Annotated in this window: 91 protein-coding genes, 1 tRNA gene and 1 pseudogene (1 of these 93 running past the window's edge); 38 read left to right on the top strand and 55 right to left on the bottom strand. The window is 67.2% G+C overall.

The window, feature by feature from the left end:
- On the top strand, positions 1-379 hold the 3' portion of the coding sequence (asnB, locus tag LG3211_RS14990) for an asparagine synthase B (protein ID WP_057943538.1). Its footprint begins 1307 nt before the window's first position; the window shows 379 of its 1686 coding nt (coding positions 1308-1686); the start codon falls outside the window, past its left edge; it ends in the stop codon at positions 377-379.
- Positions 380-592: 213 nt separating this feature from the next.
- On the opposite strand, the gene LG3211_RS14985 is transcribed toward asnB, so the two are convergent.
- Both LG3211_RS14985 and LG3211_RS14980 read right to left on the bottom strand, forming a co-directional pair.
- Positions 593-1819 carry a polysaccharide deacetylase family protein gene (locus tag LG3211_RS14985; protein ID WP_083512562.1) on the bottom strand — a complete coding sequence of 409 codons (1227 nt, stop codon included), beginning with the start codon at positions 1817-1819 and terminating at the stop codon, positions 593-595.
- A gap of 13 nt (positions 1820-1832) precedes the next feature.
- Positions 1833-2999 (bottom strand): YfaP family protein, encoded by a 1167-nt coding sequence (locus tag LG3211_RS14980; protein WP_057943537.1) that lies wholly within the window; start codon positions 2997-2999, stop codon positions 1833-1835.
- Positions 3000-3167: 168 nt separating this feature from the next.
- On the opposite strand from LG3211_RS14980, the gene LG3211_RS14975 reads away from it, so the two are divergent.
- Positions 3168-4991, top strand: a complete 1824-nt coding sequence (locus LG3211_RS14975) for a monovalent cation:proton antiporter-2 (CPA2) family protein (protein WP_057943536.1) — start codon at positions 3168-3170, stop codon at positions 4989-4991.
- A gap of 43 nt (positions 4992-5034) precedes the next feature.
- Here LG3211_RS14975 and LG3211_RS14970 read toward each other — a convergent pair whose 3' ends face one another.
- From LG3211_RS14970 to LG3211_RS14960, 3 genes are all read right to left on the bottom strand, one after another.
- Positions 5035-5973 (bottom strand): TolB family protein, encoded by a 939-nt coding sequence (locus LG3211_RS14970; RefSeq protein ID WP_187313027.1) that lies wholly within the window; start codon positions 5971-5973, stop codon positions 5035-5037.
- 88 nt (positions 5974-6061) lie between these two features.
- Positions 6062-6679: a CGNR zinc finger domain-containing protein gene (locus LG3211_RS14965; RefSeq protein ID WP_057943534.1), complete on the bottom strand. Its 618-nt coding sequence runs from the start codon at positions 6677-6679 to the stop codon at positions 6062-6064.
- 183 nt (positions 6680-6862) lie between these two features.
- Complete coding sequence (locus tag LG3211_RS14960; RefSeq protein WP_148648927.1) at positions 6863-7084, bottom strand: hypothetical protein; 222 nt, start codon at positions 7082-7084, stop codon at positions 6863-6865.
- On the opposite strand from LG3211_RS14960, the gene rnr reads away from it, so the two are divergent.
- The 3 genes from rnr to sugE all read left to right on the top strand — a co-directional run bounded on the left by rnr (position 7083) and on the right by sugE (position 11348).
- A complete protein-coding gene (rnr, locus tag LG3211_RS14955) occupies positions 7083-9524 on the top strand; it encodes a ribonuclease R (protein WP_057943532.1) in 2442 nt (813 codons plus the stop codon). The two genes, LG3211_RS14960 and rnr, sit on opposite strands and share 2 nt — an antisense overlap.
- A gap of 367 nt (positions 9525-9891) precedes the next feature.
- A complete protein-coding gene (gene rlmB / locus LG3211_RS14950) occupies positions 9892-10647 on the top strand; it encodes a 23S rRNA (guanosine(2251)-2'-O)-methyltransferase RlmB (protein WP_057943531.1) in 756 nt (251 codons plus the stop codon).
- 389 nt (positions 10648-11036) lie between these two features.
- Entirely contained in the window at positions 11037-11348 is a 312-nt protein-coding gene (gene sugE / locus LG3211_RS14945; RefSeq protein ID WP_057943530.1) for a quaternary ammonium compound efflux SMR transporter SugE, read from the top strand.
- A gap of 181 nt (positions 11349-11529) precedes the next feature.
- On the opposite strand, the gene LG3211_RS26480 is transcribed toward sugE, so the two are convergent.
- The 19 genes from LG3211_RS26480 to LG3211_RS14855 all read right to left on the bottom strand — a co-directional run bounded on the left by LG3211_RS26480 (position 11530) and on the right by LG3211_RS14855 (position 28399).
- Entirely contained in the window at positions 11530-12141 is a 612-nt protein-coding gene (locus LG3211_RS26480; RefSeq protein ID WP_057943529.1) for a glycoside hydrolase family 19 protein, read from the bottom strand.
- 187 nt (positions 12142-12328) lie between these two features.
- A complete protein-coding gene (locus tag LG3211_RS26475; RefSeq protein WP_187313026.1) occupies positions 12329-13270 on the bottom strand; it encodes a hypothetical protein in 942 nt (313 codons plus the stop codon).
- A 43-nt stretch (positions 13271-13313) separates the two neighbouring features.
- Positions 13314-13958, bottom strand: a complete 645-nt coding sequence (gene rnt / locus LG3211_RS14930; RefSeq protein ID WP_057943527.1) for a ribonuclease T — start codon at positions 13956-13958, stop codon at positions 13314-13316.
- Positions 13959-14069: 111 nt separating this feature from the next.
- Positions 14070-14732, bottom strand: a complete 663-nt coding sequence (locus LG3211_RS14925) for an HvfX family Cu-binding RiPP maturation protein (RefSeq protein ID WP_057943526.1) — start codon at positions 14730-14732, stop codon at positions 14070-14072.
- A gap of 62 nt (positions 14733-14794) precedes the next feature.
- Entirely contained in the window at positions 14795-15583 is a 789-nt protein-coding gene (locus LG3211_RS14920) for an HvfC family RiPP maturation protein (protein WP_057943525.1), read from the bottom strand.
- Positions 15584-15586: 3 nt separating this feature from the next.
- Positions 15587-16471, bottom strand: a complete 885-nt coding sequence (locus tag LG3211_RS14915) for an HvfB family MNIO-type RiPP peptide maturase (protein ID WP_235114184.1) — start codon at positions 16469-16471, stop codon at positions 15587-15589.
- A 28-nt stretch (positions 16472-16499) separates the two neighbouring features.
- Entirely contained in the window at positions 16500-17189 is a 690-nt protein-coding gene (locus tag LG3211_RS14910; RefSeq protein ID WP_237049766.1) for an HvfA family oxazolone/thioamide-modified RiPP metallophore, read from the bottom strand.
- Positions 17182-17868: an RNA polymerase sigma factor gene (locus tag LG3211_RS14905; protein WP_222837508.1), complete on the bottom strand. Its 687-nt coding sequence runs from the start codon at positions 17866-17868 to the stop codon at positions 17182-17184. The genes LG3211_RS14910 and LG3211_RS14905 overlap by 8 nt, the downstream gene beginning before the upstream one ends.
- 183 nt (positions 17869-18051) lie before the next feature.
- A complete protein-coding gene (gene phoU / locus LG3211_RS14900) occupies positions 18052-18762 on the bottom strand; it encodes a phosphate signaling complex protein PhoU (RefSeq protein WP_057943521.1) in 711 nt (236 codons plus the stop codon).
- Between the two features lie 147 nt (positions 18763-18909).
- Positions 18910-19764 (bottom strand): phosphate ABC transporter ATP-binding protein PstB, encoded by an 855-nt coding sequence (gene pstB / locus LG3211_RS14895; RefSeq protein WP_148648925.1) that lies wholly within the window; start codon positions 19762-19764, stop codon positions 18910-18912.
- Positions 19757-20665 (bottom strand): phosphate ABC transporter permease PstA, encoded by a 909-nt coding sequence (gene pstA / locus LG3211_RS14890; protein ID WP_057943519.1) that lies wholly within the window; start codon positions 20663-20665, stop codon positions 19757-19759. Before pstA ends, pstB begins: the two co-directional genes overlap by 8 nt.
- A complete protein-coding gene (gene pstC / locus LG3211_RS14885; RefSeq protein ID WP_057943518.1) occupies positions 20665-21636 on the bottom strand; it encodes a phosphate ABC transporter permease subunit PstC in 972 nt (323 codons plus the stop codon). Before pstC ends, pstA begins: the two co-directional genes overlap by 1 nt.
- On the bottom strand, positions 21633-21839 hold the full coding sequence (locus LG3211_RS25770; protein WP_148648924.1) for a hypothetical protein: 207 nt from the start codon (positions 21837-21839) through the stop codon (positions 21633-21635). The genes pstC and LG3211_RS25770 overlap by 4 nt, the downstream gene beginning before the upstream one ends.
- Before the next feature lie 150 nt (positions 21840-21989).
- Positions 21990-23078: a phosphate ABC transporter substrate-binding protein PstS gene (pstS, locus tag LG3211_RS14880; protein ID WP_057943517.1), complete on the bottom strand. Its 1089-nt coding sequence runs from the start codon at positions 23076-23078 to the stop codon at positions 21990-21992.
- 385 nt (positions 23079-23463) lie between these two features.
- Complete coding sequence (gene pstS / locus LG3211_RS14875; protein WP_083512561.1) at positions 23464-24540, bottom strand: phosphate ABC transporter substrate-binding protein PstS; 1077 nt, start codon at positions 24538-24540, stop codon at positions 23464-23466.
- A gap of 237 nt (positions 24541-24777) precedes the next feature.
- A complete protein-coding gene (locus tag LG3211_RS14870; protein ID WP_057943516.1) occupies positions 24778-26013 on the bottom strand; it encodes an OprO/OprP family phosphate-selective porin in 1236 nt (411 codons plus the stop codon).
- A gap of 145 nt (positions 26014-26158) precedes the next feature.
- Positions 26159-26815, bottom strand: a complete 657-nt coding sequence (nth, locus tag LG3211_RS14865) for an endonuclease III (protein WP_057945509.1) — start codon at positions 26813-26815, stop codon at positions 26159-26161.
- 314 nt (positions 26816-27129) lie between these two features.
- The gene (locus tag LG3211_RS14860; RefSeq protein WP_083512907.1) at positions 27130-27507 is read right to left on the bottom strand and encodes a hypothetical protein; all 378 of its coding nucleotides are present in this window, start codon (positions 27505-27507) and stop codon (positions 27130-27132) included.
- A 109-nt stretch (positions 27508-27616) separates the two neighbouring features.
- Positions 27617-28399, bottom strand: coding sequence for an enoyl-CoA hydratase/isomerase family protein (locus LG3211_RS14855; RefSeq protein ID WP_057943515.1), 783 nt, complete (start codon positions 28397-28399; stop codon positions 27617-27619).
- A gap of 244 nt (positions 28400-28643) precedes the next feature.
- Between LG3211_RS14855 and LG3211_RS14850 the strand changes: the two genes are divergently transcribed.
- The 4 genes and pseudogenes from LG3211_RS14850 (at position 28644) to LG3211_RS14830 (ending at position 32857) form a co-directional block, all read left to right on the top strand.
- Complete coding sequence (locus LG3211_RS14850; protein WP_057943514.1) at positions 28644-29330, top strand: FKBP-type peptidyl-prolyl cis-trans isomerase N-terminal domain-containing protein; 687 nt, start codon at positions 28644-28646, stop codon at positions 29328-29330.
- A 171-nt stretch (positions 29331-29501) separates the two neighbouring features.
- A pseudogene (locus LG3211_RS14840) lies at positions 29502-30373 on the top strand (NUDIX hydrolase).
- Positions 30370-31221 (top strand): sulfurtransferase, encoded by an 852-nt coding sequence (locus LG3211_RS14835; protein ID WP_057943512.1) that lies wholly within the window; start codon positions 30370-30372, stop codon positions 31219-31221. The pseudogene LG3211_RS14840 and the gene LG3211_RS14835 overlap by 4 nt, the downstream one beginning before the upstream one ends.
- Positions 31222-31510: 289 nt before the next feature.
- The gene (locus LG3211_RS14830; protein ID WP_057943511.1) at positions 31511-32857 is read left to right on the top strand and encodes a substrate-binding domain-containing protein; all 1347 of its coding nucleotides are present in this window, start codon (positions 31511-31513) and stop codon (positions 32855-32857) included.
- A gap of 82 nt (positions 32858-32939) precedes the next feature.
- Here LG3211_RS14830 and LG3211_RS14825 read toward each other — a convergent pair whose 3' ends face one another.
- Positions 32940-33698: an enoyl-CoA hydratase/isomerase family protein gene (locus LG3211_RS14825; RefSeq protein WP_057943510.1), complete on the bottom strand. Its 759-nt coding sequence runs from the start codon at positions 33696-33698 to the stop codon at positions 32940-32942.
- Positions 33695-35248 (bottom strand): DUF4139 domain-containing protein, encoded by a 1554-nt coding sequence (locus LG3211_RS14820; RefSeq protein ID WP_057943509.1) that lies wholly within the window; start codon positions 35246-35248, stop codon positions 33695-33697. The genes LG3211_RS14825 and LG3211_RS14820 overlap by 4 nt, the downstream gene beginning before the upstream one ends.
- 38 nt (positions 35249-35286) lie before the next feature.
- Here LG3211_RS14820 and LG3211_RS14815 point away from each other — a divergent pair, with 38 nt between their 5' ends.
- Entirely contained in the window at positions 35287-35769 is a 483-nt protein-coding gene (locus tag LG3211_RS14815) for a copper chaperone PCu(A)C (RefSeq protein WP_083512558.1), read from the top strand.
- A 207-nt stretch (positions 35770-35976) separates the two neighbouring features.
- Here the strand turns inward: LG3211_RS14815 and LG3211_RS14810 are convergent, their stop codons facing one another.
- From LG3211_RS14810 to LG3211_RS14795, 4 genes are all read right to left on the bottom strand, one after another.
- Positions 35977-36369, bottom strand: coding sequence for an acyl-CoA thioesterase (locus tag LG3211_RS14810; RefSeq protein WP_057945506.1), 393 nt, complete (start codon positions 36367-36369; stop codon positions 35977-35979).
- A 206-nt stretch (positions 36370-36575) separates the two neighbouring features.
- Positions 36576-39500: an excinuclease ABC subunit UvrA gene (gene uvrA / locus LG3211_RS14805; protein WP_057943507.1), complete on the bottom strand. Its 2925-nt coding sequence runs from the start codon at positions 39498-39500 to the stop codon at positions 36576-36578.
- A 499-nt stretch (positions 39501-39999) separates the two neighbouring features.
- Complete coding sequence (locus tag LG3211_RS14800; protein WP_057943506.1) at positions 40000-40902, bottom strand: OmpA family protein; 903 nt, start codon at positions 40900-40902, stop codon at positions 40000-40002.
- 322 nt (positions 40903-41224) lie between these two features.
- Complete coding sequence (locus tag LG3211_RS14795; protein ID WP_222837507.1) at positions 41225-43300, bottom strand: S8 family peptidase; 2076 nt, start codon at positions 43298-43300, stop codon at positions 41225-41227.
- A 1477-nt stretch (positions 43301-44777) separates the two neighbouring features.
- On the opposite strand from LG3211_RS14795, the gene rplU reads away from it, so the two are divergent.
- From rplU to cgtA, 3 genes are all read left to right on the top strand, one after another.
- The gene (gene rplU / locus LG3211_RS14790) at positions 44778-45098 is read left to right on the top strand and encodes a 50S ribosomal protein L21 (protein ID WP_036113830.1); all 321 of its coding nucleotides are present in this window, start codon (positions 44778-44780) and stop codon (positions 45096-45098) included.
- Positions 45099-45110: 12 nt separating this feature from the next.
- Positions 45111-45371, top strand: coding sequence for a 50S ribosomal protein L27 (gene rpmA / locus LG3211_RS14785; protein ID WP_031371911.1), 261 nt, complete (start codon positions 45111-45113; stop codon positions 45369-45371).
- 179 nt (positions 45372-45550) lie between these two features.
- Entirely contained in the window at positions 45551-46618 is a 1068-nt protein-coding gene (gene cgtA / locus LG3211_RS14780; RefSeq protein ID WP_057943504.1) for an Obg family GTPase CgtA, read from the top strand.
- Positions 46619-46892: 274 nt separating this feature from the next.
- On the opposite strand, the gene rpsT is transcribed toward cgtA, so the two are convergent.
- Positions 46893-47162, bottom strand: a complete 270-nt coding sequence (rpsT, locus tag LG3211_RS14775) for a 30S ribosomal protein S20 (protein WP_055910472.1) — start codon at positions 47160-47162, stop codon at positions 46893-46895.
- A gap of 152 nt (positions 47163-47314) precedes the next feature.
- Here rpsT and murJ point away from each other — a divergent pair, with 152 nt between their 5' ends.
- The 5 genes from murJ (at position 47315) to ispH (ending at position 54813) form a co-directional block, all read left to right on the top strand.
- Positions 47315-48949, top strand: coding sequence for a murein biosynthesis integral membrane protein MurJ (gene murJ, locus LG3211_RS14770; protein ID WP_057943503.1), 1635 nt, complete (start codon positions 47315-47317; stop codon positions 48947-48949).
- 229 nt (positions 48950-49178) lie between these two features.
- Complete coding sequence (locus LG3211_RS14765; protein ID WP_057943502.1) at positions 49179-50213, top strand: bifunctional riboflavin kinase/FAD synthetase; 1035 nt, start codon at positions 49179-49181, stop codon at positions 50211-50213.
- Positions 50214-50299: 86 nt separating this feature from the next.
- Positions 50300-53113 carry an isoleucine--tRNA ligase gene (gene ileS, locus LG3211_RS14760; protein ID WP_057945505.1) on the top strand — a complete coding sequence of 938 codons (2814 nt, stop codon included), beginning with the start codon at positions 50300-50302 and terminating at the stop codon, positions 53111-53113.
- 76 nt (positions 53114-53189) lie between these two features.
- Complete coding sequence (gene lspA, locus LG3211_RS14755; RefSeq protein WP_057943501.1) at positions 53190-53720, top strand: signal peptidase II; 531 nt, start codon at positions 53190-53192, stop codon at positions 53718-53720.
- A gap of 142 nt (positions 53721-53862) precedes the next feature.
- Complete coding sequence (gene ispH, locus LG3211_RS14750) at positions 53863-54813, top strand: 4-hydroxy-3-methylbut-2-enyl diphosphate reductase (RefSeq protein ID WP_057943500.1); 951 nt, start codon at positions 53863-53865, stop codon at positions 54811-54813.
- Positions 54814-54855: 42 nt separating this feature from the next.
- Here the strand turns inward: ispH and LG3211_RS14745 are convergent, their stop codons facing one another.
- Positions 54856-56124 (bottom strand): cation:proton antiporter, encoded by a 1269-nt coding sequence (locus LG3211_RS14745; protein ID WP_057945504.1) that lies wholly within the window; start codon positions 56122-56124, stop codon positions 54856-54858.
- Positions 56125-56310: 186 nt separating this feature from the next.
- On the opposite strand from LG3211_RS14745, the gene LG3211_RS14740 reads away from it, so the two are divergent.
- The 8 genes from LG3211_RS14740 (at position 56311) to LG3211_RS14710 (ending at position 63296) form a co-directional block, all read left to right on the top strand.
- A tRNA-Thr gene (locus tag LG3211_RS14740) sits at positions 56311-56386 on the top strand.
- Positions 56387-57151: 765 nt separating this feature from the next.
- On the top strand, positions 57152-59023 hold the full coding sequence (locus tag LG3211_RS14735; protein WP_187313024.1) for an FG-GAP repeat domain-containing protein: 1872 nt from the start codon (positions 57152-57154) through the stop codon (positions 59021-59023).
- Between the two features lie 169 nt (positions 59024-59192).
- Entirely contained in the window at positions 59193-59582 is a 390-nt protein-coding gene (locus tag LG3211_RS14730) for a VOC family protein (protein WP_057943498.1), read from the top strand.
- A gap of 124 nt (positions 59583-59706) precedes the next feature.
- The gene (locus tag LG3211_RS14725) at positions 59707-60072 is read left to right on the top strand and encodes a hypothetical protein (RefSeq protein WP_057943497.1); all 366 of its coding nucleotides are present in this window, start codon (positions 59707-59709) and stop codon (positions 60070-60072) included.
- Between the two features lie 66 nt (positions 60073-60138).
- Entirely contained in the window at positions 60139-60477 is a 339-nt protein-coding gene (locus LG3211_RS26470) for a hypothetical protein (RefSeq protein WP_187313023.1), read from the top strand.
- Between the two features lie 65 nt (positions 60478-60542).
- Positions 60543-60839: a hypothetical protein gene (locus LG3211_RS14720; protein ID WP_057943496.1), complete on the top strand. Its 297-nt coding sequence runs from the start codon at positions 60543-60545 to the stop codon at positions 60837-60839.
- 307 nt (positions 60840-61146) lie between these two features.
- A complete protein-coding gene (radA, locus tag LG3211_RS14715; RefSeq protein ID WP_057945503.1) occupies positions 61147-62568 on the top strand; it encodes a DNA repair protein RadA in 1422 nt (473 codons plus the stop codon).
- A 188-nt stretch (positions 62569-62756) separates the two neighbouring features.
- Positions 62757-63296, top strand: coding sequence for a hypothetical protein (locus LG3211_RS14710; RefSeq protein WP_148648920.1), 540 nt, complete (start codon positions 62757-62759; stop codon positions 63294-63296).
- A 152-nt stretch (positions 63297-63448) separates the two neighbouring features.
- Here the strand turns inward: LG3211_RS14710 and LG3211_RS14705 are convergent, their stop codons facing one another.
- Both LG3211_RS14705 and LG3211_RS14700 read right to left on the bottom strand, forming a co-directional pair.
- Positions 63449-63877, bottom strand: a complete 429-nt coding sequence (locus tag LG3211_RS14705; RefSeq protein ID WP_057943494.1) for a glutaredoxin family protein — start codon at positions 63875-63877, stop codon at positions 63449-63451.
- 334 nt (positions 63878-64211) lie between these two features.
- Positions 64212-64424, bottom strand: coding sequence for a hypothetical protein (locus LG3211_RS14700; protein WP_148648919.1), 213 nt, complete (start codon positions 64422-64424; stop codon positions 64212-64214).
- Between the two features lie 340 nt (positions 64425-64764).
- On the opposite strand from LG3211_RS14700, the gene LG3211_RS14690 reads away from it, so the two are divergent.
- Positions 64765-66486, top strand: a complete 1722-nt coding sequence (locus LG3211_RS14690) for a hydrogenase maturation protein (protein ID WP_222837506.1) — start codon at positions 64765-64767, stop codon at positions 66484-66486.
- A gap of 179 nt (positions 66487-66665) precedes the next feature.
- On the opposite strand, the gene LG3211_RS14685 is transcribed toward LG3211_RS14690, so the two are convergent.
- The 7 genes from LG3211_RS14685 to LG3211_RS14655 all read right to left on the bottom strand — a co-directional run bounded on the left by LG3211_RS14685 (position 66666) and on the right by LG3211_RS14655 (position 73358).
- Positions 66666-66884, bottom strand: coding sequence for a hypothetical protein (locus LG3211_RS14685; protein ID WP_148648918.1), 219 nt, complete (start codon positions 66882-66884; stop codon positions 66666-66668).
- 100 nt (positions 66885-66984) lie between these two features.
- Positions 66985-68565: a DHA2 family efflux MFS transporter permease subunit gene (locus LG3211_RS14680; RefSeq protein ID WP_057943490.1), complete on the bottom strand. Its 1581-nt coding sequence runs from the start codon at positions 68563-68565 to the stop codon at positions 66985-66987.
- Between the two features lie 387 nt (positions 68566-68952).
- On the bottom strand, positions 68953-70146 hold the full coding sequence (locus tag LG3211_RS14675) for an HlyD/EmrA/EmrK family protein (protein WP_057943489.1): 1194 nt from the start codon (positions 70144-70146) through the stop codon (positions 68953-68955).
- Entirely contained in the window at positions 70143-71657 is a 1515-nt protein-coding gene (locus LG3211_RS14670; protein WP_057943488.1) for an efflux transporter outer membrane subunit, read from the bottom strand. The genes LG3211_RS14675 and LG3211_RS14670 overlap by 4 nt, the downstream gene beginning before the upstream one ends.
- A gap of 3 nt (positions 71658-71660) precedes the next feature.
- Positions 71661-72119: a MarR family winged helix-turn-helix transcriptional regulator gene (locus tag LG3211_RS14665; RefSeq protein ID WP_057943487.1), complete on the bottom strand. Its 459-nt coding sequence runs from the start codon at positions 72117-72119 to the stop codon at positions 71661-71663.
- Positions 72120-72241: 122 nt separating this feature from the next.
- Entirely contained in the window at positions 72242-72538 is a 297-nt protein-coding gene (locus LG3211_RS14660) for a CPBP family intramembrane glutamic endopeptidase (protein WP_057943486.1), read from the bottom strand.
- A 28-nt stretch (positions 72539-72566) separates the two neighbouring features.
- Complete coding sequence (locus tag LG3211_RS14655; protein ID WP_057943485.1) at positions 72567-73358, bottom strand: cytochrome C assembly family protein; 792 nt, start codon at positions 73356-73358, stop codon at positions 72567-72569.
- A 169-nt stretch (positions 73359-73527) separates the two neighbouring features.
- Here LG3211_RS14655 and ffh point away from each other — a divergent pair, with 169 nt between their 5' ends.
- The 7 genes from ffh (at position 73528) to LG3211_RS14615 (ending at position 78903) form a co-directional block, all read left to right on the top strand.
- Positions 73528-74895, top strand: a complete 1368-nt coding sequence (gene ffh / locus LG3211_RS14650; protein WP_057945501.1) for a signal recognition particle protein — start codon at positions 73528-73530, stop codon at positions 74893-74895.
- A 610-nt stretch (positions 74896-75505) separates the two neighbouring features.
- Positions 75506-75763 carry a 30S ribosomal protein S16 gene (rpsP, locus tag LG3211_RS14640; protein ID WP_057943483.1) on the top strand — a complete coding sequence of 86 codons (258 nt, stop codon included), beginning with the start codon at positions 75506-75508 and terminating at the stop codon, positions 75761-75763.
- Positions 75764-75822: 59 nt separating this feature from the next.
- Positions 75823-76338, top strand: coding sequence for a ribosome maturation factor RimM (gene rimM / locus LG3211_RS14635; RefSeq protein WP_057943482.1), 516 nt, complete (start codon positions 75823-75825; stop codon positions 76336-76338).
- Positions 76339-76424: 86 nt separating this feature from the next.
- Positions 76425-77249: a tRNA (guanosine(37)-N1)-methyltransferase TrmD gene (gene trmD, locus LG3211_RS14630; RefSeq protein ID WP_057943481.1), complete on the top strand. Its 825-nt coding sequence runs from the start codon at positions 76425-76427 to the stop codon at positions 77247-77249.
- 135 nt (positions 77250-77384) lie between these two features.
- Positions 77385-77789 (top strand): 50S ribosomal protein L19, encoded by a 405-nt coding sequence (rplS, locus tag LG3211_RS14625; RefSeq protein WP_057943480.1) that lies wholly within the window; start codon positions 77385-77387, stop codon positions 77787-77789.
- A gap of 394 nt (positions 77790-78183) precedes the next feature.
- Complete coding sequence (locus LG3211_RS14620; RefSeq protein ID WP_057943479.1) at positions 78184-78549, top strand: hypothetical protein; 366 nt, start codon at positions 78184-78186, stop codon at positions 78547-78549.
- A 45-nt stretch (positions 78550-78594) separates the two neighbouring features.
- Positions 78595-78903, top strand: a complete 309-nt coding sequence (locus tag LG3211_RS14615) for a hypothetical protein (protein ID WP_057943478.1) — start codon at positions 78595-78597, stop codon at positions 78901-78903.
- A gap of 31 nt (positions 78904-78934) precedes the next feature.
- On the opposite strand, the gene LG3211_RS14610 is transcribed toward LG3211_RS14615, so the two are convergent.
- Positions 78935-80479: an MATE family efflux transporter gene (locus tag LG3211_RS14610; protein ID WP_057943477.1), complete on the bottom strand. Its 1545-nt coding sequence runs from the start codon at positions 80477-80479 to the stop codon at positions 78935-78937.
- A 355-nt stretch (positions 80480-80834) separates the two neighbouring features.
- On the opposite strand from LG3211_RS14610, the gene LG3211_RS14605 reads away from it, so the two are divergent.
- Positions 80835-81257 (top strand): RNA-binding S4 domain-containing protein, encoded by a 423-nt coding sequence (locus LG3211_RS14605; RefSeq protein WP_057943476.1) that lies wholly within the window; start codon positions 80835-80837, stop codon positions 81255-81257.
- Between the two features lie 98 nt (positions 81258-81355).
- Here LG3211_RS14605 and LG3211_RS14600 read toward each other — a convergent pair whose 3' ends face one another.
- The 4 genes from LG3211_RS14600 to mutS form a co-directional block, all read right to left on the bottom strand.
- Positions 81356-81997 carry a DUF937 domain-containing protein gene (locus LG3211_RS14600; protein ID WP_057943475.1) on the bottom strand — a complete coding sequence of 214 codons (642 nt, stop codon included), beginning with the start codon at positions 81995-81997 and terminating at the stop codon, positions 81356-81358.
- Positions 81998-82237: 240 nt separating this feature from the next.
- Positions 82238-84418: a catalase/peroxidase HPI gene (gene katG / locus LG3211_RS14595; protein ID WP_057943474.1), complete on the bottom strand. Its 2181-nt coding sequence runs from the start codon at positions 84416-84418 to the stop codon at positions 82238-82240.
- Positions 84419-84998: 580 nt separating this feature from the next.
- On the bottom strand, positions 84999-88346 hold the full coding sequence (locus LG3211_RS14590; RefSeq protein WP_057943473.1) for an AAA family ATPase: 3348 nt from the start codon (positions 88344-88346) through the stop codon (positions 84999-85001).
- A gap of 210 nt (positions 88347-88556) precedes the next feature.
- Complete coding sequence (mutS, locus tag LG3211_RS14585; protein WP_057943472.1) at positions 88557-91163, bottom strand: DNA mismatch repair protein MutS; 2607 nt, start codon at positions 91161-91163, stop codon at positions 88557-88559.
- 595 nt (positions 91164-91758) lie between these two features.
- On the opposite strand from mutS, the gene LG3211_RS14580 reads away from it, so the two are divergent.
- Positions 91759-93171, top strand: a complete 1413-nt coding sequence (locus LG3211_RS14580) for an amino acid permease (RefSeq protein WP_057943471.1) — start codon at positions 91759-91761, stop codon at positions 93169-93171.
- Positions 93172-93208: 37 nt separating this feature from the next.
- Here the strand turns inward: LG3211_RS14580 and LG3211_RS14575 are convergent, their stop codons facing one another.
- The 9 genes from LG3211_RS14575 to LG3211_RS26465 all read right to left on the bottom strand — a co-directional run bounded on the left by LG3211_RS14575 (position 93209) and on the right by LG3211_RS26465 (position 112507).
- A complete protein-coding gene (locus LG3211_RS14575) occupies positions 93209-93412 on the bottom strand; it encodes a hypothetical protein (RefSeq protein ID WP_148648916.1) in 204 nt (67 codons plus the stop codon).
- Between the two features lie 470 nt (positions 93413-93882).
- Positions 93883-95403, bottom strand: a complete 1521-nt coding sequence (locus LG3211_RS14570; protein ID WP_083512551.1) for an MFS transporter — start codon at positions 95401-95403, stop codon at positions 93883-93885.
- Positions 95404-95484: 81 nt separating this feature from the next.
- Complete coding sequence (locus tag LG3211_RS14565) at positions 95485-96540, bottom strand: MDR family NADP-dependent oxidoreductase (protein ID WP_057943468.1); 1056 nt, start codon at positions 96538-96540, stop codon at positions 95485-95487.
- The gene (locus LG3211_RS14560; RefSeq protein WP_057943467.1) at positions 96537-98270 is read right to left on the bottom strand and encodes a phytoene desaturase family protein; all 1734 of its coding nucleotides are present in this window, start codon (positions 98268-98270) and stop codon (positions 96537-96539) included. The genes LG3211_RS14565 and LG3211_RS14560 overlap by 4 nt, the downstream gene beginning before the upstream one ends.
- Positions 98271-98293: 23 nt before the next feature.
- On the bottom strand, positions 98294-100015 hold the full coding sequence (locus LG3211_RS14555; RefSeq protein ID WP_083512550.1) for a phytoene desaturase family protein: 1722 nt from the start codon (positions 100013-100015) through the stop codon (positions 98294-98296).
- A 69-nt stretch (positions 100016-100084) separates the two neighbouring features.
- A complete protein-coding gene (locus LG3211_RS14550) occupies positions 100085-101830 on the bottom strand; it encodes a phytoene desaturase family protein (RefSeq protein WP_083512549.1) in 1746 nt (581 codons plus the stop codon).
- Positions 101820-111290, bottom strand: coding sequence for an HSAF biosynthetic non-ribosomal peptide synthetase/polyketide synthase (locus LG3211_RS14545; protein ID WP_083512548.1), 9471 nt, complete (start codon positions 111288-111290; stop codon positions 101820-101822). Before LG3211_RS14545 ends, LG3211_RS14550 begins: the two co-directional genes overlap by 11 nt.
- 72 nt (positions 111291-111362) lie before the next feature.
- A complete protein-coding gene (locus LG3211_RS14540) occupies positions 111363-112166 on the bottom strand; it encodes a sterol desaturase family protein (protein WP_222837505.1) in 804 nt (267 codons plus the stop codon).
- Between the two features lie 191 nt (positions 112167-112357).
- On the bottom strand, positions 112358-112507 hold the full coding sequence (locus LG3211_RS26465) for a hypothetical protein (RefSeq protein ID WP_187313022.1): 150 nt from the start codon (positions 112505-112507) through the stop codon (positions 112358-112360).
- Positions 112508-112860: 353 nt separating this feature from the next.
- On the opposite strand from LG3211_RS26465, the gene LG3211_RS14535 reads away from it, so the two are divergent.
- Complete coding sequence (locus LG3211_RS14535) at positions 112861-113634, top strand: ferredoxin--NADP reductase (protein WP_057943466.1); 774 nt, start codon at positions 112861-112863, stop codon at positions 113632-113634.
- 163 nt (positions 113635-113797) lie between these two features.
- Positions 113798-114721: an arginase gene (rocF, locus tag LG3211_RS14530; RefSeq protein WP_057943465.1), complete on the top strand. Its 924-nt coding sequence runs from the start codon at positions 113798-113800 to the stop codon at positions 114719-114721.
- The last annotated feature ends 622 nt before the right edge of the window (positions 114722-115343 follow it).

The following is a 115343-nucleotide window of genomic DNA, read 5'->3' as shown; positions in this document are numbered from 1 at the left end:
GTCGATCCTGCGCGAAGCCTTCGAAGGCTATCTGCCCGATTCGATCCTGTGGCGGCAGAAAGAACAGTTCAGCGATGGCGTGGGCTATGGCTGGATCGATGGCTTGAAGCTGCACGCGGAAACGCACGTCAACGATCGCGAACTCGCCGCGGCCGCGGTCCGTTTCCCGATCAACACGCCGCTGACCAAGGAAGCGTATTACTACCGCAGCATTTTCGAGCGTTATTTCCCGGGCACGGCCTGCGCCGAGACGGTGCCGGGCGGTAAGTCGATCGCCTGTTCTTCGCCCGCGGCGATCGCCTGGGATGCGGCGTTCGCGAATGCGGCCGATCCGTCGGGGCGCGCGGTGGCGGGGGTGCATCAGGCGGCGTTGGTTTGAGGTGATCGGGTAAGAGCAAATCCCCCCTGCCCCCCCCTTTTTCAAAGGGGGGAACTCGGTGAGGGGGTGCAGTGGCAGGGTGGGGCGAAGCTATCCCATCGCGATGCACGCGGAAATTCGCCCCCTTTGAAAAAGGGGGCTGGCGCCCGCGATGCCTGATGGAGCGAGAACCCCGAGCGCGCCGGGGGATTTGCTCCACCCCGGCGCAGTCGTTCACCTCGCCTCCGGATAATCCTTGCAGCCCATCCAATCCACCCGCGCACCCTGCGTCTGCTTCAACAGCCAAGGCACCGCCACCCACGCCTTGTCGTGCACGTCGTGAAACAAAATCGTCCCGCGCCGCCACAGCAGCATCAGGCTGAGCAGGCGGCCCTGGACATCGGCCGGCGACATCTTGGCGTTCCAGTCCTGCGAGTCGATGCTCCACAGCACCACGCGCACACCCTGCTGGCGGAAGAACTCGCCACTGTCGGCGCGGCGTTGCCCGTACGGCGGCCGGAACAGCGGGACATAGGCGGCGCCGGTCTGCGCCTTGATCAGCGCACTGCTGCGGATCACCGAATCCTGCCACTGCGGCCAGCGCGCATGCGACTGGTGCTCCCAGCCGTGCGAGGCCACGCACATGCCGGCGTAGGTCTGCGCGGGCGAGGCGGCTTTCATGCGCTGCTGCAGCGACTGGCCGAGCACGAAGAAGGTCGCATCCAGCTTGTGCGCGCGCAGCGTCTGCAACAATTTGTCCGTGTTGCCGCCGGCCGCGCTGGGGCCGTCGTCGAAGGTCAGCAGGAAGCGGCGGTCGGGCAGTTCGCTGCCGTCGAGTTCGTCGCTGCCGTAGGTATCGATCTCGCTGCTGACGCGGGCGAACAACGCGGCCAGGCGCAGTTGTTCGTCGAGGTAGATGCGATGAAAGCGCGTCGCGTCGGCGTACCAGGCGGCGTAGGCCGGTTCCGGCGCGGCGTCGAAGGCCAGCGCCAGCCGGCGCAAGGCCGCGGCATCGGCGGCGGGCGCGCAGAAGGCTTCGCGCGCGCCGCAGCCGCGCGAGGCGAGGCGGTAGTTGCCGCTCAGCCGCTGCCAGTAACGCGCGCGGATCCGATCGACTCCGGCGCGATCGATCTGCTTGAGATTCAAGCGCTGCGTCAGCGCGGCATCGTCCAGCGATTCGCTGAGCGCCAATTCGTGCGCGAAGGCGAGGATTTCCGCGCGCGAGGCGCGATCGAATCCGGCCGGCGTGTTCAGCGGCTGCGGCCAGGTCGCGCGATCTGCAGTGGCGACGACGGCGGGGCCAGCGGCGTTGGCGACGTTGGCGAATAGCAGCACGGCGGCGGCGATCAGCGCGGACCAGCCCGCGGCCGGCGATGTTGCGCGCGGCCTGCGCCATGCGCGGCTCGCGCTGGTGCGCGCCTGGGTCGAATACCTGCCGTCGCGATCGCTGCTGCCCTGCATGGATTGCCGCTCCTCAATACGCGCTGACGCGCTCCAGGGCCTGATCGTAGGACTTGTCCGGCTTCTCGCGCTTGGCCGCGAGATAGTTCGACATCGCCCGCTCGTACTGGCCGTCTTCTTCGTACAGCTTGCCGATGTTGTAGTAGGCGTTGGCGCGGATGGTCGCGGCAACGCCGCCTTTGGCCAGCGCTATCGCCGTGCGCGAGGCCCAGATCGCTTCCGCGGCGCGGCCTTGCTTCACATAGGCCAGGCCGAGGTTGCTGTAGGCCAGCGCATGGCCGGGATCGAGTTCGATCGCCTGCTGATATGCCGCGATCGCCGCGGCAAGATCGCCGGCGCGATAGGACGCTTCGCCGCGTTCATTGGCCAAAGCGGCGTCGCTGCCGTCGTGCGCGTCGCCCGGGCCGGTGTCGCCGCCGCTGATCTGCGCGATCTGCGCGCCGATGCCATCGGCGGCGGCGCGGCTGGCGCCGACGCGGTTGATGTCCTCGAAGCGGCCTTCGCCGTCGATGCGCAACACCGTCCACAGATTGCCGGGCTGCGAGGGCACGGTGTAGGTGCGCACCAGGGTCTGGCCGACATAGACGTAGACCCGCGCCTGGCTGCGCGCCAGCGCGTCGGCGGCCGGGTCCTGGCGATGTCCGAAATCGTGCACGGCGTAGGTGTAGACCTCGCCGGGATGCTTGCGCTGTACGGTGATGGTTTCCGGGCCGTGGCGCTCGGTGTCGTCCAGGTCCAGGCTGGCGTCGGCGCCGTTCTTGCGTTCGAAATAAACGTGATTGCCGGGGAAGCTGAGATGCGAATCGAGATCGACCGGCGCGTCGCCCCAACTGAGCACCACGCGCAGGCCGTCCAGGCTTTGCATGGCCGCGCTGAGCGCGTAGCGCGAACCGTCGCAGGGGCATTGCGCGAGCAACTCCGCGTAGCCGGCGCGGCGGATGCTCAGGCGCGCGGCCGGATCGCGCAGCGCGGCGGCGTCGAGCGCGGCGCGGCCCTGGGCGTCGGTGGTCGCGGCGAGCGCGGGCTGGCCGTCGCGGCGCAGGCCGATCGCGGCGCCTTCGATGGGTTGATCGGCCACCGTCGCGCTCAGCACGGTGATGCCGCCGTCGCCCGCGCGGACCGTGCCGGCGCAGGCGAGGGCGAACAGGACGCAGGCGGATGCGGCCGCGCGGCGGAGCATGGGCGTTCCAGGGAGGGTTCGGATGCCGGCGATGATACGCAAACGCGCGGGCGGATTCGCCTGCGGGACACGCCTGTTAGTCTGTAGCGCGAGGGTCCGGCGCGCTCGCCGCGCCGGCCCGGAACCAAGGCAGAAGCGATACGCGGACGCAATAACCGGAGAAGCGCGATGGCAGCCGAGGCGCAAGGCAGCGAACTGGTCAAGGTGGTGGTGCTGCTGGCGGCCGGGGTGGTCGCGGTGCCGATCTTCAAGCGCATCGGCCTGGGCTCGGTGTTGGGCTATCTGGCCGCCGGCCTGCTGATCGGCCCGTTCGGGCTGGGCTTCTTCAGCGATTCGCAGGCGATCCTGCACGTGGCCGAGCTGGGGGTGGTGATGTTCTTGTTCATCATCGGCCTGGAGATGCGGCCCTCGCATTTGTGGAGCCTGCGCCGCGAAATCTTCGGCCTGGGCACCGCGCAGATCGCGCTGTGTTCGCTGGCGATGACCGGCGTCGGCCTGGCCTTCGGCTTGCCGCTGATGGTGGCCTTCATCGGCGCGATGGGCTTCGTACTGACCTCCACCGCGATCGTCATGCAGATCCTCGGCGAGCGCAGCGATCTGGCCTTGCCGCGCGGTCAACGCATCGTCTCGATCCTGTTGTTCGAGGACCTGCTGATCGTGCCGCTGCTGGCGCTGGTCGCGTTGATGGCGCCGCCGGAAGCCAACCCGAGCGCGGCCGCGCATTCGCGCTGGGCCGACATCGGCATCGCCCTGGCTTCGCTGGCGACGCTGCTCGCCGCCGGCATCTGGCTGTTGAATCCGCTGTTCCGGGTGCTGGCCGCGGCCAAGGCGCGCGAGGTGATGACCGCTGCGGCCTTGTTGGTGGTGCTGGGCGCGGCGCTGCTGATGCAGATCGGTGGCCTGTCGATGGCGATGGGCGCGTTCCTGGCCGGCGTGCTGTTGTCGGAATCGACCTTCCGCCATCAGCTGGAAGCCGATATCGAACCGTTCCGCGGCATTCTGCTCGGCCTGTTCTTCCTCAGCGTCGGCATGTCCCTGAACCTGACCGTGGTCGCCGCCAACTGGCCCACGATCGTCGGCGGCGTGCTCGCGCTGATGCTGGTCAAGTCGCTGTGCATCTACATCGTGGCGCGGCTGATGAAGTCGTGCCACACCGAGGCGCTGGATCGCGCCGTGCTGATGGCGCAGGGCGGTGAGTTCGCCTTCGTGCTGTTCTCGGCCGCGGCCAACGCCAAGCTGATCGACGCCACCGTCGGCGCCAATCTCACCGCGATCGTGGTGCTGTCGATGGCGCTCACGCCGCTGGCGATCATCGCGCTGCGCAAGTTCTCGCCGAAGATGGCGCTGTCGCTGGAAGGCGTGGACGAGCCCAACGACTTGAGCGGCAGCGTGCTGCTGATCGGCTTCGGCCGCTTCGGCCAGGTGGTGTCGCAATCGTTGCTGGCGCGCGGGGTGGAGGTGGCGATCATCGACACCGACGTTGAGATGATCGAAAGCGCGCAGACCTTCGGTTTCAAGGTGTACTACGGCGACGGCACCCGCCTGGACGTGCTGCGCGCCTCCGGCGCCGGCAACGCGCAACTGATCGCCATCTGCATCGACGACCGCGCCGCCGCCACCGTCACCGCGCAGCTGATCCGGCACGAGTTTCCGCAGGCGCGGGTGCTGGCGCGCAGTTTCGATCGCGAGCATGCGCTGGAGCTGGTGCATGCCGGGGTCGATCTGCAGGTGCGCGAGACCTTCGAATCGGCGATGCGCTTCGGCGAGGCGGCGCTGGTGGAACTCGGCGTGTCGGCCGACGACGCGGCCGAGGTAGTGGCCGATATCCGCAGACGCGACGCGGAGCGTTTCGAACTGGAACTGGTCGGCGGCGTGCGCGCCGGCGTGTCTTTGCTGTACGGCAATATGCAGCAGACGCCGTTGATTGCGCCCAAGCCGCGTTCGACGCGGCCGCGCGAAGACGAAGAACACGCGCCCGGGATTTCCGCCTGAGAGCGGCGCCGGCCTTCCGGATGCCCCGGCGGTAAGCGCGCGACTAGGTAGCCGCCGGGCCGCACGACGGCGGCCAGCTGCGATCGGGTTCGGCGACCAGATCGATCAAGAACAATTCGCCGGAACGCTCGCCGTCGGCCTGCGCGAACAGCAGGCGGTCGCCGCGCGGCGACAGCAGCGGGCCGACCTGGAACACATCCGCGCGCGCGGCGATCCGTCCGCGTTCGCGCCATTGTTGGCCGCGGCGTTCGAAGCGGTACAGATGCGAGCGGTCGCCGCGGTCGATCACCGCGATCAGGCCGCGGCCGTCGCGAGCGATGTCGGCTTCGTACTCGTTGGCCGCGCTGCTCAGCGGCTTGCCGAGATTGCGCACGCTCCAGCGTCCGTCCGCGTTTGGCGTGGCGGCGTACAGATCGCCCTGGCCGTGGCCGCCCGCGCGGCTGGAACCGAAATACAGGCGGCCATCGGCGCTCAGACGCGGCAGCAGTTCGGCGGCGGGAGAGTTGACAGGTTCCGGTAACCGCTGCGGTTCGCCCCAGGCGCCGTCGGCACTGCGCTGCACGTAATAGATATCCAGATCCTCGCCCTTCGGATCGTGGCGCGCGGACACGAAGTACAGGCGCCGGCCGTCGGCGGTCACGAACGGATCGGCGTCGAGGCCGGCCCTGGATGCGGCGAACGACGGCGGTTCGGGCTTCGACCACGCGCCGGTTTGGCAACGCGAGTGCAGGATGCGCCAGTTCGCGAACCGGGTATCGCTGCGCATGAAGTAGATCTCGCCGCCGTCGGGCGTGAACGTCGGCGAGGATTCGTATTGATCGCTGGCGATGCCCGGCGGCGTCCAGCGTTGCGGCTCGGCGGCGTGCGGCGCGGCGCGTTGATAGGCCATCGCGCAGGCGCTCGCGCAGGCCGCGGCAAGCATCGCGGTGGACAGCCATTGCACCGGCGGAGCGGTGGGGCGCGGCGGGTCGGGACGGTTCACGGGGCCTCCGCGATAGAACGTGTGGACGATCGAATCGGAATGCATGAAACGCGCGTCGCGGGCACGATGCGGCGGCCCCGCGATCGGCTTACTCGCGCTGACGTTGCTGGAAGCGCCTGGCCTTCGCCACGTTTCCGCAGGTCGCCATATCGCACCAGCGCCGGCGTCCGTTCTTCGATGTATCGATGAACACCCAACCGCAATCGTTGCCGTCGCAAACGCGCAGGCGCTCCACGCGCGCGTCCTTGAGCAGCTCGATCGCATAAGCGGTGATGACGTGCGCGATCAGGTCCAGGCCCGAGCGCTCGGCCGACCATTGGGTCTGCAGGCGCGAATCGCGCGAGACCAGGCGCGCGGCTTTGGACGCGGCCAGGCGCGCCTGATCGATCGTATCCAGGTCCAGCGGCGTCGGCGCGCGCTCGTGGGCGAGGGCGTAGAGCGCATCGCACAAGGCTTCGCGCAGGGCCTTGCAGCGCGTCAGCGCGGCGGCGGCCTTGGCCGGCGCGGCCTGTGCCTGCGTTTCCAGCGTCGCCAGATCGGCGCGGGCGAAGCATTCGGTGTGGCGCGCCCAGCGCAGCAGGGCGAAGTAGTCGTCGAGCCAGTCGCGCGGCTGGGTGTCGCGCGCGGTCACGGTATTGACCAGATCCAGCGCGGGATCGCCGCCGACCAGATCGGCGCCGCGGAAGTCGTGATGCTCCAGTCGCATGGCTTACCTTTTAAAGTCGTTTTAAAGGTTATAGCGATTCCTGCCCTGGCGGCAATGCGGGCGCGGGCGGTTTCCGACAGGCGGTGCCGCCGGGACCGTCGCGACAGCCATCGCCGGCCATGAAAAACGGCCGCTGCGTAAGCAGCAACCCGCTCGCATCAACCACGAATCCGCCAGCGGCGATCAGGGATTGAAATAGCTCGACACGCTGGAATAGATGTCGGCGAACCGCGAGGTTCCCGGAGACGACGCCACGCGCGCGGCGCGCAATCCACCCGAGCGCATGTTGCACTGCACACGGGCCGCGGCCCGCCCGGCGCGCGAATTCGTCGCCGGACCCGCCTCCGACCAGCGGCGCAGGCCGCAGACGCCGTATTCATGCCGATGTGCGACCATAGAGGACATGACAAAAAAACCTAAGAGCAAGAAGGCCGGAGCCACCGGCAGCAAGACTCCTTCCCGCAACACGCCCGGCGGCGCCGGCAAACCCCGCAAGGCCGCCGCTTCGCGCCCGCCCTGGCTGCCGGAGAATCTCCAGCACGGCCCGCCCGCCAAGGGCTCGCGCGGAAAATCCGCCGCCGCCCCGGCCCCCGGCCCGGCGCGTGCGCCGGCCCCGTATCACGATCCCTACGCCGAGCGCGAAGCCTCGCGCTACGCCCAGCCGATCGCCAGCCGCGAGCTGATCCTGCAGACCCTGGCCGCGGCCGACGGCCCGCTGCGCGCCGAAGATCTGGCCCAGCGCCTGGAACTGACCGAAGACGATCGCGCCGACGCGTTGGGCAAGCGCCTGGGCGCGATGCTGCGCGACGGCCAGCTGATCCAGAACCGCAAGGGCGAATTCGCCCCGGCCGCGCAGATGGACCTGATTTCCGGCTCGGTGATCGCCAACCCGGACGGCTTCGGCTTCCTGCGCCCGGAGGCCGGCGGCGACGATCTGTTCCTGCCGCCGTACGAAATGCGCAAGGCCATGCACGGCGACCGCGTGCTGGTCAGCGTCACCGGCGTGGACCGCCGCGGCCGCCGCGAAGGCGCGATCGTGGAAGTGCTCGAACGCCGTCTCAATCGCCTGATCGGCCGCTTCACGGTCGAGCAGGGCATTAGCTACGTCGTGCCCGACGACCGCCGCATCCAGCGCAACGTGCAGATTCCGCCGGACGCGCGCATGGACGCGCACAACGGCCAGCTGGTGGTGTGCGAACTGGTGCAGGCGCCCGATCACAAGCGCCCGCCGATCGGCCGCGTGCTGGCCGTGCTCGGCGACAAGCTCACCGCCTCGCTGGCGGTGCAGGCGGCGATCCACGGCCACGAAATTCCCGATGTGTTCCCGCAGGAAACCCTCGACGAAGCCGCGGCGGTGCCGCTGACGGTGCCCGAATCGGTTTCCGCGCAACGTGTGGATCTGCGGCAGATGCCGCTGGTCACCATCGACGGCGAGGATGCGAAGGACTTCGACGACGCGGTGTACTGCGAAAGCAACCGCGACGGTTTCCGTCTGGTGGTCGCGATCGCCGACGTCTCGCACTACGTCCGTCCCGGCACGCCGCTGGACGATGAGGCGCAAAAGCGCGCGACCTCGGTGTACTTCCCCGGTTTCGTCGTGCCGATGTTGCCGGAAACGCTGTCCAACGGTATTTGTTCGTTGAACCCGAAGGTGGACCGGCTGTGCTTCGTCTGCGACATGCAGGTCGATCGCGAAGGCCAGGTCAGCCAGTCCAGGTTCTACGAAGCGGTGATGAACTCGCATGCGCGCCTGACCTACACCACGGTCTGGAACGCGGTCGGCGAAGTGCCGGAAGAACTGCGCAGCGAAGCGCGCGCGCAGGTCGGCTCGCTCCTGCCGCATATCGAGCGCCTGCATCAATTGTTCCAGGTGCTGCTGAAAGCGCGGCAGAAGCGTGGCGCGATCGAGTTCGAATCCAGCGAAGTGCGTTTCGTGCTGGGCAAGGACGGCGAAGTGGTCCAGGCCGGCATGCTTCAACGCAACGATGCGCACAAGCTGATCGAGGAATGCATGATCGCGGCCAATGTCGAGGCCGCCAAGTTCCTGATCGCGCAGCAGGTGCCGGCGCCGTATCGCATCCACGACCGTCCGCCGGAACAGAAGTACGCCGATCTGCAGGAGTTCCTGAAGGAATTCAAGCTGCGCATGCCGGCCTGGAATCAGGTCGAGCCGCGCGATTTCACCCAGTTGCTGAAGAAGATCCGCGAGCGCCCCGACGCGGCGCTGATCGAGTCGGTGCTGCTGCGCAGCCAGAGCCTGGCGGTGTACGCGCCGGAGAACGTCGGCCATTTCGGCCTGGCGCTGGAGGCGTACGCGCACTTCACCTCGCCGATCCGGCGTTATCCGGACTTGCTCGTGCATCGCGCCATCAAGCATGCGCTCAGCGGCGCCAAGCCGATCGCATACGGATATTCGCCGACGCAGATGGCGGCGCTGGCGCTGCAATGCTCCGAGCGCGAACGCCGTGCCGACGAGGCCGAGCGCGAGGTCGATGAGCGCTACCGCGCGGCGTGGATGGAGCAGCACGTCGGCGGCGAATTCGAAGGCACCATCAGCGGCGTGACCAGTTTCGGCTTGTTCATCGAGCTGGACGAATCCAAGGTCAATGGTCTGGTTCACGTGACCCAGTTGCCGCACGACTACTACCACTTCGATCCGATCCGCAAGACGCTCAAGGGCGAGCGCACCGCGCGCGAGTTCCGGCTCGGCGACCGGGTCCAGATCGTGGTGCTCAAGGCCAGCGTCGAGGATCGCAAGATCGACTTCCGTCTGGTCGAGGAGCGCGGCGCCAAGCTCTTGCCGCCGCGCGGTACGCCGGCGAAGCGGCCTAAGCAGAAGTATTGAGTCGCGGCGGGCCGGGGCGTTTGGCCCGGTTCCGGCTCTCCGATTCCGAATCAAGCGCGTCAATTAGCCCCCTTTGAAAAAGGGGGCCAGCGCCCGGCTCTGCTTCGATTCTGTGGAGTCGCCGCAGCGCGGGGGATTTGCTTTTGCTCTGGCGGCCTCCAGGTTTCGGCCAGCAAAAAGCAAATCCCCCCTAACCCCCCTTTTTCAAAGGGGGGAACTCATCGGGTGGGTTTCGGATGATTGGGGGACGGGACGGCAAAAAGCCGAAAACCCGCCGGTAGCTTAGAATCGCACCCCCAAGCCCCGCCGCCCCGGCCGCGCCCCGGCGCCCGCAGCGGCCTGGCCACGACAGCCCCACGGAACCCCCATGAGCCAGAAACAATGGATCGCCGGCATCAACGCCGTCTCCGCCTCGATCGAGCACGACGCCGCCAACGTGCGCGAGGTGCTGATCGAAGCCGGCGCCAAGAACCCGCGCCTGACCGAGATCGAGACCGCCGCGCGCCGCGCCGACATCGACGTGCGCCGGGTCGCGACCAATGCGCTGGAAGGCGTGGTCGGCAATCTGCGCCATCAGGGCGTGGTCGCGCGCTACGCCGCGGCCAAGACCTGGAACGAGAACGAGCTCGAAGCGCTGGTCGAAGCGGCGCAGGGCAAGGCGCTGATTCTGATCCTGGACGGCGTCCAGGACCCGCACAACCTTGGCGCCTGCCTGCGCAGCGCCGCGGCCGCCAACGCCACCGCGGTGATCATCCCGAAGGACAAGTCGGTGCAGGTCAACGCGACCGTGCGCAAGACCTCCGCCGGCGCCGCCGACAGCATCCCGGTGATCCCGGTGACGAATCTGGCGCGGGCGATGCGCGATCTGCAACAGCTCGGCGTGTGGATCTACGGCCTGGCCGGCGAGGCCGAGGCTTCGCTGTATTCGATCGACCTGCGCGGCAATGTCGCCCTGGCCCTGGGCGGCGAAGCCGACGGTCTGCGCCGCCTGACCCGCGAGAACTGCGATCAGCTGGTCAAGATTCCGATGCCCGGCGGCAACGCGGCCGGCGGCGTGGAAAGCCTCAATGTGTCGGTGGCTTCGGGCGTGACCTTGTTCGAAGCGGTGCGCCAGCGCGGTTGATGCGTGCGACGGCGCTCGCGCCGCCTGCGGGAGCGTGAAGTCTTTTGTGGGAGGGGCTTCAGCCCCGATGCTTTCCGATCAGTTATCGGGAAGTTTCACCGCAGCGGATCGAAGAACATCGGGCTGAAGCCCTCCTACAAAAGACTTCGCTTAGCGAAGTCATCGGGTAGGGCGGCTCTCGGTACGGCTGCGCGAATGCGCTCTTCGCGCGACACCGCGCTATGTAACCCCCCGCTGACCCCGCCGACCGCTTCGCCTCCCATCGCGCAGCCGCGCCGATATAATTCGCCGCGAACCGGGACGACCCGGTTCCGCGCAGCCACGCGGCCTTATCCGTACATCGCGCGACGTTTATCCGGGGACGGCCCCATCTTCATGGGAGCACTGTCATGCCTTGGGTCTTGCTCGTATTCGCCGGCCTGTTCGAAGTGGGTTGGGCGATCGGTCTGAAATACACGGAAGGTTTCAGCAAACTGTGGCCGTCGGTCGGCACCATCGCGGCGATGATCGTCAGCCTGGGGCTGCTTGGCGTAGCGATGAAGTCGCTGCCGGTCGGCACCGCGTATGCGGTGTGGGTCGGCGTCGGCGCGGTCGGCACGGTCATTCTCGGCATGGTGCTGTTCAACGAACCGGCCAATGCCTTGCGCATCGTCAGCGTTTTGTTGATCGTCGCCGGGCTGGTGGGGTTGAAGCTGGCTTGAGGTTTTGCGGTTGTGTTCCAGGTGTTGCGCTGGGGCAAGAGCAAAAGCGAATCCCCCCTAACCCTCCGGCCCACAGGCCTAGCCTGTGGGCGTTCAGTGCCGCGCGAACCTGCGGTTCGCAAGCGCGGCCCTTCACCCTTTTTCAAAGGGGGGAGAGGTTTTGGGGGAGGGTCGGTGCTGGTTACTCCAGGGCGTTTAAGAGCAACTCGTCGAAGCGGCGGGCGATGTCGGCGATGGTCTGTGCCTTGTCCTGGCCGTTGATGATGCGCCGGGCTTCTTCGTAATTCGGCAACTGTCCAGACTTGAAGTAGTTGTCCAGTTTCTTGCCGGTGAACCAGCCTTTCTTCATGCCTTCCAGCGCGATCGCGTACGCGACCTCGGGCTTCTTCGCGTCCTCGGGCTTGCTGAGCAGATCGATGCCCAGCAGCTTGCCGGCGCGATCGTAGTTGGCGCGGCCGGTCAGCTGCACGTAGCCGCGGCCGTGGAAGCGCGCGCCGTCGCCGGCCTTGGTGTTGCCGAGCATCTTGCCCACACGCGTGTCCGGGCCGTACAGGCGGTTGAAGCGCGCGTCGTCGCCGAACTCGTCGATCGGCCGCAATGTATGCGCGGTTTCCCACTTGAACGTCGCCAGGCAGTAGGCGATCTGATTGCGATGCACCGGGTTCTGGGTGAAGCTCGCGTCCTGCTCGATGCGCCCGATCAGAAAGCGCAGCGCCTGCGCCAGCTGGTCGTTCAGCGGGCCGAAACGGCGGCGGTAACCGTCTAGAAATTGCTCGTCGTCGAAAGCGAACATCCTGTCCTCCCGTCCATGATCCACGGCCCGCGCGCGCCGCGCAGGGACCGGGCGAGGCGGCGCGATGCCGCTCGATGTCTCATTGAACGCGTGTGCTTTGCCGGGAAGGCCAGACCGCGATGTTGCAGCGGTGAAACAGTCGCGATGACCCCGCGGCGTCAAGCCAGGCCGTAGCGCTCGGCCACCGTCAGCACGGCGTCGTCGTATTGCCACAGGGTCGTGGCGCGGTCGTGCTCGACGATCGGCAACTCGGCCAGGGTCTGGCCCCAAGCCAGCATCGTCGCCAGATCGAGCCGGCGTTTGAGCGCGGCGAGCAGCGCATGGCGCTGGGGGGGGCGATGAAGGCGAACTGGGTGGCATCCGGATCGAGATCGCGCGCGGGAATGCTGCCATCGAGCAGCCAATGCCCGTCCCAGCCGATGTTCCGATAAGGCGGGTTGTCCATGCGCTCGGGCTGTTCGCCGTCCAGGATCAGGGCGGCGGCACCGGCCAGCCAGACCACGAACGCGCAGCGCCATGCGGCATCGTCGATGGCCAGCACCGAGCCGATCCAGTCGTCGATGCAATCGGCGTCCAGGTAACGCAGCACCAGACAGCAGGCCGCCGAAATCGCGCCGTTGGCGCCGATTTTGTAAAAACCGCCGTCGATGGGACGCAGCAGGCGATCGTCGCTGTCGGCCTCGGCACCGTTCCAATACGAAGCGACCATCAGCCTGCGGCCGAGGGTATCGAGCAGGTCGCGACGGAACCGCGGCGTGCGCCCGGGCAGGGCGGGGTCCAGGCAATGCACGAACACGGCACTGACCAGCAGTTCGAAGCTGTGGTGATCGTCGGTGCGTTCGAGCACGCGCGGGAGCAAGTAGTCGAACCACTCGCTCCATTCGTCGCTGTGGTCGAAACAACGCGGCCCGGAGGTCAGCGCGTCCAGCGCGTTGTCGAGTTCCGGCCTGGACCAGTTCCGCGGATCGGGCTGCAACAGCCCGGTGTACATCTGCCGCTCGCCGCCCATGAACCAGGCTTCGCCCATCGGATTTTTCGGCATCGGCGCGCGTTCGCGCAGGCGCCGCAACGCATCAGGGTCCGGGCCGTGGCCGGGAATCCACCGATAGCTTGGTTGAGCGGAAGGCATGCGACGCTCCTTGTGCAGGCCGGTCGATCGATCGGCGCGCGGATCAGCCTCGCGGCCACGCATTGACGATCTTGCAGAACAACTCAGCCGTGCGCTGAGTGTCGTACACCGCCGAATGCGCTTCCTGTGCGTTCCAGTCCAGCCCCGCGGCCTGCACGGCGCGGGCGAGCACGGTCTGGCCGTAGGCGACGCCGGCCAGGGTTACGGTGTCGAACACGCTGAAGGGGTGGAACGGGTTGCGCTTGTGGCCGCTGCGGGCGACCGCGGCGTTGAGGAAGTTGAGATCGAAATGGGCGTTGTGGCCGACCAGGATCGCGCGCTGGCAGCCGTGGCGCTTCACCGCGTCGCGCACCGGCGCGAACACCGCTTCCAGCGCCTGGCGCTCGGGCTTGGCGTCGCGGAACGGGTGGTCGATGTCGATGCCGGTGATTTCCAGCGACTTGGGATCGATCTGCATGCCGGCGGCGGGGACGACGTGGGCGCTGGCGATCTCGCCGGGCACGATCCGGCCCTGCGCGTCCAGTTCCAGCGGTTGCACGGCGATTTCCAGCAGCGCGTGCTTGTTCCAGTCGAAGCCGCCGGTTTCCACGTCGACCACGACCGGCAGGTAGCCGCGGAAACGGTTGGCGAGGGTGGTGGGGAAGGGCGCCGCGGCGGTCGCGGTCTGAAGGGGGCCGGTTTCGGTCATCGCGAAAGCCTAGCAGGTTGTCGCGCGGGCTTCGTCCGCGCGGCCGCCGCGACGGCCGCGAACCGGCGTAGAGGTCAGCGACGGTTCTCGCCCGCGGCCCGCGCTTCCAGGTCAGGCAGGAGCAAACGGCCCGCGCGGCCGCGCCGCGATCAGCAGCGCCGTCGCGCCGAGCCCGGCCAGGGTCAGGCCCGGCGCCGGCAGCAGCATCGCCACGACCCCGCCGAACGGCAACAGGACCAGACCCCAGCCAAGCAGATCGTTGCGCGCCGACGCCGCCGGCAACGCGCGCGCCAGTGCCGCGTCCAGGCTCAGGCGCCCGGCGCCGCCCAGGATCAGCGGCCACAGCATCACCAGGAACAGCAGCGGCAGCTTGTAGTTGCCGGCGCCGGCGTCGCTGATCGCATAGCCTTGCGCGAGCTGGCTCAGTCCCATCCAGTCGCGCGGCCAGTGCACCGCGGCGATCGCGACCACGGTCAGCACGAACAACGAGGCGGCGACCGCGCGCGTGGCCAATCCGAGCAGCAGCGCCAGGCCGCCGAGCAATTCGAACCAGGTGGCCATGCCCCAGCTCAGGCCGGCGGGCACGCGGTCGAAGGGAAACGGGAAGTTCGACATGACCGCGCCGAACCAGTTCTCGCCCTGCAGTTTTTCGCGCCCGGATTCGTAGAACTCCCAGGCCAGCACCGCGCGCAGGCCCAACGGTGCGAGCCAGGCCCCGACGCCGTCGAGGCGATCGCGCAGGGCGCCGAAGCAGGCGAGGCAGGGGACGGCCATGGTGGACTCCGTACAGAACTGCGCCGGAAACGCCGGCGCTTGCTCTGAGTAAGAGTCCGCGATCAGGCGGAAGGATTCGCCGCGCGGGGAAAAAAGATCACGCCGCTGGCGCGCATCTGCCGCAGCAGGCCCTGGCCGAGTTCGAGGAAAGCGGCGACATCGTCGCTGCCGGCTTCCTGCGCCAGCGCCTGCAGTTGCTCGCGCGCGGACAACTGCGGCGATTCGCCGATGCGTTCGACCAGGCGATAAGCCAGCGGGCTGAGTTCGGAGAAACGCACCTCGCCGTCGGCTTCGCGGCGCAGCAGCACCAGGGTCGGCGCGGGCGGCGGCGCATCGGGCTGGAAATCCGGGCCCAGCCGGTGCACCGGCCAGGCGTAGGCCAGCGGCCACGCCAGCGGCGACAGCTGCGGCGCGTGCGCGAGCAGTTCGCTATCGCCGATGCCGGCATCGTCGCACGGCGCCTGCGCGTCGCTGAGCTGCAGCGCCAGTTCCACCCATTCGTAATGCGCCAGCTCGGGCAGGAACGGCGCCGGCGGCGGCGCGTCGGCGGCTTCGAGTTCCTGCAGATAGCGCAGGAATTCACGCGCGATCTCGGCGAACAACGGCGTGTGGCAGCGGTAGTCGCGATAGAAATCGCGCACCAACCGCTCCCAGCGTTCTTCGCCGAGCAGCTTGCGGATCACCGGGAAATTGCCCGACAACAACCCTTCGATATTGTTGAACAGCAGATCGCGATAAATCCCCAGCCGCCGATCTTCGATACCCGCCGGCGCCGGGCTGGCGTTAGGATCGCGCAGATGGCGGGTGAGTTCGAACTGTTGCGCGCGCAGGCGCGAGGGGGCGTCGTTCATGGCTCAGGCGCGCTGGGCGCGGCGCGCGGCGTCGCGTTCGGGCGCGGCGGCGTGGGCCGATTCGCTCAGCACGCGGCGCACGATGTCCAGCTCATCGACCAGTTCCTGGTACGGCGGGAAATTGAAGTCGCGTTCCAGCAGCGTCGGGCGCGCGCCGAACATGCGGTAAGCGTCGCCGAGCAGCGACCAGACCTCGTTCTTGACCGGCGCGCCGTGGGTGTCGACTTTCAGATCGTCGGCTTCGTCGTAATGCCCGGCCACATGGATGTAGGCGATGCGTTCGTGCGGCATCGCGCGGATGAATTCGCGTGCGTCGTAGCGGTGATTGATCGAGTTGACGTAGACGTTGTTGACGTCCAGCAGCAGATCGCAGTCGGCTTCGGCCAGGATCGCGCGGGTGAACTCGATTTCGCTCATTTCCTGGTGCGGCGCGGCGTAGTAGGAGGCGTTCTCCACCGCGATGCGGCGGCCGACGATGTCCTGGGTGCGGCGGATGCGCGCGGCGACGTGGTGCACGGCTTCTTCCGTGAACGGAATCGGCAGCAGGTCGTACAGATGGCCGTCGTCGCTGCAGTAGCTCAGATGTTCGCTGTAGCGGGCGACGCGATGTTCATCGAGAAAACGCCGCACCCGGGCCAGGAAGGTTTCGTCCAGCGGTGCGGTGCCGCCCAACGACAGCGACAGGCCGTGGCAGACCAGCGGATAACGCGAGGACAACTCGCGCAGCGCTTCGCCGTAGACGCCGCCGATGCCGATCCAGTTTTCCGGAGCGCATTCGAGGAAGTCGAAATCCCGGCGCGCGCCGGCGCCGAACGGCGCGGACTGCAGCGGGCCCAACAGGGCCCGCCGCAGGCCGAGGCCGACGGCATCCGAAGACAGTGGATGCATGCCGTCCATCGTCAGTCGTGCTGCGCGATCAGATCGAACCGCCGCACTTGCCTTCGCCGCACTTGCCTTCCGCGGCCTTCTTGGCGGCGCCGTCGCCGGTCTTCACGGCCTTGGCAGCGCCCGCCTTCTTGTCGGCGCCGCACTTGCCTTCGCCGCACTTGCCTTCGGCGTGCTTCTTGTCGGCGCCGCAGCTGCCTTCTTTGCCGGCCTTCTTGTCGGCGCCGCAGCTGCCTTCCTTGCCGGCCTTCTTGTCGGCGCCGCAGCTGCCTTCCTTACCGGCTTTCTTGTCGGCGCCGCAGGTGCCTTCGGCGTGCTTGGCGGTGTCGGCGGCGGCCTTGGCGTCGGCGGCCTTCTCGGCGGCCGGCGGAGCCTGCTGGGCGCCGAGCAGATAACCCTGCGACAGATCGCTCATCGCGAATGCGGAAGCCGACAGGCTCAGACCACCGATGAGGGTAGCGCCGAGAGCGAGGGCGAGGGGCTTCTTGATTTGCTTGGACATGGATGACTCCTGTGTGGCGATGAGGGCGGGGGTCCCGCCGTTGGATTGACGGCCCGGAGTGCCGGGGCCGTTTGTAAGGGTCTTGCATTGTTGCCAGGGCGAATCGTAAGCATCCAGATGTTGCGGGTGTTGCGTGCAGCGGGTTTGTTGCGGTGGGGTATAGCGAATGTCGGTGCGAATGGATACGGGGGCGATCGCGGCGTGGATGCAGTCAGGCATCCAGGTATTCGCGCGCCAGTGCGCGCGCCCGGTGCAGGCGCGACTTCACCGCTTCGCGGGTGGTGCCCAGGCGGTCGCCGATCTCGGCGATGCTCAGGCCTTCAAGATCGCGCAGGAGAATGATCTGGCGATAGTGCGCGGGTAACGATTCCAAGGCCGCGGCGACATCATGGCGCCATTCGGCCGGCTCGGGCGTGACGACGGGCAGGATGTCCTCGGTGATCATGTCGCCGCTGAGCATGCGCCGGCCGCGCTTGAAGCGGTTGCATTCGCGCTTGACGATGCGGAAGGTCCAGGAGACGAAGCATTCGAGCACGCGCAGGTCGCGCAGTTTGCGCGAGATCGTGATCAGGCTTTCCTGCACCGCGTCCTCGATGTCGTTGATGACGCAGTGGTACTCGGCGTAACGGCGCAGATCCTGGCGCGAGTGGATCAGCACCCGCTCCAAGGCGGCCGGGTCGCCCGAGCGGGCGGCGGCCAAATCTCCGTTAGCCATCAATACCGTCATCCGGGTCTCCTCCCAGTCCAGTAAAAATACACTGCGACGCGGTGTCGCGTGTACGTACCAAGAGTTGGGCAGGAAGCGATCGGATTCGCGGAATCGCATCGAAGTGACAGCCGCGTTTAGAACGGGTTCATCGAAATCGGCATGTAACCGTTTGCAGCCCTTGCGCGGCAAGGACTTGGCCGCGACCGGATCGGCGCGCGCGGAGGCGGCCGGGGCGACGACGCAGCGCGAGGGGTGCGGTGAGGGATGAGGCGGGCAGGCGCTCGCCGAAGCTTGCTGCACTGCAGCGTGCGCCGCGATGCGCGGCGGCGGCGCCGATGAACGCGCCCGCGATGGCCGCGGGCGCTGGGCGGATCAGATCGCGCCGGTGGTGTTGGTGTCGTCGCGCTTCTCGCGGGGCGGCAGCAGTTCTTCGCCCTTGACCAGGAACCAGACGTTCTCCGCGATGTTGGTGGCGTGGTCGCCGACCCGCTCGATGTTCTTGGCCATGAACAGCAGATGGGTGCAGGCGGTGATGCTGCGCGCGTCTTCCATCATGTAGGTCAGCAGCTCGCGGAACAGGCCGGTGTAAGCGGTGTCGATCTCGGCGTCGCGCTCGCGCACGCGCTGGGCCAGCTCGATGTCGTTGTCGCGATAGGCCGACAGCACGTCGCGCAACTGCTTGACCGCCAGCGTGCCCAATGCATGCAGCCCGGCCACGTGCGGCAGCGGCGGCGACAGGTTCAGCGCGGTGGAGCGCTTGGCGACGTTGGCGGCGTAGTCGCCGACGCGCTCGATGTCGGCGGCGATGCGGATCGCGGCCAGAATCTCGCGCAGATCCCGCGCCATCGGCCCGCGCAGGGCCAGCTTCATGACGTCGTGGCTGATTTCCTGCTCCAGCGCGTCGATGGCCTCATCGTTGGCGATGATGCGTTCGGCGGCCTTGTCGTCGCGGCGCTGGACCACGTCGAGCGCGGATTCGAGCTGGGACGCGGCCATCTCGCCCATGCGCAGGGTTTCGTCGAGCAGGCGGCGCTGCTCGTCGTCGTAGCTCTTGACGATGTGATCGTGCATTTGGGTGCTCATGGCGGTACCGCCGGGTATGGGGAATCGGGAATCGGGAATCGGAAAAGCAACGGCAGGATCAACGGCTGCGGTCGCGGGACTGGAGTCGGGAGGCGGGTTCGTCGTTTTTTACGATTCCCGATTCCCGATTCCCCATTCCCGTCGAAATCAACCAAAGCGACCGGTAATGTAATCCTCGGTCTGCTGCTTGGTCGGCTTGGAGAAAATCTGTTCGGTCGGGCCGTGCTCGATCAGGTCGCCCAGGTACATGAAGGCGGTGAAGTCGGACACGCGCGCGGCCTGTTGCATGTTGTGGGTCACGATCGCGATCGTGTAGTCCTTCTTGAGTTCTTCGACCAGTTGCTCGATGCGGCTGGTGGAGATCGGGTCCAGCGCCGAGGTCGGTTCGTCCAGCAGCAGCACCGAGGGCTTGAGCGCCACCGCGCGGGCGATGCACAGACGCTGCTGCTGGCCGCCGGACAGGCCCAGCGCGCTCTGGCCCAGCTTGTCCTTGACCTCATCCCACAGCGCGCCCTGGCGCAGCGCGTGTTCGACGCGATCGTTCATTTCCGACTTCGACAGCTTCTCGTGATGGCGGATGCCGTAGGCCACGTTCTCGAAGATGGTCATCGGGAACGGCACCGGCTTTTGGAATACCATGCCGACCTTGCTGCGCAGGCGGTTCATCGGGTACTTCGGGTCGAGGATGTTCTCGCCGTCCAGCACCACTTCGCCGCGCGCTTCCAGCTTGGGGTACAGCGCGTAGATGCGGTTGAAGATGCGCAGCAGGGTGGACTTGCCGCAACCCGACGGCCCGATCAGCGCGGTGACCTGTTTCTCCGGGATTTCCAGGTTGATCGACTTGAGGGCGTGGAACTTGTCGTAATAGAAGTCCAGGCCGCGCGCGGCGAGCTTGACCGGATTGGCGCCGACGACCGCGTCGCGGTCGGGTGCGGCGACGGTGAGACGTGCATCTTTCATGGCCGGGGTTCGCTCGGTGTTCACGGTTGACAGGTCAGTCATGGCTGATTTTGTTTCGTAGCAGAAGTGCGCGGGCGACCAGGCTGACCAGCAGCACGAACGCGGTCAGGACTAGGGCGCCGGCCCAGGCGATGTGTTCCCAGTTCTCGTAGCCCTTGCCGGCGAAGTTGAACATCACGATCGAGACCGCGGCCATCGGCCCGGTCACGTCCACGGTCCAGAACGAATTGCCGAATGCGGTGAACAGCAGCGGCGCGGTTTCGCCGGAGATTCGCGCCAGCGCCAGCAGCACGCCGGTGACGATGCCCGGCAGCGCCGACTTGTACAGCACCTGCACGATCACCTTCCATTGCGGCACGCCCAGCGACAGCGCCGCTTCGCGCATCTGTCCCGGCACCAGTCGCAGCATTTCGTCGGTGGTGCGCACCACCACCGGCAGCACGATGAAGGCCAGCGCGATCGCGCCCGACAGCGCCGAGAAGCCCAGCAGCGCGTTGCTGTCCGGGGTCGGCTTGGCGACGAACACCGCGTACACGAACAGGCCCAGCACGATCGACGGCGCCGACAGCAGGATGTCGTTGACGAAACGCACCACGGTGCCGAACTTGCGCTTGTTGCCGTATTCGGCGAGCCAGGTGCCGGCGGCGATGCCGAGCGGGGTGCCGATCAGCAGGCCCATCGTGCACATGGCGATGCTGCCGAAGATGGCGTTGCGCAGGCCGCCGGCTTCCATCGGCGGCGGCTGGTCGCGGATGAACAGATCCAGGTTCACGCCGCCCAGTCCCTTGACCAGCAGCGTCCACAGGATCCAGCCCAGGAACGCCAGGCCGAACACCGCGGCCGCGCAGGCCAGGGCGAGGGCGATGACGTTGACGACGCGGCGGCGGCGATAAAGCTTGTCCGCGGCCCGGGTGCGGGCATCGGTGGCGAAGGCGGTGGCCATCAGTTGCCCTCCTTGCGGGACAGTTGCATCAACATCAGGCGCGCGGCGGCCAGCACCACGAAGGTGACGATGAACAGCACGAAGCCGAGCAGCACCAGCGCCGAGCGATAGGTTTCCGAAGCCTCGCCGAAGTCGTTCGCGATCAGCGCGGCGATGGTCGTGCTCGGATCGATCAGCGACGGGGTGAACTGCACCGCGTTGCCGATCACGAAGGCGACCGCCATGGTCTCGCCGAGCGCGCGGCCCAGGCCCAGGAACACGCCGCCGATCACCGCCGAGCGCGTGTACGGCAGCACGATGTCCCAGCTGACTTCCCACTTGGTCGAGCCCAGCGCGTAGGCCGATTCCTTGAGCCGGGTCGGCACGGTCAGGAAGACCTCGCGCATCACCGAGGAAATGAAGGGGATGATCATGATCGACAGGACCAGGCCCGAGGTCAGCATGCCCACGCCGATCGGCGGTCCCTGGAACAGCGGCCCGATCAGCGGTAGCGGGCTGAGGTGGTCGATGAGCCAGGGGATGATGTGTTCGCGCATCACCGGCATGAGCACGAAGAAGCCCCACATGCCGTAGATGATCGAGGGGATGCCGGCGAGCAGTTCGATCGCGGTGCCGATCGGGCCGCGCGCCCAGCGCGGCGCGACTTCGGTCAGGAAAAAGGCGATGCCGAAGCTGATCGGCACGGCGATCACCATCGCGATCACCGCGGTGACGATGGTGCCGTAGATCGGCACCAGCGCGCCGTACTTGTCCGCGGCCGGGTTCCAGTCGCTGGAGGTGAAGAAGTTCAGGCCTTCCGATGCGAGCACGGCACGGCCGCCCCACAGCATCGACAGCGCGGCGCCGGCCAGCGCGACCAGAACGAAGATGGCGGTGGAGGTGACGAAGTAACGGAAGAATCGATCGTTGCGCGCGTCGGTGCGATCGCGGGCGGAGACGCCGTTTGAAGCAGGTAGGGCGGTCGCGTTCATTGCGAGGGGAGATCCGTCTTGGCCGGGCTTGCGGTGGCGGGCTTGGTGCTTTGCGTGAAACCGGGAGTGCGGTAAGGCGTTGTTGCGTTGAGCCGGCTGTTCGTCATGGGGCTTGGCTTTTGCTCGTCATCCCCGCGAACGCGGGGATCCAGCGACTTCGTTTTTTCCGTCATCCCCGCGAAGGCGGGGATCCAGGGCTGCATCGCGACAAACCTTTCAGATAGGTGGCATCACTCTTGTTTCTTTCGCGTCCCGGCCAGGGCGGGTCGCCCTGGCGTTCGCGGATGCGCGAGCCGGTGGCTCGCAAACGCATCCGCTCACCCGCTCCCGCTTTGCGGGCGGGGGCCGATGCGTCACTTGAACTCAGCCGCCCAATAAGCTTCGATCTGCTTGACCAGTTCCGGCGGCAGCGGCACGTAGTCCAGCGACTTGGCCTGCTCCTGGCCGTTCTCGAAGGCCCACTTGAAGAACGCGCGCGTGTCGGCGCTGCGCTTGGCGTCCTTGGGCTGCTTGTACATCAGGATGAAATTGGTCGCGGTGATCGGCCAGGACTTCTCGCCGGCGGCGTTGGTGATGATCAGGTTGAAGTCTTTCGCGTTGGCCCAGTCGGCGGTGGAGGCCGCGGCGGCGAAGGCTTCCGCGTTGGGCTGCACGAACTGGCCGGCCGCGTTCTGCAGCTGGGTGTGCGCCATCTTGTTCTGCACCGCGTAGGCCAGTTCGACGTAGCCGATCGAGCCCTTGATCTGCATCACGTAGGACGCAACGCCTTCGTTGCCCTTGCCGCCGACGCCGCCCGGCCACTGCACCGAGGTGCCTTCGCCGACCTTGGTCTTCCACTCCGGGCTGACCTTGGACAGGTAGTTGGAGAAGTTGAAGGTCGTGCCCGAACCGTCGGAGCGGTGGACGACGTTGATCTTCAGGTCGGGCAGGGTCACGCCCGGGTTGACGGCGGCGATGCTCGGGTCGTTCCACTTGCCGACCGTGCCCAGGAAGATGTTCGCCAGCAGCGGACCGGTGAGGCGCAGCTTGCCGGCCTCGACGCCGTCCACGTTGATCACCGGGACCACGCCGCCGATCGCGGACGGGAACTGGCCCAGGCCGGCGGCGGCGAGCTCGTCGCTCGGCAGCGGCTTGTCGGAGGAGCCGAAATCGACCGTCGCGGCCTTGATCTGGGCGATGCCGCCGCCGGAACCGATCGACTGGTAGTTGACCTTGGCGCCGCTGGCCTTGTTGTAGTCCGACGACCACTTGGAGATCAGCGGGTAGACGAAGCTCGCGCCGGCGCCGGTGATCTGCGCGGCGACCTGGTCGCCGGCCGGAGCGGCCGCGTCGGTCTTGGGCTCGCCCGCGGCGGGGGCCGGATTCTGTTTGCCGCCGCATGCGGAGGCGGCCAGCGCGATGGCGAGAGAGAGGACGGCGATGCGGGCCGGCGAGGATTTCATGTGGAACTCCGTGAGGGGAGGGGCCGGCATGGGCGCCGGCTTGGTGGCGCCATTTGATGATCTTTTTGTTACACCGCTATGACATCGATTCGTCATCAATCTGTAGTGAAAGGCCGGAGGCGGTGGCGGGCGTCGCGGTTTTGCATGGGTTTAGGGTGATCGGAACGTAACAATCGGCTTGGCTGGGGCGGGCGGCCGCGGGTCTGGCGGCCCTCATCCGGCCCTTCGGGCCACCTTCTCCCGCCTGCGGGAGAAGGGCTTCGTCCTCGTTTCCTGAACACACCCCACAAAAACAAAACGGGCCCGAAGGCCCGTTTCGTCCGATCTTCCCCTGGTCTGCGGAACCCCCCGGATCCGACCGGCTCGCGCCGGACGACCTGGCCGATCAGTAGTTCATGTTCGCCGACCAGTAGCTCTCGACCTGCTTGACCAGCGCGTCGGGCAGCGGCACGTAGTCCAGCGACTTGGCCTGCTGATCGCCGTTGGCGTAGACCCAGCGGAAGAATTCCTTCGCGTTCTTGGCGCCTTCGGCGTTCTTGGGCTGCTTGTACATCAGGATGAAGTTGGTCGCGGTGATCGGCCAGGAGTTCTCGCCCGGCGCGTTGGTCATGACCAGATAGAAGTCCTTCGCACCGGCCCAGTCGGCGCTGGCCGCGGCCGCGCCGAAGGTCTCGTCGGTCGGCAGCACGAACTTGCCGTCGGCGTTCTTCATGCGCGAGTACGACATCTTGTTCTGCAGTGCGTACGACAGCTCGACATAGCCGATGCCGCCCTGGATCTGCTTGACGTAGGCGGCGACGCCTTCATTGCCCTTGCCGCCGATGCCGATCGGCCACTTCACAGCGGTGCCTTCGCCGACCGAGGTCTTCCACTCGGCGTTGACCTTCGACAAGTAGTTGGCGAAGTTGAAGGTGGTGCCCGAGCCGTCGGAGCGGTGCACGACGGTGATCTTCTTGTCGGGCAGCTGCAGGCCGCCGTTGAGGGCGACGATGGCCGGATCGTTCCACTTGGTGATCTTGCCCAGGAAGATGTTGCCCAGGGTCTCGCCGTCGAGCTTCATCGCGCCGGAGGCCACGCCCGGCACGTTGATCACCGGCACCACGCCGCCGATCACCGACGGGAACTGGGCCAGGCCGAACTTGGCCAGCTCTTCGGGCTTGAGCGGGGCGTCGGAGGAACCGAAGTCCACCGTCGCGGCCTTGATCTGGGCGATACCGCCGCCGGAACCGATCGACTGGTAGTTGACCTTCTTGCTGGTGGCCTTGGCGTAGTCGGCCGACCACTTGGACATCACCGGGTAGACGAAGGAAGCGCCGGCGCCGGTCACGTCGGCGGCCTGCGCGCTGAATGCTGCGAACGAGACGGCCACTGCAAGCGCGGTCACGCGGAAGGAACGGGAATTGAACACGATGGGGCTCCTGAAGAGAGACGGCTGGCACGAATCCGTTGCGGCGAATTCCATAACAGTTCGATGACGGTCGCGGGTCGGAATCATGACAATCAGATGACTTGCCCGGCTGGCCGATGCGCGGTAGCGGTCATTGCCCGCCGAATCGGGCGCCCGGCGGGCGGCCATCGGCGATGAGGGCGCGAGCAAAAAAAGGGCGCGGCACTGCCGCGCCCTGGAACGACCGAATTCGATCGAGGGGGAGAGAGATGCATCCTCCGGCGCGAACGGGTCCGCGCCGGCGGCCTTGCCTTACCAGTAGAACTGCATGCGCGCTTCGAGGACGTTCGGGTTGTCTTCGGCCTTCGCGCGCAAGGTGGTGCTGTACTTTTCCTGATCGACCATCACGTAGTTCAGCATGAACTTGAAGTTCGAGCGCCAGTACCAGTTCACGCCGAGCGTCCAGGAATCCATCTTGCCGCCGAGCACGCCGTTGACGCGGTTGGTGCCGGCGATCGGGCTGCCGTCGTTGAGATCGATCGTGTCGTAGCGCAGGCCCAACTGCCACAGGCCCTTGGACGGATCGCTCGGCAGGGGCGTGGTCGGGGTGCCGGCCTTGTAGCCCCAGGTCTCGCCGCTGATGTTCCACAGGCCCGAGACGTAGAAACCGTCGCCGCTGAAATCGTCCAGGCCGTTGAGGCGCTTGACGTCGATGGTCATGTACTCGCCCTGCAGCTTGAACGGGCCCTTGACCCACAGGCCTTCGGCGCCGATCACGCTGACGCGGTCGCTGCGGTTGTTGAGGGTGTTGGCGCTGGTGGCGCTGCTGCCGGTATCGATGAAGCGGGTCGCGACCATGTCGGCCATCGGACGCGCGCGCAGGCGGATGCCGTCGGCGTCGGTGTCCTTGTTCGAGTAGGACGCGCCGAAGTGCAGGATGTTGCCGGCTTCGTTGATCGGAGCGTAGTAGCCGCGCAGGCCGTAGCCGGCGCCGTGCTCGCGGTTGCGGGTCAGCTCGCGGCCGAAGTAGCTCGCGGTCAGGCCCCAGTTGTTGTCGCCATAGTTGTACTGAACGCCGACGCGGCGCGCGGTGCCCAGGCTGTTGGTGATCGAGGACTTGGAGACGAAGTCGTTGTTCTTGGTCGAGGACAACTCTTCCATCGTCGCGCCCGGCTGCTTGTACTGGCCGACCTGGATGAAGTGGTTGGCGTTGTTGCCGAACTTGTACTTGATGTTGGCGTCGAGGAACTTGTCGTCCTTGGCGTCGTAGCCCAGCACCCATTCGATGTTGCCCGGGCCCTTGCCCTTGAGCACCAGCTCGGCGCGGCGCAGTTCGTTGAGGTACTCCTTGCCGTCGACGTCGGTGCCCGGCACGTCGGCGCCGTAGTCGATGGTGTCGGTGTCGAACTTGTAGAAATCCGCCTGGACCAGACCTTCGAAGGAGACTTCCGAGTTGCCGATGACGTCGAGAGCGACTTCGGCGTGTGCGGCCGGCGCCACGAGGGCGGCGAGCAGCGCGACGGCAAGGGTGTTGCGCGAGAGTTTCATGGTCTAGCCCTGAGGCGTGGAGAGATGCCGCGCAGGCTAGGGTGTGAAAGTTGCGTAAATGTGACAGAACTGACTTATTTCGCGGGCATGACGGAGCGATGACGCTCGGGCAACGGCGGTGTTGCCATTCGAATTGCCTTTGCGATCAAGCAGCTACGGGGTCGGGCTCGCCCGGCGTCTTGTCCGGAAAACGACAAAGATCACGGATCGCACAGTGCGGACAATCCGGTTTTCGTGCCTTGCAAACGTAACGTCCGTGCAGGATGAGCCAGTGATGCGCATCTTGAAGGTAGGCATCGGGTACCACTTTGAGCAGCTTATGCTCGACCGCGAGCACATCCTTGCCCGGCGCAAGGCCGGTGCGGTTGGAGACGCGGAAGATGTGCGTGTCCACCGCGATGGTCGGCTCGCCGAAGGCGGTGTTGAGCACGACGTTGGCGGTCTTGCGGCCGACCCCGGGCAATGCTTCCAGCGCAGCGCGATCGCGCGGCACTTCGCCGCCGTGCAGTTCCAATAACTGCTGCGACAGCGCGACCACGTTCGCGGCCTTGGTGTTGAACAGCCCGATCGTGGCGATATACGGCTTGAGCCCCTCGACCCCGAGGGCGGCGATCTGCCGCGGCGTATTGGCGATGGGAAACAACTTGCGCGTGGCTTTATTGACGCCGACGTCGGTGGACTGCGCCGACAGCGCGACGGCGACCAGCAATTCATAAGGCGTGGTGTATTCGAGCTCGGTGGTCGGCGCGGGGTTGAGCGCCTGCAGGCGCGCGAACATGTCCTGGATCTGCGCAGGCTTCATCTGCGCGCCGCTGCGTTCCTTGACCGGTGCGTCGGCGGCGGGCGCGCGCTTGGGGGATTTCGCGCCGGCGGTCTTGGCCGTGGCGCGTCCGGCGGACGGGGCCTTGCTCGAAGCACGGGCGGTCTTCGCCGGCTGCTTCGCCGCCGGCGTGGACGCGCGGGGCAACGTTTTCTTTTTCGCCGCCGTGCCGATCGGGGACGTCGCGGCCTTCGCCGCTTTCTTCGCCGGACCTTTGACGTCTGCGTTTTTGAAGGTGGTGGCCGACTTGGCTGGCTTCTTGGCGGGCGCGGTCTTGGGCATGCGGGATTCGTAACTCAGGTGGGTCCGCGCTGCGCGGCTTTGGCCTTGGCGCGCGCGAGCGCGGCCGCGGCGGCGTTGGGCAGGGCGGGGCGCGGCGGCGGTGCCGCTTCGATGGCCGCATCAACGGTATCGGCGACTTCGCTCGCGGCGACGGGAGCGGCGCCGGCACGTTGCGCCGCGCGTTCGTCGGCGCGGCGTTGCAGGCGTTGCGCGCGGGCGCGATAGCGTTCGCGCGCGGCCAATGCGGTCAACCGATTCGCGCGTGCTTCGCTGATCGCCAGCGCGCACGTGGGCGTGCAATGCGCGCAGGCGCGCGCCGGGTCGGCGTCGTCGTTCAACAGGCCCAGGGCGATGGCGCGATCCAGATCGTCGCGCGCCAGCGCGCGCGCGATCGCATGCGCCGCCGCGCCGAGCGGATCGGCGCAGCCGCACGCGCAGGCGGCATCGCCCGGCGCGTGGCCGCTATCGGATTGACGATGGCCCGATGCGCTCACGCCGGACTCAACGGCCGTGGAACGCCGGCTTGCGCCGTTCCAAGAACGCCGTGGTGCCTTCGCGCATGTCGTCGGTGGAGAACATCAAGCCGAATTGCGCGGTCTCGTATTCCAGACCTTCTTCGATGCCGCATTCGCCGCCGACCGCGACGCAGTCGAGCACGCCGCGCAGCGCCAGCGGCGCGGACGCGGCCAGTTGCTCGGCCAGTTTGAAGGTCTCCGCTTCCAGTTCGGCCGCGGCGACGACCCGGTTGACGATGCCCAACTCCTTCGCCCGCGCCGCGTCGATCGGCGCGCCGAGCAGGCACAGCTCCAGGGTCGCGGCACGGCCGGCCAGGCGCAGCAGGCGCTGGGTGCCGCCGAAACCGGGAATCAGGCCGAGGTTGATCTCGGGCTGGCCGATCTTGGCGCTGTCCGCGGCCAGGCGCAGATGGCAGCCCATCGCCAGTTCCAGGCCGCCGCCGAGGGCGAAACCGTTGATCATCGCGATCACTGGCTTGGGCATTTTCTCGATCCGGCGCATCAGTTTCTGCCCGCGCAGGGAGAAATCGCGGCCCTGGACCGGGGTCAAAGCGTTCATTTCCGAGATATCGGCACCGGCGACGAAGGCCTTCGGGCCGGCCCCGGTCAGGACCACGGCACGCACCGCCGGGTCGGCCTCGGCGGCCTCGAAGGCGGCCAGCAGGGCGTCCAGGGTGGCTGCGTTGAGCGCGTTCAGCTTGTCCGGACGGTTCACGGAGATCTGGCGCACGGCGCCGCGATCGGCGATCAGCAAAGGCGATTCGGTCATGTGATGGCCGTAGGATTCTCGAAAATTGCGGGGAGTGGGGACTGCGACCGCCGTTGAACTCCGCGGCCGCGGCGCTGTCATAGACGGGCGGCGTCAGTGGCGGTTAAGCGCTGCCGCCGGTATCCTAACCCGTCCTGTCCGGGGCTTTCGACCGCAGGGCTTTACACATTGGGGCATTGGAAAGTGCTCCCAGCTGATCGGGGCGGCGAAGGTCGCCCCGTGCCATTACCGGAGGTTTCACCGAATGAAGTTGCGTTTGATTGCTGCCGCCGTCGCGGCCCTGGCACTGACCGCCGGCAACGCCGTCGCGCAGGACACTTCTTCCGAGAAGGGCAAGCTGAGCTACGCGCTCGGCTACGACCTCGGCAGGAATGCCGTGGAAAGCGGCGAGCAGGTCGATGTGAACACCATCATCAAGGGTCTGCAGGACGGCTATTCCAAGAAGCAGCCCACCGTGCCGGTGGACCAGCTGCGCACGGCCGTGCAGAACATGCAGAAGCGCCAGACCGAGCGCGCCAAGGCCGAGTGGGACAAGGCCGCGGCCGAGAACAAGACCAAGAGCGAAACCTTCATCAACGCCAACAAGTCCAAGGCGGGCGTGAAGGTGCTGCCGAGCGGCGTGCAGTACCGCGTGATCGACAACGGCACCGGCGCCAAGCCGACGTCGGCGAGCACCGTGGCGCTGGAAGTGGCCGGCCCGTTCCCCTGGGGCGAGCGTCCGGCGCAGACGCGTCCGGCCAACTCGATCCCGTCGATCAAGGTCAGCGACATCGAAATGAAGGCGATGCAGGAAACCCTGCTGCAGATGCCGACCGGTTCCAAGTGGGAAGTGACGCTGCCCTCGGCCCAGGCCTACGGCGCCGATCCGCGCACCCCGTTCCCGCCGAACGTGGCGGTGCAGTTCGAAATCAAGCTGGTCAGCGTCAAGTAATACGACCACGAAGCTCGAACGCAGTTGTGTGACGCACTTGCGCCGGCCCGTCCGGCGCAAGTCGTTTGTGGGGTCCGGCGGCGCATGCCCGGCATGGCGCCGCTTTCCCGTTCTGCTTGCCGCCTGCGCGGCGAGGCTTTATCCGGCCGTCCCGCCAGGCAAAATGGCGGCATGGCCCCGGTGGACGATATGACGACTTTTCGCGCGGTGCTCAGCCCCTGCATCGGCGTATGCCAACTCAGCGACGACGGCCTGTGCATGGGCTGTCATCGCACCAACGCGGAGATCGCGCGCTGGTCGCAAATGAACGACGACGAGCGCCTGCGCCTGATGGAAGACGTGCTGCCCAAGCGCGAGGCGGGGCTGCGGTGAGTTCCGACGCCGCCTCCGGTTCCGCCGCGTCCGCGTTCGCCGGCAATTTTCTCGACGGCGATTCGCGCGCGCGCACGCGCCTGCTGGCGGCGCTGCATCCGCTCGACGCCGCGCCCGAGAGCGACGGCTGGAATCTCGACGATGTCACCGACCTGCTGCCCGACAACGCCTTGCACGCGCAGGCCGCGGTGCTGGTCGGTCTGGTGCCGCGCGGCGAAGGCGTGCAGGTGCTGCTGACCCGGCGCACCGACGGATTGCGCCAGCACGGCGGGCAGGTCAGTTTTCCCGGCGGACGCATCGAACCCAGCGACGAAGACGCGGTCGCCGCGGCGCTGCGCGAGACCGAAGAAGAAATCGGCGTGCCGGCCGCGCTGATCGCGCCGCTGGGGTTTCTCGACCCGCTGGTCACCATCACCGGCTTTCGCGTGCTGCCGCTGGTGGCGGTAATCGACCCCGCCTATGTGGCGCGGCCCGATCCGTCCGAGGTCGCGGACGTGTTCGAAGTGCCGCTGACCTTCCTGCTGGACCCGGACAACCTCAGCACGCGCACGCTCGAGTACAAGGGCCGCGCGCGCCATGTGCTGGAATATCGCTACCCGAGCCAGCGCATCTGGGGCGCGACCGCGTCGATGCTGCTCAACCTGCGACAACGACTGGAGGCTGCGCGATGACCGCTTGGACCACCCTGGTATCGGCCGAGGATCTCGCCGCGGCGCTGGGCCGCGAAGATCTGATCGTGATCGACACCCGCACCTCGCTCACCGATCGCGCGGCCAGCGAGAATGCCTACCGGCAATCGCACATCCCCGGCGCGCGTTACGCCGATCTGGATCGCGACCTGTCGGATCATCGCAAGACCTCCGGCGGTCGCCACCCGTGGCCGGACGCCGCCGATTTCACCGCGACGCTGAGCCGCTGGGGCATCACGCCGCAGCATCAGGTCGTGGTCTACGACGCCGCCGACGGCGCGCTGGCCGCTTCGCGCCTGTGGTTCCTGCTGCGCGTGCTCGGCCATCGGCGCGTGGCCGTGCTCGACGGCGGCTGGCAGCGCTGGAGCGCGCTCGGCTTGCCGACCGACGTCGAGATTCCCACGCCGCAAGCGACGCAATACGAAGCCAGCTTCGACGCGCGCCGCCTGCTCGACGCGCAGGACGTGCGCGCCTTGCTCGATTGCGGCGGCCTGCTGATCGATGCGCGCGCCGGCGAGCGCTTTCGCGGCGAAGTCGAACCGCTGGACCGCGTCGCCGGGCACGTACCGGGCGCGAGCAATCGCGCGTACTCCACCAATCTGGCCGACGGCCGCTTCAAATCGCCGGAAACGCTGGCGGCGGAATTCGCGCCGTTGCTGGGCGGGCGGGCGCCGGCGCAAGTCGCGGCGATGTGCGGCTCGGGCGTGACCGCCTGCCATCATCTGCTGGCGATGGCGCACGCCGGTTTCGACGGCGCGGCCTTGTACACCGGTTCCTGGAGCGGCTGGATCGAAGATCCGCAGCGGCCGATCGCGACCGGCGAAGGCTGACGGGCGCGTCGTTGGCGCCCGATCCGGTCCGATGGCGCGTAGCCGTTTGTTTGCGCGGCGCTTTCAATAGTTCATTCGCGATGACAGTTGCGATGCAGATCAAAGCCCGCATCTTTTTTGCGCCGCGAACTGCGCGACTCCCGCACGCACCGCGCATTCGCGCGGCGCAACCCAACTGTGCGGAATAAGTCGATCGCTTAACGTTATCGAAGTGACGCGCGTCGCGTAACGGCCGCGTCACAGGCCGCGCCCATCCTTGCGCGCAATTCGCACAGGGGGAGTGCGCGCCATGTCGCGTGCCGTGGTTTCGCCGTTGTTGTTGGTTTTTGCCTTCGTCCTTTCAGCATTCGCCGCTCCCGCCGACGCGCAGGACGCCGAGCGCGTGCGCATCCGCGGTTCCAACACCCTGGCGCATGCGCTGGTGCCGGAGGTCGCGCAATCGTGGCTGCGCGATATCGGTTACACCGGCATCCGCGTGGATCGGTCGAAACCGGCGCTGACCGAAATCCACGCCACTCGGGACGGCCAGCCCTTGATCGTGGAAATCGGCGCCAGCGATTCGGCGCGCGGCTTCAACGACTTGATCGAAGGCCAGACCCAGATCGCGATGATGACCCGGCGCCCGAACGCGGCCGAGCTCGACGCAGGTTGGCAGCTCGGCGATCTGGGCACGCCCGAGCAGGAATTCGTGATCGCGCTCGACGGCGTGGCGGTGGTGGTCAATCGCAACAACCCGGTCGTGCGCCTGGATTTCAATCAACTGCGCGCTTTGTTGTCCGGACAATCGCGCGACTGGCGCGAACTCGGCGCGGCCGGGCAAGTGCATGTGCACCTGGATTCCAGCGCCGGCGCGGTGCGCGATCTGATCAACGAGCGGGTGATGCGCGGCGCCGCCTTCGCCGAAGCGCAGCAACATGCGAACGCGCGCGAACTGATCGCCGCGGTCGCCGCCGATCCGCTCGCGATCGGCTTGATTCCGCTCGGCGAACATTACGGCGCCGGCACCAAGCCGCTGGCGATCGCCGACGGCGGCCGCGCGATCGCGCCGACCCGCACCGAAGTGGTGAGCGAGGACTATCCGCTGAGCCGGCGCCTGTATCTGTACGGCGGCCAGATGATGGGCGCGCTCAGCCGCAGCTTCGCCTTGTATGCGATGACCCGGCCCGGCCAGCGCGCGGTCGCGCGCAGCGGCCATGTCGCGGTGACGCTGGTGCCCGGACGCGAACGCCGCGTCACCCTGGGCCCGGGCGAGTACCGTCAGCTGGTCGACAACGCCGTGCGCCTGCCGCTGAGCCTGCGCTTCAACTTCAACGGCCCCAGCGAAAGCGGCGTGGCGGCGAGCGTGTACGACAGCCGCGCGGTGCGCGACCTCGACCGTCTGCGCGCGTTCATGCAATTGCCGCCGAATCGCGGCCGGCGCCTGCTGGTGATCGGTTTCGCCGACATCAGCGCCGGTTCGACGATGGCGGCGATGATGATGAGCAACGACCGCGCCGACCTGATCGCGCAGGAACTGGTTTCGCGCGGGCTCAAGGTGCAGCAGGCGCGCGGCATGGGCACCGCGCTGCCGGTGGCCGGCCCGCGCGACGCGGCGGCGCGTTATCGCAACGAGCGCGTCGAGGTGTGGTTGCTTTGAAGCGAGGAACGAGTGCGTAGGAGTGAGGAGTGAGTGAAAGCCCTTACTCACTCCTCACTCCTACGCACTCTTTTCTGCTACATCACTTGCCCAGCTTGGCCACCAGCGCCTTCAACGCCGTCTGCGTATCCGGCGAATACCAGGATTCGACGAAGCGATCGAGTTCGATATGTTCCGGGCGCAGGGCCTCGATCAGATCGGCGCGGGCCAGCGCGCGGGTCTGCAGCATCGCGCTGCGCGGCAGGCTCAGCAGTTGCTGCAGCCACTCGCGTGCGTGCTCGGAAACGGCGTCGATCTCGACCAGTTCATCGACCAGGCCGATGCGCAGCGCGGTTTCGGCGTTCACCATCGCGCCGGCCACCAGCAGGCGTTCGGCGCGATAGGTGCCGACCACGCGCCGCATCAGGCGCTGGATGCCTTCCGGCGCGACCAGGCCGACCTGGGTTTCGTTGAGGCCGATGCTGTAATTGCCCGAGGCCATCACCCGGTAATCGCAGCACAAGGCCAGCACGCAGCCGCCGGCCGGCGCGTGACCGGCCATCGCCGCGACCACCGGCACCGGCGAGGATGCCAGTGCGCGGCTGAGGCCGAAGAAGGCCTGCCAGGCCAGCAACAGATGATCGCGCTGATCGCCCAGCGAGAGCAGGTAAGGCACGTCCAGACCCGCGGAGAACACTTTCGGCCCGCCGCTGAGCACGATGCCGTGCGCGCCGTGCAGCACCGCCTGTTCGACCGCTTCGCGCGCGGCGTTGCACAGCGCCGGATTGAGCGCGTTGACCGGCGCGCGCGCCAGTTTGATTTCGACGATGTCGCCGTGGGTCTGGGTTTCTACGCAATTCATGGTTTGACGTCCTGGGGCCAGCGATAGCGCACGGTGTAGGTCAGCTTGGTTTCGCCTTCGGCCGGCACGGGCACCTCGAACTGAGCGTGGCGCGCGTCCTTCTTCTTCGACGGCAGGCTGGAGGACACGATCTCCCAATCGGTCCAGCGCGGCAAGGGTTCGGTGACGCGAACCGTGGCGAGGCTCTTCTTCGCGTTCTTGACGGTGATCGCGAACGATTCGGTGATGGTCCGTCCGGTACGGTCGAGCTGGAACGCGGTGGCTTCGCGCTTGCCGCTCAGGTCGAAGACTTTGCCGAGTTCGAGCTTGATGTCGGCGCCCGACGGGGTGTGCTGGAGCTGGGATTCGCCGAGGAAATCGCCGCCGTCGAAAGCGCGCACGCGGCCGGCCGGCAACGGCAGTCCCAGGCCGGAGGCCTTGTCGTTCTTGAACTCGACCTTGGACACCACCGGGATGTCGCCGGTCTGTCCGCCGTAGCCGCGATCGATCAGCGGCGTCGGCGGCTGCCAGCCGTTGTCGCTGACTTCCAGCGAGTAGATGCGTTCGCAGGCGACCGCGTCGTTGCGCGGGAACAGCGCGATGCGTTCGGTGCCGCCGTTGTTCAGGCTGGCCGGTTGCGACAGGTCGTAGGCGTGGTATTCGCCGGCGGCGCGCTGCACGACCGCGCTGGCTTCCATCGGCGCCGGCAAGGCCGGCATCGCCGCGTCCATGGCGCGCGCCTCGGCATACATTTCCGGAGGCGCCGAGCGCGTGCGATTGGGCTCGCCCGCGACCAGGCTCAGGCGCACGTCGTTGAAGGCGCGGCCGCTGCGATTGGCGACCAGCGCCGCGCCGTCCAGCGCCAGCTTGCAGCCGCCGCCGGAGGCGAGCGTGGCGCGGTATTCGGCGCGCCAGGCCATGCCGCCCATGGGATAGCTCAATACGAAATCGGCATTGCCGGCCTGCGCGGCATTGACCGTCCACTGCAGCGCCGACTGGCGCGGCAGCACGTTGTCGTTATCGGCCAGGCTGAAGCTGTCGTAGCTGCGGATGACCTTGACCCGGCCGTCGTCGAGGGCGAGGGTGAGGCCGTCGCCGGCCGCCAGCAGCACGCCGCTGTCGGTCTGCTTGGCGCCACCGGCGGTATGTTCGACGCTGACCTTGCGGCCGATGGCGACGCCGACCACGTTCTGCGCGCCCGAGACCGGCGCGATGTAGCGCTGTCCCACGATGCTGACGCCGGGGCTGCGCGGCTGCAGCACCGCAGCTTCGACGTCCATCGACGGCGGCAGCGGTTTGTCCGACAGCGAATTGCCGCCGCGCTTGAGATCGAAGCGCAGCGGGCGTTCGACCAGGGCGTAGCCGGGCATGCCGGCGCTGGCGCTGCGCACGTTGGCCAGCGACTCGTAGTCGCCGCTGTAGACGGTCAGGCGGGTTGCGCCGCCGCTGCGCGCATCGCCGCCGTCGGCGTCGGACGGCGCGGTGGGCGCGGACTTGCCGGCACGGTCGCCGGAGGGTGAGGAACAGGCGCTCAGGGCCACGGCCAGGGCGAGCAGGCTCAGCTGTTTCATCGTCAACTCCATCGATGCTCGGGGGTTATGATAGGCCGATGAACGTATCGAGCATCCGAACGGGGTTGGCGCTTGCGGCTTTGGTCGCCGTCGGCACGGTATTCAGCGTCGCGGCGAAGTCGCCTCCGAAGGCCGCCGCGGCCACGGCCGGCTGCCTGGCCCAGGTGCGCGAGGGTTGGGTGCGCTTGCCGCCGATGCAGATGCCGATGATGGCCGGGTTCGGCCGCATCGAGAACCGCTGCGCGGCGCCGGTGGTGATCGTCGGCGCGAGCAGCGCGGCCTTCGCCGACGTATCGCTGCACGAGACCCGCATCGTCGATGGGGTCAGCAAGATGCGCGCCTTGCCCGAACTGCGCATCGCCCCGGACGGCGCCGCGGTGCTCAAGCCCGGCGGCATGCATCTGATGCTGATGCAGCCGCATGCGCCGCTCAAGGACGGCAGCCGCGTGGCGATCGAGTTCCGGCTCAAGGACGGCGGCTCGCTGCTGGGTGAGTTCGAGGTGCGTAAGGCCGCGCCTTGAGGCGGTTGCTGACGCGGCGATCTTGTCGCCAAGCGCGAATCCCCTGGCCCGCGGGCATGGACTGTGAGCGTTCGGTGCCGCGCGAATCTGCGGCAATTCCAGGCGCGTAGCTCGGCGCCCTCTCTGGAAAAGGGGGCGAGTGCACGGCGCGAAATCGAAGCCGGAAAAATCTTCAGCGCGGGGGATTCGCTCCTGCCCGCGCCGCCATCAACCCGCCGAGCAGGCCGCGCGAACGGGTTCGGGCAACGCCGCCGGTTGGCCGGTATCGCGATGGATCCACACCAGCACGACATTGCCGTCGCAATAGATCGCCGATTCGTCGTGGGCGCCGACGATGCGATGGCCGATGCTCAGGCTGGTGTTGCCCAGGCGTTCGACGAACAGTTCGACATCGATTTCGTTCGGCCATTCGATCGGCCGGCGATAGTTCAAATGCGCGGCGGCGACCACCGGCGCGACGTGCTCGTCCATGCCGTGGCCGGGCAGGGTCACCATCCAGCGCAGGCGCGCTTCCTCCAGGTAGCTGAGGAACTGCGAATTGTTGACGTGGTTGAAGGCGTCCAGATCGCGCCAGCGCACCGACAGCGGGACACGGATCAATGCGGGCGGGACGGCCGGCGTCGGCGCCTGCGCCGCGACCGCCGGCGCGTTGGAAGCCGCAGGCTGAGTCGCTTGCGCGGTTACCGCGTTGTCGGTAACCGTCGCCGCTTCGGTCTGCTTGCGCGAACGCGGGCTGCGCTTGCGCGGCGCCGGTTTGGTTTTGCCGGCGTCGCCGCCGGCCGCGGGGGCCTTCTTCTTGGTATCGCTCATGCAGCGGACTTCTTCTTGGCGCGCGCGGCCGGCGCGTCGGATTTCGCCGCCGGTTTCTTCTTCGCCGGCTCAGCGGGCTTGGCCTTCTTCGGCGTGCCCAGCAGCGGTGCGAGGAAGTGGCCGGTATGCGAATGCGGCAGCGCGGCGATGTCTTCCGGCGTGCCGGTGGCGAGGATGGTGCCGCCGCGATGGCCGCCTTCCGGACCCAGATCGATGACCCAGTCGGCGGTCTTGATCACGTCGAGGTTGTGCTCGATCACCACCACCGTGTTGCCGTCGTCGCGCAGGCGGTGCAGGACCGCGAGCAGGTGTTCGATGTCGTGGAAATGCAGGCCCGTGGTCGGCTCGTCGAGGATGTACAGCGTGCGCCCGGTATCGCGGCGCGAGAGTTCCTTCGACAGCTTCACGCGCTGCGCTTCGCCGCCCGAAAGCGTGGTCGCGCTCTGGCCCAGCTTGATGTAGCTCAGGCCCACGTCCATCAGCGTTTCGAGTTTGCGCGCGATGGTCGGTACCGCCTCGAACAGGCTCAGCGCCGCCTCCACCGTCATCGACAGCACGTCGTTGATGTTGTAGCCCTTGTACAACACCTCCAGCGTCTCGCGGTTGTAGCGCTTGCCGTGGCAGACGTCGCAAGGCACGTACACGTCCGGCAGGAAGTGCATCTCGACCTTGATCAGGCCGTCGCCCTGGCAGGCCTCGCAGCGGCCGCCGCGCACGTTGAAGCTGAAACGGCCCGGCGAATAGCCGCGCGCGCGCGCTTCGGGCACCTGCGCGAACAGCTCGCGCAGCGGCGTGAACAGACCGGTGTAGGTGGCCGGATTGGAGCGCGGCGTGCGCCCGATCGGCGACTGGTCGATGTCCACGACCTTGTCGAACAGCTCGATGTTCTCCACCGACTTGTACGGCGCCGGGGTTTGCGAAGCGCCGTTCAACTCGTTGGCGGCGATCACGTACAGCGTGTCGTTGATCAGCGTGGACTTGCCCGAGCCCGACACGCCGGTGACGCAGGTCAACAGGCCCGCGGGGATGTGCAGATCGACATCCTTGAGGTTGTTGCCGCTGGCGCCGCGCAGATGCAGGGTGGTCTTCGGGTTCGGTTTGTGCCGGGTCTTGGGGATTTCGATCTTGCGCTTGCCGCTGAGGTATTGGCCGGTCAGCGAACGCGGCGCTTTCAGGATGTCGGCGAAGTGGCCCTGGGCGACGATCTCGCCGCCGTGCACGCCGGCGCCGGGGCCGATATCGACGATGTAGTCGGCCAAGCGCATCGCGTCTTCGTCGTGTTCGACCACGATCACGGTGTTGCCCAGATCGCGCAGGCGCGTCAGCGTGCCGAGCAGGCGCTCGTTGTCGCGCTGATGCAGGCCGATCGACGGCTCATCGAGCACGTACATCACCCCGACCAGTCCGGCGCCGATCTGGCTGGCCAGACGGATGCGCTGGGCTTCGCCGCCCGACAGCGAGTCGGCCTTGCGTTCCAGGGTGAGGTAATCCAGGCCGACATCGACCAGGAAGCGCAGGCGATCGACGATCTCCTTGACGATCTTGATCGCGATCTCGCCGCGCCAGCCCGGCAGTTCCAGGCCCTTGAAGAAATTCAGCGCTTCATCGACCGGCAGCACCACCAGGTCCGGCAGCGGACGCTCGGCGACGAACACGTTGCGCGCGGCGCGGTTGAGGCGCGCGCCGCCGCAGTCGGGGCAGGGACGCTGGCTGATGAACTTGGCCAGTTCCTCGCGCACCGCCGCCGATTCGGTCTCGCGGTAACGGCGCTCCAGGTTCGGCACGATGCCTTCGAAGCGATGCTTGCGCTGGCTGCGGCCGCCGTTCTCGGTGATGTAGTTGAAGCTGATCTGCTCATCGCCGCTGCCGTACAGCACCGCCTGTTGCTGGGCCGCGGTCAGCGACTGCCACGGCGTATCGACGTTGAACTTGTAGTGCTTGGCCAGCGACTGGATCAACTGGAAGTAGTAGGCGTTGCGGCGGTCCCAGCCGCGCACCGCGCCGGCCGAGAGCGACAGCTCCGGGTGCACGACCACGCGCGCGGGATCGAAGAATTCCGCCACGCCCAGGCCGTCGCAGGTCGGGCAGGCGCCGACCGGCGAATTGAACGAGAACAGCCGCGGCTCGAGTTCGGGCAGCGAATAATCGCAGACCGGGCAGCTGTACTTGGACGAGAACAGCAGCGGCGCGGTCTCGGCGTTGTCCAGCGACTGCACCTGGGCCATGCCGTCGCCGAGCTTGAGCGCGGTTTCGAACGACTCGGCCAGGCGCTGCTTGATGTCGTCGCGCGGGCGGAAGCGGTCGACCACCGCCTCGATGGTGTGCTTGACGCGCAAGGCCAGCGGCGGCACCGCGTCGATCTCGTACAACTGGCCGTCCACGCGCACGCGCACGAAGCCCTGCGCGCGCAGTTGCTCGAACACTTGCGCGTGCTCGCCCTTGCGTTCGCGGATGACCGGCGCAAGCAGCATGTAGCGCTGCTCAGGATCCAGCGCGATGGCCTGATCGACCATCTGGCTGACGGTCTGCGCTTCCAGCGGATAGTGGTGATCCGGGCAGCGCGGCGAGCCGACGCGTGCGTACAGCAGGCGCAGGTAGTCGTAGACCTCGGTGATCGTGCCGACGGTCGAACGCGGGTTGTGCGAGGTGGATTTCTGCTCGATCGAAATCGCCGGCGAGAGGCCTTCGATGTGGTCCACATCGGGCTTTTCCATCACCGACAGGAACTGCCGCGCGTAGGCCGACAGCGATTCGACGTAGCGGCGCTGGCCTTCGGCGTAAATGGTGTCGAAAGCCAGCGAGGACTTGCCCGAGCCGGACAGTCCGGTGATCACGATCAGCTTGTCGCGCGGCAGATCGAGATCGATGTTCTTGAGGTTGTGCGTCCGCGCGCCGCGGATGCGGATGTAGTCCAGCGCCATCGGGTGCCTGCAAGGGGGAGAGTCGCCGGCGCGAAAGGCGACGGCGAACAGGGGAGCGTATCGAGTGGGGAAGGTGGGGGCAAATCCGCCGAACCAAAGCGCGCGAGGGCGTCACCGGCGATGTCATGCCGGGCCCGTGGGGCTTGGGATTCAGGCGTCGGCGCCGGGTGGGCCCGGGATCGCCGTGAACGCGGCGGACTGATCCGGCAAAGCCGATTGCGCGAACTGGATGGGGCGGGTGGGGCGGTCGCGGGCCACGGGTGTCGGGCCGGTGCCCGTCAGTGCAGGTCGGCCCAGGCCGGTGCAGGCAGGTCCCGAGCCGAGCCCGATGCCGGAGCCGTGAACCGAGCGCTGGCAACTTATGGAAAGGCTTCCGCCCCGTGACGGCTGTTGTGGGAGGGGCTTCAGCCCCGATGCTTTTCGCTCCGACGCGGCGATCTGAACGAAAAGCATCGGGGCTGAAGCCCCTCCCACAGGCTCACTGAAAGCCCTCCGCGGACTACTTGACCACGCTGAAGCGCAGCGGCGTAGTCGTGGTCCCCGGCTCGCCGCGAGTATCGAGGGCCCCCGGATTGACCCCGTTGACGATCAACTGGACCTTGACCGCCTCGGCGCGTTGGCGCGACAGGATTTCGTTGTCGGCGGCCTGGCCGGCGCCGCCGCCGGGGCCGACTATTTCGTAGCGCGCGTCCTTGGGCCCGGCCGCGATGGCCTTGGCCGCGCGGCTGAGGATGTCCAGGCTGGCCGGGGCGATGCGCGCGCCGCCTTCGTCGAAGCGCAGGTTGATCTGGTTCAGCGCCTTGGCGATGTCGGCGGCGCCGGACTTGCCCGGCTCCAGCGCGGCCAGGGCCTGGGCGGCGGCGTCGCTGGACGCGGCGGTGCCGCCGACGCCCTCGAACAGGCCGCCGTAGCTGAAACCGGGGAACAGGGTCTTGGCCTTCTCCAGCAGTAGCGCGCGGTCGGCGTCGCCGACCTGGCCGCTGAGCTCGATCTTGTTGCCTTCGAAATTCACCGCCACGCCCGGCATGGTCAGCGCTGCGGCGAACTGCGGCAGCTTGTCTTGCCACGGCGCCGGCTTGGCGGCCTTGTCGGCGTTGAGGGTGCCGCTGATCTGGCCGGCGTAGGCCTGCGCCAGGGCGATGGTCAGGGCCTTGCGCGTGGCTTCGCTATCGACGGTGCCGTCGTAGCGGATCGCGCCGTTGTTGTTGACCAGGCTGAGTCTGGCGTCGAAGCGCACCACCGGCGCGGCTGCGGCGGCCGGAGCGGCGCCATCGGCCGGCGCGGCATCGGTGGAAGGCGCGTTGCGGTTGCAGGCGCTCAGGCCGGCGAGCGCGGCCAGCAGCAGGCCGCCGGCGAGAAAGGAGGAGCGGGGCGTGCGGGAAACGGGCAGGGCGGTGCGCATGGAGTCTCCGCTGGGATGGGGCTTGGGGGAAGCGAGGTGATGCGATGCGTGCGAGGCGGCGTTGCGCGCGGCTATCGACAGTGGAGTGCGAAAGCGGGCCTCAAGTTCCGATGAATTGGATGCCAGGTTGCATGCTTGTTCGCTCGTCATTCCCGCGAACGCGGCAACCCGGCATCTTTCGCGCGAGAACCCGCGAAGCCAGCCGATGCCCGCTTTCGCGGCAATCACGAACGACAAACCGGCGAACAAATCCGCCGCGGCAAACCCTTGGAAAAACGAAGGGCCCGGCACACCGGGCCCTTCGTCCTTGCTTACGCTGCTATCAGCGGCTGGAGTTGTACGTGATCGAAACCGGATCAGCGCATTCCTGCGTACCGTTGTTGCACAGCTTGTAGCTCATGGTGCCGCTGCCGATGATGCGGAAGGTATCGGTATTGGCGCCGGTGTTGCGCACGGTCTTGAGGATCGCGCCGTTGCGGTACACGTCGATGTTCTTCTTGCCCTTCTCCCACGACAGGTTCACCGAGGTGCGGTGGTTGGACATGGCGCTGGCCTTGGCTTCGACGCGACGCGGATAGTTGGCGTCGACGAAGCTCGGGTACAGCGACATGCCGGCCGAAGCGCGGTAGCCCTTGACCTGGACGTACCACACGCCGCCCTGCGGGGTCGGGAAGAAGCAGGTCTCGTTGTTGGACGAGGTGAACGGACGGCAGTCGTAGGAGGTGCTGGTCGGTTCCGCGCCGTACTTGACGTAGATGTCCGAGTCGCCGGTGCCGCCGTACATGGCGAACAACAGGTTCGACGCGCCGTTCGGCACCAGCAGCTGGTACTTGATGATGCCGTTGGCGCCGACTTCGATGTTGGTCACGGTGATGCCGTTTTCCAGCTCGATCGGCGGTTCCGGTTCCGGCGGGACCGGATCGGGCGGCAGCGGTTCGGTGCCCTTGGCCACGGCGACGGCGAAGCGCGCATCGACGATGCCCGAGCCGCACCAGTTGGCGAAGCTGCAGCCGCCCGGCTGACCGCCGACGTGGGCGGTGTTGACCAGGATCTTCTCGATCTCGGCCGGGGTCTTCGGCGTGGTCACCGCCGACTGCATCAGCGCGACCACGCCGGCGACGTGCGGCGCCGCCATCGAGGTGCCGGCCATCCACGCATAACCTTCGCCGGCTTGTTCGTGCGCGCCCAGGTTCAGGGTGGACAGGATGTTGTCGGCCGCCGGTATCACGCCGGAACCGCCCGGTGCCGCGATGTCGATCTTGGGACCGAAGTTGGAGTAGCCGGCCAGTGCGCCGGTCGGGCCCACCGCGGATACCGCGATCACGTTGTCGCAGTTGGCGGGCGAGAAGTTGGCGACGTCGCCGCCGGAGTTGCCCGCGGCGATGACCACCGTGGTGCCGCGTGCGCGCGCATCGGCGAAGGCTACTTGCTCGGCCGCCGAGCAAGCACCGCTGCCGCCGAGGCTGAGGTTGATGACTTCGGCCGGGGTGGTGTTGTCCGGCACGCCCGCGACGGTGCCGCCGGAGGCCCAGGTCACCGCGTCGATGATGTCGGAGGTGTAACCGCCGCACTTGCCGAGCACGCGTACCGGCTGAACCTTGGCGCCGTGCGCGACGCCGGCCACGCCGGTGGCGTTGTTGGTCACCGCGGCGATGGTGCCGGCCACGTGGGTGCCGTGCCAGCTGCTGTCGTCGGGCTGGCCGAACAGGTCGCATTCGCCGTCGTGCCAGTCGCCCGGATCGTTCGGATCCGCATCGCGGCCGTCGCCGTCGACGCTGACTTCCGGATCGACGATGAAGTCGTAGCCCGGAATGATGTTGGCGTTGAGGTCGCTGTGCGGGGTGATGCCGGTGTCGAGCACCGCGACCACGATGCCGTCGCCGGTGGCGATGTCCCAGGCCGGTTCCAGATTCAGGCCGCCCGGGCCGTTCTTGTAATGCCACTGCTGCGCATAGGCGGGGTCGTTGGGGACCATCGTCTTGTGCTTGAGCGTGTCGGGAATGACTTCGATGATGCTCGGGTCCTGCTTCATCAACTCGATCGCCAGTTCCTTCGTCGCGGCGGCGTCGAGCGCGGTATCGGTCTTGATCAGGTTCGAGCCGGTGGCGAGCGTGCGCAGCGGCATGATGCCCAGGCCGAGCGTGCTGGCGGCCTTGGCGTAGAGCTGGCTGCTCGAAACAGCGGCCTTGCTGGAGGCGCCGGCGGCGCGGGTGATGATGAAGCGGTTATGAGTTTCGGTAGCGGCCTGCTTGGCGGCTGCCTTGGGCGCGACCACCTTGGCCACTTGCGCCTTGTTGACGGCTTGGAACTTACCGCTGGAGTAGGCCACCGGCGCGATAATCGCCGCCGTAGCCAGCGCCAGAGCGGTCCATTTCAATGAACGTGCTTTGCGAGTCATGACAAACATCCTTGATCCTTCGTTTCGCATGATCCCCTTCGCATCCCCTGTTTAGCGTCGGGCCTTGGTCCGCGGCAGGCGTGCCGTTCTACCTCCGCGGGACTTCCTTGCGCAGCGCGCCCGGCGCGCATCGGCGCCTGCGTGCTGCAGGGTTGGATCGCGGACGCACTCTCCCGTTTCCATGCGCGCAGGGCGACATGGAAAACAAGAGCACGTGCATCCGATTGCGCGCGGCAAAGCCGCTGCGCCGTAAACCGGTTTGACCGACGACTGCAAACCACATGCAGGGAGTCCCCGAAGAACGCGACCGCCTCATCCTGGCGCGCATGCGTCGCATACGCTGCGCATCGATTCGGCTGTTCCTTGTCGCGCGACCCCCTGCAAGTCGCTCGGGTTCGAAACTAATTGAGCGTGCCCAGTGCGTGCAAGTGTCATCGAAGCTGTGATAGCCGCATGAATGCGACTGAGCGCACATACACGCACAATGCATACAGATGGTGCGATTTTCGATGCTGGCGGCGGAGCCTGGAAAATCAGCGGTTTTTATCGATCGCGACGGCTTCGCCGTTGGGTGCGGCGATTTTCACGCTCGATCAAGTTTCTTTCAGAACTGTGAACTGGGTCGTTCTATTTTTACCGGGCGCGTCTGCGGTTTTTAAGAATGGCTACGCGATTCTTCCGAGGCTTTGCGACGCGGCGCGATTTTTGCGCTGTCGGGGTGAAGAGGCTTCACGCGTTGGAAGCTTGCGGTGTTGCAGGGGCGGAACGTGTTTGAGGTGGGGCGATGCGTGCGCGTGTATCGGCGATGTTTATTGGTGTGTACGCGGCTGCGGTAGTGGATCGAGATCGGCGTCATGGTCTCGAATGTGCCTTTCGACGCGAGCCTGTGCGTCGAGCACGACGGTCACCGACCTTCCGACTGACGATTGCCATCATTCCCGCGAACGCGGGAATCCAGCGACTTTCGTGCAGCCACGTCAAAGTCACTGGATTCCCGCGTTCGCGGGAATGACGAGCAAAGGCGAAGCGCGCAGGCAGCGAGTTGTTTAGATGGGTTCTCTGAGGTGCCGGAACCGGTGGTGCGGGTTTGGAGCCTGCCGGCGACGATCGCCTCGCGCCGGTCGCTGAGCCGGCGCCCCGGCCGGCCGCCGAGCCTCGTTTTCCGACCCATCGGCCATGCTCTTCCGGGCCGGCGGGCGAAGCAGCGCCGAGACCGGGCCGAAGTCGGGCTGGCGCGTCAGCGCCTGCGCCGAATGCCTCGGGCTGACCTGGGATTTAGGTAACTATTTGATTTTAAACGCCTGATGCCCGGCGGACAGCGTCGCCACCCGGTTCGACCGCAGCCCCAGGCCGGCCCCCCGTCGCCGCGCGACTTCCGCACAGTTGCCGTAACTCGCTGAAGTCCCTACAATTCCGCTTCTGTCCGCCCGCAGTTGGGCGCCGGCAGGACCAAAAATAACTACAGAGGAATCTGGTCATGTACGCAGTACTGGTCACCGGCGGTAAGCAATACCGCGTGATGCAAGGCGAGACGCTCCGCGTCGAGCTGCTCGATGTCGAAGCCGGCAGCGAAATCAAGTTCGATACCGTCCTGATGCTCGGCGACGGCGAAGGCGTGAAGCTCGGCGACGCGCTCAAGGGCGCCAGCGTCACCGCGAAGGTTGTCGGCCACGGCCGCGCCGACAAGGTGCGCATCGTCAAGTTCCGCCGTCGTAAGCACCATCGCAAGCAGATGGGCCACCGTCAGCACTACACCGAAATCGAAATCACCGGCATCGCCGGTGGTGACAACAAGTAAGGAGCAGCAGCCATGGCACATAAAAAGGGCGTAGGTTCCACCCGCAACGGCCGCGACTCCAACCCGAAGTACCTGGGCGTGAAGATCTACGGCGGTCAGGCCATCGAAGCGGGCAACATCATCGTGCGTCAGCGCGGCACCCAGTTCCATCCGGGCGCCGGCGTCGGCCTCGGCCGCGACCACACGCTGTTCGCGCTGGTCGATGGCAAGGTCGAGTTCTCGACCAAGGGCCTGAAGAAGCGTCGCACCGTCAGCGTCGTCGCCGCCGAGTAATTCCGGCGCGATGTCCTGCGAGGAGCCCCGCTTCGGCGGGGCTTTTCGTTTCTGGCCGGGAATTGGGATTGGGGATTCGCAATTGCGAAAAACCCCGTTCCCGACGCCCGCTACAATCCCGCCATCGCAAGCTTTGGCTTTCGCCAATCCCGTATCCCCAATCCCGAATCCCGGCTCTTATGAAACTCGTAGACGAAGCAGAAATCCAAGTCATCGCCGGTAACGGCGGCAACGGCTGCATCGGCTTCCGTCGCGAGAAGTACATTCCGCTGGGCGGGCCGGACGGCGGCGACGGCGGTAGCGGCGGCAGCGTGTTCATCGTCGCCGACGAGAACGTCAACACCCTGGTCGATTTCCGCCATCAAAAGCAGTTCCGCGCCCAGCGCGGCGAGAACGGCATGGGCCGCCAGGCCTACGGCAAGGGCGGCGAAGATCTGGTCATCACCGTGCCGGTCGGTACCGTGGTCACCAACGTGGAAACCGACGAAATCATCGGCGACCTGACCGCGCACGGCGACCGTCTGCTGGTCGCGCGCGGCGGCAAGGGCGGCCTGGGCAACATGCATTTCAAGAGCTCGGTCAACCGCACGCCGCGCAAGGCCCTGCCGGGCCTGCCGGGCGAGGAGCGCGAGCTCAAGCTGGAGCTGAAGCTGCTGGCCGACGTCGGCCTGCTCGGCTTCCCGAATGCAGGCAAGAGCACGCTGATCCGCGCGGTCTCGGCGGCGACGCCGAAGGTCGCGGATTATCCGTTCACCACCTTGTATCCGAACCTGGGCGTGGTCAGCGTCGAGGCGCATCGCAGCTTCGTGATCGCGGACATTCCCGGCCTGATCGAGGGTGCGGCCGACGGCGCCGGCCTGGGCGCGCAGTTCTTGCGCCATCTGCAGCGCACGCGTCTGCTGCTGCACCTGGTCGATATCGCGCCGATGGAAGGCGGGGTCGAGGGCGTGAGCCCGGCCGAGCAAGTGCGGGCGATCGAGAACGAGCTGCGCAAGCACGACCCCGAATTGCTGGCCAAGCCGCGTTGGCTGGTGCTCAACAAGGCCGATCTGCTGCTGGAAGAAGAGCAGCAGGCGGCGGCGAAGGCGATCATCGACGAGCTGGGCTGGACCGATCGCTGGTATCTGGTCTCGGCCATCAGCCGCGACGGCACCTTCCCGATCATGCAGGACGTGATGGCGTTCTTCGACCGTCAGCGCGCGGACGCCCTGGAAGCGGCGAGCGCTGCCGGCGAACATGTGCCCTGAGCCGCGGGCTCGGCGTTATCGCATCGTCATCGGCTCGCGGCCCGCAATGCGCCGCAGCGCCGGCGCTCGCGGCTTCAATCTGACTTCACACCTCGCGCCAATCATGTGCGGCATGTCGCACGGCCGCCCCCGTTCCGCATCCGCCTCCCGCGTCGCCGCGCGGGCAGGGGTGTGCGCGTTCGCGGCGCGCGCCTGCGCCGGACAAAACGCGCGCGCAAACAAAAGCCCGGCCGAAGCCGGGCTTTTGCATGCGCAAGTCCTTGCGGACTGCGTATCAGGCGGCGGACAGCGCCTTGATACGGGCCGTCAGACGGCTCTTGTGGCGGGCGGCCTTGTTCTTGTGGATCAGGCCACGGGAGCTGAAACGGTCGAGGATCGGCTGAGCGACGTCGAACGCGGACTTGGCACCGGCGGCGTCGTTCTCGCCGAGGGCCTTGAGCACCTTCTTGACGGCGGTACGCAGCATCGAACGCTGGCTGGCGTTGCGGGCGTTACGCACGACAGTCTGCTTGGCGCGCTTCTTGGCGGACTTGATGTTTGCCACGGGTGGATTCCTGAAAAATTTAGGCTGTTAAGCGTTGAAGAAACTAAGCGAGGAACTACGGTTGAAAAAGCGGTTCAATTCGCAGTTGCGGAAAATCAGACCCAAAAGTATGGCCGATTCAGTGGGTTGGGTCAACTGGCCGGAGGCGCGAGATGAGTAAGGGAGGCGGTTTGTTGCGCTCCTCGGTCATTTTCAGCGCCATGACCCTGATCTCGCGGGTCTCGGGGCTGGTCCGCGACCAAGTGTACGCCTGGCAGTTCGGCGCCAGTCCGGCCATGGACGCGTTCTTCATCGCGTTCAGGATTCCGAACTTCATGCGCCGGATCTCGGCCGAGGGCTCGTTCTCGATGGCCTTCGTGCCGGTCCTTGCCGAGTACAAGGAAAAACAGGATCACGCCGCGGTCAAGGAACTGGTCGATCGGGTCACCGGCACCCTGACCGCCGCGCTGCTGGCGATGACGGCGGTGGTGGTGCTGGCCGCGCCCTGGGTCATGCAACTGTTCGCCCCGGGCTGGGACCCGCTGAGCGAGCAGTACCGGCTGGCGACCGAAATGCTGCAGATCACCTTCCCGTACGCCTTGTTCATCTCGCTGGCCTCGCTGGCCGGCGGCATCCTCAACAGCTACGAGAAATTCGCGATCCCGGCCCTGTCGCCGGTGCTGCTGAACATCTCGATGATCGCCGCGGCGGTGTGTTCGGTGCCGCTGACCCAGCCGTTCAACGTCAATCCGGTGCTGGCGCTGGCGTGGGGCGTGTTCTTCGCCGGCATCCTGCAGCTGGCGTTCCAGTTGCCGGCGCTGGCCAAGCTCGGGCTGCTGCCGCGGCCGCGCTGGGGCGGGGCGCATCAGGGCGTGCGCAAGATCATGCGGCTGATGGTGCCGACCTTGTTCGGCTCCTCGGTGGCCCAGGTCAATCTGCTGCTGAACACCGCGCTGGCCTCGTTCCTGATCGTCGGCAGCGTGAGCTGGCTGTACCTGACCGATCGCCTGCTCGAATTCCCGCTGGGCATGTTCGGCGTGGCGATCGGCACGGTGATCCTGCCGCACTTGTCCAAGCGCCATGCCGCCACCGACACCGACGGCTATTCGAAGGGGCTGGATTGGGGCTTCCGCCTGTGCCTGCTGATCGGCGTGCCGGCCTGCCTGGGGCTGGTGCTGTGCGCCGAGGCCCTGATCGCGGCCCTGTTCCAGTACGGACGGCTGCATGCGCACGATACCGAGATGATCCGCCTGAGCCTGATGGCGCAATCCACCGCGGTACCGGCGTTCTTGCTGGTGAAAGTGCTGGCGCCGGCGTTCTATTCGCGCCAGGACACCAAGACCCCGGTCAAGTCGGCGGTGGTGTCGGTGCTGGTGAACCTGGCTTCGACCGTGCTCCTGCTGCTGGCCGTGCTGTACCTGACCGACGCCGGCCAGGCCGCGCTGGCCAAGACCGGCGGCGATCCGCGCGAAGCCCTGGGCGAAATCCCCGGCGCGCACGCCTGCCTGGCGGCGGCGATCGCGATCGCCGGCTGGACCAATGCGCTGCAGCTGGCCTGGTATCTGCGCCGGGCCAAGGTCTATCGGCGCCAGCCGGGCTGGGGCCGGTTCCTGCGCCAGATCGGCGTGGCCAGCGTGGCCATGACGGTGGTGGTGCTGAGCCTGCTGTGGCTGTGGCAGGGCTGGACCGTGTGGCCGTGGTGGGAGCGCCTGATCAAGCTGGCGGTGGTGGTCGGCGCCGGCGGCGGCGCCTACGGCGCGCTGCTGTGGCTGCAGGGCATCCGCCTGCGCGATCTGCGCGGCCACTGAGGCCAACGCCTGGACGATGGCGGCCGGCCGCCGCCATCGTCGGCGATTGACCGTTGCCGGTGCCGTTGAGACTTGCGGGCGGCGGCTATACTTCAGGGCTTAGGAATGAGTTTAGAGGAGTGAGAAACGAGAGAATGCCCGGCTTCTGCTCATTTCTCACTCTACTGAACTCTTTTCTCGCCCCCAATCCATGTCCCGGGTTCGCCCGGGATCCCACGCCAGAATCTTAATGAGCAGGCTGTTTCGTGACGTCGATAGCGGGCCGCGTTGCCCGCACGGCAGTGTGGTCTGTATCGGCGCCTTCGATGGCCTGCATCTCGGGCATCGCGCGCTGGTGCGCCACACGGTTTCGCGTGCGCACGCGCTGGGCTTGCCCGCGGTGGCGCTGAGTTTCGAGCCGTTGCCGCGTGAATTCTTCGCCCCCGGCGCGCCGCCGCCGCGGCTGTTGTTGCCGCGCGCCAAGGCCGAGGGCCTGTTGGCGCTGGACGCCGACCAGGTCGGCCTGCTGCGTTTCAACAAGCGGCTGAGCGGCCTGAGCGCGGAAGAATTCGTCGAGCGCGTGCTGGTTCGGCGACTGGCCGCGCGCGAAGTGTGGGTCGGTCCGGAATTCCGTTTCGGCAAGGCGCGCGGCGGCGATATCGCGCTGCTGCGGCGGATGGGCGAGAGCGCCGGTTTCAGCGCGCACGAAATCGCACCGGTGCACCTGGATGGCGAGCGCGTGTCCAGCACCCGCATTCGCGAAACCATCCTGGCCGGCGATTTCACTGCCGCGGCGCGCCTGCTCGGCCGCCCGTACGCGATCGGCGGCCACGTCGTGCACGGCAAGCAGCTCGGCCGCACCCTGGGCTTTCCGACCGCCAACCTGCGCTTCGGCGGCAAGACCCCGGCCTTGTCCGGCATCTACGCCACCTGGGTGCACGGTGTCGGCGAGCGGCCCTGGCCGTCGGTGTCGAGCCTGGGCACGCGGCCGACCGTGGCCGGAGTGGAGCCGCTGCTGGAAGCGCATCTGTTCGATTTCGACGGCGACCTGTACGGTCGCAGGATCGAGGTCGAATTCGTCGCCCACCTGCGCGCCGAGCTCAAGTTCCCCGACCTGGCCTCGCTGACCACGCAGATGCACCGCGACGCCGCGCAGGCGCGCGAGCTGCTGCAATTCGATGCGCAGCGCCGGCCGCCGTACGCATCGCCTGTTTCGCAACACGACCCTCGACGTGCTTCTACGTCGCCAGCTCAAGCCGCAAGCGCGGCCGAGAAAACTGCCTGAGACCCGCTGTGACCAACGACCCGAGCCAATCCGCCCCCGGCAATCCGTACAAGGCCACCTTGCTGCTGCCGGCGACCGACTTCCCGATGCGCGGCGATCTGCCCAAGCGCGAGCCGGAAACCCTGGCGCGCTGGGAGAGCGAAGGTCTGTATCAGCGAATTCGTGAAAAAACCGGCGGCCGCGAGCGCAGCTTCGTCCTGCACGACGGCCCGCCGTACGCGAACGGCGAGATCCACGTCGGCCACGCGGTCAACAAGGTGCTCAAGGACATCGTGGTCAAGTCCAAGCTGCTGGCCGGCTTCGACGCGCCCTACGTGCCGGGCTGGGATTGCCATGGCCTGCCGATCGAGCACAAGGTCGAGAAGGAATTCGGCAAGGTCGGCGACAAGCTCGACGCCGCCGCGTTCCGCGCCAAGTGCCGCGAATACGCCACCACCCAGATCGACCTGCAACGCCGCGGCTTCAAGCGCCTGGGCGTGACCGGCGATTGGGACAACCCGTACCGCACCATGGATTTCCGCTACGAGGCGGACATCATGCGTTCGCTGGCGAAGATCGTCGAACGCGGCCATCTGCTGCGCGGCTCCAAGCCGGTGCACTGGTGCTTCGACTGCGGCTCGGCGCTGGCTGAGGCGGAGATCGAATACCAGGACAAGGAATCCACCCAGATCGACGTCGGCTATGTCGCCAAGCACGCACGCTCGCTCGCGGCGCTGTTCGGCGCGGCGATCGACGACGACACCCTGATCGCGGTGCCGATCTGGACCACCACGCCGTGGACGCTGCCGGCCAGCCTGTCGGTCACCGTCGGCCCGGAGTTCGACTACGTGCTGGTAGACGGCCCGCAGCGCGCCGACGGCGGCCGCCGTCTGCTGGTGCTGGCCGAAGCGCTCGCGGCCAAGGCGCTCAAGCGCTACGGCATCGAGGACGTGGTCGTGCACGGCCGCGCGCGCGGCGTCGAACTCGAAGGCCAGCGCCTGCAGCATCCGTTCTACGCCGAACGCGAACTGCCGGTGCTGGTGGACAGCTACGTGTCGGCCGAAGACGGTACCGGCATCGTCCACAACGCGCCCGGCCACGGCCAGGAAGATTATGCGGTCGCGCTGAAGTACGGCCTGCTGGATCACTACACGCCGGCGCAGTTCAATCCGGTCGATGGGCGCGGCCTGTACCTGCCGTCGACGCCGCCGGCCGATCAGCACGCGCTGGCCGGCGTGCATATCTTCAAGGTCGATCCGATCATCCTGGACGTGCTCAAGGCGCACGACGTGCTGTTGGCGTCGGGCCGGCTCAAGCACAGCTATCCGCACTGCTGGCGCCACAAGACGCCGGTGGTGTTCCGCGCCACGCCGCAGTGGTTCATCTCGATGGATCAGGCAGGGCTGCGCCGCGACGCGCTCGACGCGATCGGCGGCGTGTCGTGGGTGCCGGGCTGGGGCGAGGCGCGCATCTACAACATGATCGAGGGCCGTCCGGACTGGACGATCTCGCGCCAGCGCTACTGGGGCGTGCCGATCGCGCTGTTCTTCGATCGCGAAAGCGGCCAGCCGCATCCGCGCACGGTCGAGATCATGCGCCAGGTCGCCGACGCGGTCGAACGCGAAGGCGCCGACGCCTGGTACGCGATGACCGCCGAACAACTGCTGGGCGATGAGGCCGGCAACTACGAGAAGGTCAACGACATTCTGGACGTCTGGTTCGACTCGGGCACCAGCCACGAGTGCGTGCTCGCGCAGCGTCCGCAGGACGGTCTGCGCAAGCCGGCCGATCTGTATCTGGAAGGCTCCGACCAGCATCGCGGCTGGTTCCACAGCGCGCTGCTCAGCGGCGTGGCGATGGACGGCGCGGCGCCGTACCGGCAAGTGCTGACCCACGGCTTCACCGTGGACGAGCACGGCAAGAAGATGTCCAAGTCGATGTTCAACGCGCTGGCGCCGGAGAAGGTCACCGACACCCTGGGCGCGGATGTGCTGCGTCTGTGGGTGGCATCGACCGAGTTCCGCAACGAGATGACGGTCTCCGACAAGATCCTCAAGCAGAACGCCGACGTCTATCGCCGCATCCGCAACACCGCGCGCTTCCTGCTGGGCAACCTGAGCGGGTTCGATCCCACCCGCGATCTGGTCGGCCTGGACGACATGGTCGCGCTGGATCGCTGGATCGTGCATCGCGCCGCCGAGTTGCAGGATCGCATCGCCTCGGCCTACGAGCGTTACGACTTCGCCGAAATCGTGCAGGCGCTGTCGAATTTCTGCAGCGTCGATCTGGGTTCGCTGTACCTGGACGTGACCAAGGACCGCCTGTACACGATGCAGGAAAACTCGCGCGGCCGGCGTTCGGCGCAGAGCGCGATGTACCACATCGCGGAAGGCTTCGTGCGCTGGATCGCGCCGATCCTGGCGTTCACCGCCGACGAAATGTGGCGCCACCTGCCGGCCAACACCGAGCACGGCCCGCGCGAAGACAACGTGCTGTTCACCACCTGGTACGACGGCCTGGCCTTGCTGCCGGCCGACGCGGTGTTGTCCGACGAAGACTTCAAGCGCCTGCTTGGCCTGCGCGACAGCGTCGCCAAGACCCTGGAGCCGATGCGCGCCGCCGGCCAGATCGGCGCCGCGCTGGAAGCGGAGATCTCGCTGCGCTGCGGCGTCGCCGATCAGAACTGGCTGGCGCCGCTGGCCGATGAGCTGCGCTTCTTGTTCATCAGCGGCGATGTGGAAGTGATCGCCGACGACGACATCAAGGACATCGCCGTGCTCGCCGCGCGCACCGGCAAGACCAAGTGCGTGCGCTGCTGGCATCACCGCGCCGATGTCGGCGTGGACGAGCGGCATCCGGACCTGTGCGGCCGTTGCGTGAGCAATGTCGCCGGCCCGGGCGAGGACCGTCGCTGGTTCTGAGTTGCGCGCACCCGCGCGCGGTCGTAAGGCCGCGCGCGTTCCGGTTCCATTCTTTTCTTCGCAGACCCCAGGCCCGATGACCGATACCGCAAGCAAACCCGGCAAGAACGCGCTCGTATGGCTGATCGTCTCGGTCGTGGTGATCGCGCTCGACCAGCTCAGCAAGGCCTGGGTGCTGGCATCGCTGCCCGAGTACACGCCGGTGCCGGTGATCGACGGCTTCTGGAACTGGTATCGCAGCTACAACACCGGCGCGGCCTTCAGTTTCCTCAGCGACGCCGGCGGCTGGCAGAAGTATTTCTTCATGGTCCTGGCGGTGGCGATCAGCGGCTTGCTGGCGCGCTGGCTGGCCCGGACCGAGCGCGGCGACTGGAAATCGGCGTTGCCGTTCGCCCTGGTGATCGGCGGCGCGATCGGCAACGTGATCGACCGCATGCTGCACGGCCACGTGGTCGATTTCATCCAGTGGTATGTGGGCGATTACCACTGGCCTTCGTTCAACATCGCCGACTCGGCGATCGTCGCCGGCGCGATCGGCATCGCCATCTACGGCCTGTTCCCGAGCCGCGCCGACGCCAAACGGCGGGCGGGCGAGGGCAAGGCCTGAGCGGCCGCGCCCGGCTCGCCCGGGCCTGAACGAGCCGGGCCGCGACGGCGCACAGGTCCAGCGCCGCCCCCAGGCCGTCGCGTCGCCCGTGTCCGGCCTGCGTCACGGCCGCTTTTCCGCCACAGGAGTACAATCGCGTTCCATGGACGTCCTGCTAGCCAACCCCCGCGGCTTCTGCGCCGGCGTCGATCGCGCGATCGAAATCGTCAAGCGCGCCATCGAAACCCTCGGCGCGCCGATCTACGTGCGCCACGAAGTCGTGCACAACCGTTTCGTCGTCGATGACCTCAAGCATCGCGGCGCGATCTTCGTGGAAGAACTCGACGAAGTCCCCGACGGCGCGACCGTGATCTTCAGCGCCCACGGCGTGTCCAAGGCCGTGCGCGAAGAAGCCGAACGGCGTCAGCTCAAGGTGTTCGACGCGACCTGTCCGCTGGTCACCAAGGTGCACCTGGAAGTCTCGCGCCACTGCCGCGCCGGCCGCGACGTGATCCTGATCGGCCACGCCGGCCATCCGGAAGTCGAAGGCACCATGGGCCAGTGGCGGCGCGAAGCCGGCCTGGGCCGGATCTACCTGGTAGAGGACGCGGAAGACGTCGCGCGCCTGCAGGTCGATCAGCCGGAAAACCTCGCCTACACCACGCAGACGACCTTGTCCGTGGACGACACCCGCAGCGTGATCGAAGCGCTGCGTGGCAAGTACCCGGCGATCCAGGGCCCGCGTCACGACGACATCTGCTACGCCACGCAGAATCGCCAGGACGCGGTGCGCGAACTGGCGGCCAAATGCGATCTGGTCCTGGTGGTCGGCTCGATCAACAGTTCCAACTCCAACCGCCTGCGCGAGCTGTCCGAGCGCGAAGGCGTGCAGGCCTACCTGATCGACGGCGCGGTCGAAATCGATCCGCAGTGGGTGGTGGGACGCAAGCGCATCGGCGTCACCGCCGGCGCGTCGGCGCCGGAAGTGCTGGTACGCGGGGTGATCGAGCGCCTGCGCGAACTCGGCGCGCAACACGTCGGCGAACTCGATGGCGAGCCGGAAAACATGGTGTTCGCGCTGCCGAAAGAACTGCGCCTGCAACTGGTCGGCTAAAGGTTTCGCGCGCCGGTCGGGCCAGGCCCTGCCGGCGCGACTTCACACGTATTCGTATCGCGCCTGCGCCGCCGCGCGGCGGCCGCGCAGCATCCAGCGGAACAGCGGGCCGGTCAGCACCGTCGATAGCACCGCCAGCGTCACCAGCGCGGCGAAGGCGTGTTCCGACAGCAGGCCTTTGTCGCGCAGGATCGTCGCCGCGACGATTTCCATCAGCCCCTTGCACTGCAGCAGCGCGCCGACGGCCAGGGCCTCGCGCCGCGGCAGGCGCGCGATCGGTGGACACATCAGCAACGCCGCCAGCTTGGCCGCGACCGATACCAGCAACAGCGCCAGCGCCGCTTGCAGCGAGGCCCAGCCCAGCACCTCGCCATCGATGCGCAGGCCGCTGTGGCCGAAGAACAGCGGCGCCAGGCCGATCAGCGCGTAGCCGCCCAGGCGTTCCAGCGGCAATTGCCGCGCCCAGCTCGGCGCCAGCACCGCGCCGGCGAAATACGCGCCCAGCAGGGCGTGCAAGCCCAGTCGCGAACTCGCCCACGCGCCGGCGGCCAGATACAGCGGCAGCGCCAGCCACACCGCCGCGCGCGGCGGCGAGGGGTAGCGGCGATGCAGCCACGCGCCCAGCGTCGCCAGCGCGATCATGGTCGCCACCGCCAAGGCATCCAGCCCGCCCCAGCCGCTCAGGCCGGTGCCTTCCGCGAGAAACAGCAGCAGCGCCAGCCCGATCCACAGCACCGCGTCGTCCACCACCGCGATCGCCAGCGCGACCTGAGTCAGCGGCCGATGCAGCGGCCCGAGCTCGCGCACGATCCCGATCAGCACCGGCAGAGCGCTGACCGCCACGCACAGCCCGATCGCGACCGCGCCCAGCCAGCCGTCGCCGCGCGGCGCGGTCCAGCCGGGCAATTGATTGAAATAGCCGTAGGCGGCGAGGGTGCCCACCGCGAACGGCAGGACCAGGGCCAACCCGGCGCTGAGCGCGAAACGCGAGACCGACCGTCGCGCCCGCACCGGGCCCGCGGCCGGTACAGACGGCGTCGCCTCGGCCTCCGGCTGCGGCCGGTAGTGGCTCTGCCGCGTCTCCAGCCCCGCGCTGAACGCCAGCGCCAGCACGCCGACCCAGCCGAGCTTGTCGCCGATGGCCGACGGCACGCCCAGCTCCGGCGGCAGCCAGCCGCTGGCGGCCAGCACCAGCCCGATCACGATCGGCAGCACCGCCAGCGGCACCGAGCGGCCGAACAGGCGCCACAGCCCCCAGGACAGGAGAACGAAGATCAGCGCATCGGCGCAGGCGGCGAGGACGGGGTGCATGGGGCGGATGATATCGCCGTCACGTTGCGCGCAGGGCGCATGAGCGGCCTTGCTGGTCGTCGCTGCGACCATGCGCAGACGGACGCGGATCGCAACTGCGCGTCGCCGGCGGGCGGTCGCCGCCGCGATCCAGGACAAGTCTGAATTGACCGCCTGGGGGCCGGCCGCCTAGAATTGCGGACTCTCGCCGGAATAGCTCAGTTGGTAGAGCGGCGCATTCGTAATGCGTAGGTCGTAGGTTCGATTCCTATTTCCGGCACCAAGTAATCCCGAGAAGAAAACAACCGCCCGGCCACCGATCCAACGGCCGGCACCTTCCCGGAAAAGAAAGCCCCGCCGCCCGCGGGGCTTTTTCTTTAAGACCTAACCGCCCGTGCGCCGATCCAACGGCCGGTACCTTCCCGGAAAAGGAAGCCTCGCCATCCGCTAGGTTTTTTCCTCAAGCGCCCGACGCCGGACCAATGGAAAGTCCCTCTACCCGCGTGACTTTCTTTTAGCCGCTACATACAGCGGCCTCAATCAACCGCGCATCGATCCAACGGCCAGCCCAGCCCACCCAAAAACACGCGGACATCACCCCAACTCCGCCTTTTTGTTTCACCCAGTTAGCAACCAGCACGCCGCCCGGCACCGCCCGCGACCCACAAGAAATAATACGGCCCAACCTGGCGACGAAAGCTCTATGATCCGCGCAGAACGGTCGCATGGAGCGGTATTTACCGCGGCGCGGCACACGGTCGAAACATACCAAGCGGCAGCACTACTCGAGGGAGCGAAGATGAGAGCGAAGCGATATTCCAAGGTGTTTGGTGCCGCAGCGTTGCTTTGCCTCGCAGGTGCGCATGCCGCGCCCGCGCAATCGCCGCCGTCTCGCTACTCGCTTGAGATTGCAAGGGCTTACGTCAGCATCTTCGAATACCCGACGTCGTGGAGAGCCACGGAAGTTGGCGATCTCAATGGGGATGGTCGTGCTGACATCGCCTCTCTCGTCCTTAATGGTTTTGGCCCGATCAGGTTTGACGCCGAGGTGACTCGGCAAAATTCCGACGGCACTAGCGAGTATCTGCGCGCGCCTGTGCCCACGCTGGCAGCGTCATTCCTCGGCACCGGCATGGCCGATGTAAATCACGACGGCCGGCAGGACCTGGTGATCACCTCGAAGAAATCCTTCGACATCCTGCTATACGGCAGCGACGCCATGCCGGCCATCAGCACCTACACGCCGACCGCGGGCCTGACTGCCGACGTTCCCGCTCGCCTGATCGACGTCGATGGCGACGGCACGATGGATATCGTGACTCACTACAGCGTGGCCGGCAGCGACCAGCCCGCCACGCCGGGCAGTCGCTTGATCGTGTTCAAGGGCGACGGGCAGGGTGGGGTCGCGGAAGAAATCGCCCTGGTGACCGGCGCGGTTAACGCCGGCGACGTGCAGAAGGCGCGTTCGATGGCCGAAGGCGATTTCAATCACGACGGTCTGCTCGATCTGGCGATCCGTTTCGACGAATTCGATGCCGCCGGCCAATCGTGGTCGTATCCGATCAAGGTATTTCTCAACGACGGTACTGGCGGTTTCCAGGTGCCGTATGCGATCGACAGCAGCGCCCAAGTGCTGTATCTGGCCGCCGGCGATCTCAACGGCGATGGCCGCGACGACCTGGCCGCCACCGGCACGCTGACGCCGCCCGACAGCAAGATTCACGTATTCCTGCAGAACGAGGATGGGATGCTGGGCTCGGATGTTGTCTATCCGGTTGCGGCACCGGCTGAGGATCTGGAGATTGCCGATCTGGATCGTGACGGGCGGCAGGATCTGTTGGTCGGTGTCACCTCCACACGAAGCATCGGTTTTTACCTGCAGCGGGAGGGCGAATTGGCTGATCCGGTGTATCTCAATATCCAGCGTCCCATTGCTTTCCCGTGGTTCAGCGCTTCCAGTATGGCCATAGGCGATCTCAACGGAGACGGCTGCACCGACGTGACTGTCGCCGGCGGAGCCGGATTTTGGGCCCTGCACGGGAAGGGCTGCGTACCGCCGTCCTCCAGCGACATCAACGACGACCGCAAATCCGACCTGCTATGGCGCGACGACGCTCGCGAGAATCTGGCGATCTGGCGCATGGATGGCGCAGATGTCGTCGAAGGCATCGGCCATGCGGTGGGGGCGGACTGGCGGGTGCTGGCGACCGGCGATTTCCAGGGCGATCGCAAGCTCGATGTGATCTGGACCAACGGCGCGCAGATGCAGTTGTGGGAAGGAGACGGCAAGGGCGGCTTCGTCGGCATCCAGATGCGCGACTATCCGAGCGGCTGGCGCGTGGTGGCGGTGGGCGACGTCAACGGCGACGGCAAGGCCGATCTGCTGTGGCGCGATGAGGCCAACATCTCGGTCGCGCTGTGGGTGATGCAGGGCGCGCAGGTGATCGACAGCGCCGGATACTCGACCGGCCCGCAGTGGTGGGTCGCCGGCAGCGGCGATTTCAACGGCGATGGCCGGCTCGATGTGGTGTGGACCGACGGCTTGCAGATGCAGTTGTGGAAGGCCGCTACGGGTCTGGCCTTCGAAGGCGAGACGATGCGGGACTATCCGCAAGGTTGGGAGCTGGCCGCGACCGGCGACGTCGACGGCGACGGCAAGGCCGATCTGATGTGGCGTTATCCGGAGCTGGGCCATTTCGCGATATGGCATATGGACGGCGGCGCATACGTGTCCAGCGAGGGTTACCTGCCCGGCGTGGACTGGCGCGTGGCGCAGACCGGCGATTTCACCGGCGACGGACGCGCCGATATCGTCTGGACCAATGGCAGCGCGATGCAGTTGTGGCAATCGCAGGGCGCGAGTTTCATCGGCGTGCCGATGCCGGACTATCCGAGCGGCTGGTCCGTCGTGCGGCGCTGAGATCGGCGCACGGATCGGCGGGCACGTGCCGCCGGTCCGATTTGCACGAGTGAATTCTGCTAAGAAAGACGGCGTTGTATGGGTTGCTTACGGCGCCGGTGTTGGCCTGAAACCGGCGTCGGCTGGCGTTGTCTCTGACAGTTCACAGATGTGAGACCGAGGAGGAACCATGAAACGCACGTGGACCATCATCGGTGTCGCCGATGTCGCTCGCAGCTTCGGTTGGTATCAGTCGTTGTTCGGCCAGGCGCTCACGGCTCCGGCGCACGATTACTTCGGGCAAATCCTGGACACGGACGGGACGGTGTTGATCTGCCTGCATCGATGGGGCGATCACGAGCATCCGCCCTTGGCCAGCCCCGAGCGTGCCGAGCCCGGGAATGGGCTCATCTTGTTTTTCCGTGTCGATGACTTCGAGCAGGCGCTGCTCAGGGCGCGGTCGCTCGCGCCCAAGCTGGAAGAGGAGCCCCATTTGAATCCCAGCACCGGAACGCAGGAGTTCGCGCTTCGCGATCCGGACGGGTACTACGTGATGGTCAGCGCGCTTGCCGAGGGCTGAGCGCCTGTCCAAGCCGAAGCCGCTTGATTACCTGGGCACCTGAGATTTCGAACGACGTTATGGCCGGCGTAAGACGCCAGGCCCGTTATGTTCAATCGGTTCACGGCCTAAAAGGGAAGTGCTCATGAACGGCGAGATAAAGGACTGGGCAGGTCGTTACAAGGAAATCGGCTTCGACGCCAAGCTCAAGCACTTTTCCGAAGAAGTGTTCCGAATCGTCGAGTGGACCACCCTGGTCGCCGCCGTGGGTTATGTCGGCGCGAAGTTCAGCAGCAGCTTGTTGACGTATGCATCGTATGCACTGGCCGTGCTGCTCTCGATTTACATCGGCAACCGATCCGTCTACATCGTGGCCGGACTGCAGGGCGCTGCGCCTGGCGCGCGCACCGGATGGGGATGGCGCGTGCTTCTGGCCGCGCCGATCACCTTCGGTTCTATCTGGCTGATCATGTATGTGATCGGTTATCTGGTTAAAGCGCAGGTCGGCTAGATATTCGCGACGAATACGAAAACGCCTCGACCGGCGGGGCGTTATTTGTCCGATCGGATCGCCCGAATGCCCATCGCCCCGATCCGCAGCGCGTTCATCCAGCGGTTCCGCTCGGATAACAGGCTGGCGATCATCGGTCCGCTGTCGTCCGGCAAGCGCATTCATATCGGCGACGTGTTTGAATTCGGGAGTGTCGCGCACCGCGCCGCCGAGGATGCCGGTTTCGCCCCTTCCCGGCACCACCGCAGCCAGCTGCCAAGGCACCCTCCGCCCCAATCGCAGCCAATGCGACCGCCTTCATACAAACTTTGCGTAACCCGGCGCTTGTCATCGGCGTGCATAGAAGGTGAACCCAAACTACGCGGCGACGGCGTCTTCACCAATTCGCCATCCCTTTTTCACTAATTTTTATCGGGCTGATCGACACCATGCGCCGGCTTGCGGGATCAACAGCAAAGGCAGTGACGAAAATGCGCGTAGACGTATTCGTGGTGGGCGAGGATGAGGGCTTCGTGGTGGCGCCTTCCGACAGTTGGCTGCCCCTGGATGAGATGAAGGCGCTGGGCGCATTGCGTTTCGGCTGGACCATCGATACCGCGATGGCCATGCCGAAGCTGGACTGGCACGCGATCGCGAACGATATCGATGCGCGCGGCTACAGCATCGTCGCGGCCAACGACGTCGGCGGTTTGCTGGCGCGGCCGCAGCAGCATCTGTATGCGATCTATCCCGAGCAGCACCGGCCGGACCGGCCGATGGCGGCCTGAGGCCGCCGCGCGGATGAATGCGTAGGCCGGGGATAAACGCCGGCCATCGCGGTGACCGGCCCAGTCGGCTTCATGCCGACTTGCGTTGGGATGGCCGGGCCCGGTCCGGCGGCAGACGCGGCGTAAGCCGCGATGGCGATCTCGGCCTGCACCGCAGGCGTGCTTCGCGGTCGCGGCTTACGCGGCGCCTGCCGACCCGCCGGCGCGTCGCGATGTAGGACTTTGCCGCGGCAGCGCCGCCGCGTCTCGCACGATGCGACCGGCAGCCGCTACAGTGCGGTTCCGCTCCGTCGCAGTGCCGCCCGCCGTGTCCAACCTTTCCAAACCGCCCGCCAAATCCGCCGCCACCAAGGCCCGCACCGCCTACGTGTGCTCCGAGTGCGGCGCCGACTACAGCAAGTGGCAGGGCCAGTGCGGCGAATGCGGCGCCTGGAACACGCTCAGCGAATTCGTGCTCGAGCCGGCGGCCAAGGCCGGCGCCGGCGGGGTCGCCGCCAGCCGCCGCAGCAGTTGGGCCGGCCGCGCCGACGCGCCCGCGGTCACCGCGCTCAAGGACGTCAGCCACAGCGAGGAATCGCGGGTCAGCACCGGCATCGGCGAGTTCGACCGGGTGCTCGGCGGCGGTCTGGTGCACGGCGCGGTGGTGCTGGTCGGCGGCGATCCGGGCATCGGCAAATCCACCTTGCTGCTGCAGGCGATCACGCGCATGGCCCAGACCCTGCCGGGCCTGTACGTCACCGGCGAGGAATCGCTGTCGCAGGTCGCCGGCCGCGCCTCGCGCCTGGGCTTGCCGCTGGACGGCGTGCACGCGCTGGCCGAGACCGGGGTCGAACGCATTCTCGAACACGCATCGAAGATGAAGCCGGCGCTGATCGTCGCCGACTCGGTGCAGACCCTGTGGACGGAACAACTCGCCGCAGCGCCCGGTTCGGTCAGCCAGGTGCGCGAAAGCGCGGCGCGCCTGGTGCGTTACGCCAAGGAGACCGGCACCGCGGTGTTCCTGGTCGGCCACGTCACCAAGGAGGGCGGCATCGCCGGCCCGCGCGTGCTCGAGCACATGGTCGATGCGGTGCTGTATTTCGAAGGCGAGAGCGGCAGCCGCTTCCGCGTGCTGCGCGCGTTCAAGAACCGCTTCGGCGCGGTCAACGAGCTCGGCGTGTTCGCGATGAGCGACAAAGGTCTGCGCGAGGTGCCCAATCCGTCCGCGATCTTCCTCTCCGGCAGCCACAGCCCGCAGCCGGGCAGTTGCGTGATGGTGACCCGCGAAGGCACTCGCCCGCTGCTGGTGGAAGTGCAGGCGCTGGTCGATGCCTCGCCGCTGTCCAACCCGCGCCGGGTCGCGGTCGGCATGGAACAGAACCGCCTGGCGATGCTGCTGGCCGTGCTGCACCGGCACGGCGGCATCGTGGTCGGCGACCAGGACGTGTTCGTCAACGTGGTCGGCGGCATCCGCGTGCAGGAAACCGCGGTCGATCTGCCGCTGCTGCTGGCGGTGCTGTCGTCGCTGCGCGACCAGCCGCTGGCCGAGCAGACCGTCGCCTTCGGCGAGGTCGGCCTGTCGGGCGAGATCCGCCCGGTGCCCAACGGCGAAGACCGCTTGAAAGAGGCCGCGACGCACGGCTTCAAGCGCGCCATCGTGCCCAAGGGCAACGCCCCGCGCGGCGGCCGTATCGGCGAAATGGAAGTGATCGCGGTCGAGCGGCTGTCCGAGGCGCTGGACGCGGCGTGAGCGGCGGCGAGCGCGGCGATTCGTCCAAGCCGATGCGGACCGGTGCGCCGGCCGGTGCGAGCGATGGCGCGGCACCGGTTGGCGTGAAGAGCGGACTCGATCGCGGTCCCGACGCAGCTTCGGATGCTGTCGCGGACGTTGGCCCGGAGCCGCTGCCGGAACGCGGCGCGTATCGCCTCGCGCGCGCAGTGTCGGTCGTACTGCATCCGTTCGCGGTGTTCGCGCTGCTGACGTTGCGGACGGTGCAGTTGCTCGCGCCGCAGGCGACGCCGCATGCGCTCATCGGCGTCGCCGCGGCGATCGTGGTGACATGGTTGTTCGTGATTCAGCGCCGCCGATCCGGGCGCTGGGGCACGGTGGACGCTTCGCATCGCAGCGAACGGCCCTTGCTCTATGCGGTGTTGCTGGGGGTTCTGGCGATCTGTTGGTGGTGGATGCGCGAGCGCGCCGCCGCGCTGGCGCCGGGCATCGCCGCGGTCGCAGCGATGTTGGTCGTGGCGGCGTTGTGCAATCGCTGGATCAAGCTGTCGCTGCACATGGCCAGTATGGCGTTCGCGGCGGTGTCGCTGAGCGCGTTGTCGCCGTCGTGGGCGTTGGCTGGTGCGGTGCTATTGCCGCTGTTGGGCTGGGCGCGCGTGCGCATGGCGCGGCATACGCTGATGGAAGTGATCGGCGGAACCGTGCTCGGCGCGGTCGCGGCGCTGGCGTTGCAGGTGTGGGTAGGCTGAGCCGGCGCGGCCAAGCGACGGGGTCGTCGCGACGATCCACGCCGCGAGGCGCCGTTGCACACGCAGCAGCGCGAACACATCGAACAAGCCGAACGGCCGCCGCGGGCCGCTAACCGCCGCCCGCCGATCCTCTGAACTCCGAGACGACCCGATCAGGCCGCCGGCTTGGCCTTGGCCTTGCCGTGGGTGTTGAGCAGCTCGACCAGCTTGGCTTCGTTGTAGCCGCGCATGCTGGTGTCGCCGATGAAGATCACCGGCACGCTGTTGATCTTGAGGCCGTCGGCTTCCTTGCGCGCGACGTCGTCCTTGTCGATCACGCGCTCGACGAAGCTGACGTTCTGCTTCGCCAGCAGCGCCTTGGCTTGCTGGCAGAACGGGCAGGTGGACAAGGTGTAGACGACCACGTCGCCGCCGGTCTTGGCGTAGATCGCCGAGTAATCGCCCTGGGTCACCTCCACGCCGCCGCTACCGCCGCCGCCGCCCATCAGGCCGCTGTGGCGGACCAGGTAACCGGCGCCGACGCCCAGGCCCAGCGCCAGCGCAATCACCGCAATGGTGGTCAGGATCGACTTGAAGTTCATTCCTTGTCCTCAGATAGGTCGTCGGTGTGTCGTGCGCGATCGCTCGCGCCGAGGTAGGTGCGGATCGGCGGCGGCCGCACGCGCCGATCGATGAGCGCTAGGGTTATAACATCGCCGACGTGCCTCGCCATGGCCGCGGATGGCGGCCGATGTGACCGGCGTTGCGGAATTTACGTGCGCTGCGCACCGGCACGGTTCGCGACGGCACTCACATCGGCGCGGCGTGCGCCCGCGCGGCACGGATCGCGGCGAATTCGTTGCGCCGCCGCACGACTTTGCGCGTCACCCGGGCCGGCGAAGCGGGGAGCGCGTGCGCTCCCCGGCCGTGTTCGCCTCAGGGGATCTGGCAGCCGCAGGCGCGGCCGCAAGCGTTGTAGTTGATCAGGCATACCGAGGCCGGCGTGCCGGCGGCGCGGCAGGCCACGCGTTGGGCGAAGCAGTTCTGCCAGCACTCCTCGCAGGTCGCGGCGAACGCGCTGAGCGAAAATGCCACGCCGAAACAGAACGCGCACATCGCCAGCATCCGGTTGTTTTTGCGCTTGAACATCGACTTCTCCTTGGTCGGTATCGACAACGCTCGGCATGAGCGCGATGGCCGCGCGCCGCGCCGCCGCCGATGCGCGGCATCGACGGCGAGCGCATTCGACGCAGGCGCACGGCCAAGGGCGGCCGTCGCCGCGACGTGTGCGCGACGGCTTCGGACAACGCAATACCCGCGAGCCAACGGACACGAAATCGCTGCCTTCCGACGAGGCGTGCAAGGAATAGCGATACCCGTCGAAAAATCGAAACCCCGCTGCGGTGCAGCAGGAATCTGTGATCTCCGCTCATGTTTGTGAACACGTGTTGGCACACATTCGAGCCTTCGTCGTGACAAGGAGCGTGCGATGTCGCTGCGGATTTTGTTCCTGTGCACCGCATACAACGGACTGGCGCAGCGCGCCTGGGCCGAGTTGACCGACCTGGGTCATCAGGTATCCGTACAGATCGCATCCGATCCCGACACGATGCGCGCCGCCGTCGCCCGCGAGCGGCCGCAGCTGATCGTCGCGCCGATGCTCAAGACGGCGATTCCGGAAGACGTCTGGCGCCGCCACACCTGCCTGATCGTGCATCCCGGCATCGTCGGCGATCGCGGCCCGTCCTCGCTGGACTGGGCGATCCTGGAAGGCGAGCACGACTGGGGCGTCACCGTGCTGCAGGCCGCGGCCGAGATGGACGCCGGCGACATCTGGGCCAGCGCCGGTTTCGCCATGCGCGGCGCGTCCAAGAGCCAGTTGTACCGGCACGAAGTCACCGACGCGGCCAGCCGCGCGCTGTTGCAGGCGGTGGAGCGTTTCGAAACCGGCGGCTACGCGCCGCAACCGCTGGACTATGCCGCGGCGGGCGTGCGCGGCCGCCTGCGCGCGAGCATGCGCGCCGCCGATCGCAGCCTGGACTGGGAGATGGACAACGCCAGCCTGCTCGCGCGCATCCGCAGCGGCGACAGTTTTCCCGGTGCGCGCGGCGAAATCGCCGGCGTGCGTTGCCACGTGTTCGGCGCGCATGTGGAACCGTCCCTGCGCGGGCGTCCGGGCGAGTTGCTGGGGCGACGCGAAGGGGCGATCTGTATCGGCACGCGCGACGGCGCGCTGTGGCTGAGCCATCTGCGCGAGAAGGACGGAATCAAGCTGCCGGCGACCCTGGTGCTGGGCGAGAAACGCCTGCGCGAAGTGGCGCAGCGGCCGCTGCGGCCGGCGACCTCGGTGGCCGGGCGGCGCGATCACGCCTATCGGCAGATCCGTTATCGCGAAGTCGGCGCGGTCGGTTATCTGCATTTCGATTTCTACAACGGCGCCATGTCCACGGCCCAGTGCGATCGCCTGCGCACCGCGTTCCTGCAGGCGCGGCAGCGGCCGACGCGGGCCATCGTGCTGATGGGCGGCAGCGATATCTGGTCCAACGGTATCCACCTCAACACCATCCAGGCGGCGGCCGATCCGGCGCTGGAATCGTGGCGCAACATCCTGGCCATGAATGCGTTGGTGCGCGAGATCGTGCTGACCGATTCGCACCTGGTGATCTCGGCGATGCAGGGCAATTCCGGCGCGGGCGGAGTGATCCTGGCGCTGGCCGCCGATCAGGTGTGGGCGCGGCGCGGCGCGGTGATGAATCCGCATTACAAAAGCATGGGCGGCCTGTACGGATCGGAGTACTGGACTTACCTGCTGCCGCGCCGGGTGGGCGAGACTTTGGCGCAGGAACTCACCGAAGGCCTGCGCCCGATCGGCGCGGCCGGCGCCGAGCGCATCGGGTTGGTCGACGCCGCTTTCGGCGCCAGCGCGGCGGATTTCGTCGCGCATGTCGAGCAGCGCGCCGAACGCGCGGCCGATCCGGTCGGCGTGCGCAAGGCCCTGGCCGGCAAGCGCCGCCGCCGCGCCGCCGACGAACGCCGCAAGCCACTGGAGAGCTACGGCGCGGAGGAGTTGGCGCATATGTACCGCAACTTCTTCGGCAGCGATCGCAGCTATCACGAGGCGCGGCGGCGTTTCGTGCTCAAGTGCGCGGCGACGGCGTGCGAGGCTTTGCCGGAGCAAAGCGCGCCGCGGCCTGCGGAGGTGTCGGCTTGAGTGCGGGTGGGTGATGCATTGCCTTAACGAAAAGCATCGGGCCTGAAAGGCCCTCCCACAAAAGACCTCGGCGGTACGAAGCCTCTTGTGGGAGGGCCTTTCAGGCCCGACGCTCTTCGCTCTGCAACCGCGCACAAACACGCTGCGGGCCACGGCCCGTAGCGCGGATCATCCATCGATCAGAGCACTGCGCAGTCGCAACTGCGAACGCAGGCGCGATAAGTCGCCCCGCAGGCGGCTTCATCGCCGACCACCTGCATGCATTCGGCGTACTCGATCTGGCAGGTGCGCTCGCACGTCGGAACAGCGTCGCCGGCGCTGGCGCCGAACGAGAACGCAAAGCCGAAGACCACGGCGGCCAGCGCGTACATGCCGAGCTTGTTCGATTCCTTTCTCACGATGTATTCCCCGATCGCCCCGAAGCGGGGCGCGAGCATCATGCGAAGCGCGGAAGGCGCCGGTCAATACGCCGCGAAGCGGTATCCCGCTCTCGCGCGATCAGTGCCCGCCCGCCGCCGCGCCGCCCGCGGCCTTGGCGCTGAACGGCGGCTTGGCGAACCACACGAACACCGTCACCACCAGGAACAGGATGCCGATCAGATGCAGCATTTCGTTGAAGCCAATCTGCGCGGCCTGCTGCGAAATCATCTGATTGAGCACCAGCGCGCCGCGGGTGGCGTCGCCGTTGCCCAGCGTGTTGACGGTCTGCTGGATCGCCGGATCGTAGGCGCCGATGTGCTCGGTCAACTGCGCGTGGTGGATGGTGCTGCGCTGGCTCCAGGCCCAGGTCGTCAACGACGCGGCGAAGCTGCCGCCGAGCGTTCGCACGAAGGTCGCCAGACCCGAGCCCGCCGCGATCTCATGCGGCTCCAGGTCGGACAGCAGAATGGTCAGCACCGGCATGAAGAACAGCGCCACGCCCAAGCCTTGCCACAACTGCACCAGGGCCACGTGCTGGAAATCCACGTCGAGATTGAAACCCGAACGCACGAAGCTGGTGAACGCCATGACGATGAAGGCCGCGCTGGCGACCATGCGCAAGTCGAAGCGCGCCGCGTACAAGCCCACGAACGGCGTCAGCAACACTGGCAGGATGCCGATCGGCGCGGTCGCAAGACCCGCCCAGATCGAGGTGTAGCCCAGGTTGCGTTGCAGCCACAGCGGCACCAGCAGGCTGATCGAGAAGAATGCCGAGTAGGCCAGCACCATCGCCAAGGTGCCGCTGGCGAAGTTGCGGTGGCGGAACAGGCGCAGGTTGACGATCGGATCGCGTTCGGTCAGTTCCCAGATCACGAACACCGCCAGCGCGATCACCGCGACCACGGTCAGCACCACGATCTTGGTCGAGTTGAACCAATCCTCGTCGTTGCCAAGGTCCAGCATGATCTGCAGCGCGGCCACGCCGATCACCAGCATCGCCAGGCCCATGTAGTCCATCTTCGGGTTTTCCAGCCGCTCCGGCCGGCCGCGCAGCTGATTGGCCACCACCAGGCTTGCGAAGATGCCGATGGGAATGTTGATGAAGAAGATCCATTCCCAGCTGTAGTTGTCGGTGATCCAGCCGCCCAGGATCGGCCCGGCGATCGGCGCGACCACGGTGACCATCGCCAGCAGCGCGATGGCTTGCCCGCGTTTGTGCGGCGGATAGATCGAGATCAGCAGCGCCTGGGTGACCGGATACATCGGCCCGGCGACGAAGCCCTGCAGCGCGCGCGCGGCGACCAGCAGGCCCATGCTGTTGGCCAGGCCGCACAGGAAGGACGCGATCACGAACAGCATCGTCGCCCACATGAACAATTTGCGCTCGCCGAACTTGCGCGTGAAGAAACCGGTCAGCGGCAGGGCGATGGCGTTGCTGACCGCGAACGAGGTGATGACCCACGTCGCCTGGCTGCTGCTGCCGCCGAGGTTGCCGGAGATGGTCGGCAGCGAAACGTTGGCGATGGTGGTGTCGAGCACCTGCATGAACGAGGCGAGGGCGAGGCCCAGCGTCGTCAATGCGATATTCGGCGGCCGGAATGCCCCGGGGGCGGCGGGCGCCGCGGGCGCGGCTCCGGCGTTGGCGGTGGTGGCGGACATGGATCTGCCTGTCGGTTCGGGTGAGCCGCGCGCGGGCGCGGGACCAAGAGCGGAGGTGAGGCCTTCCTGGGTCCGTCATTCCGGCCTTGGCCGGAATGACGGCTTCGGAGCTCGCGCGGCATCGTTGGGGGAGGTCGAGGCAGCGCGCATGGCGCGCCGGCTTCGAAACGATGCTTTGCGAACGACAGACGAAGAACGACGTGGGGGAGGCGCTTCGTCTTTGCTGCGGGGCGAAACTTTCAAGCGGACTCGAACTCTTTGCCGAAGCCGCTTCAGCTTTTGTGGGAGGGGCTTGAGCCCCGACGCTTTTCGCTCAGATCGCGATGTCGGAGCGAAAGGTGTCGGGGCGTAAGCCCCTCCCACACAACCCGCTCCGACACGTATCGATCAACCGTGCTGCACGCCCGGCAAATTCTCGCGAACGATCTTCTCGATCATCGCGTCGGCATCGTGCAACTGCTTGGCGTAGGCATCGGTGCTCAGCACGCCCTTGGCCGGCGGCGCGCCGGCGAGCACGGCGCCGTTCTGATCGCGGATGGCGACATCGACGTGCATGCTCAGGCCCAGGCGCAGCGGATGATCGGCCAGTTGCTTGGGTTCGATCTCGATGCGCACCGGCACGCGCTGGATGATCTTGATCCAGTTGCCGCTGGCGTTCTGCGCCGGCAACAGCGAGAACGCGCTGCCGGTGCCCAGGCCGAGGCTGACCAGCTTGCCCTGATAGCTCACATCGGAGCCGTACAGATCCGAATGCAGTTCCACCGGCTGGCCGATGTGCATCTTGGCCAGCTGGGTTTCCTTGAAGTTGGCTTCGACCCAGACCTGATCCAGCGGAATGATCGTCATCAGCGCGGTGCCCGGCTGCACGCGCTGGCCGAGCTGCACGCTGCGCTTGCCGACATAACCGCTGACCGGCGCGACGATGGCCGAGCGCTGCAGATTCAAGTACGCCTGACGCAACTGCGCGGCGGCCGCGGCGACCTGCGGCTGCTTGGCGACGGTGGTCGCATCGACCAGGGCGCGGTTGCGCGCCAACGCGCCGCGCGAGGACGACATCGCCGCTTCGGCCGAGGCCAGCTCATCGCGCGCATGCGCCAGTTCTTCCGCCGAGACCGCGCCGCCGGCGACCAGTCCCTCGCGACGCTTCACGTCGGCGCGGGCCTTCTGCACCGCGACTTCGCGCGCCGACAGATCGGCCTGGCCGGCATCGACCGCGCTGAACAAGCCGCGCACCTGACGCACCGTGTTGGCCAGATTGGCCGTGGCCTGATCGTAGGCGACCTGCGCATCGTTGGGATCGAGCTGCACCAGCACCTGGCCGGCGCTGACCTTCATGCCGTCGTCGGCGCCGATGCTGACCACGGTGCCCTGGACTTGCGGAGTGATGTTGACGATGTTGCCCTGCACGTAGGCATCGTCGGTGTCCTGATGCCAGCGCAGCACCAGCAGGTAATACGCGGTCCATGCGATCGCGGCGACCACCACCACGGTCAGCAGGATCAACAAGGCCTTGCGGCGATTGTTCTTTGGCGCCGGCGCGACGGCGGCCGCGGCGGCTTGGGGATTGACTTCGGTAGTCATGGCGTGGGGGCCTTGGCGATAACGTTGCTATTGGAAGATTCGTTGGGAACCGTGGACGCGACCGGGTCGGGCGAGTTCAGTTCGAGTCCGCCGCCCAGCGCGCGATCCAGGTCGATCTGGGTGGCCAGCCGCTGCGCGCGCAGGCCGGCGAGCTGCTGATCGAGTTGCAGCAGCGGGCGTTGCGCCGACAGCACGTCGAGCTGCGTGCCCAGGCCGGCGCGGTAGCGGGTGCTGGCGATCTGCCAGGCCTGCTGCGCGGCATCGCGCGCCTGCTGCGCCGACACCAGCTGTCCGTCGAGCGAACGCGAAGCCTGCAGGGCATCGGCGACTTCGCGCAGCGCGCCGACCAGATTCTGGTTGTAGTCGGCGACGGCGAGGTCGTACTCGGCGTCGGTTTCGGCCAGTTGATTGCGCAGGCGGCCGCCGTCGAAGATCGGCATGCTGATCGCCGGGCCGCCTTGCAGCAGCTTGGCGTCGCTGGAGAACAGATCCGACAGGTGGCCGCTGCCCAGGCCGACGATCGCGCTGAGGTTCACGGTCGGATAGAAGTCGGCCTTGGCCGCCTTGATCCCGTGCGAACTGGCTTCCACGCGCCAGCGCGCGGCGACCACATCGGGACGATGGCCCAGCAGTTCGCTCGGCAGCACCGCCGGTACCGCCGGCGGCTTGGCCGCGAGCAGGGGCGGGCGGGCGATGTCCAGGCCGCGATCCGGGCCCTTGCCGAGCAGCGCGGCCAACGCGTTGCGGGCGGCGTCGATCTGCTGCTGCGCCGCCTGCATTTGCTGGTCGGCGCTGGCGCTCGCGCTTTGCGCGTTGCGGATCTGCAATTGGTTGTCCAGGCCGGCCTTGACGCGCTGCTGGCCCAGGCCGAGCAGGCGCTCGGAGCGTTGCTTTTCCGAGGTCGCCACGTCCAGCGCTTCGAAGGACTGCGCCAGCGACACATAGGCGCGGGCGATGTTGGACGACAAGGTCAGGCGCGCGGCCTGCGCCTCGACTTCGGCGGCGCGGGCCTGGCCCAGCGCGGCTTGCCAGCGGGCGCGCTTGCCGCCCCACAGGTCCGGGCTGTACTTGAATTGCAGCATCAGCACGTGCGCGCCGAGGTACTTGCCGCCGATCGGTTCCGGCGCCAGCGTCTCGGGCAGTTCCACGCCGGAGTACTGCGCGTCGCCACCGACGGTGGGCTTGCGCGCGGCATCGGCCAGGCCGGCCTGGCCGATGGCCTGACGCACACGCGCATCGGCGGCGTCCAGGCTCGGCGTGCCGGCCAGGGCTTCATCGATCAGACCGTTGAGTTGCGCGTCGCCCAGCGCCGTCCACCAGTCGCGCTTGGGAAATTCCGCCGCCGACACGTCGGCGAGGCTGCGCTTGGCTTGCAGGCTGTCGGCGTCGAGCGCGTGGCCGGCGGGCTGCAGGCCGTGGGTGCTGGCGCAGCCGGCGAGGATCAGCGCGGCGGCCAGGGGAGTAAGCACGTAAAGCAGCCCGCGGCGCGGGCGAGTGTCGAGACGTGACATGGCTCAGGAACCGGAGATAGTGAGGTTGTCGCGAACCTGTTCGAGCAAGCGGTACAACTGGTCGCGGTCGGAATCGCTGAGGCCGGCCATGGCACGCTCGCGCACGCGCTTGCCGCACTGGTCGATGTCTTCCCAGATCGCCGTACCGGCTTCGGTCAGGTGGATGTTGAGAGCGCGGCGATCGTCGGGATCGGCCACGCGCATGACGAAGCCGCGGCTTTCCAGCTTGTCGAGCAGGCGGGTCATGGCGCCGGGATTGAGCTGGGCCGCGCGCGCCAGTTCGGTGACCCCGGCGGTGCCGACCGCCAGCTCCTTGAGGGTGATGAACTGGCTGAAGGTCAGATCGTGGCCGGCTTGCGCCAGCTCGCGTTCCATCTGGGCCCACATGGCGTCGCGCACCTGGCGGAACAGCAGGCCGAGGTTGGAAGTGGAGCAGGGCTGGCTGGGGGGCGGGGTCGTCATGGCGCGGAATAATCTGCGCCCGCGCAATAGTTGTCAAGGCAAATATTGATCCGGCAAGGGTCTATTCAGGCAGCTGCCAGGGACGTGTGGAATCCGTGTAGAACGGGGCCGCGCCGGGCCGTTCAGGGGGCCGCGGCCAGGGCCCAGGCGCCCAGCAAAACATGCGCCAACACCAGCGGCCACAGCCGGCCGGTGCGCGCGTACAGCCAGGCGTAGGCCAGGCCCATCGGCACGATCGAGACCACTCCGGCGCTGCCCTGGTACAGGTGATAGGCGATGCGGATCGGGGCCGGCGGCTGTCCGGAGAGCGCGGCGCTCAGGCTGTAGTAGATCGGCCAGCCGAAGCCCAGCGCCAGCACCAGCACCAGCACCAGTGCGAACACGCCGCGATCCGACAGCGATCTGATCCAGCCGTCCATGCGCCGCGGCGCTCCTTGAAGAAGTCGCTCAGACCCGTTTGAGGATCACTTCCAGCACGAACTTGCTGCCGAAGAAGGCCAGGATCAGCAAAGCCATCGCCGCCAGGGTCCAGCGCACCGCGACCACCCCGCGCCAGCCGTAGCGCCAGCGGCCCAGCAACAGGCCGCCGAAGGCCAGCCACGACAGCACGCTGAGCACGGTCTTGTGCATCAGGTGCTGAGCCAGCAGGTTTTCCACGAACAGCACGCCGGTCAGCAAGGTCGCGGTCAGCAGGACGAAGCCGACCGCGATGGTGCGGAACAACAGGCTTTCCAGCTCCACCAGCGGCGGCAGCGCGCGCAGCCAGCCGTGGAACTCGCGCCGGCGCAGCGCGCCTTCCTGCACCCACAGCATCAGCGCGAACAAGGCCGCGACCGCCAGCGTGGCGTAGGCCAGCAGCGCCATCCAGGCATGCAGTTGCAGGCGCCAGTCCAGCGGTTCTGGATGCTGGACGTGGCCGTACAGCTGGTAGCCGACCAGCATCAGCGCCGACAGCGGGAACACCAGCACGCCCAGCGCGGCCATGCGCCCGGAGGCGCCGACGATCGCGGTCAGCACCGACATGCCCAGGCCGACCAGCGACAGGGCGGCGAAGAAATGCAGGTCGGCGCCGCCGGCGCTGCGCCAGGCCAGGAAGTGCGCGGCGCCGTGCAGCAGTACCGCCAGATTGGCCGGCGCCAGCCACAGCCGCGCGCTGCGGCCGCGGTCCTGGCGCACGGCCGAAACCAGCAATCCGGTCGCGGTCAGATAGAGAACGACGGCGATGAGAACGATTGTCATCGGCAGAGTGTCGCATGAGCAGTGAGTTCAGAGGAGTGAGAAGTGAGTAAAGGCTTGGGCCGAGGGCCTGTGTTCCTGCTCATTCCTCACTCCTGCGCACTCGTTCCTCGCCCCAACGCCCCGCCGGCTATACTTGCCGCCCCTGTCGTTCCGCGATCACGACCACGCCATGTTCGAATCACTGACCCAACGCCTCTCCGGCACCATCGAGCGCCTGCGCGGCCGCGGCCGTCTGACCGAGGAAAACATCCGCGAGTCGATGCGCGAAGTGCGCATCGCCCTGCTCGAAGCCGACGTCGCGCTGCCGGTGGTGCAGGCGCTGATCGAGCGCATCAAGGTGCGCGCGGTCGGCCAGGAAGTGCTCAAGTCGCTGACCCCGGGTCAGGCCCTGATCAAGGTCGTGCGCGACGAGCTGACCACGGTCATGGGCTCGCAGGCCGCCGACCTGAACCTCAACGTGCCGGCGCCGGCGGTGATCCTGCTCGCCGGCCTGCAGGGCGCGGGCAAGACCACCACGGTCGGCAAGCTGGCCAAGCACCTGAAGGAGCGGCGCAAGAAGAAGGTGATGGTGGTCTCGGCCGACGTTTACCGTCCGGCCGCGATCGAGCAGCTCAAGCAGCTCGCGCAGCAGGTCGATGTGCTGTTCTTCGCCTCCGACGCCTCGCAAAAGCCGGTGGACATCGTCCGCGCCGCGATCGCCGACGCGAAGAAGTCCTACGTCGATGTGCTGCTGGTCGATACCGCCGGCCGCCTGGCCATCGACGAAGCGATGATGGCCGAGATCAAGGCGCTGCATGCCGCGGTCACGCCGGTGGAAACCTTGTTCGTGGTCGATTCGATGACCGGCCAGGACGCGGCGACCACCGCCAAGGCCTTCAGCGAAGCGCTGCCGCTGACCGGCGTGGTGCTGACCAAGACCGACGGCGACGCCCGCGGCGGCGCCGCCTTGTCGGTGCGTTACGTCACCGGCCGTCCGATCAAGTTCATCGGCGTCGGCGAAAAGCCCGACGGCCTGGACGTGTTCCATCCCGACCGCGTCGCCAGCCGCATCCTCGACATGGGCGATGTGTTGTCGCTGGTCGAGCAGGTCGAGCAGCAGGTCGACAAGGACAAGGCGCAGAAACTCGCCGAGAAGGTCGCCAAGGGCAAGAAGTTCGACCTCAACGACATGAAGGACCAGCTCGAACAGATGCAGAACATGGGCGGCTTGCACGGCCTCATGGACAAGCTGCCGGGCATGGGCCAGATCCCCGAGTCGGTGAAGAACCAGGTCACCGGCAAGGAAGTGCCGCGCATGGTCGCGATCATCAACTCGATGACCAAGAAAGAGCGTCGCAACCCGGGCCTGCTCAACGGCTCGCGCCGCGCGCGCATCGCCAAGGGTTCGGGCCTGACCCCGGCCGACGTCAACAAGCTGATGAAGCAGTATCAGCAGATGGAGAAGATGATGAGCAAGCTCTCCGGCGGCGGCATGAAGGGCTTGATGCGCGGCATGAAGGGCATGATGGGCGGACGCGGCGGCATGCCGTTCCGTTGATCGCCCCAAAGGCGCTGCGAATCCGAACGGCGGCCGATGGCCGCCGTTTTTCGTTGTGGGGTTGGCGGGGCGCGCCTTGTTTCCCACAGCCGTCATCCCCGCGCAGGCGGGGATCCAGAGGCTTCAGAACCATGCCTCGATAAAGCCCTGGATTCCCGCCTGCGCGGGAACGAGGCTAGGCGGGTTGCGCGGCAGGTCCCCGAACCGGCGACAGATCGCCCAAGCCGTCATCCCCGCGAAGGCGGGGATCCAGAGACTTTCAGAGTCATGCCTCGATAAAGCCCTGGGTTCCCGCCTGCGCGGGAACGACGGTAGGCGGGTTGCGGGCGAATCCCCCCAAATCGTCATCCCCGCGAACGCGGGGATCCAGTGACTTGAGCGCCATGCCTCAGCGCAGGAGCAAGTGGCGGAGACGGCAGGCCAGCCGTACCAGGGCCGAGAAGAGGCCCTCGGGGTCCCAAAATCCAGGACGGGCAGGGCTTTACGAGCCGCCGCAGCGGCCCCGGCAGAGCGCCCGAACCCACCCGGGTTTGCTCAAGCCACGGAATCGGTTAAACTTTTCGGCTTACCCCGTCATTCCGACGGCTGGGCAACACAGGAAAAAGACCCCATGGTCAAGATTCGACTGACCCGCGGCGGCGCCAAGAAGCGTCCGTTCTACCACATCATCGTCACCGACAGCCGCAGCGCCCGCGACGGCCGCAACATCGAGCGCGTCGGTTTCTACAACCCGGTCGCCGCCGGCGCCGAGAAGCGCGTCGAGCTCGACCTCGAGCGCGTCAAGCACTGGGTCGGCCAGGGCGCTCAGCTGACCGACAAGGTCGCCGATCTGTACAAGCAGGCCGTCAAGGCCGCTCCGGCCGCCTGAGCCGGTGGGCCGCGCGCCGCTCCTCACGGGGCGAGCCGCGCGGCCTTTCCATCGCACCCATGAGCGATAATTCGCGCCGCATCCTGCTGGGCAGGGTGCTTGGCGCCTTCGGTATTCGTGGCGAAGCCAAGCTCGAGTCGTGGACCGAGCCGCGCGCGGCGATTTTCCGCTACCAGCCCTGGATCGTGCGCGACCCTCAGGGCCGCGAGCGCGAGCTGTCGGGCGTGCGCGGCCGCCAGAGCGGCAAGTTCCTGATCGCCACTTTCCCCGATGTCGCCGACCGCGACACCGTCGAAGCCATGCGCGGCACCGAAATCTACGTCCCGCGCGCGGTGCTGCCGCCGCCCAAGGACGGTGAGTACTACTGGGTCGATCTGGAAGGCCTGCGCGTGGCCACCACCGAAGGCGTTTGCCTCGGCACCGTCTCGCACCTGTTCGCCACCGGCGCCAACGACGTGCTGGTCGCCCGCGACGACGAGCGCGAGCGCATGATTCCGTTCGTGATTCCGCAGTACGTGCGGTCGGTCGATTTCGAGGCCAACCTCGTGACGGTCGATTGGGATCCGGATTTTTGAGGAACGAGTTTAGAGGAGTGAGAAGTGAGCGAAAGGCGGAAGCGCCTCTCACTCACTTCTCACTCCTCTAAACTCACTCCAGGCCCATGCGTATCGACCTCATCAGCCTGTTCCCCGAATTCGTCGCGCAATGCGCGGCGTTCGGCGTGGTCGGGCGCGCGGGCGAGCGCGGGCTGCTGTCGTTGCACGGCTGGAATCCGCGCGATTACGCCGAAGGCAATTACCGCCGCGTCGATGAGCGTCCGTTCGGCGGCGGCCCCGGCATGGTCATGCTGATCGAACCGCTGCGCGCGGCGATCCGCGCCGCGCGCGCGGCCGATCCGACGCCGGCGCGGGTGATCTACATGAGCCCGCAAGGCGCGCGGCTGGATCAGGCCAAGGTCCGCGAACTGGCGGGCCACGAACGTCTGATCCTGCTGTGCGGCCGTTACGAAGGCGTCGATGAGCGGCTGATCCAGGCCGAGGTCGATGAGGAAATTTCGATCGGCGATTACGTGCTGTCCGGCGGCGAACTGGCCGCGGCGGTGATCGTGGACGCGGTGGCGCGGCTGCAGGAAGGCGCGCTCGGCGACGCCGAATCGGCGGTGCAGGACAGTTTCGAGGACGGCTTGCTGGACTGCCCGCACTACACCCGTCCGGTCGAACACGAACTGGGTTCGGTGCCGGCGGTGCTGATGTCGGGCAACCACGCCCACATCGCCAAGTGGCGCCGGCAGCAGTCGCTGGGGCGGACCTGGCAGCGCCGGCCGGACCTGCTGAATGAGGCCGCCCTGTCCAAGGCCGACCGCAAATTGCTGGACGCCTACCGGGCCGAACTGGCCGCCAGCCAGGCCGGGGAGGGCGATCAGGCCGCCTCGGAAACCGTTTCCAGCGCCGATCCGGCCTCCAGATCGGGCAAAACCCCCGGGTAAAAGCCTCCAGGCCCTAGCCACGCCGGGAAAAAGCTCGTTATAATTAGTCGCTTAGCTGTACCCCTTTGCTGTACCGATGCCATGACGCGGGTCCACGTGCACTCGCGCAACAACTAATCCAACAGGCCGTAAACCATGAACAAGCCCTCTATCCACACCCTGCTGCAGAATTTCGAAGCCGAGCAGATCACCCGCAAGCTTCCCGACTTCGGCCCCGGCGACACCGTCGTGGTCAACGTCAAGGTCAAGGAAGGCAACCGTGAGCGCGTCCAGGCCTATGAAGGCGTGGTCATCGCGATCAAGAACGGCGGCCTGAACTCTTCGTTCACCGTGCGCAAGATCTCGCACGGCTTCGGCGTCGAGCGCGTCTTCCAGACCCACAGCGCGATCATCGACTCGGTCGACGTCAAGCGCCGCGGTAAGGTCCGCTCCGGCAAGCTGTACTACCTGCGCGGCCTGGAAGGCAAGAAGGCGCGCATCAAGGAAGACCTGGCCGCTTACGCGCGCGCAAAGAGCGCCGCCGCCGCCGCCGCCGAGTAATCCCCGCGTCGCGCGCAAGACGCGCATCGCAACGAACGGCCGCCGCAAGGCGGCCGTTTGCGTTTGCGGACGCAGTAGCGTCGATGTCGTCCCGCGGCACGCGATGGTTCCGCGGAAACACCGCGCGCAGCTGCCATCGCTTCGCCGGGCGCGCGACGACAAGTCGGCGATCGACCCGGCCAGGCATGGGCGACACGCACGGCTGCTGCTTCGGTGAAACACCGCGCCGCGGCCGGCCCGTGGCCGCGACCGCGTATCCCCCGATATGGCCGTAATGGCCCTGTCGATTGGCCGAACCGGCGCTGTGCGCCGCGCCCGGTTCGCGCTAGATTCGTGCAGGATTTGCGACGCGGCGCGGCCGCGTTCGAAGTCGCCCCCGCGGCAGGAGAGCAACGTGGACCCCGGTTTGTCCGAAGGCGATATCTGTACCTATTTGCGCAGCGATGGCAGCTGGGGATTCTTCTGGGTCCAGCGCATCGATGCCTTGCCCGACGGCCGCGACGCCATGTCGCTGCGCAAGTTCGATACCCACACCAGCGAGGAAGTGTTGCTGGAGCACGCCGCCGACGTGGCCGAACTCAAGGCCGTGCGCCTGCTCGGCCATTTCCCGATCGTCAGCACGCGCGTGGCCGAAGCCGGGCCGCGCGTGATCGGTCGGATGCCGGTGCGCGAGGAAGACCTCGAGGGTTACCGGATCTGGCGCGAGGCCTTCGACAAGGGCGAGGCCGGAGTGTTCACGCTGGCGCTGGAAGAAATCTAGTCTGGCCCATACACATCCGCGGTCGCCGCGCTCATCGCAGGAACCATGATCATCACCGCGGACGAAGTCCTGGAAGAACTGCGCGATGCGCTGCGGGCGGCGTGTCAGCCGAGCAGCGCCGAGCGCATCGTGCGCGGCCGCGAACGCGTGCACGCGTTGCCGCGCGAACAGGTGCTGGCGAATCTGGAAGCGGTCGCGGCGGAAGTGCTGGACCTGTCGGATTACTGGGAATACCGGCGCTTGCTCGAACTGGCCGCGAGCCTGGACGCGGCGCTGACGCAGCGCCTGGTCGCGCTCGGCCTGGATCACGCGGACACCGACGTGAAGGAAGCGGCGCAGGATTTCCGCGCTTAGCCGCAAGCGACGCAGCGCACGCGGCCGCGACTCAACCGGGCGCCTTTTCGCTCAACTCATCGTCCAGATCGCGCGGTCCGGGTCCGCGCGATTGCTGCTCCGGCGACATATCCGCCACCGGCGCCGGCGGTTGCGCCGGCACTTCGGCCGGCATCGCGATGCTCTGCGTAGCCACCGGCGCGGCCACGCGCTCGGGCGCGGCCATCATGCGCGCGCGGCGCCAGCCGCCCCAGCGGTAATACGCCATCGACATCAGCATCGAACACAGCGCGCTGACCGGGAAACTCCACCACAGCGCGTCCATGCCGATCACCGGCTGCAGCAAGGTCGCGAACGGCACGCGGATGCCCCACAGCGCGAAGCCCAGGATCAACAGCGGCGGTATCACCGCGCCGGTCGCGCGGACCACACCGGAAATCACGAAGGTCACGCCGAAGAACAGGAACGACCACACCGCGATGTGATTCAGATGGCGGGCGATCTCGAACGAAGCGCTGCCCTCGGGCAGGAACAGCGCCAGCGTGTAGCGGTCGAACAGGATCAGCGGCGCGATCAGCGCGCCGGTCATCAGGAAATTGAACAAGGTACCGGTGCGCGCGGTCGCGCCGACCCGGTCCCAGCGTCCGGCGCCGACGCTTTGCGCGGCGATCGACGAACACGCCGCGCCGATCGCCATCGCCGGCATCTGCACGTAGGTCCACAGTTGCAGCGCCGCGCCGTAACCGGCCGCGGTGGTGGTGCCGTGGGCGTTGACCAGGCTGATCATCGCGATCATCGCCAGCGAGATCAGCACCATCTGCAGTCCCATCGGCACGCCCTTGACGATCAGCGCGCGCAGCACGCTCAGGTCGATCTTGAGCAAGTGCGCGTCCTTGCGCCCGAGCCACAGCACGTGGCGCTTGCGCCGCAGGTGCAACAGCATCGCCGCCAGGCTCAGGCCCTGGGCGAAGAAGGTGGACATGGCCGAGCCGGCGATGCCGAACGCCGGCACCGGGCCCCAGCCGAAGATCAGCAACGGATTGAGGACGATGTCGAGCGCCACCGACATCAGCAGGAAGCGGAACGGCGTGCGCGAATCGCCGGCGCCGCGCAGCGCCGCGGAGATGAAGGCGAAGGCGTAGATGAAGGGCATCGACAGGAAGATCACCTGCAGGTACTGCTCGGCCAGCGGCAACGCCGGCGCCGGCGTGCCCATCGCGCGCAGCACTTTGTCGGTCATGAACCAGCCCAGGCAGGCGATCACCGCCGACAGGCTGATGAAGAACGTGGCGCTGGTGCCCATGATCTTGCGCGCCCGCTCGGTGTCGCGCGCGCCGATGGCCTGTCCGATCAGGATCGTCGCGGCCATGCCGATGCCGAACATCGAGCCGATCAGGAAGAACATGATGTTGTTGGCGTTGGCCGTCGCGGTCAGCGCGGCTTCGCCGAGGTAGCGGCCGACCCAGATCGAGTTGATCGAACCGTTGAGCGATTGCGCGGCGTTGCCGGCCATGATCGGCAACGCGAAGGAGATCATGGTGCGGCCGATCGGGCCTTCGGTGAGCAGATGGCTGCCGCGAGGGGAACTGGAGGCCATGGCGGGGTCCGGGCGGGGATGGCGCAGTATGCCGTCACCGCGGGTTAGCGGGCCGTGGGCGGGGTGTGTGCGGTTTGGCGGGAGTTGGAGGCGCGAAGAGCAAATCCCCCGCGCTGTTGGTTTACCGTGGCTTCGCGATTACGCCGGGCGCTCGCCCCCTTTTTCAAAGGGGGGCAATGTCTAACGCCTGGCCCCCAAAAAAAGGAAACCGAAAACCTCTGGCCATTCGTCACCACCACCCAAGACGAATCAGTTCTCCCCTTTGAAAAAGGGGGGCTAGGGGGATTCGCTCTTGCTCTTGCTTCATCAACCCCACAACAAAAATCCCCCACCACCAGTGCTATCTTTCGCGCCGATGAGCCCTCAAGACCCAACCCCGCCCGCGCCGCAAACCGCTTCGGTTCGTCTCGACCTGTGGCTGTGGGCCGCGCGCTTCTTCAAGACCCGCAGCCTGGCGCGGCAGGCGGTGGAAACCGGCAAGGTCGATGTCGGCGGCCAGCGCGCCAAGGCTTCGCGCGCGTTGCGCGTCGGCGACACGCTGCGCATCGCGCGCGGCGAGGAAATCTTCGAAGTCGCCGTCACCGGCCTGAGCGATACCCGCGGTCCGGCCAGCGTGGCGCAGACGCTGTATGCCGAAACCGAAGCCTCGCGCGCGGCGCGCGAACAAGCGCGCGCGATGCGCGCGGCCGAGCGCAACGGCTACCGCGCCCCGGAGACCAAACCCGACAAGCGCGCGCGGCGCCTGATCAAGGCGCTCGGCGATATCGACGCGCTGTAGCGCCGCCCTCCGCGCGACAACGCGCAATCGACAAGCACAAACGAAAACGGCTGCGCATCAGCGCAGCCGTTGGGGTTCGCGAGGGATGAGTCCGGTGGTCAGCGCTGTCCGCCGCCGCCGAGCAGGCCGCCGCCGATCTTGAGCAGATCGCCCAGTCCGAGCTGGCCGTCGCCGTCCTGATCGAGCACCGAGCTGAGCAGGCCGCCGGCCGAACCTTGTTGCTGGATGCGCTGATGTTCCTGGCCGAGCACGTCGCCGAGCTGTTGCGGCGAGGCCGCGGCCTGGCCGCCGCCGGAGAACATGCGCTGCGCCAGATAGGACAGCACGATCGGCGCGAGCATCTTCAACAGCGCATTGGCTTGTCCGCCCTCCAGGCCGGTGGCCTGGCCCAGACCCTGGGCGGCGGTCTCCTGACGACCGCCGAAGATATGCCCGAGGATGCCGGCGCCGTCGGTCTGCGGGCTGCCGCCACCGCCGCCGAGCACCGCGCCGAGCACGCTGCCCAGGTCCAGGCCGTTGCTGGCCGCGGGCGCGGCGTGGTCGCGCTGCAGAGCGCCGAACAGCGCCTGCGCGCCCTGCGGCTGGCTGGCGTTGCGGCCGAGCGCGCCGAGCAGCAGCGGCAGCGCCGCGCTCACCGCGCTCTGCGTCTGCGGCTGCGACAGGCCGAGCTGGCTGCCCAGTTGCGCCAGCGGCTGGCCTTGGAGTTGGTTGAGAAGATCGTCGGTCAGCGAGGCGCTCATGGAGTGATTCCGGGTGCGAGGAACGCTGATGCTAGCGCCGGATCGTTAGTGCCGGGTGATGCCGGCCGCGGCGCGGGCGGGACGTCGCGCGCGGCGGTGGCGCGACGGTGTCCGGGCGATGCAACGCCGGCGCATCGATGGTGCGGGCCGGTCGCGGCGACGGCGCGTTCGCGCGCCGCGAAAAAAAAGACGCCCGGCCGATTCCGGCCGGGCGTGAAAGTCACACAGGGTTCGTTGAGATCAGTTCAGATCGAAGCGGTCGGCGTTCATCACCTTGTTCCAGGCCGCGACGAAGTCGTGCACGAACTTGTCTTGCGCGTCGGAGCTGCCGTAGACCTCGGCCAGCGCGCGCAGCTGCGCGTGCGAGCCGAAGATCAGGTCGGCGCGGGTGGCCGTCCACTTGGCCTGACCGGTCTTGCGGTCGGTGCCTTCGAACACCTCCTGCGTATCGGAAGTCGCCTTCCACTGCGTGCCGATGTCGAGCAGGTTGACGAAGAAGTCGTTGCTCAGCGTGTCCGCGCGCTGGGTGAACACGCCATGCTTGCTCTGGCCGACATTGGCGCCGAGCACGCGCAGGCCGCCGACCAGCACGGTCAGTTCCGGCGCGCTGAGGTTCAACAGCTGCGCCTTGTCGATCAGCAAGGCTTCGGTGCTGACGCCGTACTTGCCCTTGACGTAGTTGCGGAAGCCGTCGGCGAGCGGTTCGAGCGCCGCGAAGGAATGCGCGTCGGTCTGCTCGACGCTGGCGTCCATGCGGCCCGGGACGAACGGCACCTTGACCGCGACGCCGGCGTTCTTCGCCGCCTGCTCGACGGCGGCGGCGCCGCCCAGAACGATCAGGTCGGCCAGCGAGACTTTCTTGCCGCCCGATTGCGCGGCGTTGAAGTCTTTCTGGATGCCTTCCAGCGTGGACAGCACCTTGGCCAGTTGTTCGGGCTGATTGACTTCCCAATCCTTCTGCGGCGCCAGGCGGATGCGCGCGCCGTTGGCGCCGCCGCGCTTGTCGGAGCCGCGGAAGGTAGACGCCGAGGCCCAGGCGGTGGACACCAGCTGCGACAGCGGCAGGCCCGAGGCGAGGATCTTGGCCTTGAGCGCGGCGATGTCCTGCTCATCGATCAGGGCGTGATCGACCGCCGGGATCGGGTCCTGCCAGATCAGCACTTCGGCCGGCACTTCCGGGCCGAGGTAACGCGCGCGCGGGCCCATGTCGCGGTGGGTCAGCTTGAACCAGGCGCGGGCGAAGGCATCGGCGAGCTGATCCGGATTTTCGAAGAAGCGGCGCGAAATCTTTTCGTAGGCCGGGTCGAAACGCAGCGACAGGTCGGTGGTGAGCATGGTCGGCGCGTGGCGCTTGTTCGGGTCGTGCGCGTCGGGAATGCTGCCCGCGCCAGCGCCATCCTTCGCGATCCACTGGTGCGCGCCGGCCGGGCTCTTGCTCAGTTCCCACTCGAAGCCGAACAGATTGGTGAAGAACTGGTTGCTCCACTGCGTCGGCGTGCTGGTCCAGGTGACTTCCAGGCCGCTGGTGATGGCATCGGCGCCCTTGCCGGTGCCGAAGCTGCTGGCCCAGCCCAGGCCCTGCTGGGCGATGTCGGCGCCCTCGGGCTCGCGGCCCACGTGCGACTCCGGGCCGGCGCCATGAGTCTTGCCGAAGGTGTGGCCGCCGGCGATCAGGGCCACGGTTTCTTCATCGTCCATGGCCATGCGCGCGAAGGTTTCGCGGATGTCGCGGGCCGCGGCGACCGGATCGGGATTGCCGTTGGGGCCCTGCGGATTGACGTAGATCAGGCCCATCTGCACGGCGCCGAGCGGGTTCTCCAACTGGCGGTCGCCGCTGTAGCGCTTGTCGCCGAGCCAAGTGGTTTCCGTGCCCCAGTACACCGCGTCTTCCGGTTCCCACACGTCGGCGCGGCCGCCGGCGAAACCGAAGGTCTTGAAGCCCATCGACTCCAGCGCGACGTTGCCGGTGAGGATCAGCAGATCCGCCCAGGAAATCTTGTTGCCGTACTTTTGCTTGATCGGCCACAGCAGGCGGCGCGCCTTGTCGAGGTTGCCGTTGTCGGGCCAGCTGTTGAGCGGGGCGAAGCGCTGCTGCCCCGCGCCGGCGCCGCCGCGGCCGTCGGCGATGCGGTAGGTGCCCGCGCTATGCCACGCCATGCGGATGAACAAGGGGCCGTAATGGCCGAAGTCGGCCGGCCACCAGTCCTGCGAATCGGTCATCAGCGCCAGCAGGTCTTGCTTCACCGCGGCGAGGTCGAGGGTTTTGAAAGCTTCGGCGTAGTCGAAGTCCTGGCCCATCGGATCGGCTTGCGGGGTCTGTTGGTGCAGGATCTTCAGATCGAGTTGCTCCGGCCACCAATCGCGGTTCGACGTACCGCCGCCGGCGGCGTGGTTGAACGGGCACTTGCTTTCGTTTGACATGGGTTATCTGCCTTTGACGGTTGGATCCAGCGACTGGGTTCGGTTGCGGGGCGCGGACGGCCAGGACGGGCCGGCGTCGCGGCCCGTGCGGGCGGGAGGCTCAGGAGGGCGCCGGGCGGCCGGACGGCCGACCGGCGCATGGCGCAGATGAGCGTTGCCGGACATCACGAACCGCGGGGTCGAAAGCAGCGGTGGATGCAATCGTGTGGCGTTCGTCGGGCTGGCTCATCGCTGGCGCTCCGTGTCACGAGGGGACTACGGGACGATAGATCGGGTCGATCCCTATGTGAAATCGATCCTTTCGACGTATCTGATAGGGGATGGCTATGGTTGCGGCTGCGGCGCCCATCCGCGCCGCAGGGGCGATGATGTAAGCCACGGTATTGCCGCGGTGTGACCGCGCGCGGGAATTGCGACTGATCGTTCAAGCCGGAAGCGTGGTGCTTCGCAACATGCGCGGCTGGTTTGCGGCTGCGCCCGTTGGATAGCGAATGCCGCAGCGGCGCGAGCCGCGAGCGCGAACCCGGCTTGCGCCGCAAACACGAGGTCCCGCCAGCGCGGCGCGCGGACGAACGCCGCCTCAGCTACCCTGGACCACGTCGAATTCGCCCGCCAGCACGCGATCCAGGCGGCCGCTGCGCCAACCGCGCACGCCGTCGCGCACCAGCGGCGAGGGCGACTGGCGGTAACGCCGGCAGATGCGCTTGTCGCCGTCGGACGCCGCCTGCGCCACGCGCGCGCGGCCGGGCAGGTCGGGCGCGACCTGCACCGACAAGCTCACGCGGCGGGTGACGCCGTCGTCGAGTTCCTCGAACACATGCAGGCCCGATTCGCCGCGCAGCAGGTCGTAAGCGCCGAAACCGCTGACCGCCAGCCAGGCCTTACAGCGCTCGGCGTCCTGGCGCAGCACTTCCACGCGCATGTTGCGACGCTGCGCCCAGCCCAGGTACATCGACAGCAGTTGCTGCCACCACAGGCGCAGATCGGCGCCGAAGCGCAGATGGCCGGCGTCGTCGGTGTCGATCTCGATCAGCGCGTCCTGCGGCGTGTGTTCGCGCAGGCCGTCCACCGCCAGCCCGAGCAGGAACAGCAACTGGGCCATGCGTCCGGCGAATTCGTCGCTGCCGCGGTCCTGGCGCAGGCGCTGGCGCATGCGCTGGGCGGTGTCGAGCGCGCTTTCGATGCGGTCGCGGCGTTCGATCCGGTCGAGCACGCCGTGGCGGTCGGCCGCCGACCAGAAGTCGGACTCGGCCATGCGCGCGTAATCGGCTTCGCGCGCGGCCACCCACTGCAGCGATTCGACCGTGGCGTCGAGTTCGTCCAGGCGCGCGTTCAATCGCGCGATGGCCTCGGCGGAGGAGGACGGCGCGTAGACCAGATCGCGCAGATCGCCGGCCAGCGCCGGCGCCGCGGTTTCGTCGGCGGGCGCGGCTTCCAGCGCCTGCGGCGCGTTCGGATCGATGAACACCACATCGAGCTTGTCGCCTGCGGCGCGCACGAACAGGAACTGATCGCCCTGCGGCGCGCGGTGCTCGACGATGCTGCGCGCCAGCGGCGCCAGCAGGTAATGCTCGATCGCGCGCCGCAGCGGGCGCGCGCCCAGGTCCGGGGTGAAGCCGCGGTCGAGCAGGAACTCGATCGCCGAGGGCTCCCATTCCACCGCCCAGTCGCGATTGCGCAGCCCGCGCCGGGTCAGCACCCGGCCCAGTTCCTTGTGCAGGATCTCGCGCATCAGGCTGCGATCGAGCGGATTGAACAACACCACCCGGTCCAGGCGATTGATGAACTCGCGGCGGAAGGTTTCGAACAGGGCCTTCTCGACCGCATCGCGCGAATACCCGCCGCGCACCGAAGTGAAGCCCGGGCCGGCGCTGCGCGAGATGGTCGAGCCGACGTTGCTGGTGAGGATGATGATGCTGTGGCGGAAGTCGGCGGTGTGGCCGCTGCGATCGCTCAGGCGCGCGTCGTCGAACACCTGCAGGAACAAGTCCCACACCTTCGGATGCGCTTTTTCGAATTCGTCCAGCAGTACCACCGAGAACGGCTGCTCGCGGATGCGCGAGGTCAGCGAGCGCACGCCGCCTTGTCCGCCTTCGTCGGCGGTCAGGCGCCAGGCCGAGTCTTCCGACTGGAATTCGCTCATGTCCAGGCGCAGCAGGCGTTCGTCGCTACCGAACAGCAATTCGCCCAGCGCCTTCGCAAGTTCGGTCTTGCCGGTGCCGGTGGGGCCGGCGAACAGGAACACGCCGATCGGACGGCCGTTGTCGGTCAGCCCGGCCTTGAGCATGGCGATGCGGTCGAGCAGGGCATCGACGGCTTCGTCCTGGCCGATCACGCGTTGGCGGAAGAACGCGCGCAGCCGGTCCAGGTCCAGGCTCTGGCGATCGTCGATGACCTCCAGCGGCAGGCCGCTGCGCTGGGCGATGGTGGCGAGCAGGCGCTCGGCGTCGAGCGGCAGTTGCGCCGGCTCCTGCGCGCACGCCGTCTGCAGGGCGTCGCCGAGCAGGCGCAGCAGGCGTCCGGGTTCCTGCTGTTCGGGAAAATACTGCGCGGCCATGCGCGCGGCCTCGGCCAAGGTGCGTGCGTCGGCGACGGCGCGGCCCAGGCGCGCGCTTTCGATGCGCGCCCATTGCGCCGCGATCGGCTCCAGCGCCGGCGCTTCGGTCGCAGCCAGATTGAGAATTTCGAAGTGGTGCTTGATCACCGGCCGCGCGACCAGCAACTGCGCGAGCTGGCGCGGGGTGATTTCGCCGATCACGCGCAAGCGGCCGCGTTCGATCGCCGGCAGCACCAGATCGAGCAGGCCGCGCGGATCGCGCGAGTGCGAGCCCTTGGCCAGCAGGTCGAAGAACTCCGGCGCGCGCCACACCGCGCGTTTGCGGTCGAGCACCGACAGCATTTCGCGCACGCGCTCTTCCAATTCGCCGATGTAGCTCTGGCCGGAGAGGATCTCCGCGGCCGAGGCTTCGAACACCAGCCAGCCGTCGGCGAGAAGGCGTTCGCTGAGCAGGTCGATCAGCACGCTCTTGCCGACGCCGTGTTCGCCCGACACCAGCACCGAGGCGGCATCCTCGCCGCTGAGCAGTTCGTGCAGGCGTTCGAGCTGGCGCGCGAGCGCGTCGTGGGCGATGCGCACCTGCGGCTTGGGCGCGGCGTTGACCCGGCCGAAGGCGCCGAGCACGCGGCTTTCGCGGCGCGCGCTGGCGGCGCGGTCGACCTGTTCCAGCAGCGGCTGCAGCGCCGGCGAATTGAAGCGCTTGAGCGTTTCGCGCAACTGGTTGGCCTGGTTTTCCTCGATCTCGTCGAGCGCCGGCGCCGCCGGGGCGTCGCCGAATTGCTCTGCCCACTGCAGGTAGTCGCGCACTTGCTGGCGCACCGGCGCGAAATCCCACCACCACGCCTGCGCATGCCGCATCAGCCGCGACAGCGCCTGCGCGTCCTCGCGGGTGCGCAGATGTTCGATGAGGAAGTGCAGCGGATAACCGCCGAACTGGCCGGCGTGGTCGATGATCGGGTCGAGCGCGACATCGCTGCGGCGCGGCAACGCCTTGGTGATCATCGACTGCAGCACGTAGCCGGTGCCGCTGAGTTGGCGCACCAGTTCGTCCGCATCGAAGGCGCCGCCTGCGATCAGCTCCACGCCCTGGTGGAACTCGGGCTGTGCGAGCAGGTCCTGCGGGCGCTGGATGCGGTCGTCGACGGCGTCGATCTCGCGTACCAACCGAAAAAGTTGATCCTGAGAAGATTCCGCAGTTTCCGAAGTCGTATCAACCGGCGCTTTGCTCTCATCCGCGCCCGATTGCGAAGCGTCCTCGGCTTCCGGCTTGGCAGCGTCCGCCACCGCCACCGCCGCTCGCGCATCGGGACGATAAAGACGAGCAAGGATCAAGCCGGTCAATACGCCGACGACGAGCAACAATGCTTCCACACAACCTCCCGGTCTCCATTCCGGGCGACAGTTTAGCGGGTCGCTCGCGGCCGGGATTGGGACGCAGAGCCGATCGGCGATCGGGCACAAAAGCGTCGGGGCGCAAGCCCCTCCCACAAAAGATCGCGAAGCCGCGAGGTCTGTTGTGGGAAGGGCCTGCGCCCCGAATGCCTTTCGCTCAGATCGTCCGGCGATCTACGCGAGCCGATCTCAAGCCAGCGCCTTGATCCGATACAAAGCTTCCAACGCCTGCTTCGGCGTCAACTCATCCGGATCGACCTCGGCCAAGGCATCCAGCGCCGCCGACGAGGCCGGTGCGAACAGGCCGAACTGCTGCGGCGCATCCAGCGCGGCCTTGGCGAAGGACGGCTTGGGCGTGTCGCGGCCCTGTTGCTCCAGTTCGATCAAGCGTCCGCGCGCCTGCTTCACCACCGACTTGGGCAGACCGGCCAGCGCCGCGACCTGCAGGCCGAAGCTGCGATCGGCCGGGCCGTCCTTGACTGCGTGCATGAACACCAGTTGCTCGCCGTGCTCGACCGCGTCCAGATGCACGTTGGCGATGCCGTTGCCCGGTTCGGCCAGCGCGGTGAGTTCGAAGTAATGCGTGGCGAACAAGGTGTAGGCGCGATTGCTGTGGGCCAGATGGCGCGCGCAGGCCTCGGCCAGGGCCAGGCCGTCGTAGGTCGAGGTGCCGCGGCCGATTTCGTCCATCAGCACCAGCGACTGGTCGGTGGCGTGATGCAGGATGTAGCTGGTCTCGCTCATCTCGACCATGAAGGTCGATTGGCCGCGGGCGAGGTCGTCGCCGGCGCCGATGCGGGTGAGGATGCGGTCGATCGGCCCGAGCACCGCGCGCGCGGCCGGGACGAAGCTGCCGATATGCGCCAGCAGCACGATCAAGGCGTTCTGGCGCATGTAGGTGGACTTACCGCCCATGTTCGGGCCGGTGATGACCAGCATGCGGCGGCCGTTGTCCTCATCCAGGATGAGGTCGTTGGGCTCGAACGGTTCCTTGCGCACCGCCTCCACCACCGGATGGCGGCCGCGTTCGATGCGCAGACCCGGCGATTCGGCCAGTTCCGGCCGCGACCAGTCCAGCGAAGCGGCGCGTTCGGCGAAGGCGCACAGCACATCCAGTTCCGACAGCGCGCCGGCGCAGCGCTTGAGCGCTTCCAGGCGCTCGTTGAGCGCGTCCAGCAGTTGTTCGTACAGCAAGCGCTCGCGCGCCAGCGAACGTTCGCGCGCGGACAGCACCTTGTCTTCGAACTGCTTGAGTTCTTCCGTGATGTAGCGCTCGGCGTTGCTCAGGGTCTGGCGGCGGGTGTAGTGCGTCGGCGCCTTGTCGGACTGCGCCTTGCTGATTTCCAGGTAATAGCCGTGCACGCGGTTGTAGCCGACCTTCAGCGTCGGAATGCCGCTGCTGGCGCGTTCGCGCGCTTCCAGATCGACCAGGAACTGGTCGGCGTTGGTAGACAGCGTGCGCAGCTCGTCCAGTTCGGCGTCGAAGCCGGTGGCGAACACGCCGCCGTCGCGCGCCAGCACCGGCGGCTGCGGCACGATGGCCTGCGCCAGCAGATGGGCGTGTTCGTCGTGTTCGCCGAGCGAGGCGCACAACTCGTTGAGGCGCGGCGCGTCGAGCGGGGTGAGGATCTTGCGCACGTCGGGCAGCAGGCCCAGGCCGTCGCGCAAGGTGGACAGGTCGCGCGGACGCGCGCTGCGCAGGGCGATGCGCGAGAGGATGCGTTCCAGATCGCCGAGCGCGCGGAAGCGCTCGCGCACGTCGTCGCCGGCGCGGCTTTCGATCAGCGTCGCCACGGCCTGATGGCGATGGCGCAGCACGCCGCGCTCGCGCAGCGGGCGATGCAGCCAGCGCCGCAGCAGGCGTCCGCCCATCGGCGTGACCGTGCTGTCGAGCACGCCGAGCAGGGTGGTGCGGCTGTCGCCGTCGATGCGGCTGTCGAGTTCCAGATGGCGGCGGGTGGCCGCGTTCATCGCGATCGCGCCATCGCCGGATTCGATCGCGATCGAGGTCAGATGCGGCAGGCGCTGCTTCTGGGTTTCTTCCACATAGCCCAGCAGCGCGGCCGCGGCGGCGGTCGCCAGCGGCTTGTCTTCCAGGCCGAAGCCGGACAGATCGTGCAGGCCGAAGAAGCGCAGCAACTGGCGGCGACCGCTGTCGACGTCGAACAGCCACGGCGGACGCCGGCGCATGCCGTTGCGCTCGGCCAGGAACGGCGCCCAGCCGTCTTCGTCCGGCATCAGCACTTCGGCCGGTTCAAGGCGGGCGATTTCCGCTTCCAGCGCATCTTCGCTGGCGACTTCGTTGACCAGGAAACGGCCGGCGGCCAGGTCGGCCCAGGCGATGCCGTAACCGTGCTTGCCGCGCGAGACCGCCAGAAGCAAGGTGTCGCGGCGCTCGTTGAGCAGGGCTTCGTCGGTGACGGTGCCCGGAGTGATCACGCGCACGACTTTGCGTTCGACGATGCCCTTGGCCAGAGCCGGATCGCCGATCTGTTCGCAGATCGCCACCGATTCGCCGAGCGCGACCAGACGCGCCAGATAGCCTTCGGCCGAATGGTGCGGCACGCCGGCCATCGGGATCGGCTGACCGGCCGAGGCGCCGCGCTGGGTCAGGGTGATGTCGAGCAGTCGCGCCGCCTTGCGGGCGTCGTCGTAGAACAATTCGTAGAAATCGCCCATGCGGAAGAACAGCAGCACATCGGGGTGCTCCGCCTTGGCGGCGAAGAACTGCTTCATCAGCGGGGTGTGTTCGGCCGAGCCGTTGGACGGCGACGGCTTTACAGAAGAATCAGACATTTAGCGGAATCGAAGGGGAGTGCGGGAGGCCGGGACGGGCGGGCCGTCGGCATGGAGTGCAATGGTAGCCGAGTGGTTCGGGGTGCTGGGGCAGGCAGGGAGCGAAGGGGCTCGAAATACCCTGATGCCGCCTGGAGTGGCTAGTGAAACCGCACTCTCCCTCTCCCGCCTGCCACCCAAGATGACTTCCTTCGGGGCGCGGGAGAGGGCTGGGGTGAGGGGCGAGCGCCGTAGGCGCGAACTGCTCTTTGCGCGGATTTCTGCGACTCCGCACACCCTCACCCCAACCCCTCTCCGGCCCAAACGCATAGCGTTTGGGCGTTCGGTGCCGCGCGAGCCAATGGCTTGCAAGCGCGGCCCCTCACCCCGCGGAGAGGGCTCCGTCGGTGTTCCTCTTGTCCAGGCGGCTATGAAACCTCGATCAAGGCCTCCCGCAAAAACCGTCCTGCATTGCCGGTGCCCGCGCCGCCTTTGTGCGGACTTCCGCACCCCAGCCAGGGAACCGTCGCTATTCCGCGTTCGCCGGCCGGTGCCAGCATTCAGGGCCGGCAGGCGCGTCGCGGGGGCGACGGCCGCCATCACAGCGGGAGACGCAATGAGCCTTGTCGCGCGCATGAGCCGGCGCAAGTCGGTAGAGCTGTTGCAGGCCGAAGCGCTGACGCGCGGCGAATTGCGGCGGGTGTTGGGCCTGTGGCATCTCACCGCCATCGGCCTGGGCGGGATCATCGGCGTGGGCATCTTCGTATTGACCGGCACGGTCGCGGCCGGAACCGCCGGGCCGGCGGTGGTGCTGTCGTTCGTGCTGGCCGGCATCGCCAGCGCCGCGGCGGCGCTGTGCTACGCCGAGTTCGCCGGGCTGATCCCGGTCTCGGGCAGCGCCTACACCTACGGCTACGCGGTGCTGGGCGAATTCGCCGGCTGGCTGATCGGCTGGGATCTGTTGCTGGAGTTCGCCTTGATCGCCGCGGTGGTGGCGGTGGGCTGGTCCGGTTACGTGCAGGCCTTGCTCGACGCGGCAGGCGTGAACCTGCCGCTGTGGGCGCAGGGCGGCTGGTTCGGCGGCAGGGCCGGGCAGGTGGTGAACGTGCCGGCGGTGTTCGTGTCGCTGGCGATCACCGCGCTGCTGGCGTTCAAGACCGAATGGGGCGCGCGCTTCAACACCGTGGTGGTGGCGATCAAGATCGGCGCGGCGGTGCTGATCATCGTGGCCGGCGTGGCCTATGTGGATCCCGCGCGCTGGCAGCCGTTCATGCCGTTCGGCATCGGCGGCGTGGTGGCCGGCGCTTCGATCGTGTTCTTCGCCGTGTTCGGTTACGAAATGATGACCACCGCGGCCGAGGAAGCGATCGACCCGCAGCGCGATCTGCCGCGCGCGGTGGTGCTGTCGCTGGCGATCGCGATGACCTTGTACGTCGGCATCTGCCTGGTGCTGACCGGGATCGTGTCGTACACCACGCTCGGCAACGACGCGCCGGTGGCGAACGCGTTCGCGGCGATCGGCATGCCCAAGGTCATGGTCGCGATCTCGCTGGCGTCGATCTGCGGCATCACCAGCGTCATCTTCGCCAATCTTCTGGCCGGCGCGCGGATCTGGTTCGCGCTCGCGCGCGACGGCCTGCTGCCGGCCTGGTTCGGACAGGCGCATCCGCGCTGGCGCACGCCGTGGCGCACGACCTGGCTGATCGGCGCGGTGGCGGCGGTCGCGGCCGGGCTGTTCTCGCTGGAAGAACTGGCCAAGCTGGTCAACATCGGGGTGTTGTGCGCGTTCGTGGTGATCTGCAGCGCGGTGCTGGTGCTGCGCTATCGCGCGCCGGAGCTGCCGCGGCCGTTCCGCACGCCGTGGTCGCCGCTGGTGCCGCTGATCGGCATCGGATTCTCGCTGTGGCTGATCTCGGGCCTGCCGTACATCACCTTCGAGCGCTTCGCGATCTGGCTGCTGATCGGCTGCGCGGTCTACTTCGGCTACGGCATCCGCCACAGCAAGCTGGCGCCGGCGCCGGCGGGCTGAACGCGGCGCCCGATTCGCGGGCGCACGCCGCAGCGGGTCAGCGGCTGCGCGTGTTGTTGCTCGATTCCGGCCGCGGCGCCGGCCGCGCGAGCGCCGGTGTTTGCGCCGGTTTGTCGGTGCGCTTGGCTGGCGGCGGTGGGCATTCGGCAGGCGTCGCCGGCGCGGCCGGTTCGAAGTCGGCCACGGCGGTGAGTTGCGGAGGCTCGGCCGCGCCCGGGCCGCGCATTTGGCACGAGGGCATGAACGCGGCCGCGAGTACGCACGCTCCCGCGATCAACGCAGCCGCAGTCGGAGGCGTAAGCGCTACGCCGAGAGTCGTTTTCATGGAGTCCCGAGTCAAACTGCCGCACTGGGCGGCGATGCGCACTTAGGCGCTAATCGTTATGTGTTGCTGTTGGCAAGCCGCACCGATCCGCCTTGGTCCGTCTGGCGTTAACCCGGTCACGCTGCGCGGCATTGTCACGATACTGCAGCGTGTGGCGCCAGCTAGTAGTAACCCTAGCAACACTGCCGCACGAATGCGAGGGCCGCTGTTGCGAGTTTGTGTTTTTGCGGGACGAACGCCGCGGATGCGGGGACGAGTCGCGGGCCGAGGCGGCGCGGTGCGCGGGTGCTGCGCGCCGAGCCCGCCACTGCGCGATCGATGTCCCATGGACATCGGCGGAGGCAGACATGCGATGGCGGCGGTGATCACGCCATCGCCGCTATCGCTCAAGCCTCGGCCGAGGCCGTCGTGGCTTCCGGCTCGACCGGCCCGGCGCCGGCCGGCACCCGCAGGCGATTGGCGCGGATGCTCATGAACACCAGCGCGGCCAACAGCAGGCCCGCGGCGGCGGCGTAGAACAAACCGCCGAACGCGGCGCGGAACAACTCGCGCGCGGCCGGCGACAACTCCTGGCCGGCCAGCCGGCTCAGGCTTTCCGCGCCGGAGGCGCCGGGCGTCACGCCGATCCCGGCCTGGGCCAGGCGCAACAGGATCAAGGCCGTGCCGGCGGTCGCCACGACGGCGGTGCCGAGCGTGCGCGCGAAGGCCATGGCGCCGGTGACCACGCCCAGCTCGCGCGCCGGCGCCGCGTTCTGCGCGACGACATTGATGATCGCCGTGCTCGGGCCGATGCCCAGGCCGACGACGCCGAGCAGCAAGGACGCGGTCAGCGGCGTGAGTTGCTGCGCGAACGCGCCCATCGCCGCGAGCGCGGCGATGGCGATCGGAAACCCGAGCAGCACCGGGCCTTTGAAGTCGCCCGTGCGCGCCGCGTGGCGGCCGCCGAGCAGCGCGCTGATCGCGCCGCCCACCAAGGCCGGAATCAACAGCATGCCGGCGTGCGCCGCGCTCAGGCCCAGGCCGATCTGGTAGTACGCCGGCATCAGCACCGCCACCGCGATATAGAAACCGTAGGTCAGCAAGCCGACCAGCAAGGCCGGGCCGATCACCGCATGGCGCACGAACATCGGCGGGATCACCGGATCGGCGACCCGCGTCTGTCGCCAGGCGAAGGCGGCGCCGACCATCGCTGCGAACACGAACAGGCCCCACACCTGCGGCGAGGTCCAGGCATAACGTCCGCCGCCCCAGGTCAGGGCGAACAGGAACGCGGTGGTCGCGATGCCGAACAACAGCGTGCTCAGATAATCGATGCGCCCGCTGCGGCCGCCGGCGGTGAACGCACGCAGCCCGGGCCAGGCCACCCACAGCGCCAGCAGGCCGATCGGCAGATTGATCCAGAAGATCGCCCGCCATCCCAGCCAATCGGTCAAAACGCCGCCGAGCAGAGGCCCGACCAGACCCGCCACCGCCCAGACGATGGCGAAGTAACCGGCGAAGCGGCTGCGATCGCGCGGGCCGGCGATTTCCGCCACCGCCGCCTGGGCGACGATGATCAGGCCCGCGCCGCCGACGCCCTGCAAGGCGCGCGCGGCGACCAGCATCGGCATGCTGCCGGCGAGCGCGCACAATGCCGAGCCGAGCAGGAAGCCGCTCATGCACACCAGCAGCATGATCCGGCGTCCGTGCAGATCGCCGAGCTTGCCGATCACCGGCGTCGCCGCGGCGCTGGCGACCAGATAGGCCGAGATCGCCCAGCCCATCAGATCGAAGCGTTGCAGATCGCGCACGATCGCGGGCAGGGCGGTGGCGACCACGGTCTGTTCGATGGCGCCGAGAAACAGCGCCAGCATCAGGCCGGTCATCACTCGTCTGGAACCGGGCCGCGGGCTGGCGGAAGAGGGCATGGCAACGCTCGCATAAAGGCGCGCGGGTCTCGCGCGCCGCTGTCGAAGACGGGCGCGCGAGGCAGCGACGACGGAAGGGGATTACAGCTTGACCAGCACCTTGCCGCGATTGTTGGCGCCACCGGCGAACAGGCTCTGGTACGCCTGCGGAATCGCGTCGAAGCCTTCGCGGATGGTGTGCGCCGAACTGAGCTCGCGGCGCCGGATCATGCCGCCCAGGTCTTCGTGCAAGGCCTGCCAGTTGGGTTCGGTGAACCACTCCAGCGAGAAGATGCCGCGGATGGTCGCGCGCGGAAACATGATGTACGGCAACAGGCGCGGCCCGCTGTAGTCCTGTTCGACCTGGCTCGCCCACTGCCAGCACACCGCGACCTGGCTGCCGACGTTGAGCATCGAGAACACCACGTCGGTGACCATGCCGCCGATGCTGTCGAAGTATTTGTCCACGCCATCGGGCGCGGCCCGGCGCAGCGCTTCGTGCATCTTGTCGGCGGTATCGTTGGCCTTGTAATCGACGACCGCATCGAAGCCCAGCCCGCTGAGGTACTGCGCCTTTTCCGCCGAACCGGCGGTGCCGACCACGCGCGCGCCGGCGCGCTTGGCCATTTGCCCGACCAGGCTGCCGATCATGCCCGAGGCGCCGCTGATGACGATGGTGTCGCCGGGCTTGACCTGCATGAACTTGGTCAAGGTGCCCCACGCGGTCATGCCGGGGCCGCCCATCGCGCCGAGCGCGGTGGCCAGCGGCAGGGTGTCGTCGTAATGGGCCGGGTCGAGTTTGCGATAGGCCGGGAATACCATCGGAAAGGTACCGGTCTGCCAAAGCGCCGGCTTGCCGTCGCTGACCAAATGCGTCCGCCAACCCCCAAACCCTTGCAACAGATCGCCGGGCTTGAACGGCGCCTTCGCATCGGCGTCGATCACCTCCATGATCGAATCGGCGCCCATGTGATCGCCGATCGGCGTATCCAGGCAGATGCCCTGCAGATACGGATCGACCGACACGTACAAGGTCTTGAGCAGCATCTGCCCTTCGCCGAGGCGGACATCCAGATCTTCCTCGATCTTTTCGTAAATGCGGCCGGCATCGGGAACGCCCTCGACATGCTCGCGCACTACCCATTTTTCGATCTTCATGTGCTGGCGGTCCTGGTGGTGATGAGTTGCGGGAATCCGGCGGCGGGCGCGTAGGCCGGACGCGAGGGGCCGACCGGATGCACGTAGTGGGTCGGCGGCGGCGCGGTTTCGTCGATGCTGGCGTCGAAGTTCTTGCCGTCGTCCTTGCACACGAAGTGCATGACGTGGCGGCCGGCGGCGGCGGCGCGGATCAGCCCGCCGGTGGTGGCCCAAACGCCGGAGATATAGAAGTTCGACAGGCCGGGCATCACCGGGCCGTGCTTCTTGATTTCCTCTTCCATGGTCTCGCCGCTTTCCACGAACGGCTGCCAGCCCAGCACGGTGCCGTCGTAGTTGCCGGTGTAACGCACCTGGGTGAGCGGGCTGGAGACATCGCGCACGGTGATCGCGTCCTTCAGTCCGGGATAGCGCTTCTCCAGCAAGCGCACCATGGCGTTGCTGACCTTGCGCTTGGCGGCGTGGTACTCGTGGCCGCGCCGCACCGGCAGGGTGTGCAACTGCTCGCCCTTGCGCACGCGGCTGACCTGTTCGGGGCCTTCGTTGAGCGCGCGCCACGGCGCGATGTCGCAGAAGTAGGTGGCGTAGACGATGCTGTGATCCTTCGGCGCCAGCTCGGGATAGTGCTGGCTGCGGAACTGCACGTTGATGCTGGGATGGCGGATGCCGAGCATCTCCGCGGCTTCCTCTTCCTCCAGCAGATAGGTCGCGCACGGCTCGCCTTCCGGGAACGGCTTGTTGAGGCCTAGAAAGGTGATGAAGTACCCCGGAAAGACCATGTGCGGTTTTTCGATGGTCTCGGTGTAGAGCTTGCGGTAGGTGTCGTTGAGGTACTTGCCCTTGAGGAACTTCATCAAGGTGGTGTGGCCGTCTGCGGCGGAAACCACGATGTCGGAGAAGATCTCGCGGCCGTCGCTCAGGCGGATGCCGACGGCGCGATCGTTGTCGACCAGGATTTCCTCCACCTTGTGGTTGTAGTGCACTTCGCCGCCCAGGCGCCGGTAGCGCGCCTCGATCGACTTGGCCAGGCCCAGCGATCCGCCCTCGGGCACGCCCGCGGACAGGTTGGCGTGCGAGGCCAACTGGAAGTAGAACGGCAGCACCGGGAAGTTCTGGTGCTTTTCGTAGAGGATGAAGTTGAAGGCCTCGCGCAGGAACGGGTCCTTGAACCTGGCCGAATAATCGGTCATCAACACGCTGATCGACTTGCGGATCGCGTTGAAGTAGGGGATGAACGAAGCCAGCATCTTCCAGCGTTCCCAGCGCCCCATCAGCCCGACCGGCTTGAGGAAGGGATACACCGCCAGCGCCTTGCGGAAGCTGCGCAGGCCCTTTACGAAGTCGCGGATCAGCTTGGCGTCTTGCGGCGAATGCTCCAGCAGATGCGCTTCCAGGCGATCGGGATCGGAATAGAAGTACACGGTGCGGCCGTTGGCGCCGCGCACGATGTTGAACACGTCGAAGTGGCGCATCTGCTTGCCCTGCAGCGCGCCCAGTTCCATCCAGATCTGATGCATCTCGTTGCCCGGGCCGTTGCCGAGCAGCCAGCTGATGCAGCAGTCGAAGGTGAAATCTCCGCGCTCCCAGGCGGTGCAGCAGCCGCCGGGGATTTCGTGCATCTCGAAGATCTGCGTCTTGTAGCCGTTCATCTGCGCGTAGCAGCCGGTGGACAAGCCGCCCAGCCCCGCGCCGATGATGATCATGTTTTCTCTGTTGCCCAGCGTATGCGACATGGTCCTGGCTTCCTTAGGCTCGGTCAGACGGCGGAGACTTGGTCCAGCGCCGGCACGGCGTGGCGCGCGAGGGCCGGCCGTTCCGGGGGGGTTTTATCCAGTTGCGGGAAATGGCCGAGCTTTCCCGTATGCCAGGGGGCGGCAGCGACGCTTTCCGTGGCCTGGAACTCGCGGCCGATTTCCTTGCAGATGAACTGCATGACGAAGCGTCCCGAGGACGCGGCGCGGATCAATCCGCCCAGGCCGACCCACTGGCCGGCCATGTAGAAACCGCTCAGCCCCGGCAACTGCATGCGGCCCTTGTTGACCAGTTCGTTGGCCAGGTCTTCGGCGTCGCTGAAGGCCTTCCAGGCCAGGATGCTGCCGTTGCTGTTGCCGGTGTAGCGCTTGGTGGTAGCCGGCGTGCCGACATCCACCAGTTCGATGCGCTCGCCGATGCCCGGATAGCGTTTGTCCAGGAATTCGCGCACGAACTGCACGACCTGTTTCTTCTCGGCCCAGTAGCGCTTGCGATCTTCGCTGCGCAAGGTGCGCCAGTAGTTGAAATCGCTGAAGTAGGTGCAGTGGATCACCGAGCGGCCGGGCGGGGCGAAACCATCCGAGTAGCGCGAACGCAACTGCACCACGATGCTGTTCTGCAGGGCGCCGGGCAATCGCGCGCCTTCTTCCTCGCTGAGCATGTAGGTGGTGCTGTGCGAGTCGTCGGGATCGAAATCGCCGTGCAGGCCGACGAAGGCCGAGACCACCGCCGGAAACAGGATGCCCGGCTTGTTGAGCATTTCCTCGTACAGCGTGTCGATGGTGGGATTGGTGTACTTGCCTTCGAGCATGCCGTAGATGGTGGTGTGGCCGTCGGCGGCGGAGACCACGACATCGGCGTAATGGCGCGCGCCGCCCTTGAGCTCGACGCCGACCGCGCGGCCGTTCTCGACCAGGATGCGATCGACCCGGGCGCGATAAGTCATGATTCCGCCAAGCGCGTTGTAGCGCTCCTCGATCGAACGCGACAGGCCCAGCGAGCCGCCTTGCGGAAAGCCGGCGTTGTGGTTGTAAGCGCAGGCCATGTTGTAGAGGTAGGGCAGCAGCGGGAAACACTCCGGGTCCTGATAGAAAATGTTGCGGAACGCGCGCCGCAGCAGCGGGTCCTGGAACTTGTCCGCGAAGGCGTGCATCGGCGTGGCGGCGTTGCGCCAGAACAGGCGGAACGCCGGCAGGATCTCCCACAGAGTCTTGAGCTTCTCGCCTACGCTCTTGAGCGGATCGGGTTTCAGGAACGGGTACATCTCGATCTTGATGAAGCGGCGCAGGTCGGCGCAGAACGAGCGGATCAGCGCGTGATCGGCCGGCGAGATCTCCAGCAGATGGCGTTCGAGCCGGTCGGGATCGTTGTAGAAGATCACCGAGCGCCCGTTTTCGTCCGTCACTTTGTTGAACATGTCGAAGTCGCGCACGCTCTTGCCGTCGAGCGCGCCCAGTTCGCGCCAGATCTGATTCGCGTCGTTGCCCGCACCGGTGCCGATCAGCCATTCGATGCAGTAATCGAAGATATAGCCCTGGCGCGACCACGCCGTGCAGCAGCCGCCCGGCAATACGTGGGTTTCGAAGATGCGCGTGTCCATGCCGTTCATTTGGCCGTAGATGCCCGCGGCCATGCCGCTGACACCGCCGCCGATGACGATGACCCGCGGCCGCCCGTTCGCGCGCGGCGCGCGGTCGCTCCAGTCGGGGCCGCTGTCACGAGCCATGGGCGATGGCTCCGGTGGGGCGGCGAATGTCGGCGAAGCTTGGAATCATGAGTGCGGCCTCCTCGCGGCTCAGACGGCCGTTGCCGGCGCGAGCGCGGACAACGGCGGGGTTTCGACCAGGCGCAGCGGCCGCGCCGCGGTTTCCAGCGGCGGGTCCTTGTCCAGTTGCGGCAGATGGCCGAGCTTGTCGCGGTGCCACGGTTCGGTGTTGCCGCTTTCCCAGGCGCGGAACGGCACGCCGAGTTCCTCGCACAGGAAGCGCGCGGCGAAGCGGCCGCTGGAAGCGGCCTTGATCAGGCTGCCGCCGTTGATCCAGTGCCCGGCCATCGAGAAACCGCTCAGGCCTTGCAGGCGCATGCGGTCTTTCTTGATCAGGTCGGCGAGCAGATCGTCGGCGTCGGGCGATTTCCAGGCCAGAATCGCGCCCTTGTGGTTGCCGGTGTAGCGCTCGGTGGTGGCCGGCGTGCCGACATCGACCAGTTCGATGCGCTCACCGATGCCCGGGTATTTCTTTTCCAGGAACTCGCGCACGAACTGCGCCACCTCGCGCTTCTTCGCCCAGTACTGCTTGCGGTCGCTAATGCGAAGCGTCTTCCAATAGTCGTAGTCGCTGAAGTAGGTGCAGTGGATCACCGATTTTCCGGGCGGCGCGAAGCCGTCGGAATAGCGCGAGCGCAACTGCACCACGATGCTGCCCTGGTCGCCGCCGGGCAGCCGGGCGGCGTCGAGCTTGCTGAGCAGATACGTGGTGCTGTGCGATTCGCCGGCGGGGACGTCGCCTTCGAATCCGACGAAGGCCGAGACCACGCCGGGATAGCGTTCGCCCGGCCGGTGCAATACGTCGTTGAACAATTTGTCCAGGCGCGGATTGCTGTACTTGCCGTCGAGCAGATTGTGCAGGGTGAACACGCCGTCGCAGGCGGCGACGACGTGGTCGGAGTAATGGCGCTCGCCGTTCTTGAGTTCGACCCCGACCGCGCGCCCGTCCTCGATCAACACCCGATCCACCCGTGTGCGATAAGCGATATGCCCGCCCAGGCCGAGATAGCGTTCTTCGACCGAGCGCGACAGGCCGAGCGAGCCGCCCTGCGGAAAGCCGACGTTGTCGTTATGCGCCTCGGCCAGGTTGTACAGATACGGCAGCACCGCGAAGTTCTGCGGGTCCTGGAAGAACATGTTGCGAAAGCCGCGGCGCAGCAGCGGATCGGCGAAGCGATCCGCGTATGCGCCCATCTGCGCCGCGCCGGTGCGCCAGAACAGGCGGAACGCCGGCAGCACCTGGCGCAGCGTGGCCAGTTTCTCGCGCCAGGTTTCCAGCGGCGGCGGGGTCAGGAACGGATGCAGGGTCAGTTTGGCGAAACGGCGCAGATCGTCGCAGAAGGCCTTGATCAGCGGCGCATCGGCGGGCGAGACCTCGCGCAGATGTTGTTCCAGGCGATCGGGATCGTTGTAGAACCTGACCTCGCGGCCGTGCTCATCGACGACCTTGTTGAACAGCTCGAAGTTCTTGACCGTCTTGCCGTCGAGCGCGCCGAGCTCGCGCCAGACCTGATTGGCGTTGTTGCCCGGCGCGGTGCCGTTGAGCCACTCGATGCAGTAATCGAAGATGTAGCCCTTGCGCGACCACGCCGTGCAGCAGCCGCCCGGTAGCACGTGCTTTTCGAAGATGCGCGTGTCCAGCCCGCTCATCTGCCCGTAGCAGCCGGTGGCCATGCCGGCCATGCCGGCGCCGATGATGATCACCCGGGGCCTGGTGGCTGGGGCGCGCTCGCGCGCGCTCCAGTCGGGCCCGGGCCGCGCGGCGTCAGGCGGCATTGGTCTGCCCTCCCACCAGAATGTCGCGCGCCAAGGCCGCGTTGAGCGCGATGTAGTTGTGATCGAGCATGTCCGCGTGCTTGCCGAAGCCCTTGTAGACCTGGCTGCGCGTGGTCGAGCTGCCATGCCAGGTGCCGCGGTGGCCGGTGCCGTAGAACACCAGCTTGTCTTCGTCGGAGATCACGCTCACCGGCGCTGCGATCACGCCGATATTCGGGGTCTGGCTGCAGAAGCGGATGTAGTCCTTGGCCTGTTCAAGGGTTTCCTGCGCGACGATCTCCGAGCCGGTGTGCTTGCGCAGGTGCTCGGTGAGTTCGCGTTCGAAGGCTTCGAAATGCTCGTTGCCCAGTTCGAAGGATTCCGGGATGCGGTAGGAATCCATGATCACCACGTTGGGCACCTCGCGGCCGCGGCGTTCGAGTTCCTTCGCCACTTCGAAAGCCAGGTTGCCGCCGAGCGAATAGCCGAACAAGGTGCAATGGCCGTCGGGCGCGTGGATGCTTTCGATCAGGTCGGCGTAGCTGGCGATCTTTTCGTCGCCGAGTATGTAGTTGAACGATACGAACTCGTACTCGGGCATGTGCACGGCGAGCTGGCGATAGACCAGGCCGTGGCCGCCGGCCGGCGGGAAGCAGAAGATCGTCTGTTCGTGGCTGCGGCCCTGATTGAAGCGCAGGTACGGCTGGGCGCCGGCGACCCGGCCCAGGCTGATCGCCTCGACCGTCTTGGCCATGCCGTGCAGGGTGGTGACCTTGAACAACTGGCTGACCGCGATGGCGATGTTGAACTCGGTCTGCAGGTTGTAGATCAGTTCGATCAGCTTGATCGAGCTGCCGCCGACTTCGAAGAAATCGTGCTGCAGGCCGACCTGCTCCAGGCCCAGCAACTGCTTCCAGTGTTCGGCCATGCGCACTTCGTACAAGGTCACCGGCGCTTCGAACTCGGCCTGCGCGTCGTTGCCGTCCGGCGCCGGCAACGCGGCCAGATCGACCTTGCCGTTGGCCGACAGCGGGAACGCGTCGAGCTGCACGTAGTGGGTCGGGATCATGAAGGTCGGCAGGTACGCGGCCAGGTGCTCGCGCAGCGCACGCCAGTTCAAGCGCTCGCCCTCGTTCGCAGCGATGCAATAGGCGCACAGCGCGGTCTCGCCGTTGGCGTCCTCGCGCACGCTGATCACGGTCTGGCCGATCGCCGGCCACGCCGCCAACTGCGATTCGATCTCGCCGATTTCCACGCGATGCCCGCGCACCTTGACCTGATTGTCGGCGCGGCCGATCAACTGCACTTCGCCGTCGGCGCTCCAGCGCGCGAGGTCGCCGCTGCGATACACCCGCCGCGGCTGCCCGCCGCGGCCCAGCGGCAATTCGCGGAAACGCTGCGCGGTCTGTTCGTCGTCGCCGACATAGCCGGCGCTGACGCCGCTGCCGCCGATCCACAACTCGCCCGGCACGCCGGCCGGCACCGGCTGTTGATGAGCATCCAGGATGTACAGCGCGCTGTTGGGGAAGGCGCGGCCGATCGGTACCATGCGGCTGGCTTCCAGATCGGCGGCATCGCCTTCGAAGTAAGTGCTGTCGATGGTCGCTTCGCTGAGGCCGTAGGAGTTGATCACCCGCGTATCGGCGCCGGCCAGTGCGCGCAGGCGCCGGTATTCCTCGACCTTCCACACGTCCGAGCCGACGATCAGCAGGCGCATGAAGTCCAGGCGCTTGCCTTCGCGCTCGCAGTAGTCCATCACCCCGCGCACCACCGCCGGCACGAATTCGCCCGCATCGACGCGCTGGTCGAGCATGATCTGGTACAGGCGCTGGGTGTTGAACAACAGCTCGCGGGTGATCAGCACCAGGGTGCTGCCCGAGCACAGGGCGCGGACCAGATCGCCGGCGAACACGTCGAAGGAGAAGCTCGCCATCTGCAGATGCGCGCGGGTTTCGTCCAATCGGTACTCGCGCTCCCAGCCCGCGTAGGCGGAGGCCAGGTTAGCGTGGGTCACGCGCACCGCCTTGGGCTTGCCGGTCGAGCCGGAGGTGTAGATCACGTACGCGGTGTGATTCATCTCGACCGGGAAATCCACCGGCGAGGCATCGGTGTCGGCGTCGGCGATCAGGTGCAGATCGTCGGGCGTGAGCACTTCGCCGTTCCAGCCAGCCAAACGTTCGCGGCGTTCCTCATCGACCACCGCGAACTGCGCGCCGGCATGGCTGGCCATGTAGGCCAGTCGCTCCGAGGGATAGTCCGGGTCCAGCGGCAGATACGCGCCGCCGGCCTTGAGCACGGCGAGCAGGATAACGATGAGTTCCGGCGACTTGTCCAGGCACAGGGCCACCACCGCGCCGTCGCGCACGCCCAACTCGCGCAGCTTGCGCGCCAGGCGGTTGGAGCGGCGTTCCAGTTCGCCGTAGCTGAGCTGGCGGGTGTCGCCCGATTCGCTCGGCGCTGTCACCGCGATGCTGTCGGGCTTGGCCTTGGCGATCTGCGCGATCAGCCGATGCACCGGACGCGCGGCGTCGGCGAGTTCCTCCGCGCCGCTCCAGTGTTCCAGCACCGTGCGGCGTTCGTCGGCGCCGAGCAACTGCAGTTGCGCGATCGAACTGTCGGCCGGCGCGCGGGTCAGTTCGTCGAGCAGGTTGACGTAGTGGCTGGCCAGCCGCTGCACGGTCTGGGCGTGGAACAGGTCGGTGTTGTACTTGAACACGCAATGGAAGCGCTGGTCGGCTTCGTCCTCGTAGGCCGACAGGGTGAGGTCGAACTGGCCTTCTTCTTCCGGCAGTTCGATGTACTCCAGACGGTAGCCGTACTTCTCCGTGGCGACCTTGTGCGAGAGCAGGATGAACATGGCCTGGAACACCGCCGAGCGGCTCGGGTCGTGCTGCAGGCCCAGCTTCTCGACCAGCAGCACGAACGGATACTCCTGGTTGTCCAAGCCGTTGAGCACGATCTGCTGCACCTGGGCGAGGATTTCCGAGATGCTCGGCTGCGCCGCCAGATTCACGTGCAGCGGCAGCGGATTGACGAAATAGCCGTAGACCTGCGCGAACTCTTCCTGAGTGCGCCCCATCACCGGGCTGCCGACGATCACGTCGTCCTGGCCGGTGTAGCGGTGCAGCAGGATGTAGTACGCGCTCAGCAGGACCATGAACACGGTCACGCCGTTCTCGCGCGCCAGGCTGTGGATGCGCGCGCTGAGCTCGGTGTCGAGGGTGAAGAACTCCGAGGCGCCGTTGTGGGTCTGCACGATCGGACGCGGCTTGTCGGTCGGCAGGGCCAGGATCGGCACCTGCTCGGGCAGGTGATCGCGCCAGTAGCTGAGCATCTTGGCCGCGTCGCGCCCGGCCAGGAACTTGTTCTGCCAATTGAGGAAGTCCAGGTACTTGGAGCGCACCGGCGCCAGTTCGACTTTTTCGCCGCGGCGCAGGCCTTCGTACACCGCCAGCAGTTCTTCGATGAAGGTGAAGGTGGAGATCGCGTCCGAGATGATGTGATGGACGGCCTTCATGATCACCCAGCGATCCTTGCCGCGCTTGAACAAGCGAAAGCGCACCAGCGCATCGTGTTCCAGGTCGTAAGGCTTGCGGTACTCGCGGATGATCTGCTGGTAGATCTCGTCCCAGCTCCTGTCCTGGGCGTCGAACAGGGCGATGTCGTACTTGCCCTCGGCGGAGATCTTCTGCACCGCCTGGCCCTGGTCGAGCATGAAGTTGGCGCGCAGGCTGGGATGGCGCGCGATCAGCACGCGCACCGCCGCGAACATCAGCTCAGGTTCCAGTTCGGCGCGCACTTCCACCGCGCCGCCGATGTTGTACGCGAAGCCGTCCGGATTGAGCTGTTTGAGGAACCACAGCGCGTTCTGGTTCTGGGTCAGCGGATAGCGGGTGTCGTCGGTGTGGGCGATGAACTGAGAGGAACCGTCGTCCTGGCCGTCGGCCGCGACCAGTTCGATCAGCGCGGCATGCAGTTGTTCGCCGAGCGTGCCGATCGAGGAACTGCTGAGCAAGGTCACCACCGGCAGCGCGACCTTCAGTTCGGTGTGGATGCGCGCGCGCAGTTCCATCGCCAGCAGTGAATCCAGGCCGAGCGCGTTGAGGCTGGCGTCGGTGTCGATCTGTTCGTGCTTGATCCGCATGACCTGGGCGATCAGGCCGTGGAAGCGCTCGTTGAGGAGGTTCCAGCGCGTGTCGGCGTCGGCGTCGCGGAAGGCTTCCACGAAGCTGCCGTGTTCGTTGCTGCCGCTGCCGGCGCCGTGCTTGGCCAGCTCGACCACCAGCGGCGGCGGCGAGGCGTACCAGGCCAGGAAGATCGGCCAATCGACCACGGTCGCGACCAGCAGCTGTGCGCGATCCTGGCCGATCACGCGTTCGAGCACGTCCATGCCCGCATCGGGCGACAGCGAGCTCATACCGCGGCTGTTGCGGTAATGGTCGATCAGGCCGAGCTCTTCGATCATGCCGGTCGCCCACGGGCCCCAGTCCAGCGCCAGCGCCGGCAGTCCCTGCGCGCGGCGATGGTGGGCGAGGGCGTCGAGGAAGGCGTTGCCGGCGGCGTAATTGCTCTGGCCGGCGGTGGTGACCAGGGACGCGATCGAAGCGAACAGCACGAAATGTTCCAGCGGCTGATCGGCCAGGTACTTGTGCAGCAGCCAGCCGCCGACGACTTTCGGATCGTAGACGGTGTCGAAAGTCTCGCGTTCCATTTCCGCCAGCAAGGTGTCGCGCACTTGCCCGGCCAGATGGAAGGCGCCGCGGATCGGCGGCAGGTCGCGCTGGCGGTAATCGGCCAGCCAGCCGCGCAGCGCGCCTTCGTCGGTGATGTCGAGCTGGGCCAGGATCGGCTCGGCGCCGAGGCGTTCGAGTTCCTTGAGGAAGCGCACGTTGCGGCCGACGGTGGTGTCGGCTTCGGTATCGCGCCATTGCGCGCGCGGCGGCAGTTTGCTGCGGCCGACCAGGATCAGTTTGCGCGCGCCGCGCTTGACCAGGGTGCGGCAGAGCAGGCGGCCCAGCGCGCCGAACGCGCCGGTGATCAAGTAGGCGCCATCGCTGCGCAAGCGCAGCGGCAGCGGCTTGGTCAGTTCCGCCGCCGGCAACAGGCGGCTGGTGTAGCGCTTGCCGTCGCGCAGGGCGATCTCGTCTTCGTCGATCGACAACACCTCGCGACGCAGCAGCGCCGCTTCGCCGACGCGCACGGTCGGATCGTTGTCGGCGACAAGGGGCAGATCGATCAGCTTGCCGCGCTGGCCGACCAATTCCTGGTACCACAGCACCCGGCCGATGCCCCAGGCCGGCGCGCCCAGCGGCTCGACCGCGTCGCCGCGCGCGACCGCCTGGGTGCCGCGGGTGACGATGTGCAGACGGCCGTGCGGATGCGAGGACGCCAGCGCCTGGCTCAGCGCGATCAGCGAATACGCGCCGCGGCTGTTGCCGCTGTGCAGTGCGCGCGCGTCGATCTCATCGAGCGTGGGCTGATCCAGATTCCACAGATGCACGATCGTGCCGAAGCGGCCGTTGCCGGTCTTGTTCAGATCGGCGAACAGGCGCTGCAGGTCCTTGCTCGCGCCGGGCGTGACCGACGATTCGCGAAGGTCTTTCTCCAGTTTGTAGCGCTTGCCCGGCCGCACCAGATGCACGCGCTCGCCACGCTGCACGGCCAGCGCGGCGAGTTCGTCGCCCAGGCCTTGTTCGTCGGCGAAGATCAGCCAGCCGTCGGTCTCGCCGGCCTCGGCCGAATCGGCCGCGTCGGTGCTTCGCTCGATCCACTGCACGTCGGCCAGCCAGTTGTCGATCGTGCTCAGGCTGACCTTGGCCGAGGCGTTCTCGACATTGGCCGCGCGGAAGCCGCCGACGCGGCCGAGCGGGGCGCCGTGTTCGTCGTAGACGTGGATATCGCCGATGAGCTCGTCGCCGCCATCAAAGGTGATCAGCGCATGCACCCACAGCGCGCGGTCGCCGATGGCGTCGGTGCGCACTTCCTGGATCGACAGCGGCAGGCGGATGCCGCTGTCGTCGGCGTCGCCGCTCTGGCGCTTGAGGATCTGCGGCGTCAGCAGCGCCTGGAAGCAGGCGTCGAGCATGGCCGGATGGAAGTGATGATCGGCCGCGCCGCCTTGCAGTTGCTCGGTCGGCACGATCCGCGCCAGCGCTTCGCCGTGGCCGACCCAGACTTCCTCGATGCCCTGGAACGCCGGGCCGTAGTGATAGCCCATCGCCGCCAGCGCGTCGTAGCAGGCCGAACGCGCCAGATACAGCGGGCTGCGTTCGCGCACCGCGCGCGCATCCAGCGCCGGGCCGGGGCGCTGGCCCTGGCTGGCGCGGACGCTGCCGGCGGCGTGCACGGTGCGGTCCAGGCCGTCGGCGCTCAGGGTCGAGACGTTGAAGCCGGCGCCGTCGGAGGAGAACGACAACTGCACGCTGGCCGCTTCGCTGTCGGGCAGGAACAAGGCCTTGCGCAGTTCGATGTCGGCGATCGCCGCCGAAGCGCCGCCGGTCATCGCGCGCACCGCCTGCGCGGCCATTTCGATGTAGCCCGCGGCCGGGAACAGCACGTTGCCCTGGATGCGGTGATCCTGCAGATACGGCAGGTGTTCGGCGTCGAGCTTGGCTTCCCAGGTCGGCTCGGCATTGGCCATGCGCCGGCCCAGCAGCGGATGATCGAGCTGGCCCAGGCGGATCTGTTCGACCGGACGCGGCTCGACCCAGTAGCGATCGCGCTTGAACGGATAACGCGGCAGGGTGACGTGGCGGCCGCGCGGATGCAGCGCGTTCCAGTCGATCGCCAGGCCCAGGTTGTGCAAGGTCGCCAGCGAGGCGGTGAAGCGCGCGGCCTCGTCTTCCTGGCGGCGGATCGAGGGGACGCTCTTGGCGCTGAGGCCGCGCGCGGCGAAGCATTCGTTGATCGAATGGCCCAGCACCGGATGCGGGCCGATTTCCAGGAACAGGTCGAAGCCGTCGTCGGCCATCTGATCGATGGCGGCGCGGAAGCCGACGCTGTTGCGCACGTTCTCCCACCAGTAGCCAGCGTCGAGCTCATGACCCTGGGCGATGCCCGGCTTGGCGGTCATGTACAGCGGCAACTGCGCCGGATGCGGCGCCAGCCCGTCCAGGCACTGCAGCAATTCGTCCTTGATCAGATCCATCTTGGCGCTGTGGTACGGCACGCGCACGGTCAGGAACTTGGCGAACAACTGCTCGGCCTGCAGCTTGGCGGCCAGTTCGGCCAGCGCGTCCTGATCGCCGGCCAGGGTGATCGCGGTGGGGCTGTTCACCGCCGCCACCGAGACGCGATCGCCGTACGGCTTCACCCGCTTGAGCGCTTCGGCCTCGGTCAGACTGACGGCGAGCATGCTGCCGGTATCGACCAGTTTCTGCTGCAGGCGGCTGCGGTGCACGACCACTTTCACCGCTTGTTCCAGGGTGTAGACGCCGGCGGCGTAGAACGCGGCGACCTCGCCGGTGCTATGGCCGACGATGGCGTCGGGCACGATGCCCTTGGCGCGCCACATCGCCGCCAGCGCGATCTGCACGGCGAAGTTCGCCGGCTGCGCCAGCCAGGTGTCGCTCATCTGCGAATCGGCTTCGGCGGCGTTCATTTCCTTGATCAACGACCAGTCCACGTGCTTGGACAGTTCGCGATCGCATTGCTCGATCACCTCGCGGTAGATCGGATCGTTGTCGAACAACTGCCGGCCCATCGCCCACCACTGCGGGCCCATGCCGGTGAACACCCAGGCCAGCTTCGGCGCCGCGGTGCCGCGGCGTTCGTCGGCGATGATGTGCGGATGCGCTTCGCCGGCTTCGAACGCGGCCAGACGCTCGTCGAGCGCGGCGCGGCTGTCGTAGACGAAGGACAACCGCGCATCCAGATGCTGGCGGCGATGGGCGAGGGTGTAACCCAGGTCCTGCAGCGAGATCGCATCCTCGCCGCCGCGCGCCAGTTCCTTGCGGATACCGGCGACCAACTCGGGGAACGCGGCCGCGTCGCGCGCGGTCAGCGGCAGGATGTTGTAGGCGCCGCTGGCGGTGGCCGGCTGCGCGTCCTGCGTTTGCGCCGCGGCCTGCGCGCTCTCGCGCAACGGCGCTTCTTCCAGCAACACATGCGCGTTGGTGCCGCCGAAGCCGAACGAATTGACGCCGGCGCGCGCCGGGCCTTCGTGTTCGGGCCAGGCGGTGACCTGGGTCGGGATCTCGTACGGCATCGAGGCCAGATCGATGTCGGGATTGATCGTGTTGAGGTTGATGTGCGGCGGAATCGTCTTGTGCTTGAGCGCCAGCGCGGTCTTGATCAGACCGGCGACGCCGGCGGCGGCTTCGGTGTGGCCGATGTTGGTCTTGACCGAACCGACATAGCACTTGTCGCCGGGCTTGCGCCCGATCGCCAGCGCGCGGCCCAGCGCCCGGGCTTCGATCGGATCGCCGACCGGCGTCGAGGTGCCGTGCGCTTCCATGTACTGCAGGCTGCCCGGTTCGATGCCGGCCTCTTCGCACACGCGCTTGATCAGCGCGACCTGCGCATCGGGATTGGGCACGGTGATGCCGTTGCTGTGGCCGTCCTGGTTGACGCCGGTGCCGACGATCACCGCATAGATCGGATCGCCGTCGCGCAACGCGTCGTCCAGGCGCTTGAGCGCGACGATGCCCACGCCCTCGGCGCGCACGTAGCCGTTGGCGGCGGCGTCGAAGGTGCGCGACTTGCCTTCCGGCGACAGGAACCCGCCCTTGGTTTCGGCGATGGTGTATTGCGGCGTCATGTGCAGCAGGGTGCCGCCGGCCAGCGCCAGACTGGTCTCGCGCCGGCGCAGGCTGTGGCAGGCCAGGTGCACGGCGACCAGCGAGGAACTGCAGGCGGTGTCGATCGACAAGCTGGGGCCGCGGAAGTCGAAGCAGTACGAGATGCGGTTCGACGCCATCGTCATCATCGTGCCGGTGGCGGTGTGCGCGGCCAGCGTCTCGAAGCTCAGGTCGGCGAACTGGACGATCTTGTAGTCCAGGGTGAAGGCGCCGACGAACACGCCGATGTCCTGGCCGGCGAGCTGGCCGGGCCTGAGGCCGCCGTCTTCCAGCGCCTCCCACGACACTTCCAGCAGCTTGCGTTGCTGCGGGTCCATGTAGTCGGCTTCGCGCGGGCTGATGCCGAAGAAGGCCGGATCGAATTCGTCGAAGCCGTCGATGTAGCCGCCGCGCCCGCCGACTAACCGGCCGGGCTTGCTCTTGTCGCTGCTGCCCAGCGTGCGCACGTCGTAGCGGTTGAGCGGAGTCGCGCTCAGGCAGTCCTTGCCTTCGATCAGGTTCTGCCAGAACGCGCGATGGTCCGACGCGCCGCCGGGCAGGCGGCAGCCGATGCCTACGATGGCGATGCGGTCTTCGGCCGCGGCCGGCGCGGCGTCGTGGCCTGCGCCCTGGGCCGCGGCCTGCGAAGCGGCGTCATTGCTCGGAGCCTCGCTGGAGGTGGGCTTCTTGCTGGAGTCCGTCATGATCGAGTCCTTGATTGTTACGTTGCCGACGCGAGAGGGTTGGGGAGGTGCGAAGAGCGGATCGGTTCGCGGCTACGCGCGCGGTGCTTTCCTGCGCGGCCGTAACGGGTGGATGAGGGTCGAGAAGATCGCGCCGTTGCGCGGGAACGAGCCCGGGTCGAACAGGCCGATGGCGCGCGGCCGGCGGTCGGGCCGCCAGGTGTAGCTGCCGAACAATCGATCCCAGATCGACAGGTCCGAGCCGAAGTGGCCGGCCTCGGCCTTGTCGCAGCTGTGGTGCATGCGATGCAGTTCGGGGCTGGCGAGCAGGTGATTGAGCCAGCCCAGGCGCACGTCGATGTTGGCGTGGACGAAATAGCCCTGGGCGATGATGAAGACGCCGACGGCGAACACCGCGTGCTCGGAAAAACCGATCAGCGACAGACTCACCTGGACGAAGAACTGCGCCAGCACGATGTCGAACACGTGGTTGACGCCGTTGTTGCCGACGTTGACCTTGTCCGGCACGTGATGCACGCCGTGCAGCCGCCACAGCAGCGGGATGTCGTGGCCGGCGCGGTGCACCGCGTAGCTCGCCAGCGAACTGAGCAGCAGCGCCAGCGGGATTTCGGCCCATAGCGGCAGCGCCGGATGGAGCGGTGCGACTTTCGACACCACCGCCATCACCGGCACCTGGGCCAGCGCGCCGCCGATCACGGTCAGGACGAAGTACAGCGCGTACAGGCCCCATTCGCGCCGGGTCGGCAGCCACGCGCGCTCATAGGGAATCAGCCGCTCCAGCCCGGCCAGATAAACGATGGTGGCCAGCACATAGGCCATGCTGGCGGCGCCGAGATTCCACTCCAGGGTTATCGCGGTTACTGAATAGATAACCACCGACGACAATAATATCGGGTGCGCCAGATAACGCAGAAACTCGAACTTGTTTATCCGGGACGGCGTGACCGCGGTGGCGGTTTGGTTTGGCGAAGCGGTGGGGGCAGGGAGCGGGCTGGTGATAACGTCGTCTGCGTCACATCCGGAACGAGACCCCTCAGGCAGCCCCGTACGGGCATCAGATAATGGGTTCATCGCCGCGCTCCATTATCAATATCCGCGCCTGGCAGGGTTTTCATGGCGATATTGCGATCGCCGTTGCCAAAGCCATGCGCGGCGGTAGTCGCTATGGCATAAGGTCTTGATTTGTTTGGCGCATAGCAAGCCGTCGAATCGTCCATGCGACCCTCGCGGTGATGTGGTTTGAGTGGCCTGGATAATACGTTTCCGTATTGTTTCAGCCGGGTCCGCGGGCCGGATGGCGCCCGGGTCATTCAGGGCGCCATATTCAAGGCAAGTTCAAGCCGCAGTCAAAGAAGCAGGCCCGATAATCCAGTGACGCGGATCATTCTTTTGAATATCCGTTCCCCGGCGGCAAAGATAATGTGCTGGTATGGGTCCGCCATTCGTCCGCGAGCCGCGGCGCGCGCTACCCGCGATGGCACCCATTAATGACAATCGCGCGTCCGCCGGGTGACCGAGCGTCCCGGCGGACTGCGTGTACGGAATATGTCCATAACAAGGAGTCACGACGATGCAGTTGGCGACCGAACGCGTCATCGACGTCAAACACTGGAACGACAGCTTGTTCAGCTTTCGCACCACCCGCGATCCGGGCTTCCGCTTCGACAGCGGCCACTTCGTGATGGTCGGGCTGGAAGTAGACGGCAGGCCGCTGATGCGCGCCTACTCGATCGCCAGCGCGCACTACGAAGAGCATCTGGAGTTCTTCAGCATCAAGGTGCCCGACGGCCCGCTGACTTCGCGGCTGCGCCACATCAGCAGCGGCGACGAAGTGCTGGTGAGCCGGCGTCCCACCGGCACGCTGGTGCTCAACGACCTCAATCCCGGCAAGCGCCTGTACCTGCTCGGCACCGGCACCGGGCTGGCGCCGTTCCTGAGCATCATCCGCGACCCGCTCACCTACGAGCGCTTCGAAACCGTGGTGCTGGCGCACGGCGTGCGCCATATCAGCGACCTGGCCTACGCGGATTTCCTCGAACGCGAACTGCCCGCGCACGAGTTCCTCGGCGATCTGGTGCGCGAGCGCCTGATCTACTACCCCAGCGTCACCCGCGAGCCGTTCCGCAACCAGGGCCGCATCACCGATGCGATCGCCGACGGCTTGATGGCGCAGACCTTGGGCCTGCCGGCGCTGAACCCTGTCGAGGACCGGGTGATGCTGTGCGGCAGCCCGCAGATGCTCGAAGACACCGCGATGCTGCTGGAAGGTCGCGGCTTCAAGCCGTCGCCGCGCACGCGCGAGCCCGGCGACTACGTGATCGAGCGGGCGTTCGTGGAGAAGTGAGCGGGAAGCCGGGAATCGGGAATAGGGAGTCGGGAACGGGAACGGCGAAAAGCGGGTGCTTGCGAGCGCCTGGCTGTTGTCGATCCCGGTGCCCGGGTGGCCCACATCGGATTCCCGATACCCGATTCCCCATTCCCGATTCCCGGCCTTTCAAGGAACACACATGAGTCCCTCTCCAACCGCGGTCACGCTGATCGGCGCACCGACCGACATCGGCGCGGGCTATCGCGGCGCCCGCCTGGGCCCGGAAGCGCTGCGCATCGCCGGCCTCAGCGAATCGTTGCGCGCGCTCGGCCTGGACGTGGCCGACCGCGGCAACCTGGACGGCCCGCCCAATCCCTGGACCGAACCGGTCGACGGCTATCGCCATCTCGACGAAGTGGTGGCCTGGAATCAAAGCGTGATGGACGCGGTCGGCGCCGAGTTGCGCGGCGGCCGCATGCCGATCCTGCTCGGCGGCGATCACTGCCTGGGACTGGGTTCGATCACCGCGGTCGCCAGGCATTGCCGCGAACACGGCAAGAAACTGCGCGTGCTGTGGCTGGACGCGCATGCCGACTTCAACACCCACGACATCACCCCGACCGGCAACATGCACGGCATGCCGGTGGCCTGCCTCATCGGACTGGGGCCGCGCGAACTCACCCACCTGGGCGGGCAAGCGCCGGCGATGCAGGTCGATGAGATGCGCCAGATCGGTACGCGCTCGGTCGATGCCGGCGAGAAGCAACTGATCAAGCGCCATGGCTTGCCGGTATACGACATGCGCAAGATCGGCGACATCGGCATTCGGCGGGTGATGGAGCAGGCGCTGGATGGGGTGGACGACAACACCCACATCCATGTCAGCTTCGATGTCGATTTCCTCGATCCCAGCATCGCGCCGGGCGTCGGCACCGTGGTCGCGGGCGGGCCCAACTACCGCGAGGCGCAGTTGGCGATGGAGATGATCGCCGAGAGCGGGCGGGTGGGGTCGCTGGACATCGTCGAGCTCAATCCGATCCTGGATCGCGATAACGGCACGGCGTTGGTGGCGATCGATCTGGTGGAGAGTTTGTTCGGGAAATCGACGTTGGTTAGGGATTGAGTGGGGTAGCTGAAAGAGTTGCGACTAAACCGTGCCTTCTCCCTCTCCCGCTTGCCACCCAAGGTGACTTCCTTCGGGGCGCGGGAGAGGGCTGGGGTGAGGGAATGAGCGCCGCAGGCGCGAATGCTCTTGCTTTGCCTACAACTCCTCACACACCCTCACCCCAACCCCTCTCCCGCAAGCGGGAGAGGGGCTCTACATCGCTCCTATCGTTCAAGTGGTTTGACTGACGGCGCGATCCAATGGCCGCCGTAGCGCGCTCGCGATCACCACGAAGAAACCCTGTCGCTTAGACGAACAGGCGAACTCGCGCCGCTCCGATCAAAGCCCATCCACCCAGCTAAAACCCGAACGTTCGTTCGTTTATCGCGCCGAATTCGCCGGCGCAATTACTTGCCGACACAAAGGTGTTGCGACGCCGCATGACGTGTGCCGTCGTCATGCTAATTTCCGGACGCACATTCGATACCCGTCTCGCATACCAGGGCCGCATCGCGCGTGGACCGCGCATGCGACTTGGACGCTTGGCGCGGCACGTGCCGGATGGGAACCGGACACAGGCAGGCCGCATCACCGTCATCGCATCGCAGACATCGAAGTCCGCACGTTTTCGACGAAACGT

The organism is Lysobacter gummosus (genome assembly GCF_001442805.1).
GTDB classification, from domain to species: Bacteria; Pseudomonadota; Gammaproteobacteria; order Xanthomonadales; family Xanthomonadaceae; genus Lysobacter; species Lysobacter gummosus.
The sequence above is the reverse complement of the archived record's forward strand: the minus strand, read 5'-3'. Positions and strand labels throughout refer to the sequence as shown.

Excerpts from the sequence above, each read along its gene's own strand:
- LG3211_RS14600 (WP_057943475.1), bottom strand. The coding sequence starts at position 81,997 with ATGAGCGCCTCGCTGACCGACGATCTTCTCAACCAACTCCAAGGCCAG.
- LG3211_RS14720 (WP_057943496.1), top strand. The coding sequence starts at position 60,543 with ATGCGCGTAGACGTATTCGTGGTGGGCGAGGATGAGGGCTTCGTGGTG.
- LG3211_RS26475 (WP_187313026.1), bottom strand. The coding sequence starts at position 13,270 with ATGCCTTCCGCTCAACCAAGCTATCGGTGGATTCCCGGCCACGGCCCG.
- LG3211_RS14575 (WP_148648916.1), bottom strand. The coding sequence starts at position 93,412 with ATGCCCTCGTGCCAAATGCGCGGCCCGGGCGCGGCCGAGCCTCCGCAA.
- LG3211_RS14850 (WP_057943514.1), top strand. The coding sequence starts at position 28,644 with ATGAAGTTGCGTTTGATTGCTGCCGCCGTCGCGGCCCTGGCACTGACC.
- LG3211_RS14820 (WP_057943509.1), bottom strand. The coding sequence starts at position 35,248 with ATGAAACAGCTGAGCCTGCTCGCCCTGGCCGTGGCCCTGAGCGCCTGT.
- uvrA (WP_057943507.1), bottom strand. The coding sequence starts at position 39,500 with ATGGCGCTGGACTACATCCGCATCCGCGGCGCGCGGACGCACAACCTC.
- rnt (WP_057943527.1), bottom strand. The coding sequence starts at position 13,958 with ATGACCGAAACCGGCCCCCTTCAGACCGCGACCGCCGCGGCGCCCTTC.
- LG3211_RS26480 (WP_057943529.1), bottom strand. The coding sequence starts at position 12,141 with ATGTTCGCTTTCGACGACGAGCAATTTCTAGACGGTTACCGCCGCCGT.
- ispH (WP_057943500.1), top strand. The coding sequence starts at position 53,863 with ATGGACGTCCTGCTAGCCAACCCCCGCGGCTTCTGCGCCGGCGTCGAT.
- LG3211_RS14725 (WP_057943497.1), top strand. The coding sequence starts at position 59,707 with ATGAACGGCGAGATAAAGGACTGGGCAGGTCGTTACAAGGAAATCGGC.
- katG (WP_057943474.1), bottom strand. The coding sequence starts at position 84,418 with ATGTCAAACGAAAGCAAGTGCCCGTTCAACCACGCCGCCGGCGGCGGT.
- lspA (WP_057943501.1), top strand. The coding sequence starts at position 53,190 with ATGACCGATACCGCAAGCAAACCCGGCAAGAACGCGCTCGTATGGCTG.
- LG3211_RS14960 (WP_148648927.1), bottom strand. The coding sequence starts at position 7,084 with ATGTCCTCTATGGTCGCACATCGGCATGAATACGGCGTCTGCGGCCTG.
- rplU (WP_036113830.1), top strand. The coding sequence starts at position 44,778 with ATGTACGCAGTACTGGTCACCGGCGGTAAGCAATACCGCGTGATGCAA.
- pstS (WP_057943517.1), bottom strand. The coding sequence starts at position 23,078 with ATGAAATCCTCGCCGGCCCGCATCGCCGTCCTCTCTCTCGCCATCGCG.
- sugE (WP_057943530.1), top strand. The coding sequence starts at position 11,037 with ATGCCTTGGGTCTTGCTCGTATTCGCCGGCCTGTTCGAAGTGGGTTGG.
- LG3211_RS14910 (WP_237049766.1), bottom strand. The coding sequence starts at position 17,189 with ATGCCTGACTGCATCCACGCCGCGATCGCCCCCGTATCCATTCGCACC.
- LG3211_RS14765 (WP_057943502.1), top strand. The coding sequence starts at position 49,179 with ATGAGCAGGCTGTTTCGTGACGTCGATAGCGGGCCGCGTTGCCCGCAC.
- LG3211_RS14705 (WP_057943494.1), bottom strand. The coding sequence starts at position 63,877 with ATGAACTTCAAGTCGATCCTGACCACCATTGCGGTGATTGCGCTGGCG.
- LG3211_RS14855 (WP_057943515.1), bottom strand. The coding sequence starts at position 28,399 with ATGACCGAATCGCCTTTGCTGATCGCCGATCGCGGCGCCGTGCGCCAG.
- LG3211_RS14560 (WP_057943467.1), bottom strand. The coding sequence starts at position 98,270 with ATGTCGCATACGCTGGGCAACAGAGAAAACATGATCATCATCGGCGCG.
- LG3211_RS14610 (WP_057943477.1), bottom strand. The coding sequence starts at position 80,479 with ATGGCCTCCAGTTCCCCTCGCGGCAGCCATCTGCTCACCGAAGGCCCG.
- LG3211_RS14690 (WP_222837506.1), top strand. The coding sequence starts at position 64,765 with ATGTCGCTGCGGATTTTGTTCCTGTGCACCGCATACAACGGACTGGCG.
- LG3211_RS14605 (WP_057943476.1), top strand. The coding sequence starts at position 80,835 with ATGAGCCCTCAAGACCCAACCCCGCCCGCGCCGCAAACCGCTTCGGTT.
- LG3211_RS14615 (WP_057943478.1), top strand. The coding sequence starts at position 78,595 with ATGATCATCACCGCGGACGAAGTCCTGGAAGAACTGCGCGATGCGCTG.
- phoU (WP_057943521.1), bottom strand. The coding sequence starts at position 18,762 with ATGAGCACCCAAATGCACGATCACATCGTCAAGAGCTACGACGACGAG.
- LG3211_RS14660 (WP_057943486.1), bottom strand. The coding sequence starts at position 72,538 with ATGGACGGCTGGATCAGATCGCTGTCGGATCGCGGCGTGTTCGCACTG.
- LG3211_RS26470 (WP_187313023.1), top strand. The coding sequence starts at position 60,139 with ATGCCCATCGCCCCGATCCGCAGCGCGTTCATCCAGCGGTTCCGCTCG.
- LG3211_RS14570 (WP_083512551.1), bottom strand. The coding sequence starts at position 95,403 with ATGCCCTCTTCCGCCAGCCCGCGGCCCGGTTCCAGACGAGTGATGACC.
- cgtA (WP_057943504.1), top strand. The coding sequence starts at position 45,551 with ATGAAACTCGTAGACGAAGCAGAAATCCAAGTCATCGCCGGTAACGGC.
- mutS (WP_057943472.1), bottom strand. The coding sequence starts at position 91,163 with ATGTCTGATTCTTCTGTAAAGCCGTCGCCGTCCAACGGCTCGGCCGAA.
- LG3211_RS14545 (WP_083512548.1), bottom strand. The coding sequence starts at position 111,290 with ATGACGGACTCCAGCAAGAAGCCCACCTCCAGCGAGGCTCCGAGCAAT.
- nth (WP_057945509.1), bottom strand. The coding sequence starts at position 26,815 with ATGAAGCCTGCGCAGATCCAGGACATGTTCGCGCGCCTGCAGGCGCTC.
- LG3211_RS14665 (WP_057943487.1), bottom strand. The coding sequence starts at position 72,119 with ATGACGACCCCGCCCCCCAGCCAGCCCTGCTCCACTTCCAACCTCGGC.
- LG3211_RS14655 (WP_057943485.1), bottom strand. The coding sequence starts at position 73,358 with ATGACAATCGTTCTCATCGCCGTCGTTCTCTATCTGACCGCGACCGGA.
- pstS (WP_083512561.1), bottom strand. The coding sequence starts at position 24,540 with ATGGAATTCGCCGCAACGGATTCGTGCCAGCCGTCTCTCTTCAGGAGC.
- LG3211_RS14730 (WP_057943498.1), top strand. The coding sequence starts at position 59,193 with ATGAAACGCACGTGGACCATCATCGGTGTCGCCGATGTCGCTCGCAGC.
- LG3211_RS14555 (WP_083512550.1), bottom strand. The coding sequence starts at position 100,015 with ATGGCTCGTGACAGCGGCCCCGACTGGAGCGACCGCGCGCCGCGCGCG.
- LG3211_RS14800 (WP_057943506.1), bottom strand. The coding sequence starts at position 40,902 with ATGCGCACCGCCCTGCCCGTTTCCCGCACGCCCCGCTCCTCCTTTCTC.
- LG3211_RS14965 (WP_057943534.1), bottom strand. The coding sequence starts at position 6,679 with ATGCGACTGGAGCATCACGACTTCCGCGGCGCCGATCTGGTCGGCGGC.
- ileS (WP_057945505.1), top strand. The coding sequence starts at position 50,300 with ATGCGCGGCGATCTGCCCAAGCGCGAGCCGGAAACCCTGGCGCGCTGG.
- LG3211_RS14980 (WP_057943537.1), bottom strand. The coding sequence starts at position 2,999 with ATGCTCCGCCGCGCGGCCGCATCCGCCTGCGTCCTGTTCGCCCTCGCC.
- LG3211_RS14745 (WP_057945504.1), bottom strand. The coding sequence starts at position 56,124 with ATGCACCCCGTCCTCGCCGCCTGCGCCGATGCGCTGATCTTCGTTCTC.
- LG3211_RS14985 (WP_083512562.1), bottom strand. The coding sequence starts at position 1,819 with ATGCAGGGCAGCAGCGATCGCGACGGCAGGTATTCGACCCAGGCGCGC.
- LG3211_RS14830 (WP_057943511.1), top strand. The coding sequence starts at position 31,511 with ATGTCGCGTGCCGTGGTTTCGCCGTTGTTGTTGGTTTTTGCCTTCGTC.
- pstA (WP_057943519.1), bottom strand. The coding sequence starts at position 20,665 with ATGGCCACCGCCTTCGCCACCGATGCCCGCACCCGGGCCGCGGACAAG.
- murJ (WP_057943503.1), top strand. The coding sequence starts at position 47,315 with ATGAGTAAGGGAGGCGGTTTGTTGCGCTCCTCGGTCATTTTCAGCGCC.
- rplS (WP_057943480.1), top strand. The coding sequence starts at position 77,385 with ATGAACAAGCCCTCTATCCACACCCTGCTGCAGAATTTCGAAGCCGAG.
- LG3211_RS14675 (WP_057943489.1), bottom strand. The coding sequence starts at position 70,146 with ATGACTACCGAAGTCAATCCCCAAGCCGCCGCGGCCGCCGTCGCGCCG.
- pstC (WP_057943518.1), bottom strand. The coding sequence starts at position 21,636 with ATGAACGCGACCGCCCTACCTGCTTCAAACGGCGTCTCCGCCCGCGAT.
- LG3211_RS14795 (WP_222837507.1), bottom strand. The coding sequence starts at position 43,300 with ATGACTCGCAAAGCACGTTCATTGAAATGGACCGCTCTGGCGCTGGCT.
- ffh (WP_057945501.1), top strand. The coding sequence starts at position 73,528 with ATGTTCGAATCACTGACCCAACGCCTCTCCGGCACCATCGAGCGCCTG.
- trmD (WP_057943481.1), top strand. The coding sequence starts at position 76,425 with ATGCGTATCGACCTCATCAGCCTGTTCCCCGAATTCGTCGCGCAATGC.
- rocF (WP_057943465.1), top strand. The coding sequence starts at position 113,798 with ATGAGTCCCTCTCCAACCGCGGTCACGCTGATCGGCGCACCGACCGAC.
- LG3211_RS14870 (WP_057943516.1), bottom strand. The coding sequence starts at position 26,013 with ATGAAACTCTCGCGCAACACCCTTGCCGTCGCGCTGCTCGCCGCCCTC.
- LG3211_RS14680 (WP_057943490.1), bottom strand. The coding sequence starts at position 68,565 with ATGTCCGCCACCACCGCCAACGCCGGAGCCGCGCCCGCGGCGCCCGCC.
- LG3211_RS14700 (WP_148648919.1), bottom strand. The coding sequence starts at position 64,424 with ATGTTCAAGCGCAAAAACAACCGGATGCTGGCGATGTGCGCGTTCTGT.
- LG3211_RS14835 (WP_057943512.1), top strand. The coding sequence starts at position 30,370 with ATGACCGCTTGGACCACCCTGGTATCGGCCGAGGATCTCGCCGCGGCG.
- rpmA (WP_031371911.1), top strand. The coding sequence starts at position 45,111 with ATGGCACATAAAAAGGGCGTAGGTTCCACCCGCAACGGCCGCGACTCC.
- rlmB (WP_057943531.1), top strand. The coding sequence starts at position 9,892 with ATGAGCCAGAAACAATGGATCGCCGGCATCAACGCCGTCTCCGCCTCG.
- LG3211_RS26465 (WP_187313022.1), bottom strand. The coding sequence starts at position 112,507 with ATGGACGATTCGACGGCTTGCTATGCGCCAAACAAATCAAGACCTTAT.
- LG3211_RS14925 (WP_057943526.1), bottom strand. The coding sequence starts at position 14,732 with ATGGCCGTCCCCTGCCTCGCCTGCTTCGGCGCCCTGCGCGATCGCCTC.
- rimM (WP_057943482.1), top strand. The coding sequence starts at position 75,823 with ATGAGCGATAATTCGCGCCGCATCCTGCTGGGCAGGGTGCTTGGCGCC.
- LG3211_RS14920 (WP_057943525.1), bottom strand. The coding sequence starts at position 15,583 with ATGAACGACGCCCCCTCGCGCCTGCGCGCGCAACAGTTCGAACTCACC.
- rpsP (WP_057943483.1), top strand. The coding sequence starts at position 75,506 with ATGGTCAAGATTCGACTGACCCGCGGCGGCGCCAAGAAGCGTCCGTTC.
- rnr (WP_057943532.1), top strand. The coding sequence starts at position 7,083 with ATGACAAAAAAACCTAAGAGCAAGAAGGCCGGAGCCACCGGCAGCAAG.
- LG3211_RS14580 (WP_057943471.1), top strand. The coding sequence starts at position 91,759 with ATGAGCCTTGTCGCGCGCATGAGCCGGCGCAAGTCGGTAGAGCTGTTG.
- LG3211_RS25770 (WP_148648924.1), bottom strand. The coding sequence starts at position 21,839 with ATGCAGCCCTGGATCCCCGCCTTCGCGGGGATGACGGAAAAAACGAAG.
- LG3211_RS14550 (WP_083512549.1), bottom strand. The coding sequence starts at position 101,830 with ATGCCGCCTGACGCCGCGCGGCCCGGGCCCGACTGGAGCGCGCGCGAG.
- LG3211_RS14565 (WP_057943468.1), bottom strand. The coding sequence starts at position 96,540 with ATGAAGATCGAAAAATGGGTAGTGCGCGAGCATGTCGAGGGCGTTCCC.
- LG3211_RS14670 (WP_057943488.1), bottom strand. The coding sequence starts at position 71,657 with ATGTCACGTCTCGACACTCGCCCGCGCCGCGGGCTGCTTTACGTGCTT.
- LG3211_RS14975 (WP_057943536.1), top strand. The coding sequence starts at position 3,168 with ATGGCAGCCGAGGCGCAAGGCAGCGAACTGGTCAAGGTGGTGGTGCTG.
- LG3211_RS14535 (WP_057943466.1), top strand. The coding sequence starts at position 112,861 with ATGCAGTTGGCGACCGAACGCGTCATCGACGTCAAACACTGGAACGAC.
- LG3211_RS14815 (WP_083512558.1), top strand. The coding sequence starts at position 35,287 with ATGAACGTATCGAGCATCCGAACGGGGTTGGCGCTTGCGGCTTTGGTC.
- pstB (WP_148648925.1), bottom strand. The coding sequence starts at position 19,764 with ATGACTGACCTGTCAACCGTGAACACCGAGCGAACCCCGGCCATGAAA.
- LG3211_RS14825 (WP_057943510.1), bottom strand. The coding sequence starts at position 33,698 with ATGAATTGCGTAGAAACCCAGACCCACGGCGACATCGTCGAAATCAAA.
- LG3211_RS14915 (WP_235114184.1), bottom strand. The coding sequence starts at position 16,471 with ATGCATCCACTGTCTTCGGATGCCGTCGGCCTCGGCCTGCGGCGGGCC.